Consider the following 109,110-nt stretch of genomic DNA (forward strand, 5'->3'; position numbering starts at 1 on the left):
CCTCATAACAGTACGATATATCTTCCATTTTCAAGCCCTTCAATTTGACGATTGGCTGGATAAATGATATCCATTTGGCCTCATTCATGTCTGGTAGCAACAGGAGAGTATCATGGGGATAGCCACTTGTCCGATCAAAGAGTTGACTCTGAGCTCCCGCTCAATAGATGCTCTTGAGCAAATTGATCAACTGGTGGATAGCGCAAATCAACTTGCCTTCGCTGTTTCTGCCACACCGCTATATACGATTTTCAGCGATCCAAGAAGTGCCAAAGACGTGGTTTACAATATCAACGATTACGATTGGGAGTTGTATGGTCAAGCAATGGAAGGGATCCCCAATATGCTTCGCCATAAATTGAATCAGGTTGTTGAACCCATGGCATGGTCTTCAACAGGTAAAGAATCCCAATTCTGGAAATGCGTCCATGCCTCATATAACAAGTAAGCTTGCCTTCCTGCTGCTCTTTATATGTCAGGGCTCTATGGCCCTCTCACTCCACGATCTGGATCCTGCGTTTGAGCGATGTGAAGCGATCAAGTCACAACACAGCGCCACACTGCCCGCGAAAAGCGACCTCTTCTGGTCACTGGAGAGGGAACAGCAGGCAACCTTGCTGATCTATCTGCATGAGAAAAGCATGGAGCGCTGCACCGCAGCAGAGGTCGATGCGCTAGCACTCAAGGCGTTCCATCAAGCCGTAGAGGGAGACCGCAGTTTTCTCGACACCTTAATCAAAGCGAGAACCACCACGCTAACTCCCGCTCAGCAAACCCAGCTACAGAAGATTGGTCAGGCAGAACTGGATAGATTCGCTGGGATGAAGGAATTTGCTCAGCCCTTCTCGCTAACCGAATACCTCAAGCAGCTCTGAACAAAGGGGGCGCCATATAATTGGTGCCTTGAAGAATTGGGGGTGTAATTCAACTTTCATCCCCCAAATCGGCCATTGCTTATGGGCGCAATAGCCCATTCGATAAGCTGACCAGCAGCCACGATTTTTGCACTGACGAAACGATATTCAGAAACATCGTTGCACCAGAGAAACAATCCTGTTGCCGCAGACAACGCAAAGCGGCAAGCAGTGGCGGGGATCTGCCCCTCTGATCTGCTTGCCGCTGTCTGTTACCACAGATGTAAACGTCGTTAGCGACCCAAGAAGGGTTCCCAGTCTTTAAACACCGGCTGCAACCCGGCCTGTCGCACGGCGGCGGCCACTTCCCCCACCGGGCGGTCGTCGTGGATGGCGAACTGCTCCAGCTCCTCTGCATCCCCCTCGGCATAGCCACCCGGCTGGGTGCGCGACTCGGCCGACATCTGGGTGATACCAAGGCGCACTGCGCCGTTGCGAAACGTGGCGGACTCGCGGGTCGAGAGGGACAGGTCCAGCGTGGGCGAGAAGAGGCGCCAGGCGCAGATAAGCTGGGCCAGCTGGCGATCCGACATGACCACGGCAGGCTCCAGCCCGCCGGTGCAGGGGCGCAGGCGCGGGAAGGAGAGCGAATAGCGGCTCTGCCAGTGGTGGCGCTCAAGCCAGCTCAGATGCTCGGCGACAAAGTAGCTGTCAGCGCGCCAGTCCGCAGAGAGGCCGATGAGCGCCCCCAGCCCGATTTTGTCGATACCGGCGCGACCCAGCCGATCCGGCGTGGCGAGGCGCCATCCGATGTCCCGCTTGTTGCCGCGCAGGTGATGGCGGGCGTAGGTGGGAGCGTGGTAGGTCTCCTGATAGACCATGACGGCGTCGAGGCCGAGGGTTTTCAGCTCGGCATATTCGGCCTGCGAGAGAGGCTGCACCTCCATCCCTACCGTGCTGAAGTGGCGGCGGATGATGGGCATCACCTCGCGAAAATAGGCGAGCCCCACCTTGTGCTCGTGCTCGCCGGTCACCAGCAGCACGCTGTCGAAACCCCGCGCCTTGATGGCCAGACACTCGCGCTCTATCTCTTCGTTATTCAAGGTCTTGCGCTTGAGGCGGTTGCTCATGGAGAAGCCGCAGTAGGTGCAGTCGTTGGCGCAGAGGTTCGACAGATAGAGGGGCACATAGAAGCCGATGGTGTTGCCAAAGCGCTGGCGGGTCAGGCGTTCGGCCTCGGCTGCCATCTGCGGCAAATACGCTTCGGCGGCAGGGGAAATCAGCGCCATAAAATCGGCCAGGGTACGGCGGGGTGAACCCAGCGCCCGCGCTACATCGGCGGCGGTCTTGGCGCGGATCTGCATGCCGATATCGTCCCACTCCAGCTCCTGCCAGCGGTTGAGAAAGGAGGGTTCCGCATCCTTCGATTCAAACTCCCTAACCCCCGGAGCCCTCACCCCCAGCCCCTCTCCCAAAGGGAGAGGGGGGCGAACACTTGGCTGATCATCTGGTACGGAGCCCATAGCCGAAGCATCTATCTCCTCTAAACCCTGGTTCATAACGCCCCCAGAAAATCGGTGAGCGGGCTGGAGGCTTGCGCCTGCAGGGCACGGGCGCCGAGGCCTGCCTCATAGGCGCTGCGCCCGGCGGAGCAGGCCAGCGCAAAGGCGTGGCCCATGGCGACCGGATCGCCACTGACGGCGATGGCGGTGTTGACCAGCACGGCGTCGGCGCCCAGTTCAAAGGCGGCGGCGGCGTGGCTCGGCGCACCGATCCCCGCATCCACCACCACAGGCACATTGGCCTGCTCGACGATGATGGACAAAAACTCCCGGGTCACCAGCCCCTGATTGGAGCCGATGGGCGCGCCGAGCGGCATCACGGCGGCGCAACCCACCTCTTCCAGCCGCTTGCAGAGCACGGGATCGGCGCCACAGTAGGGCAGCACCACAAAGCCCTCTTTCACCAATTGCTCGGCGGCTTTCAGTGTCTCGATGGGATCGGGCAAGAGGTAACGAGGATCGGGGTGGATCTCCAGCTTCAGCCAGTTCGTCCCCAGCGCCTCGCGGGCGAGGTGGGCGGCAAATACCGCCTCGGCGGCGGTCTTGGCGCCGGAGGTGTTGGGCAACAGCTTGACCCCGAGTTGCAGCAAGGGGCTCAGGATATCGTCGTGGGCCTTGCCCGGTTCAAGCCGCTTGATGGCCATGGTCACCAGCCGGGAGCCGCTCGCCTCGATGGCGGCGGCCATCAGATCCGGGCGGGCAAACTTGCCGGTGCCGGTAAAGAGGCGCGATGAGAAGGTGTGATCGGCAATTGTCAGCATGTCAGCCTCCCGCAATGGCGGTAAAGAGGTGAAGTTCGTCTCCGTCATTGAGACGGGTCTCGGCCCAGCGGCCACGGGGCAGCACGGCGCCGTTAAGGGCCACCGCCACCCCTTGGGGATTGACCCCCTGCACAGCCAGCAGGTCGGCCACGCTCTGTCCTGCCGCCAGCGGCTGCGCTTTATCGTTGAGTCGAATGGTCAAGGTCATGGGGTGATCTCCTTATCGTGTGTCGGGCATCGGCGCTGCCCGCAAACCGGGCAATCGGGATCGGGGGCCAGAGTGAGGGTCTGCCACTGATGGGTCAAAGCATCGAAGCGGCGCAATGTGCCGGCGACCGGGCTTGCCATCCCGAGCAGCAGTTTCAGTGCCTCCAGCGCCTGCAAGGAGCCCATCACCCCCACCAGCGGGCCGGTGACGCCGCTGGTCTCGCAGCGCTCGGCGATTTTTGTATCCAGCGGATAGAGGCAGGCGTAGCAGGCGTGATCCGGGCTGGTACGCGCCATCAGCTGCCCCTGCCAGCCCACCGCGGCGGCGGAGATCCAGGGCTTGCCCTGAGCCACACAGGCGGCGTTGATGGCCTGGCGGGTGGCGAGGTTGTCACAACAATCGACAACTAAATCCACCTCGGCCACAAACTCCGGCAGGCTGACAGCATCGAGCCGCTGGTTGATGGCAATCAGCTCCACCAGCGGGTTGTGGGCGGCCAAGCGCTCGCGGGCCAGTTCCGCCTTGGAGTGGTTGACCGCCTCGCTATCGAACAGGATCTGGCGCGGCAAGTTGCTGGAATCGACCGTGTCGCCATCGGCCAGCCACAAGGTGCCCACACCGGCCCCGGCCAGATAGAGGGCCAGCGGCGAGCCAAGCCCGCCGAGGCCGACGATCAGCACCGATTTATCCTTGAGCCGCGCCTGCCCCGCCTCCCCCACTTCCGCCAGCATCAGCTGGCGGCCGTATCTCAGGTATTCAGCATCAGCCAACATCAGTGCCTCCCCATCCGGCCAGCGAGGTAAGCTGGCGGGCTGAATCGCGCAAATATTCCGTATCAGAGAGCATGTTCCACCTCCCTTATGGCTGTGGCCGAACGCGGCTCATCCCCTACCCCCACGGCAGCCAGCAGCCGTTCGGTCGCCCTCTGCCAGTCATCGCTGGCAGTGATGGCCGAGACCAGCGCGATGCTGCCGACTCCGCTCCCCTTGACCGCCGCCACCCGCTCCTCGCTGATGCCGCCGATGGCGACCGTCGGCCAGTCGCTCATCAGGGCGCGGTAGCGGTGCAGCCGCACCAGCCCCTGCGGGCGAGAGGGCATCGCCTTGGTGTTGGTCGGGAAGATATGGCCCAGCGCGATATAGGAGGGGGCCAGCTCGCGGGCCCGCATCAGCTCGAAGTAGCCGTGGGTGGAGATGCCAAGGCGCAGCCCGGCAGCCTGAATGGCGGCGAGATCGGCCGTCTCCATATCCTCCTGCCCCAGATGTACGCCCCAGGCGCCCGCCTCGATGGCCTGCTGCCAGTAGTCGTTGATAAAGAGCCGCGCCCCATGACGGCGACCGAGCGCTACCGCATCACGAATGGCCGGTGCCACCTGAGGGGCAGGCAGATCCTTGATCCTCAGCTGGATAGTCTTGACCCCCTGCCCCAGCAGACGACGCAGCCACTTGACAGAGTCCACCACCGGATAGAGGCCCAGATGCTGTTCGGTTGTGGCAAAGGGGCCCTCCGGCAGGCAGGCGTTGCTCGCTTCATAAAGACCGAAGCGGCGATCGAGCGTTGAGCCCGCCAGCACGGCACGGGGGAAGTGGGCAAGATCGCTCGGCCAGCCAAGATGGGCGATGGGGCCCGGGCCTGCGCCCACCCCCTGCGCCGCCGCCAGCCCCTGTTGCAGGTAGGCACGAGCGAGGGTGATGGCGTCCTCCACCGGATAATCCTGCGCCACCACGGCGGCGATGGCGCTGGCGTAACAGCAGCCGGTGCCGTGACCGTGGCGGGTATCGAGGCGCGGCGCCGCCAGCCAGAATTCGCGGGTCTCATCCTGGTAGTAGTCGAGGCAGAGATCGCCACTCCAGCCCAGATGGCCGCCCTTGACCAGCACGGCGCGGGCGCCGAGTTCACGCAGCCGCTGGGCGGCGAAGCGCACCAGCACAGGGCTGGTCGCGGGAATGCCGGTCAGGGCTTCCAGTTCGGGGCCGTTGGGGGTGATGAGCGACAGACGTGGCAACAGCTGCTCGCGCACCGCCTCCAGCATATTGGGCTCCGCCATCGGGGTGCCGGTGCTGGCGATAGCCACCGGGTCGTAGACCACGAAGGGAGCCTCGATGGCTGCCAGCCGGCGGGCCAGCACCTCGACGTGGAGCCGGGTCGGCAGCAGACCGATCTTGATGGCGGCGGGCGGCAGATCGACGCCGAGGGCATCGATCTGGGCGGTGAAGGTCTGCATCAGCACGGGGTCGACCATCTTCACCGCCACCGAGTTCTGGGCTGTGATGGCGGAGATGACCGAGCAGCCGTGCACGCCGAGGTCGTGCAATGTGTGCAGATCGGCCTGAATGCCGGCGCCACCGCCGGAGTCGGAACCGGCGATGGTCCAGACAACTGAGCGGGAGTCGGTCACGGGCGACAGGTCGGCGGGGCTGACAGCCCCGCTTGCGCTGCTCACGCCTCCTCCCCTGCGGCCTGTTTCAGCGCCGCCGCCTGATGGTAGATCTCGCCACCGGTCTCCTTGAAAGTCTCAGCCATGCGGGCCATGCCGCTCTCCACCTGAGCCACTACCTGCTCCTGCTGGCCATCCATGCCGACCAGCTTGATCTCCACAGCCTCCAGCTTTGCTGCGTAGTCACGCACATCCTGAGTGATCTTCATGGAGCAGAACTTGGGCCCGCACATGGAGCAGAAGTGGGCCACCTTGCCGGACTCCTGCGGCAGGGTCTCGTCGTGGTAGGCACGGGCGGTGTCGGGATCCAGCGCCAAGTTGAACTGATCCTCCCAGCGGAACTCGAAACGCGCCTTGGACATGGCGTTGTCGCGGATCTGGGCGCCCGGGTGCCCCTTGGCCAGATCGGCGGCGTGAGCGGCGATCTTGTAGGTAATCAGCCCCTGCTTCACATCCTCCTTGTTGGGCAGCCCCAGATGCTCCTTGGGGGTGACGTAGCAGAGCATGGCGCAGCCGTACCAGCCGATCAGCGCGGCGCCAATGCCGGAGGTGAAGTGATCGTAACCCGGGGCGATGTCGGTGGTGAGCGGGCCCAGCGTATAGAACGGCGCCTCGTGGCAGTGCTCCAGCTGCTCGGTCATGTTGCGCTCGATCATGTGCATGGGCACGTGACCCGGCCCCTCGATCATCACCTGCACGTCGTACTCCCAGGCAATTTTGGTGAGCTCGCCCAGAGTGCGCAGCTCGGCGAACTGGGCCTCGTCGTTGGCGTCATAGACGGAGCCGGGGCGCAGACCGTCGCCCAGCGACAGCGCCACGTCATAGGCGGCGCAGATCTCGCAGATTTCGCGGAAGTGCTGATAGAGGAAGTTCTCTTTATGGTGGGAGAGACACCACTTGGCCATGATGCTGCCGCCGCGCGAAACGATGCCGGTGAGGCGCTTGGCGGTCATCGGGACGAAGCGCAGCAAGACGCCAGCGTGGATGGTGAAGTAGTCCACCCCCTGCTCGGCCTGCTCCAGCAGGGTGTCACGGAACAGCTCCCAGGTGAGGTCTTCGGCGATGCCGTTGGTCTTCTCCAGCGCCTGATAGATGGGCACGGTACCGATGGGCACCGGGCTGTTGCGCAGGATCCACTCGCGGGTCTCGTGGATATAGCGGCCAGTGGAGAGATCCATCACGGTGTCGGCGCCCCAGCGGGTCGACCAGACCAGCTTCTCCACCTCCTCCTCAATGCTGGAGGTGACCGCCGAGTTGCCGATGTTGGCGTTGATCTTCACCAGAAAATTGCGGCCGATGATCATCGGCTCCGCTTCCGGGTGGTTGATATTGCTGGGGATGATGGCGCGACCAGCGGCCACCTCATCGCGCACAAACTCGGGGGTGATGTTCTGGGGCAGGCGGGCACCAAAATCGCGGCCCGGATGCTGGGTGCGCAGGAGCTCGGAGCGCACCCGCTCGCGCCCCATGTTCTCGCGAATGGCGATAAATTCCATCTCGGGGGTGACGATGCCGGCGCGGGCGTAGTGGAGCTGGGTGACCCGGCGGCCCGGCTTGGCACGGCGCGGTTTCGGCAGATGCTCGAAGCGCAGGTGATCCAGCCCCTCGTCGGCCAGCCGCTCCTGAGTGAAGGTGGAGCTGAGCCCCGGCAGTTCGTCGGTATCATCCCGCTCCAGCACCCAGTTCTCCCGCAGGCGCGGCAGGCCGCGGCGCACGTCGATGGCGACCCCCTCCTCCCCGTAACGGCCCGAGGTGTCGTAGACCGGCACCGGCTCGTTGGGCTCGAACCGGGGATCTTCTTTGGTGCCACCGACGAAGGTGTCGGCCAGCTGGATCTCCCGCAGGGGAACACGAATATCGGCGCGGGAGCCTTCGATAAAGATGCGGCGGGAGTTGGGGTGAGCCATCCCCTTGAGGCTGTCGATAAAGGCCTGAGCGCTGGAGCGCTGCTCGCGGCGGCTGGATTTGGCGGTATCAGATACAGAAGTAGACATAGCAAAACTCACATTAACTGGTTGAAGTAATGGGTATTTGCTTGTCTGGAGTTCGAGGAGAAGATGAACTTGCGGCGGGGTGTTTATCTCAGGAGGGAGTGCGCGCGGGATGGATCTCCGCTCTGCTGTGCTGCCGCCTCCCGCTCTCTGCACGCTGTGGGCAAGGCGCCCCACGTGCTGGACAACCGGACGGGACAGACTCCCTCCTGTGCGCCCTGACCCATCAAGGGCGATCCCTTCGATGAGCGGAAGAGGCTTGTTCCTCCTCCGGCGCGGTAACCCGCAAGTTACCCTTGTTCCCTTCGCAGGTTTTAACCTGATCAGGTTCCACGGATCCCGAATTAACGGTCTCAGCTTCGCGTCGTTCGACGGTCAGCACTCCGACAAGATGGCGCCAGTATAAGGGGGAAAATCTAAAGCACAAGCCGTTAACAATATGGGCCAACGGCTGGCGCTGTGGTCGGACCGGGTTACTCCCCGCGCAGGGCGGGAAGCAACAGACTGAGACGTTCGTAATAGAGCAGGGTGGTGCGGCTCAGGCCCAGTTCTCTGGCAAGCCGGGTAATCGTCAACATAGGGGTTCCTTCATCCAGCGGGCAGAGGATAAACCCGCCTATCGTAGACGGGTCAACTATTCCTCTGGATTGATGACAAGAATTTCGCTTAAGCGGCCCTGTTCGTCGCGGGTCAGCACCAGTGCACTTCCTTCATGGAGATCGGCGGCCGAGCCGTTGACCCAGCGCACCTGCGGGTTGAGTGGCACAGGGCCCAAGGTTGCCAGCGTGAGTTGCTGTGTATCGAAGGATTGCAGGCGATCTTGCGCCCGCTGCCAGGGCTGATTGGCCAACGGGACTCTTGCGGCCAGCAGCTCGATCCGGGTGGCAACCCCGTCGGTCACCAGCAGGGAGAGCTGGTCGCCGGGTTTGAGTGGCTGCTGCCAAATCTCCCCCTGCCGCCAAACCGGCGCACTGCCCCGTTCCACCTCGGCTCCCTGAAATTGCAGATGGATGCCGTCATCGTGTTCCAGCTCCACCAGCCACAGTTCGTCGGCCACCGCCTGCGCGGCACAGAGCGGCAAACCGCACAGCCACGCACACCACTTTGTTCTCTGTTCCATGTCGTTCGTCCCTGAACAAAAAGCCCATGCCGGATAAGCATGGGCTTCATTCAGAAACATGGCGAATCTGCAGCAGCGACCGGGTTACTTGTCCTCGTGGCAGCGACTCAGGCGCATGCCGTCAAACTTGCACTCCAGTTCGAGCCAGCGCCCCTCGAAGGGGGCCAGGCTGTTGTCCGAGGTGGTGTAGCCCCAGATACGTCCGCCCTCGACCGGCCCTTCCAGATCCATCTCGTCTTTGTCATCTTCATCGAGGGCCTCGACCTTGCGCACATAGCGCACGCCATTCTCCACCACCCCCTTCATCTCGACCCAGGTGCCGCCCAGATCATCTTCGTTGAGCCAATCCTTGAAGCGGGTCTGATCGTCGATCACGAACGGCAGACCGTTCACCATCAGCTGGCCAAGCTGCCAGGTGGTGCGGCCGGTCAGTTTGAATTCGGCAGCCTGCGCAGATCCGAGCGGCAGCAAGATCAGCAGCAGGAGAGCACAGAGAGACTTCTTCATCGTGGATCCTCGGGGTTACACTGGCGACAGGATGATGTATCCGGTGTGAAAAGAGCGTGAAGCTGCTCGCCAACCAGGAGTACAAAGCATGAAGATTTTGGTAGTGGAAGACAATCCTCAGGTGGCAGAAACCATCATGGATTATCTGGAGCTGGCCGACCACCGGCTGGACTGTGCCTATCACGGTCAGGCAGCGCTGCAACTGCTGGCCGAACAGCGCTTCGACGTCATCATCATGGATGTGATGATGCCCCGTCTCGACGGGCTCAGCACGGTCGCCCGCCTGCGTGAAGAGGGGATCTCGACCCCGGTGCTCTTTCTCACCGCCCGCGACAGTCTGGAAGACAAGCTGGCAGGCTTCAAGGCCGGTGGCGATGACTATCTGGTCAAGCCCTTCGCCATGGAGGAGCTGGAGGTGCGGCTGCAAGCCCTCAGCCTGCGCGGCCCCCGCGGTGACATCGGCGCCATCACCTTTGGCGAGCTGACCGTCGATGCCGCCAGCGGGCAGGCGACCCGTGCCGGCGTTCCCCTCAAGCTCGGCAAGATCCCGTTCCAGATCCTCGCGCTGCTGGCCCGCCGCGCACCGGCCATCGTCACTCGACAGGAGGTGCTCGACACCGTCTGGGGAGAGGAGGAGCCCGACTCCGACGCCCTGCGCAGCCACATCTACGCCCTGCGCAACACCCTCGACAAACCCTTCCCCACCCCCATGCTGGAAACCCTGCACGGTCAGGGTTATCGACTGGTGACCCCATGAGCCTGCCGAGCCTGCGCCACCGGCTCATCATGGCGCTCGGCGGAGCCGGCGTGGTGCTGCTGGTACTGCTCTCCGGCCTGATGATGGTGGCCGAGGACAAGATGGAGGAGCTCAGCCTGCGCCACTGGCTGGAGGCGGAAGTGACCCGCTACAGCGATGACTGGCTGCGCCTCGGTGCCGCGGCGGCGGCGCCCAGCCCGCGCCAGTTCTCCAGCTACTGGACCGAGGCGGGCCGCCTGCCCAAGTGGCTGCGCCCCTACCAGACCCCCGGCTTTTTCGAGCATCAGCTGGGGAAGGAGGACAAACACTTTCTGGTGGCACGCCACCCCTCCGGAAAAGGGATGCTCTATCTGGTCTTCAACGACGATGCCGATGACTACCTCGACCCCTACGAGGACAAGCTGCATCTGGCCACCCGGCTGATCGGGCTGGCGCTGCTGCTGGGCTGCCTCGGCTTCGGTATCTGGCTAGTACGCCATATCACGGGGCCACTGCAGCGGCTGCAACACAGGGTCGCCCACCTCACACCGGATCAGGCGGACTTCATCCCCGATGCCCCCTGGCAGGAGCTCAGGGATATCGAGCTGGCGCTGCTGGCCGGCAAGCAGGAGGTAAGCGCCGTCTTTGCCCGCGAGCAGGAGTTCAGCCGCTTTGCCAGCCATGAACTGCGCACCCCCAACATGGTGATCCAGGGCTCGGCCGCCCTGCTCGGCAAGGTGAGCGATCTGCCCACCCCCGCCGAGCGCGCCGTCACCCGCATCCGGGCCGCCGCCGACGAGATGGCGCTGCTTACCGAGACCTTTCTGCTGCTGGGGCGCAAGGAGGAGGTCGAGCGGCCGAAGCAGCATGTGGCACCGCTGATCCGCCAGGAGCTGGCCCGGCTCGCCCCGCTGCTGCAGCGGGAGGCGCTCGATATCCGTCTGGTGCTGGACGAGTCTAGCGAGGTCGATTCACCCCTCTCCCTGCTCGCCATCGCCCTTGGCAACCTGCTGAAAAATGCCCTGAGCTACGCCGAGGGCCATATCGACATCGAACTCTGCGGCCCCGTGCTCACCATCAGCAACCCGACAGCGGCGGCGCCGGATCAGATCCTCGGTTACGGCTGCGGCCTCACCATCATCCAGCGCATCTGCGAAAAGCTGGGCTGGCAGATCGAGACCCGGCTGGAGGCCAATATCTTCAGCGCCAGACTGGTGATGGCGGAATAACAACAGGGCGCCCGAAGGCGCCCTGTTTTTTGGCTGGTACAAATCCGGGATCACTCCACCGGCTTGTGCTTGCGCCCGCCCTTGAGCTCGAGGAACTCGATGATCTTGCCCGCCACATCCTTGCCGGAAGCCGCCTCGACCCCCTGCAGGCCGGGAGAGGAGTTGACCTCCAGCACCAGCGGGCCGCGGGCACTGCGCAGGATATCCACGCCCGCCACGTCCAGCCCCATGATCTTGGCGGCGCGCACCGCGGTAGCGCGCTCTTCCGGAGTGATCCGGATCGCCTCGGCGGTGCCGCCGCGATGCAGGTTGGAGCGAAACTCGCCGGGCTGGGCCTGACGGCGCATCGCCGCCACCACCTTGCCATTGACCACCAGACAGCGAATGTCGGCGCCGTTGGCCTCGCGGATATACTCCTGCACCAGAATGTTGTTGTTGGTCTGGATGAAAGCCTCGATCACGCTCTCGGCAGCCTTCTGGGTTTCGCACAGCACCACGCCGATCCCCTGGGTTCCCTCCAGCAGCTTCACTACCAGCGGCGCACCGCCCACCATGGTGATGAGGTCGGGCACGTCGTGAGTGCTGTGGGCATAACCGGTGATGGGCAGACCGATACCGTGGCGGGAGAGCAGCTGCATCGCCCGCAGCTTGTCGCGGGAGCGGCTGATGGCCACCGAGCTGTTGAGCGCCATGGTGTTCATCATCTCGAACTGGCGCAGCACGGCGGTGCCGTAGGCGGTGATGCTGGCCCCGATGCGGGGGATCACCGCGTCATAGCTCTCCAGCTCCCGTCCTTCGTAGTGAATGGAGGGGTTGTGGGAAGCGATGTTCATATAACAGCGCAGGGTGTCGAGCACCTCGACCTGATGACCGCGCGCCTGTGCCACCTCGACCAGACGGCGGGTGGAGTAGTTTTTCGGCTCACGGGATAAAATGGCGATCTTCATGACAATTCCGCTAGAAGGCTATGCCTGGGCAGGATGGGGCGGGAGAGTATAAGGTGCCACAGCGCCAAGACAACGCCAATTGTTTCTCCTGACAACAAGCCAAATAACGCAGAAGCCTGCCCAATCAGCACGGCGCGGTGAAACAATAAACGGCGGCTCTGCGCGCCCTTCGGAGGCTGCTCGCAAAGTCCGCCGTTTTCGCTCAATTGCCGAGCAGATTGGTGCTCTCGTTACCCCAGATTGGGGGCGAGCCAGCGCTCGGCTTCGGCCAGCGTCATCCCCTTGCGGGCGGCGTAATCCTCTACCTGATCTGGATGGATCTGCGCCACCGCGAAGTATTTGCTGTCGGGGTGGGAGAAGTACCAGCCCGACACCGCCGCCCCCGGCCACATGGCGTAGGATTCGGTCAGCTGCATGCCGATGGCCTGCTCGACATCCAGCAGCTCCCAGAGGGTGCCCTTCTCGGTGTGCTCCGGGCAGGCCGGATAACCCGGCGCCGGACGGATGCCACGATAGTTCTCGCGAATAAGCTCCTCGTTGCTGAGGGCTTCGTCGGGGGCATAACCCCAGTGCACTTTGCGCACCTGCTCATGCAGATATTCGGCAAAGGCTTCCGCCAACCGGTCGCACACTGCCTGAATGAGGATGGCGTTGTAGTCGTCGTGATCCGCCTTGTAGGCCCTGGCGATAGCCTCCTCACCGATACCGCCGGTCACCGCGAAGGCGCCGATCCAGTCGGCTTTGCCGCTCTCTTTCGGCGCCACATAATCCGCCAGACAGTAGTTGGGGAAGCCCTGCTTCTCGCTCTGCTGACGCAGGTGGTGCAGCACTTTTTTCACTTCTCTGCGCGACTCGTCGCTGTAGACCTCGATGCTGTCCCCTACCGCATTGGCCGGGAACAGGCCGATGATGCCGGCGCAGCGCACGCTCTGATCCTTTTCCAGCTGATCCAGCATGGCGTTGGCATCGGCAAACAGCTTGGTCGCCTCCTCGCCGATAATCTCGTCTTCGAGGATGCGCGGGAATTTGCCCGCCAGCTCCCAGCTGAGGAAGAACGGCGTCCAGTCAATGTAGGGGCGCAGCACTGAAATAGGCACGTTCTCGAACTTCTGCACACCCGGCTCGCGGGGCTTGGGTGGCTGGTAGCCAACCCAGTCCAGCTGATGACGGTTGGCACGCGCCTCCGCCAGCGTGATGGGGCGCGAGCGCGGCTGCTTGCGGGCGTGCTGCTCGCGGGCGATCTCGTACTCCTTGTCGATACGGGCGACGAAGTCGGGTTTGAGATCCGGGCTGAGCAGGCTCTGCGCCACCCCCACCGCGCGGGAGGCGTTGGAGACATAGACCACCGGTTCGGAGTAGTTTTGCTCTATCTTCACCGCGGTGTGGGCCTTGGAGGTAGTGGCGCCGCCGATCAGCAGCGGCAGCTTGAAGCCCTGTCGCTCCATCTCCTTGGCCACATGCACCATCTCGTCCAGCGACGGGGTGATGAGACCGGAGAGACCGATCATGTCGGCTCCCACTTCCCGCGCGGTCTTGAGGATGGTCTCGCAGGGGACCATGACCCCGAGGTCGATGATCTCGAAGTTGTTGCACTGCAGCACTACCCCGACGATGTTCTTGCCGATGTCGTGCACATCCCCTTTCACGGTCGCCAGCACGATTTTGCCGTTGCTGGAGCCACCCGATTTTTCCGCCTCGATATAGGGCTGCAGGTAGGCCACCGCCCGCTTCATCACCCGGGCCGATTTCACCACCTGAGGCAGGAACATCTTGCCCGCGCCGAACAGATCACCGACCACGTTCATGCCATCCATCAGCGGCCCTTCGATGACGTGCAGCGGCTTCTCGGCCCCGGCGCGCGCCTCTTCGGTATCCTCTTCGATAAAGTCGGTGATCCCCTTGACCAGCGCATGCTCCAGCCGCTTGCCCACCGGCCAGCTGCGCCACGCCTGATCCCGCGGATCCTCGGCCTGGGCACCGGCACCGCGATACTTCTCGGCGATGGCCAGCAGCTCCTCGGTGGCGTTGTCATTGAGGTTGAGCACCACCGCCTCGACCTTCTCTTTGAGCTCAGCCGGAATGTCTTCATAGATGGCAAGCTGACCGGCGTTGACGATCCCCATGTCCATGCCGTTCTTGATGGCGTGGTAGAGGAAGACGGCGTGAATGGCTTCCCGCACCGGCTCGTTGCCGCGGAATGAAAACGAGACGTTGGAAACGCCGCCGGAGATCATGGCGTGGGGCAGGTTCTGCTTGATGTCCTTCACAGCATCGATGAAGTCCACCGCGTAGTTGTTGTGCTCATCGATACCGGTCGCCACCGCGAAGATATTAGGGTCGAAGATGATGTCTTCCGGCGGGAAACCCACCTGATCCACCAGAATGCGGTAGGCCCGCTGGCAGATCTCGAACTTGCGGGCGCGGGTATCCGCCTGCCCTTTCTCGTCGAACGCCATCACGATAACGGCGGCGCCGTAGCGGCGCAGCAATCTGGCCTGCTGGATAAACTTCTCCTCCCCCTCCTTCATGGAGATTGAGTTGACCACCGGCTTGCCCTGCACGCACTTGAGGCCCGCTTCCAGCACCTCCCACTTGGAGGAGTCGATCATCACCGGTACCCGGGCGATGTCCGGCTCGCCGGCGATGAGGTTCAGGAAGCGCACCATGGCCGCTTCGGCGTCCAGCATCCCCTCGTCCATGTTGATGTCGATGATCTGGGCGCCGTTATCCACCTGCTGCTTGGCAACGTCGAGCGCCTCGTCGTAGAGCCCCTCCTTGATCAGCCGCTTGAACTTGGCCGAACCGGTGACGTTGGTGCGCTCCCCCACGTTCACGAACATGGATTCGGGGGTGATGATCAGCGGCTCCAACCCCGACAGGCGACAGGCCACCGGCAGCTCTGGCAGAACGCGCGGCTTGATGCCGGCAACCGCACCAGCCATGGCACGGATATGGGCCGGGGTGGTACCGCAGCAACCGCCAACCATATTGAGGAAACCGCTCTGGGCCCACTCGCGGATATGCTCCGCCATCTCGGCGGCATCGAGATCGTACTCGCCAAAGGCGTTGGGCAGACCGGCGTTGGGGTGAGCGCTGACATGGCTCTCGCTGATGCGCGACAACTCTTCGACATACTGGCGCAGCTCGTCCGGCCCCAGCGCACAGTTGAGACCAAACGAAACGGGTTTGACGTGGCGCAGCGAGTGATAGAAGGCTTCGGTCGTCTGACCGGAGAGGGTACGGCCGGAGGCGTCGGTGATGGTGCCGGAGATCATCACCGGCAGGCTGTAGCCCAGCACCTCGAATACCAGATCCACCGCGAAGGCGGCAGCCTTGGCGTTGAGGGTGTCGAAGATGGTTTCGATCAGAATGATGTCGGCGCCGCCCTCGATCAGGGCATGAGTCGATTCGGTATAAGCGGCCACCAGCTGGTCGTAAGTGACGTTGCGCTTGCCGGGATCGTTCACATCCGGCGAGATGGAGGCGGTGCGGTTGGTCGGCCCCAACACCCCTGCTACGAAGCGCGGCTTGTGGGGCTCTTTCGCCGTCCACTCGTCCGCTACGGCGCGGGCAAGACGGGCCGCCTCGCGGTTGATCTCGGCCGAGAGATCTTCCATCTCGTAGTCAGCCATGGCGATGCGAGTGGCGTTGAAGGTGTTGGTTTCGAGGATGTCGGCGCCGGCGGCGCAGTACTGCTCGTGGATCTCGCGAATGACGGCGGGGCGGGTCAGCACCAGCAGATCGTTGTTGCCCTTGATGTCGGTATGCCAGTCGGCAAACCGTTCACCGCGGTAGTCCGCCTCCCCGAGTTTGTAGCCCTGGATCATGGTGCCCATGGCCCCGTCGATGATCAGGATCCGCTCCTTGAGACAGGCTTCCAGGTTGTTTGTCACATCCGACTTTCTGTTCGACTTTTCATTCGCCACCGCGTGTTCCTCTTACATCCGTGCAACTGCGTAAACAGCATCCTAACAGCAAACCAGCGAATTGGAAATCTAGCCGTCTATCAGTCCAAAATCGCAGCCATATACTCATTTATAGGTAATGAGTAACATAGGCCCCGAGAGTACCCTATGCCCGTCCCGCATGGGGATACGTGCTTGCTATCTATCTACGAGTAAAAAATAACTATGAGCGTCTACTACACACTCTGTTTTCTGGCAGCGTTGGCGATCTTTATTGCCTTTGCCAACCAGTATGTTGTGAAGATCCAGACCACCATCGCCATCACCGCCGGTTCCATGCTGATCTCTGCGCTGCTGGTGCTGTTCGGTAAACTGGGATGGTTCAATCTGGAGCCTCTTGCCATCAAAACCATGGAGAGCATCGACTTCCAGAATTTCCTGCTGAAGGGGATCCTGGGCTTCCTGCTGTTTGCCGGTGGTCTTGGCATCAACCTCAAGGCGCTGCGTAGCCAGAAGTGGGAAATCACCATTCTGGCCATTATTGCCACCCTGCTCTCCACCTTCATCATCGGCTACGGCTTCTGGTTCATCGCCAAGCTGCTGGGCTGGGAGCTGCCGCTGGTCTACTGCATGCTGTTCGGGGCGCTCATCTCCCCCACCGACCCCATCGCCGTACTCGCCATCGTCAAGAAGATGAAGGCACCGCCCCAGATCGCCATCCAGATCGAAGGGGAATCCCTGTTCAACGACGGTGTCGGCCTCGTTATTTTCGCTACCGTGTTTGCCGTCGCCTTCGGCGGTGTCGAGCCTACCTTCGGCAGCGTGGCCGGCCTATTCCTGCACGAAGCCCTCGGCGGCATCCTGTTCGGCGTCGTGCTGGGCGTCATCGCCCACGTGATGATCAGCGCCACCGACGACGGCTCGCTGGAGCTGCTGCTCACCCTCTGCATCCCGACCGCCGGCTTCGCCTTCGCCAACATGATCGGCGTCTCCGGCGCCCTGGCCATGGTGGTGACCGGCATCATGATCGGCAACTGGACCCGTCACTCCGGCTTCTCCGAGCAGAGCAGCCATCACCTGGATCACTTCTGGGAGTTGATGGATCAGTTCCTCAACGCCCTGCTGTTCCTGCTGATCGGTCTGGCGCTGGTGCTGCTGGATCTGGTCTGGCATGACTGGGTGCTGTTGGTCATCGCCGTGCCACTCTGCCTGGCAGCCCGCTTCATCAGCGTCTCGCTGCCCTATATGGCCTTCCGCAAATTCCGCACCTACAACACCTTCTCGGTGCGGATCCTCACCTGGGGCGGCCTGCGCGGCGGTCTGGCCATGGCGATGGCACTGGCGCTCCCCTCCGGCGTCATGATGATCCCGAGCCACGGTGTCGACCTGCGTCAGGTGATCCTGGTGATGACCTACGCGGTGGTGATGTTCTCCATCGTGGTGCAGGGCATGACCATCACTCCGATGATCGCCGCAGCCAAGCGCGCCAACGGCGACTACTGATCATCCGTTGGCTGACAGATGCAAAAGGGCTCCTGCGGGAGCCCTTTTTGTTGCTGGCAAACCTGCACCGGACAAAGCCCAGCCAAACAGCCGAAAATAATTGTTTGCTTTTTATTCATTTCGAGGAGAGAATGCGCGCCGGCTAGTTAATCAGCCCTGTTTATGTTTGCCCTGCAATGCTTCACCTCACGATGAATCCTGTCAGTACCCGCATAACCTTCCTCTGATTTACTCGCCCTGAGAACCGTTCAGGCTGTCCGCCTGCGTTGCCCGGCTCTCACGGTGCAGACCCGCTCTGCCCACTCAATTTGAACTATGCAACCGCATATTCCTTGCACCTTGCAAGAGCAGAGGCCCGCGAACGGGCTGGGTATACCTGCGCGCACGCCAACAACACCGTTGCACGCACTCATTGACCTGACATTTGCCAACACAAGGAGCAATTACTTAATTTATATAGAGAAATACCATTATGAAAACCGTACAAACTCGTAAACCCCTGCGTCGCAGCAAACCCATCAACCTGCCCGTGCAAGAGCACGACTACGATGCGTTTCTGATCCAGTTCAGCACCCGCTTCAGCGGCGGCTTCGCCATCTCCTGTGATGGTATCGCCGGCGAGTTCTCCATCGAAGAGCTCAACTGATCCCCTGCCCGACCGGGCAGCACCGATGCACAAGGGCCGCAACTCACGGCGGCCACTTTGCCTCTTCCCTCCATTTTTTGCCTTTCGGCCAACACCTCCCACCCCGAATACCCAATCTACTCCTACTTCACCAGCCTCATGCGCATACCCACCTGTGCAACGTCTGTGATCCTGTCGGCAATTTTCCAATCTGGTCGTCATGCTTTCGCGGATAACTCAACGGCAAGCACAGGCAAAAAAAGCCATTGATGATACAAGCAGGGTTCATTCACCCCGGTTGATAGCGATGGTTGATTGCGATGACAACAAAGCTTGAGCGCCCCTACTTCTCCAGCGTGCATGAGCTCGATAAGGGACTGAGCAGCCCCCTCTCGCTCTATTCTGCTTACGAGGCTATCGATGTGGAGTTGCGGCCCCCCCACGAGATGGCGGGCTACCACTGGCACGGGCAGGTTGAAGTCAACATTCCATTTAACGGGGATGTGGAGTACACCATGAATGGTCAATCCTTTACCCTGGCGGCAGGCCATGCCGGACTGTTCTGGGCGGCCATCCCCCACCAGCTGACCCGCATCGGCAACTGCTCGCAGATGGGGCTGATCAATATTCCGATCCACCTTTTCCTCTCCTGGCCCATCAATAGGGAGCTGCTGACTCAGGTCACCCACGGCGGTGTGCTGCAATCGCGCTCGCCCATGCTGGTAAGCGAGTTTGAGCTGGCCCGCTGGGTCACGGAAAGCCGGATGGATGACCCTGGCCGCCAGCAGCTGGCAGCCGATGAGATCTGCCTGATGCTGCGGCGCATCGGGCTGGATGGCTGGAGCCGCCTGCTCGCCAACCACAGCAATCAGGGCGCAGCATCTGGCGGATCGAAACACTCCCAGTTCCATGTGCAGCAGATGCTCGAGTACATTGCGGCCCACCATGATGCGCCGCTGACCACCAGGGAGTTGGCCGACCACGTGGGGTTGCACCCCAACTACGCCATGGGGCTGTTTCAGAAGGTGATGCAGATGAGCATCAAACAGTACGTCACCGCGATGCGGATCAACCATGCCAGAGCCCTGCTCAGCGATACCGATCGCACCATCCTCGATATCGCCCTGACTGCAGGTTTCAACTCCAGCAGCCGCTTCTATGAGACCTTCCAGCGTTATCTGGGGCTGACACCGAGTCGCTACCGCCAGCTGAGCCGGGAGCGGGCACACTCTTCGCAATAAATTCCCAATAAAAAAGGGGCTTACGCCCCTTGCTCAGTCTCTTCTCTCTCAACGGGACGGTGTTGACACCGTCACCCGACCACCCGGCGGCACTGTCACCTCGACCGCACTCACGATGACACCGTTGAGGTGCAGCGAACGGGCCTTGCGCAGCTTGCCATCCACCAGCAGGAATCTGTGATTGCCCGGGAAACGGGCCTCCCAGAACAGGGCGCGCGGCCCCTTGTTGCCCAGCTCGCTGGCAGTGACGCCATCATGGCGCAGTGACAACCGGTGGGGACCGACCGGCAGTTGCTCGATGGCCACCCAGTCGATGGTTACGGGCAATCGGGGCAGGGTCGCCACCCGATGCGCCGCAGCATCCGGCTCAACCCCCATCATCCCCTCCACGGTCTGCGACACCAGCGTAAAGGAGATCTCCGGATAGTCGCCATTGGTGCCCTGACTCGGCCGCTCGTGGGGCAGATCTCGCTTGGCCAGGATGTAACGCATCCAGCGCCACGCCTCCTCGTTGCGCTGATAAGGGAAATAGGTCTCCGGCAGATAGGTGTAGACCTCGATGTTGGCGGGTGCCTGCGGTGTCGTGCCGATCCCCTCACCCACCATCTCGCTGATAAAGTCGAGATAGCGGTCATTGCGCGCACCGGGTTCGGAGAGACGCTTCATCGGAATGAACCAGCTGTTCTCCTTGCCAAAATCGTTGCGCTTGCCAAGGTTGCTGTCGAGGATGCGGGCATAGTGGCCATCCTCATCCCCGGCAACCCGGCTCCACTCCTCGTTGAAGTAGCGCTTGAGCTGCGCAGCCTTGCGCTGCCAGACCTGCGCCGCCCGCTTTTCACCGCGCACCTGCAGCATGGCGGCATAAGCCAGTGTCGCCTGATACTGGGAACCGATGGCATCGGCGGCCTCTATCGGGTGCTCACCCCGTTCGTTGTAGGTGCAGGAGCCCTGAAAAATCCCTCCCTTGCCCTCGGCAATCCCGTTGGGGTGCTGCTCGTCATGCAGGGCGATGAAGTCGGTCATCACCTTGCTGTAAAAGGTCCACAGCTCGGGATCCTCGAGATAGCGGCGATCCCCGCTCCAGGGGTAGGCGTGGTAAGCCTTCTCCACCAGTTCAAACTGGGCGGGCACCTCGCGCACGAACCAGCCGTCGTCCTTGTAGTCGATGGTATGGGGAGAGCCATCAAAGTTGAAGGCCCAGAGGGTGTACCACTTGCGTGCCTCGGTGGCGTTGCGGGCAAACACCTTGAACATCGAAAAGTTCTCGGCGCGCCAGCCTGCAATCTCGGCACCGGCAACCTGATGGGCAAAGTCGCGACCGTAAAACGCCGTACGGTCGTAGTAACCGGCCCAGTAGGAGGGGAGATAATCGTGCAGACCCGTGCCATCCCCGTTCGGGTGGTTCTCGTCCTTGTTGGTCACACCGCGCTGGCCGGTCATGATGAACTGGGCCGTCTTGGCGGCTGCCCAGTTAAATCCTTCGGTCAGCTCACTACTGGAAGAACTGAGCTGCACCTGTGGCTGCGAAGCAATCTCTACCTTTGCGGCAACAGCCATTTGCGAACAGAGACTGGAGATGCCTGCCGCCATCAGGGCGCATGAAAGCTTGGCGCGACGACTCATTGGATATCCCATGTTCCACTCCTTATAGATGGCGCCGACATAACGTCGGCGCAGTGAATCGACGTGCTCAGCTGGCAATCGCCCGCACGGGTTCGACCTCGGCACTCTCGGGCTCATATTTGCGCATCAGATGATCCACCACCTTGCGCTGGAATTGGCCATTGAGCTTGTAGAAGCGGAAATAGACAAACAGGGTCAGAGCAAAGAACACCGCAGGTAGTCCGACCATGATGAACTGCATGCCCAGCAGGGTTTCGGCACTTTGTACCGCATTGGGGACATAGCCGATCAGGGTCAGAATGATGCCGATAAAGAAGCCGGCAAAGGCCGAACCCGCCTTGACCACCATGGTTTGCACCGAGTAGGCGATGCTCTCGTTGCGGGTGCCCAGCTTGTACTCACCGTAGTCGACAGTGTCAGCGACCATGATCACCTGCAGCACCCAGAACAGGGCGGTGCCGATATTGAGCAGGATGCCGGAGAGCGCGATCAGCGGCACGTTCTGGGTATCGTACAGACCGACATAAAGCAGGGTCAGACAGCTCAGGATCGGGCTGAGGGAGGCGAGAGCCCACAATACCCGGCGCGAGATAAAGCCAACCAGACGGGGGAAGACCATCAGGGTGATCAGATTCGCCACACCGGAATACATCATATAGCTGGGGAAGAGATCCTCACGCCCGATGACATACGTGAAGTAGTAGATGGCAAACGCGGTGATGATGTTGTTCGCCACGTTATAGCAAAGGGCCATAAACAGCACGCTGGAGAGCTGGTCGTTGCGGAAGATAAGCTTGACCGAATCGATGATGGTGGTGCGCTCGGGGCCAACCGCCCCGGGAGCGACTGCCGAGCTGTAACGCTCCTTCACATTGCGCAGAGTGACAATGGTCGAGACCACGAAAAGGCGATGAGGATAAAGGTGAACATAAGAAAACCGTGGGCCTTGTCTCCCTGCCCGAAGTAATCCACCACCTTGAGTCCGATGGCACCGGTAATCAGCCAGGCCAGACTGGCAAAAAAACGGGGATAGGGAACCAGCTCCTCACGCTCCCGCTTGTCGAGAGTCAGGGTGGGCACCAGCGACCAGAAGGGAATATCCATCAGGGTATAGGTCATGCCCCACAGGATGTAGGTCACCGCCACATAGGCGATCAGGGCCGGCCCTTCGAAGTAGTGGGCACAGAACACCATCACCAGCGCGATGGAGTTGACCACAGTCCCGGTCAGGATCCAGGGTTTGAACTTGCCCCAACGGGATCGGGTGTTATCAACAATCCACCCCATGATGGGGTCATTGACCGCATCCCAGATCCGGGCGACGAGAAAGATGGTACCGACCGCCGCAGCCGATACCCCCACCACATCCGTGTAGTAAAACATCAGGTACATGTAGACGATGCCGATGGCAAAATCCTTGCCGAAGGCCCCGAAGCCATAGCTCAACTTGGTTTTCAGCGAGACGCTCATGGTTTATCTCCTTGGGGGTTAAGCCCCCCGCAGGGGGCTCTAGCTCAGCAGTGAATCCACTCCGGCAACCAGCCGCGGTGGGCTTCAATCAGTTCGTCGATCAGGGCGTAGATCTCATCCATGCCAAGCACTGCGGCGGTGTGGGGATCGAGCAGGGCTGCATGATAAATGCTTTCCCGCTTGCGCTCGGTGATCGCCTCGGTGACCAGCGCCTGCACGTTGATGTTGGTGCTCATCAGGGCGGCCAGATGGGTTGGCAAGCGGCCGATGGCGGTGGGCTGGATGCCGTTGGCATCCACCAGGCAGGGCACCTCCACGCAGCAGCCTTCCGGCAGGTTGGTGATGAGGCCGTCGTTTCTGACGTTGCCATAGATGACGCTGGGCTCACCGCTCCAGAGCGAGTTGATGATGACGCTCGCGTATTCGTTCGATTCAGGCACTTCGACCTGCTCGGCCTGACGATAGGCGGTGAGATCATCCTGCCAGCGGGCAATCTGCTCGACGCAGCGCTTGGGATACTCGTCGAGCGGCACCTTGTAACGCTCGATGAGATCAGGCCGCCCCGGTTTGATGAAGTAGGGGGTGTACTCGGCGAAGTGCTCGGAAGACTCGGTGACGAAGTAGCCAAACTTCTTGAACAGCTCGTAACGCACCAGATTCTGGCAACGCTGGTTGTGGTGCAGGCCGGGCTTGGGCGCCGTCCCCGCTTCATACGCGGCCAGCAACTCGGGATAGAGATTGACGAATTCACCGCTCTCCAGCTGACGCTCGAGGCTCAGATAAAACGCCATGTGGTTGATACCGGCGCAGCGGTAACGCAAGGTCGCCGGGTCTATGTCGAGATCGCGGGCCAGCTCGTGGGCAGTTCCCTGCACCGAGTGGCAGAGCCCCACCTGCTTGATATGGGGGAACTGTTGATACATGGCCCAGATGTTCATCGCCATCGGGTTGACGTAGTTGAGCATGGTGGCGTCGGGGCATACCTCACTCATCACCTCGCACACCCGCCACAGATGGGGAATGGTGCGCAGTGCCCGCATGATGCCGCCAGGCCCAAGCGTATCGGCAATGGTCTGCTCCAGACCGTGCCGCTTGCACACCTCGAAATCGGTCACGGTACAGGGCTCATAGCCACCAATCTGGAAGGCAACAATCACGAAATTGGCGCCAGCGAGCGCAGGTTTCAGCTCGGTATGGCAGTTGAGCTGTCCCTTGGCGCCGCTGGAGTCCATCAGCTTGCGCACTACAATCTGGGACTCTTCCAGCCGCTGAGGATCTATGTCCATCAGGGAGATGTTGGCGTTTTTCAGGGCCGGTTTGTGAAACACATCGCCCAGGATGTTCTTCACAAAGATGGTCGACCCTGCGCCGATAAAGGTGATATTGGGAGTTCTCATGTCCATTGCTCCAATGACGGTGAAACCAGTGTGCCTACTATGCAGGGCTGGCTCCGTCAGGCGCGTCTCGCTTACAGAGGTGAGACTCCCAAAAACTCATATTTAATAGACTGGAGAGCAAGATCTTACAAAATGGGATACTTGTCTGCGAATGCGGGAGATCGCTGTATCCAGTTCGTTAGCAAGGCTCACACAACCCCCAACTGTTCAATCACACCGCTTGTTCCAGCAGCAGGCATTCGTCAGCATCTTCGCTCAACTTGACCAGACGACTGCGCACCAGCCCCAGCTTGGCCAACAGACCGATGGATCGCTCGTTGCCCGGGGTGACGATGGCGACTACCTGCCCAATCCCCAACCGGCTTTTGCCATCGGCAAGGGCGGCCTGCGCCGCTTCAATGGCATAACCCTGACCGCGATATTGCGGCAGGAAGGCATAACCGATATCGACCTGCTCCAGGGTATCGCGCTTGATCAGGCCACAGATACCAAGGCTGGCGCCATCTTCCCTGCGCTCGACCAGATAGAGGCCGTGACCATGACGGGCATAGCTCACCGCTGGCCCCTGCTGGATATACTCCTGCGCCTGTTCAAATGTGCGAATTCCCCGATCGCCGATGTAACGATGGAAATCGGCATCATTGAGCAGCTCGAGAATGAAGGGGGCATCGGCGATGGTCAGTTCACGCAAAACAAGGCGGGGGGAGGTAATCATGGCAAGGGATCTCTCAAAACAGGCGAAGTCAGCAGAGTGCCCCCTCGGCAACCGGCTGACAAGTAATAGCGGGCTCACGGCCATGAAAAGGGGGCCAACCTCGGCCCCTTTTTACGATGTCACACAGCGGTCGCAGAGCGATCAGGCAGCCAGCAACCCGGCATAGCCATTACCCTGTTCGCGCAGCGCAGTGAACTGGGCTGCGCAATCGGCCCAGGAGAGCCCCAGCGTCTCCGCTACCTTGGCAGGCCACTCGGGTGGCGCTTCTTCACCCACATCGGATTGCGCTGCCAGCACGATCGCCAGATGGATCAACCCAGCCTCGGCGGAGAACTCCTTGGCCAGCATGGGGTTGTAGTGATACTCCACCGCGTTGCTGATGGTCTCGGGAAACTTCCAGTATCGCGCCATGGCGGCACCGACCTGGGCATAGTTGAAGCCGACCACCAGCTCTTCCGCCTTGGCTCGCCCCTTGTGCAACTCCAGATCGTGAATGTGGTGGACGGTGTTTTCCGGCAGCCCCACATGCATCACCAGTCGGCCAAGGTCATAGAGCAGGGCGCAGGTAAAGACCTCATCCCCCTTCATTCCCTTCTTCACCGCCAGACGACGCGCCAGCTCTGCCACGTTGAACACGCAGCCCCAGAAATGTTTGAGATCAATGCCGGGCACCGCAGTGACCGATTCGGTCAGCCCGCAGGCCAGCACCATGTTGCGCACCATCGCCAGTCCAAGCCGCACCGCAGCTTCATTGACGGTACCGATCTGGCGACTGCTGCCGAACTTGGCCGAGTTGGCCAAACGCAACAGCTTGGCGGAGATGACAGGATCCTTGTTGATCAGCTTGCTGATCTTGAGCAGGTCCGGATCCTTTTCATTGAAGGTTTGGATCAAATCGCGCATCACTTCCGGGATCTGGGGCAGTAGCTTGGGCTCAGCCAGCAGGGAATCTATCGTGGGCATAGGCGTGTCCATCCATGTTATCTGTGTTCCAACCTGTTTGCCGCGGCAAACTCCCGTTAATTATGGGTAACAAATAGACGTCCCATCGGATTGTTTATGTGGATGGTAAACGGGAGCCGCTCTGCTTCGGGTTATACTGCGCGCCTCACTCACTGATGCGAAAAACCGATGAACGACTCTCAGGAATTTTTTGACGAAGACGCGCTGCTGGAGATGGTGGAGAACCAGCTCAACGACGGTCACCCGCCCCACGTGAAGGCTACCTTGATGAGACTGGTGATGAAGGGCACCCCGCGGGAAGAGGCACTGCAATATATCGCCTGCGCCCTTGGTGCCGAGCTGATGGCGATGGAGGCCGATCAGGGCCCCTTCAATCTGACCCGCTATGGCGAGTTCCTCGACAGCCTGCCCGAGATGCCCTGGGCAGACGACTGACCCGAGCTTGATGACGGATGCAAAAAAGGGCGGGTGCCGATGGCCCCGCCCTTTTTCATCAGCTGAATACCTAGTGATTAGAACTGGGAGTTGATGATCACCTCTTCCCCCAGCGCTCCCGCCAGCGGCAGTGGTCGATAGGTAGAGTTGGCCGAGCGCAGCAGACGAATGCCGCGAATGCCGATCTCCTGCGCCGCCTTGATGTCGCCATCGGCATCGCCGTAGAAGATCTTCATCTGCTTCTCCTTGAGCCACTGTACCTTGGTGTTCTGCCCCGGCTGGTCGCCGGCAAAGATCACCGGATTGAGCTGATCGGCCGGAATATTCATGGTCTGCTGCAGGGTCTTGCTCACCGTCTCGGTCTTGGTGGCCGAACGACCGGTGACGAAATAGATGTGATCGCCGCGCTTGAGGTGCATGGCGATGAGCGCCTTGCCTACCTCTTTCGGCACGCTGAATTCATCCCAACCGTTGTTCATCTTCTCCCAGAAGGCCGGGTTCTTCAGGTAGCTCTCGTCGTTGGGAGAGAACTCCTGCTTGCCACGATAGAACCCCGGGCTGGAGAAGAGCAGGGTGTCATCGATATCAAAGCCGACGGCCATCGGCGGCAATCCATCCAGACTCTTGGCTATCTGCTCCACCGATACCCAGTGGATCGGCGCCTGCTGGGCCAGCGTGACGGTGGTGACACCGGCGGGGATTGGCTGAACGGTAGCGGCTTGACCCGCGACTGCAGGCAGAGAGAGGGCGGCAGCCAGCAAGGAGGCAAGCAGCGCCGGACGAGAGACGTGTTTCATAAGGCAGGTTGTCATCTTGAATCAAAAGAGGGGGCCAATAGTGCCCCCATCCCGCCTCTCAAATCTGTGAATGCTCCTGCAAAAGGGAGCATTTGGCGCCCGATAATTAATCTGCGATTGGCAGCAGATCGGTAAAGACAAAGCCATCGCGCACCACTGTCTCGCCAACCCGGATCCCGAGCGGGCGCGAAAACATGGGGCCGTCGTAGGCCAGGGTGTGAAACTCGCCGTTCTCGCCACAAGGGTCAACACCCTCGGGCAGAGCGGCCAGCAATGCCTCGTCAAACTCATGGCCCCCCAGTGCGCCATCCAGCTTTTTCGGATCCAGGGTGCTGATCCTCGCCTTCAACCCCGCCGTCATCATCTGTTGCGCCAGCTCCCGGGTGTTGCTGCCCCAGAGCGGGAAGAGCGGCTCGATGCCGGTACCGGCCAGCTGTTTCTCCCGGTAGGCTCGCACATCCTCAAGGAAGAGATCGCCAAACGCCATATGGCGGATCCCCTGCGCGACCACATCGGCGATGAAGCCGGTCATGATGCGGGCATAATCTTCGTTGCTGCAGGGCCAGGGCAGATCGATGGTGATGAGGGGCAGACCGACACAGGCGGCCTGCTCGGTCAAAAGCTGCTTGCGCACCCCGTGCATCGCCACCCGCTCGAACGCCTGATTAAGGGTGGTGAACAGCCCTACTACCTCGATGGCTGGATCTTGCCGCAGCTGATGCAGTGCCCATGCGCAATCCTTGCCGCTGCTCCATGAGAGCAGTACCCGTTTCTTTTCCATCAATCCTCCGTCGCGGGGCGCTCCGGTTTTCCCAAAAGGCTGCCCCAAAAAGATGCAAGACAGTGTTGCGAATTGCGCGATTTACATGCAAGAGGCGAGCAGCATACTCTCAATCACCTGTATATGCCCCTTGCCCGGGCTGAACAATAACTAAAAAAACGATGGGAAACATAAGGATATGACGACAGTGACACAACAGTACGATCACGCCCGCCCCCTCAACCGGCAGGACTACAAAACTCTGGGACTGGCGGCCCTTGGCGGTGCCCTGGAGTTTTACGACTTCATCATCTTCGTCTTCTTCGCCGTGGTCATAGGTGAACTCTTCTTCCCGGCTGACATTCCCGAGTGGCTGCGCCAGTTCCAGACCTTCGGCATCTTCGCCGCCGGTTATCTGGCCCGCCCGCTCGGCGGCATCATTATGGCCCACTTCGGCGATCTCATCGGTCGCAAGCGGATGTTCACCCTCAGCATCATCATGATGGCGCTGCCCACCCTGCTGATCGGTCTGCTGCCCACCTATGCGGTGCTCGGTATCGCCGCACCGCTGCTGTTGCTGCTGTTGCGGATCCTGCAGGGCGCCGCCATCGGTGGCGAAGTACCGGGCGCCTGGGTATTTGTCGCCGAGCACGTCCCTGCCCGTCGGGTCGGTGTCGCCTGCGGCACGCTCACGGCGGGATTGACGGCCGGCATCCTGCTCGGCTCTCTGGTGGCCACCGCCATCAACCGCGGCATGAGCCCGAGCGATGTGACCGACTGGGGCTGGCGACTGGCTTTCGTCCTCGGCGGTGTGTTCGGCATCGTCGCCATGTATCTGCGCCGCTGGCTGCACGAAACCCCGGTCTTTGCCGAGATGCAGGCCAATAAAGCACTGGCCGACGAGCTGCCCCTCAAAACGGTACTGCGCAGCCACAAGAGCAGCGTAGTGGTCTCCATGCTGCTCACCTGGCTGCTCTCCGCCGGGATCGTGGTGGTGATCCTGATGACACCCACCTACTTGCAAAAGGTCTATGGCATCACTCCGGCCGAGGCGCTGACCGCCAACTCGCTGGCCATCGTCGCCCTCACCCTTGGCTGCATTCTCTATGGCCGGGTGATCGACCTGCTGGGCAGCGGCCCCACCTTCATGCTGGGCTCCCTGCTGCTGGCAGGCTCCAGCTACGCCTTCTATCACGGGATCGCCTCCGGCATGGCCCAGCTGGTGCCGCTCTATATGCTGGCAGGCTTCGCGGTCGGGATTGTTGGCGCGGTTCCCTACGTGATGGTCAATGCCTTCCCGCCAGTGGTGCGCTTCTCCGGCCTCTCTTTCTCCTACAACGTGGCCTACGCCATCTTTGGCGGGCTGACCCCCATGCTGGTTACCCTCTGGATGGCAAGCGATGTGCTGGCCCCCTCCCACTACGTGGTAAGCCTGTCGGCATTGGGTTTTGTCATCGGCTGCTGGCTCTGGCAGCAGCAACGCAACCGGCCACAGCAAGCGCCGCAAGCGGCCTGACCCGAACAACAAGCCCCGGCAGATGCCGGGGCTTTTTTGTACTGCTTATGTTCAGTTTGGCCAACATAAGATAGCCTCCCCTTGGGGCCAGCGACCCGCTCGCCCCCATGACTTTCAACTCTCTATCCGAGGCTCAAGATGTTCTTTCAGGTCGTATTTCTCGCCTTGCTGGCGCTGCTGCCCATGGTCAACCCGCCCACCACGGCCACCCTGCTGCTGGGGTTGAGCAAGGGGATGTCGCGCGAGCATGTGCGCCGTCAGGTCAACCTGGCCGCTATCTATCTGTTCTGCACCCTCTGCATCACCTTCTTTATCGGATCCTCGATCCTGGATCTGTTCGGGATCTCCATCCCGGGCTTGCGCCTGGCCGGTGGCCTCATCATCGGCTTTATCGGCTTTCGCATGCTATTCCCCGCCCCCAGCCAGCAAAGCGGGGTCGATATCAACCAGAGCATTGCCTTCGTACCGCTCACCATGCCCAGCATGTGCGGCCCGGGCACCATGGCGCTGGTGATAAGCGGAGCTGCCCAGATTGCCGAACTGCCTGACGAGTACAACCGCCTCACTATCTACGGCGCCATGGTCACTGCGTTTGCCCTGATGAGTCTGATCAGCTGGGGGGTATTGAAGCTGGCGGACCCGGTTTGCAAGATCCTTGGCGCCACCGGCATCGACGCCATGACCCGCATCATGGGTTTTCTGCTGGTCTGCATGGGTATGCAATTTTGCATCAACGGCATCAAGGAAGTGGCACAGGATCCGGTATTCCACGGCGGCCAGGCCGTGCAAACCGCACCGGCGCTACCGCAGGCTTCCGGCACGTTTGATCAGTTGCCGCAAAAGCCCACCAGCTCTGATTGAAAACGGTATCAAAAAGTCCCTGACGATCTGCACTGATCTTGTTCCTGATCATGTTATTGACACATGAATGAGTTAGTTTGTTTTTCATACAGACTATGTTCAGATGGACGCTGATAGGTTTGTTGATGAATACCCACTCAACTTCAGGAGAGTATGCAGATGGACAAGATGCTGACCGAAATAGGGAGCCATAGCCTGTTTCATGAGTACCTGAACGTGGTTGGGGTCACAAGCCCATCCCTCGCCAAGATCGAGCAACGTTGGGAATACAAGGAGCAGGAGCAGCTGGTGGCCAAGATCCAGATCGACAAGCAGGGCAACGCCCGCTACTTCATCGATGCCCGCGCCATATCCGTCAACTGATACCGAATAGCCCACCAGCCCCGGTCCACTGACCGGGGCTTTTTGTTGCCTGTGCTCCCCTGAATAGCAAAACCCCGGCAAGAGCCGGGGTTTGATTTCACTGTGACCAGTTTGCCGCGAGATTTACTGGGTACCACCCACGGTAAGCTGGTCCAGTTTGAGGGTGGGCTGGCCGACACCGACCGGCACGCTCTGCCCCTCCTTGCCGCAGATACCGACCCCGCGATCCAGCGCAAGATCGCTCCCCACCATGGAGACCTGGCTCATCGCCTCCGGGCCGTTACCGATCAGGGTCGCGCCCTTGATGGGGGCGGTGATCTTGCCATCTTCGATGAGGTAGGCCTCGGAGGCGGAGAAGACGAACTTGCCGGAGGTGATATCCACCTGACCACCGCCGAAGTTGGGGGCGTAAATGCCCTTCTTCACCGAGGCGATGATCTCGGCCGGATCATACTGACCCGCCAGCATGTAGGTGTTGGTCATGCGCGGCATCGGCATGGCGGCGTAGGATTCACGGCGACCGTTGCCGGTGAGCGGCACGCCCATCAGACGGGCATTCTGCTTGTCCTGCAGATACCCCTTGAGGATGCCGTTCTCGATCAACACGTTGTAGCCACCCGGCGTCCCCTCATCATCGATGGAGACGGAGCCGCGCCGACCCGGCAGGGTGCCATCGTCGACGATGGTGCAGTGTTTGGAGGCCACCTGCTCGCCGATGCGACCGGCAAAGGCGGATGAGCCCTTGCGGTTGAAGTCCCCCTCCAGACCGTGACCCACCGCCTCGTGCAACAGCACGCCGGGCCAGCCGGCGCCGAGCACCACCGGCATGGTACCGGCCGGTGCATCGACGGCGTCGAGGTTGACCAGCGCCTGACGCACCGCTTCGCGCACATAGCCAAAGGCACGGCTCTCCAGTCCGTCCAGTTCGAGGAACCAGTCGTAACCAAAGCGGCCACCGCCACCGGCACTGCCGCGCTCGCGACGATCGCCCTTCTCGGCAATGACGGTCACCGACAGCCGCACCAGCGGGCGAATATCGGCAGCCAAGGTGCCGTCGGTCGCGGCCACCAGCACCTCTTCATAGACGCCGCTGATGGAGGCCATCACCTGATTGATGGCGGGATCCAGACTTCTGGCAAACTTGTCCATCTGCTCCAGCAAGGCGATCTTCTGCTGCTTGTCGAGGGTCTGCAGCGGATCCATAGCCGGATAGAGCAGGTTCGCTTCGGTGCGAGCCCACGTCTTCACCTTGCCGTGAGCACCGGCAGCGGCGATACCACGGGCGGCAGTCACCGACTGTTGCAGGGCCAGCAGGCTCAGCTCGTCCGAGTAGGCGAAGCCGGTCTTCTCGCCGCTGACGGCGCGCACCCCGACCCCCTGATCGATGTTGTAGCTGCCATCCTTGACGATGCCATCTTCCAGCATCCAGGACTCGTGCCAGCTGCGCTGGAAATAGAGGTCGCCGAACTCCACCTGATGGCTCATCAGGCTGCCGAGCAGCTGCTGCAGGCGCCCTTCGTCGAGATCATTCGGGGCCAACAGGGAGGCACTAACCTGGCTCAATAGACTCAATCTTCTTCTCCACTCTCGTAACGAGATGTTTTAAATCGTCTTGCCGACGGGTTGGCAACAAGCCACACCATCACAACAAACGGGCATGGGTCAGCACTGGCATGGTGCGATGCAATTCGTCGATAAGCCCAGGCTCCATCTTCGCCAGCACGGTGCCGCGCCCGGACTCTTTGCTGGCCAGCACCCGACCCCAGGGGTCGATCACCATGCTGTGGCCCCAGGTCTGGCGCCCTGTCTCGTGAGTACCACCCTGATTGGCGGCCACCACATAGCACTGGTTTTCGATGGCGCGGGCTCGCAGCAGCGGCTCCCAGTGTGCCTCGCCGGTCACGGCGGTAAAGGCGGCAGGCACCAGCAGCACGCGAGCTCCAGCTCGGGCCAATTGGCGATACAGCTCGGGAAAGCGCAGATCATAACAGATCGAGAGGCCAAGGGGACCAAAGGGAGAGTCCACCAGCACAGGCGACTCGCCGGGGCTGAAGGTCTCCGACTCCCGGTAGCGACCATGATTGTCCGCCACATCCACGTCGAACAGGTGGATCTTGTGGTAATGGCCCCTGAGCTCACCGCTTGGGTCAAACACCAGCGAGCTGGTATGGATATGGTCGGAACTGGCGATGGTGGTCGGCATAGCCCCAGCCACCAGCCAGATGCCGTAATCTCGCGCCCAGTCGGCCAGTTGCTGCTGGATGGGTGCTGCTCCGCTCAGATCGGGGCCAATCGCCTCGGCGCCATCCAGATAACCCTGCCGCTCGCCAAACAGGGCAAAGTTCTCAGGCAACAGCACCAGCAGTGGCCGCTCTTTGGGCAAGGCCGCCAGCTCGGCGGCGATCTGCTCCCGGTTATCGTGCCAGTTGCGGCCCGATACCAGCTGTATTGCGGCTAACCACATGACTCTCTCCTTGTCACTGTTGCAACGTTCAGATGCTGACCGCATCCCCGGGTTGCAGGGTGTAATCCAGCACTATGATGCGCTCCAGCACCGGGCGGAAGATGGCCTTGAGAGCATCATGATCAGGGTGGGGCAGATAGCGCTGGCGGGCCGCTTCGTCGGCGAAGGTCATCAGCACGCTGTGGGTAAACCCCTCGGCCCGCCCCTCCGGGCTGTCATTCCGGCCCCACTCGACGGCGGTCACGCCGCTGACCTGATGGGGAATGGCCAGAAAAGCGGCTCGCACAGCCTCGATCTGGTCAGGCAAAGTGCCTTGTTTGAAGGCGATCAGCAGGATATGTCGGATCATGGCTCACTCCTTGTGATGGTGCAGGTCAGGGCGGGTTCGGGCTACCCGGTTGCGGATTCAGCAGAAATGGAGTGCTCTCGGCCGCCGGCAGCTTGGGCGCCACGGCATCGACCGCCTCTTTCTGCTGCTGGTTGAGCTTGATACGAGCGCGATCCCGGCCAGCTTCGATCAGCTTGGGATCATCGAGCGGGCCCGAGATGCGAAAATCGATGCGGGTCACCACGTCCACCACCGGCTCCAGCAGCTTGGAGAGGGCCAGCACATAAAGGCCGGTCACCGGCGTGATGGAGAAAGCGGCCACGACCGGCAGGGTGCCCCCCAGATTGGGGGAGAAGCTCAGCTCGTAATCGAGCCGCCAGCGCACCAGATCGGCAATCCCCTCGCCGCGCAGATTGCCGGCGGCCCCTTTCATGAAGAAGTCCTGGTTATCCACCACCCCCTGCTTGATCTTGGCAGAGGCTGACATGGATTCGAAGTAGAAGCCCTTGTCAAACACATCGCGAAAATCGAGGCGCAGCTTGCGCAGCAGGGAATCGAGGCTGAGCAGGGAGAGCAGCCGCGCCCCCTTGTCGTTAACCTCGCGCAGGGTGCCGCCCTCCAGCTGATAGTTGGCACTGCCCCCCAGGGTTGGCAAGTTCGGGCGGTAGGGTACATCCTGCCAGTTGAGGTCAAAAGCGAGGGAGCCGGGCGCATCACCGATGGGCGAGGTGTAGCCGAGCCGCTTGAGCAGCAGCTCGCTGTTCTTGCTGGTCAGCTTGCCACGTGCGCGGGTCTCCATCCGGTTGCCATCGGCCAGCCAGTCGACGCTGCCGGTGAGTTGGCTGCCCGCCAGCCGGATATCCAGATCCTTGAGGGTCACCTTGTTGGCGCCCGGCAGCAGCTCGCCTTTCACTTCGCCCAGCGGCAACTCGCCAAAACGGCAATCGACGCAGCTCACCTTCAACCAGGGGATGGAGGCCATGATGGCGTTATCCTGTTTGGCGTCGGGATCCGGGCTCAACTCTTCGCTCTTGCCGGACCAGTAGATACGGGCAAACTTGGCGTCGACCGGGCGGTTGGCCGCCACAGGAATGCGGATCACCCCCATCACATCGGGACTGTCGAGCATCACCTCGGTCGCCTGATTGACCGGCCCCACCGTGAAGTGGGTGGCCTTGATGGTGGCGCTGCCGATATTCGCCCGCGCCAGCCGGCCATCCACCCACCACTCCTGCGGCAGGAAAGAGGGGCCAACCACGGCAGTACCGGTCGGCGCATTGCCGGAAGGCAGCCACTGCTTGAGTCGGGCCAACCAACCGCCGACATCAGCCTCCTGCTGGTTGATGGCGAGCAGCATGGGGACATCGCGCAGTACCCGCGCGCCCGGCTGGCCCACATCGACCCGCACCCGGCTCAGATAGGGCACACCTTCGCCGTAAACCAATCTGGTCTGCATATCCACATCCGCCCCCAGCACGGCGCGAATATCGGCACTGCCATCCCGGCCACGAGCGATCACGGTGAGCGGCAGGCGGCTGCCACTGCTCTTGGCCAGTGGCGAAGGGAGATCGAGCGCCATCCCCTGCAAGGTGGAGTCGAGGCCCAGCTGGAAGCTGAACGGCTTGTCATCGGGCAAGGTCAGCCCCAGCTTGCCGCCCCAGTTGCTGCGGCCGTTGAGGATGCCGTATGAGGAGATTGCTGCTGGCTGGCGGCGGCTATCCCACTGGCCTTGGAAATCGAGATCGACCTGATAGCGGTCAGGATGCTGGCGCCCCTGATAGTTGAGGGTGAGCGGCTGATTCCACAGGGTCGCCTTGAGGTTGCTGAAGCGGGTCTGCTCGTTGTCATATTCGAGCCGCCCCTGCACCTTCTCCAGCGGCAGATCCAGACTGGCGACCCGCACCTTGTTGTTGTTGAAGGTGGCATCGCCGCTAGCCTTCACCTCGCTCTCGCCGTCAAGGGGGATATCGAGCTTGAGCGCCCCCTTGAGCGGGCCACGCACCTCGATCTCCTCCAGCGCCTGCCCCACCGAACTGCCCAACGGGGAGTCCTGCAGATAGTCGCTGATGGCCTTGCCCTCGCCCTGCACCTGCGCATCCACATAGAGATGGCCGCCAGGAGCAAGATCCGGGATCCAGGCATGCACCGAATCGGAGCTCGCCTTGCCCAGTTTGGTCGAGCGGCTGCGCATATCGAGGCTGGCATTCTGGAATAGCAGATCGATCTGCAGGTCGGTAAGTGGTTGCCAACCGGGGAAGAATTCGTAGGTCGCCTGCTCCAGCGGCACCGCCACCTGGAAGATGCCCTCACCCTTCTCGTAGGGGAAATCCCTGAACTCGCCATACCAGAGCAGGTCGGCCCCTTTGGCTTTGCCCCCCTTGATGGCACCACTGAGGTAATCAACCAGCTCCTTGTCCATCACCTGCAGCGGGAAGTAGCGATAGGCATGACCCGCATTCTTTACATCGATGCGGCCGGTCAGCGCGAGGAAAGGGTGCTCGAACAGATCGAGGCGAAAGCGGCTGGCCAGGGTCAGATCCGGGTTATCCAGCGCGATATCCTGCCCGTAGATCACCCAGCCCTGTGTTTCACGCCACCAGTCGAGACGGGCCGAGAAGCTGTCGACCGGGATCGGCTCCTTGAAGTGGCGGGCCGGATCCAGCGTGTCCTTGGCCAGCGCCAGTCTGGCACTGCCTCCCGTTGGGGTCAGCCAGAACTCGCCGTTGAGATCCTGCATCCCGGGTACATCCTGCCACGCCTTGAGACGCACCTTGCTGAAGCGACCGCTGAGGGAGAGATCCTGCCAGTCTGCCTTGGCCAGCAGCGTCAGATCCTGCACCGAGCCCTGCGGATTGGTCTGGCGCAGGGTCTCGCAGAGCGTCGGGTAGAGGGCCGAGACCAGCTGACTCATCTGGGTGATCTTGTCGAACTCAATGCTGGGCAGATAGCCCTGCACCCGATCCCCGATCCGCTCCAGCTGCAGGCGGCTCTGCAACCAGGGTTTGCCATCCAGCTTGAAGGTGACGTTATGGCTCGCCAGTTGCCAGTCGGTGCCGTCGCGGCGCAGCTGGATCTTGCCGCCATCGAGGCCGAAACGGTGCATATCCCCTTTCTTGGGATCCTTCCAAATCAGGTAGTTGGATCCGAATGCCAGCAGGGTATTGCCCAGCTGACCGTTGGCGAAATCGCTCCAGAGCTGAAAGTCGAGCAGACCGGTGATGGCCGGCTCGCCAGCGTGGATCCGCGCAAGCATGGGGCTGATATCGAGGCGGTTGGCGCCAAGATAGAGCTGCCCCCTGAGGCGATCAAGACGCGCTTCAGGCGCTTCAACATCGAGGATCAGGTCGAGGGTACTCTCACCCACCCCGTTGATGAGATAGGCCTTGCCTACCCCCTGATGGCGTTTGCCGCGGTTCTGCCAGCGCAGATGGGCAATGTCGAGTGCCCGCATGTCGCCCAGCGCCGTGGTGACGCTGAGGCGGGTATCGTGCACATCGAAGGTGGAGAGCTGGGTCAGCAGAAAGCGCAGCAGGGCACCCTGCTGGGGGTCACCAGCGGGGCTGTCGTCAGCCGGCTGACTGAAATCGAGGGTGATGTCACCATCGCTCAGGATCAGCTCGCCAAAGACCGGTTTGAGCTGGTTGAGGGTGCGCCAGAAGTCGAGATGAACCCAGGCCTTGCCGAGCTTGATGGTATAGCGCTTGGAGTCGGGGGCGACGGCGAGCTGTTGCAGCTCGAGGGCCGGGCCGGACTGTGTCCAGCTCAGTCCAATCTGATCGACGCTGACCTTGATTTGCGAATCGCCGAGCAGAGAGTTGATAAGGCTCTCCCGGTACTGATTCAGCAAAGGGCCTCCGACCCGTACCAGCGTGACCAACATGGCCAGCAGTACGAACAGAACCCCCAGGGCCAACCAGCCCCGACTCAGCCAGCGATAGACCAATTACATCATCACCACGTCGAACTGCTCCTGACCGCAGAGGGGTTCGCTCACCACCCGCACCTGCTTGCCGATGAATACTTCCAGCTCCGCCAGACTGTGGGACTCCTCGCCATGGAGGTAATCGGCCACCGCAGGCGCGGCGTAGACGGTGAACTGATCCGCATCGTAGGCGCGATTGACCCGGATGATCTCCCGCAGGATCTCGAAGCAGACCGACTCCACCGTCTTGACCCGGCCGCGCCCCTTGCATTCGGGGCACTCGGAGCAGAGCACATGCTCCAGACTCTCGCGGGTACGCTTGCGGGTCATCTCCACCAGACCGAGCTGGGAGAAGCCGTTGACGTTGGTCTTGGCACGATCCTTTGACAGCGCCTGCTCCAGACTGTGCAGTACCCGGCGGCGGTGATCCTCGGACTGCATATCGATGAAGTCGATGATGATGATGCCGCCAAGATTGCGCAGGCGCAGGTGACGGGCGATGGCCGCCGTCGCCTCGACGTTGGTGTTGAAGATGGTCTCTTCCAGATTGCGATGGCCGACAAAGGCGCCGGTGTTGATATCCACCGTGGTCATGGCTTCGGTCTGGTCGATGATGAGGTAGCCGCCGGATTTCAGCTCCACCTTGCGCTCCAGCGCCCGCTGGATCTCGTTCTCCACGTCGTAAAGATCGAAGATGGGCGACTCGCCGGGGTAGTACTCCAGCTTGCTGGCCAGCTCCGGCACGTACTCTTCGGTGAAGCGCTTGAGCTGATCGAAGCTCTGACGGGAGTCAACGCGGATCTTGTCGAGCTCGGCACCAACAAAGTCGCGCACCACCCGAAATGCCAGACTGGGATCCTCGTAGAGGATCTTGCAGGGAGGATACTTCTGCTTGCGCTCGAGGATCTTGCGCCACAGCCGTTTCAGGAAGGCGGCATCCTGCTCCAGCTCCTGCTCCCCCACCCCTTCGGCAGCGGTGCGGATGATGTAGCCGCCCAGTTCATCCACATAACCGGCCACGGTGCGCTTGAGACGCTCGCGCTCTGCTTCGGACTCGATACGCTGGGAGACGCCGACATGAGCACTGCCCGGCATAAAGACCAGATAGCGGGATGGCAGGGTGATGTCGGTGGTGAGACGGGCACCCTTGGTACCCAGCGGATCTTTCACCACCTGCACCATGATGTCCTGCCCCTGACGCACCAGTTCGGCGATGTTGCCGACCTGGAACTGCTCCTTCTCCTTCACCGCCACACACTCGGTGTGGGGGACGATATCGGAGGCATGCAAAAAGGCCGCCTTGTCCATGCCGATATCGACGAAGGCCGCCTGCATGCCCGGGAGTACCCGGCTGATCTTGCCTTTGTAGATGTTGCCGACAATGCCGCGCTTGGCCTGACGCTCTACGTGCACTTCCTGCAGCAGACCATTTTCGACCAGGGCGACCCGGGTTTCGGAGGGGGTAACGTTAACCAGCAGTTCTACCGACATAAGTAACCTTGCCTGTTCCAGTTTTGAATTCTTATACAGCCAATCCGGTACAACGCGCGCAAGGACGAACGCAGCAGCACAGCTGACGGGAAATTACCTGAGCTGTTCCAGATGATGCTTGATCAGCAGATCCGTTTCCAGCAGGGGCAGGCCGACCACGGCGCTGTAGCTCCCCTCGATACGGCTGACGAACTTGCCAGCAATACCCTGAATGCCGTAGGCCCCGGCCTTGTCACAGGGCTCACCGGTCTGCCAGTAGGCCTCGATTTCGGCCTCGTCCAGCTTGCGAAATGCCACGTTGGTGGTGACCAGTCGCACGTCACAACGATCCTTGCTGGCCAGCGCCACCGCCGTCATCACCTGATGCACCTTGCCGGAGAGCGCCTCCAGCATGTCTTTGGCATCGAGCAGATCGGACGGTTTCTCCAGCACTCTGTCGCCCAGCACCACTATGGTGTCGGCGCCCAGCACCGGCAATGCGTCAGGTGCGATGGCCACACCGGCCATCGCTTTGTCGCGGGCGAGGCGGCAGACGTAATCCTGCGCCTTTTCGCCCTCTTCCCGTTGCTCGGGCACATCGAGTTTCAACACCTCGAAACGGTAGCCAAGCTGGGTCAGCAGTTCGCGACGACGGGGGGAACCCGACGCAAGATAGAGTTGCAGTTCGTTGTTTTTGCTCATATTTACCTGATATTGAAGCGGCGCCGCACTTTGCGCAACACCAGAAACACCCAGGGCCATATTAGCATCGTCGTCAACGTCGACCAAAAGTAGGCGAAGTTGAGGCTGGCACGGCTAAACAGGTGCTCGGCCCAGAAGACCGTCAGTTTGCCCACCAGCGAGAGGCAGCCGATGATCAGCGCCTGCTGCCAGAGGGAGAAGTTGCGGATCTTCTGGAACTGGAAGGCCGCCAGATAGGTGGTGATGGCCATCGCCATGGCGCGCACCCCGAGGGTGCTGCCAAGCAGCACATCCAGCAGCAGACCGGCCACCCAGGCGGTGCCAACGTTGGTCCGGTGCGGCAGCGCCAGCGCCCAGTAGATGAGCACCATGGCCAGCCAGTCCGGACGGAATGGATCAAATTCAAAGGGAAGCGGCAGGATCGACAGGCTTAAAGCCAGCAGGATCGAGATCCAGATCCAGATCCTGCCACTGGCGGGTTGCAGCATCAGCGAGTGGCTCCTGCGGCGGACGCAGCGGCAGCGGGGGCCGGGCGTTCGCCATCCTTGTCATTTACCTCGGGCTTCTTGTCGGTCCACAGCAGCAGCAGATAGCGCAACCGATCCAGCTCGACCAGAGGTTTGGCCTCGATCTGGGCGAAGGGCTTGCCTTCCACATACTCGGAGCGGGTCACGGTCGCCACCGGATAACCTTCCGGGAAGCGGCCGCCAAGACCGGAGGTAACCAGCAGATCACCCACCTGAATATCGGTGTTGCGCGGCAGGTTGCGCAGCTCCAGCTTGTCGAGCTCGCCACTGCCGGAAGCGATGGCGCGTAAGTCATTGCGCAGCACCCGCACCGGAATGCCGTGGCTGGAGTCGGTGATCAGCAGCACGCGACTGGTGGTGGAGCCCACATGGAGCACCTGACCAATCACACCCTGATCGTTGATCACTGCCTGACCGTTGTAGACGCCATCCAGCGCCCCTTTGTTGATCAGCACCTGATGGCTGAAGGGGTCGGAGTCCACCGACAGCAGCTCGGCCACCATCTTGCGGGACTCTTTGTGTACCGGCGAACCGAGCAGCTCACGCAGCCGCTGATTTTCATGCTCCAGCTGATCCATTTTGAGCAGGCGGGCACGCAGGGTGAACAGTTGCTGTTCCTGCTGCTTGGTCTGCTCGATGAGATCGGCACGGGTCTGCACCTGGGTCGACATGGTGTCGAGCAGGGTGCCGGGCGCATTGGCCATGTACTGCAACGGACTGACTAACGAACTGAGGTAGACGCGGACGTGGCTGAACACACCGAAGCGGGAATCCGCGACGATGGCAGCAATGGAGATGATGACGGCGAGAAACAACCGTAACTGAAGCGAAGGGCCTCTACCAAAAATGGGTTTCATGGGTCGTCAAAAAAGAGCCGGCACGCTGGCCGGCTTTGGGTCTTATTCGTAGTGGAACAGATCGCCACCGTGCATATCGATCAGCTCCAGCGCCTTGCCGCCGCCACGGGCCACACAGGTGAGGGGATCTTCGGCAACGACGACGGGGATACCGGTCTCTTCCATCAGCAGACGGTCGATATCTTTCAGCAGCGCACCACCACCGGTCAGCACCATGCCGCGCTCGGAGATGTCGGAAGCCAGTTCCGGCGGAGACTGTTCCAGCGCCACCATCACGGCAGCCACGATACCGGACAGCGGCTCTTGCAGCGCTTCCAGGATCTCGTTGGAGTTGAGGGTAAAGCTGCGCGGCACACCTTCAGCCAGGTTGCGACCACGGACTTCGATCTCGCGCACCTCTTCGCCCGGGTAGGCGGAGCCGATCTCGTGCTTGATGCGCTCGGCAGTAGCTTCACCGATCAGGCTGCCGTAGTTGCGACGGACGTAGCTGATGATCGCTTCATCAAACTTGTCGCCACCGATACGGACGGACTGGGAGTAGACCACACCGTTCAGGGAGATGATGGCCACTTCGGTAGTACCACCACCGATATCAACCACCATGGAACCGGTCGCTTCGGATACCGGCAGACCGGCACCGATGGCAGCAGCCATAGGCTCGTCGATCAGGTAAACCTCGCGGGCACCGGCACCCAGAGCGGATTCCTTGATGGCGCGACGCTCAACCTGAGTGGAGCCACACGGTACACACACCAGCACTCGCGGGCTGGGGCGGAAATAGTTGTTGTCGTGAACCTGCTTGATGAAGTGCTGCAGCATCTTCTCGGTCACGTAAAAATCGGCAATCACACCGTCTTTCATCGGGCGGATCGCGGAGATGTTGCCCGGGGTACGGCCCAGCATCTGCTTGGCGGCATGACCGACAGCAGCGACCGATTTGGCGTTCCCGCGCTCTTGGCGAATGGCGACAACTGAGGGTTCGTTAAGGACGATCCCTTGATCTTTTACATAGATCAGGGTGTTGGCAGTTCCCAAATCGATCGACAGATCGTTGGAAAAGACGCCTCTGAGCTTTTTGAACATGGCTACGGGAAATCCTAAGAATTTGGAGGTGCAGAAAACCGGCTAACTTTACCAATGCCCACCCCAATGGGCAAGCGCTCAAACTGTCGCCAATCAATCAAGCGCGACAAAAGTGCGAGTCATTACTCACTTGCTCAGGCTTGCCAGCCCTCATAAACAGGGTGTTGGAGGGAGAAGATACGCCTCACCCCCCTGTTGCGGCACCTCAGCGCAATATTTCGCGCCGATAGATAATTCTGTCATTACCGCGGGTCGAACCAAAGATGGCCTCACCTTGCAGGGTCAGCGGATCGGAGAGCCAGAGCGGTGATGAGGGTTGCTTCGCCAGATCCACCTTGTAGGGAATACGTACTGCGATCCCGGGTCTGGCAAACTGGAAGCGTATCTCGCCATCCTTTGCCTTATCCGACATAGCGCCGGGAGGTGCGCTGCCCAGCCCTAGTCTGATGGGTAACCCCACCCCCAGATTCAGACTACTGGTTGCCGCATCAAACGAGTGGCTTGGATTGAGGAACGCAATCCCCTGACTGGCAAGGGAGAGCTGGGTGCACTGATCCAGCTTGTTTAACACCCAGTTGCCCGCTTCGTAATATTGCATCTGCAGCGGAATTGCCAACGGTGCCGAGGCAAGACCCGCTCCTGTCCCCGCCATCAGCCGGCCAAAATAGGTCTGCATTGGCACGCTGTCGATCAATCTTGCGTTGCAAGCCACCCCGCTACAATTGCCGACCACCGCATCGTTGAAGTCAGGCGTGGCGATCAGGGTATTGCCACCGTCGTTGTCGTTCATATAGAGGCCAAACAGCAGCGACTTGTAGGGGCCATCCGGCTGGGTATCAGAGAGACGGGCAAAGGCAGTGGCGCCGTTAAACGCAGCTTTACCGTTGACCCATGATGGCACCGCGAGGCTGGTCAGCCGGGTCGCCAGAGAGTTGCCGTCCTTGTTATTGGCGACGGAAATATAGGCACTGCCCTTGGCGAAAGCGCCAGTATAGTTCTGAGTCTGTCCCCCGGACTGGTTGCGAGCCCGCACATCAAGCGTCACCCCAAAAGGTTGCCCCATATAGGAGAAAGCGTTGCAGGCCGGCACTATGTCGCCACTGACCAGATTGAAGTCGCTCGGCACAAAACGCCCCAACGGCGCGCTCTGAGCTGAAGGGATGGTATAACCGAAGTAACCATTGGCCGGCGGGGTTGCTGTCATTCTGAACACCCCCACCTCGTTTACCGTCTGGTTGACGGTATTGATACTGTTGGTTGCCGCAGCATGGTTATAGGTAGCGGTTCCTACCGTAGCATTGGTACCCGGTGTTGGAGCAACCAGGCTAGTGCCAAGGGCGATACCGTTCAGCGCAAAGTTGGGCGTGGCCAGATTCCCCGTACAGATATCGTTGTCACTGCCTGACTCCCAGGCCATGGCCTGGATCTGGATCGGGAAAGTAGCCCCCGTTTTTCGGAAAACCGGGCAGTTGGCGTAATTGCCGGAACAACTACCACTGGCACTGGTGATACAGAGCCCCACCGGCCGAGCCACAAACTGATCCGATCCTGTCATGATCAGACCTGCCTCATTGCCACTACCGTCATAGCGGGCATCCAGCTGCACCTGACCGGCATCGGGATACGCGACCGTTATGGAAGATTGTCCCTGAGCATCAAAAGCGAGAGAGAGGGGGGTTGCAGCGCCCTGACTGGCACCAATCGCACTGCTGTTGACGCTGATCTGGCTGTTATAGGGGTTACTGGCAGGGGTGATATAGCTGCTCCAGAACTTGACGCTCTTGGTCTGACTGGCAAACCCCGGCACACACAGCTTGGTCACATCGCTCTTTTTGACCGCCTTGATGGTCACTATCTGCGGCTGATTGGAATAGGTGTCAGGCACATCAAAGAAGAAGCCGCTGTCGGCAAAATTCAGGGTACAGGCTACCGCACTAGGCGTACCAGCCCCGGCCTTGCACAAGGTGGTACTGAATGGCTTGGTCGTAGGATTCGAACCGGAAACGCCGATAGTAACTGCAGTCGTCGTGTTATTACGCAATTGCACCGTGGTCGAGCCGCCGCTGAATGTCACCGTATTGCCGCCAATCCAACCATTGCTGGCAGAAGTAGGGGTAAGACTGAGGGTCGCGGTCACCGGGTCTTTGATAAGTGTGCTACAAGCGGCATCGGCGCATGCCTTGACCGTCACCGTCTCGGGATTACAGGTCAGCGGCTGACCGGAGTAATCAAGCTGGAAGTGGTCAATCTGCACCCCGATCGGGTTGGAGCGCAGAGCGCAGATTTGGAGATCATCCAGCTCATGGTTATTGTTGGCACCTCCTGTTGACCCTGTAAGCGACAACAAAAAATCTGCTGGAACCTGCTCTTGTCCAGCGGTCGCCATCGCATTGAATGGGGTAACAAGGGTACTAAATCCGGAGCCACTGTCTCTATCCAACGAGACCATCGCACGCCCCGCGACCCGAGAATCGACTCTCAATCGATACAGGTGACCCGGCTGTGCAGAACTGGTGCCACTCACATCAATCTTGGGATTAAGATTGGCTGCCGTGCCTGCCAAATAGCGATAACTTGAACCGACGCCCCCCCGAATCGCAATTGCTTGAGCACGGAATCCCGGGCCACCAACTTTCCCTTCATTACCGTTGGAAAAGTTGCCATATTCATCAAGCCCGACGCCAAGCCACCCACCGGCAAAACCAGGCGTTCCATCATCACGTTGGGCATAACCGAGCGCGCCACCAAAACTACCGGGCTGCGGGGTTACTGTCGCATCAGAAAGAATCACCGCCAATCCATCCCCCCCGGTATTAAACCAAGTGGGTGACCATGCATAATAACGAAAAGTGACTTCGACCAAATTATTTGCAGCCGGGAATAAACGCTGATAAGTCGCGGAAGTAGCCTGATTACCACTCGCCTCAGTCATCCGTAATCGGCCACTGATAATCTTCGGGTCAAAAGAACCAGAAGTCCTTTTGACAACCCACTTGTCACTCAATGTTGTTCCGGGAAAATCATCTGAAAAACACCCCAGTATGGGAGTGAATGTCTGATCATTGATTGCAGAACTATCAGTCATATTCAGACTACGGCTTGTCGTGCGTCCACGAATAATGGCTGAATTGTTAAGAGTCAGATTTTGATCGGAGTAGACATAACCATTTATTTGACTCCCTCCATTCAGGGTAATTCCGCCATAACCAAATAACAGCAGTGTTCCCTCGCCAGAAGCATTCAATATGGCATTGTTCAGCTCAAAAGTGTTTTTGACAAAAATACGAACTTCACCCTGAATCTGAATTTCTGCACCCTGATTCATCGTTAATGATTCAATCCAGTAATCACCGGATGAAAAAATCACTTTGGCGCTATTGTTCAATACCAACGACTTGATGCGATATTCGGTAGCAGCATTGGAGAAACTTAAAGAGCAACTGGTATTCAATGCAATGGAGTTAAATTGATTCGAGGTTGCACTCCCGATACTCAACTGCTGCCCAGCCTGACATTGTGAAAAATCGCCACTAGATCCACTACTCGAGGAAAATGCATTACCACCGCTAACAGGTAACCCACGTATCGTATTTCGGGTAATCGAGCACAAGCGGCGAGAACCATCTGCGTTGTCACATGCATCCAACGGCATTCCGGAGCCCTGGCTTGAAGTACAATAATTAAGTGCAGCTCCTGCAGTGCCGTTCACCTTGGCAGAGCCGTACATAGTCAACGCCGGATTACCAAGGGAATTGCAATTAAGATTGGTGTCCCCACGATGACCCTGAGTCACTGCAGGAAAATAGGTGGATGTGTCGATAGTCTGAAACGCCCCGGTAGCACTACTGAATAACCAGAAGGCTAGAATCAACCAAACCTTGCGCATCAGGGTGTACCTCCATCAAAAGCTTCCACCATCACGGTTCTGCTCACCATAAAATCAGGGCTGTCCGAGGTGAGGTCACTTGTACCGCACGTGCCAACACTCTCCAGCCTATAGCCGTTGGTCACGGTTCCGTTGTAGGTCACCGGCACACTGCCGCAACGAACCACAGCCTGACAACCTGCAAGCCCGGGATTGGCGGTAAAGTTGACTGAAGTGGTTGCCGGGCACAACGCGGGAGGAGCCAGCTGGGCGAGAGTGCGATTTGGAAACAACCGATAGAGCGACATTTCCAGCCCGCTCTGGGCAGCCAGCAGGGCACGCACGCTACGTACCTCCACGGTATTTTTTTCGCTGCTATCGACCAGAAAACGACCCATGGCTGCAGCCAGCAGAGCCATGACCACAATGACGAAGAGCGCAATCATCAGGACGCTCCCCCGCATACCTCTTGGTGAACGCGAATCAAGGGACATTGAGCACCTCGATCTTGTGATTGAACGTGACCGACTCCCCCTTGCGCTCGAATACGAAGCGCATGCCAAACTCTCCCTCCGCGTTGAAGGCTGAGGTTTCCCGATAGAAATTGCCGGAAGCAAGAGAATCGGCCATCAACACACCGGTGGCAGGCAAAGATGCACTGATGGCAGCACTTGCCCGGGTGATCGCGCTGCCCTCCACGCAATAGCGAACCTGCTGATTGACAAAGTAAACCCGGCTCCCCGGCGAGAGGCCGGCAAGACTCTCGGCACTGGTGTAGCGGATAGATTGTGCACCGGATACCGGAGTCTGCACTGCTGTGACGTTTGCCACGCAGCGCCCGTAATCACAACCACTGCTCAGGGAACCCGCACTGGAATTGGGTAACGGAAAGACCACCATCAGATCACCGACTTTGACCGCGGTCGCATCAGAGCTCAGGGGATCCGTCGCGGCGGCAGGCGTTGCCATCACCAGCTCCAGCGTGGAGCTGCTGCCTGATATCGTTTTGTTCAGGGCAAGGTAGCGGCTGGAGGTGCTGATGGGCCAGAAGCGCAGGCAGACACCGGAATCAACCCAGAGGCCGCCCGCAGTCTCGATCCGCTCAGAACCGGGTACCGCATTGCGCAGCTCGCGGTTTAGCCGCTCCATGGCAAAGCGGGCATCGCTCATCAGCTGCTCACGGCTGCTGGCATCACCGTAGATCTGGGTGCCAATACCGATAAACTGGCTGGTAAAGGTCGCCATGATCCCGAGCAGCAGAATCACCATCACCAGCTCGACCAGAGTAAAACCTCTGGCTGAGCATAAAGCGGTCAGGGCCGAGCTACGGCCCCGTTGAATGATCCTGCCCATCAGTAATTCCCCCGATAGAAGGAGAAATCGAGCACGCTCTGATTGGGCAGGCGAACCTGCAAATCGATGCGCTTTCCTACCGAGCAGGGGGCCGTACAGTTCTTGAAGGTACCATCGCTGAAATCAACGGCACTGACAGCGATTTTGACCTGATAGTTGCGATACTCATCGCTGCCGATACCTGATGAAGTCTGGGTGAACCAGCTGGCATCCCGCCAACTTCCCGCCGTATCGAAGTCATCCACATCGTTATAGGCGTAGGGGGTAGGCTCACCATCGGGGCCATATTGACTGGGCAGCCAACCAGCAATCGCCGGAGCAGGAGGTTGCTGGGTACATGTCACGCCAACAGGGCAGCTGCAATCCCCATAAAATTGGCCATTGAAGGTCTCACCACAACGGTAACGACCACCGTTATGATCTGATTTTTCATCAAACGACTTTTGCAGGATCTCGCCAGTCAGACGCTGGGCCAACTGGGCGGCACGCACCTGCTGCACCGGATCAACAGCCTGTGGCGCCTGATTGATGAGTAAACCGAGTATGCCGGTCAGCGCCACCGCCAGCAGCACTATGCCGACGATCAGCTCGATCAGGGTAAAACCGCGTTCAGGGGCTCTCATGGATATAGCCCTCTGACTCGATCCTGATTGCTCCCGTCTCGCGCCCATCGCTTACCTGCAGGGTACATCCCGCACTGCAAACCCCGATTGGTCGTCCCATCTGATCGAAACGGAGCACAAAGCTGCTGCTGTTATTAAGGGAGATAGTCATACCGGCAGAAGGCGTGACCGGGCGGCCACGGGTGCGTTGATTGCCACTCCAGCTGGCAAGAGCGCCAGGGGCAGGACAACTCCCGCCGACAACAGCTTGGGTAATATGAGCAAAACTGGATGCATCGACCACCAACTGGGTGCAGCGGTTGGCAGGCTCATGCATATTGACGGTCTGCACCAAGCGCAGCCGGGTCAGCAGCTCATCACGCAAACTTTGAGTTTCAAAGCCGCCTTTGCCCAGCCATTTGGGCACGGCAAAGGCGGCCAGAATCCCGAGCAACAGGATTACCAGTACCAGTTCAATCAGGGTAAAGCCCTTGGTTGCAGGCATAGGTATTCTCATCAGGGAAAGAGAAAGCGAGGCCGAAGCCTCGCTTACATATCAGCAGCCTGACAATGTTGTTACGGATGCAGCCGAACTTGTCGCTTCCTTGTAGTTCACTGTGCAGGTGGAACTGCTGGTAGAAAATACAAAGTTGCCAAGCGCGCTAGATACTGTGCCAGTCCAAGAACCATCAAGAGTAACAGCGTTCTTAATGCCTGTAGCAGTCGCAGCCGGATAACCATAAACAACAGAAATGCTAGTACCATCACTACTGCTAACAGCGCCAGTTGCATTACGCTCTACACCAGCCAACGCGGACTTGCTGTAAACCAGCTGAGCCGAGCTACTTACAGCAGCCTGCACGCCCTGAGCCGCAGACTTCTTGGCATCATCCTGCAGATTCAGGAACTTGGGTGCGGCAGTCACTGCCAGAATCCCCAGGATGATGATCACGATAACCAGTTCGATCAGGGTAAAACCCGCCTGTTTTTTCATTGCACTTTCCTCTGTCAATTAATATTGGTGGTCACCTGACCGGAGGCCGGACGGTAACTGAAACTCATAAATGCATCAGTACTGCCTTGCGGATCCTGATACTTGCCATCGCTGCCCTTACTTAAACTATTGACCAGATAGTAACGGCAGACCGAATCCAGTCCATTACTGCTCACGGTGGCATAGTATTTCAGGTCATTACCACTACCGCGCACTTCACTGAAGCTGGCCGTAGCCTTGGGTGGGTTTTGCAGCAACCCCTCCCAAATTTTCAGACACCGCTCCGCAGTCAGATTGGTAGGATCCACATCGGGAGTGCCGCCAGCCGCGGTATCCATCGGATAACCCGGCGATAACTCGCCATTGCTGATCTGGGTATCGGTCGGTGTTGTGAGATAGAAACGGGAACCGTCATAAAGCACTGTGTTGAGACTATCCTGTTTGGCTCGCCCCTCAGCCTCCCATTGGGCCCGCACCAGAGATACCCCGGTAGCAAAACCGCCGGAAACCCCCTCGACGCTGGCTTTCTTCGCCTCATCAGTCACATCGAGAAAACGGGGCAACGCCGTTACCGCCAGGATCCCCAGGATCACGATGACGATCACCAGCTCAATCAGAGAGAAACCTGCCGTCCGTTTCATCATCCCTCTCATTGGCACTCTCAGTGCCGTTGATTTCATTGTCATGCACCCTCCCCAATAGAGCCTGTATTATTTCATGCAGACTCAAAAAAATCATGCCGTTAGGCCCTATCATCGCCCTTGTTCAAGGTGATTTAATCACGCGCCCGTCAGAAAATTGATAAAAGAGCCAATAACCATCCCACCCTATGTCGCAACCGCTGCCATCGGCGCGGGCCAAAAACTGCAGAGGAGGCAGCTCCTCCTGCTGTTCTCCCATCAGCGCCAGCCACAACTGTCGGCAATCAGCGGAAGGGGATTGCAGTGGCGACAGACCCAGCGGCCAGCCTCGCTTATCGAAATGCCAGCCCTGCTCACCCACATAGAGCGTCTGGGGCCGCCGCTCATCGAGCCAGAGGCCGTGCAAACGTTGTGCCCGTTCGGCAAATTGCACACCCAGCAGGGTGAGAGTGAGTTGCTGTGCCTCCTCCCGGTTGTGCTGATAAGTGCGCGCCAGCGTAGCCACAATCACCATCAGCAGGATCACCACCGCAATCCGCCGATAGCCGCCGAGCCAGCGGTCATCCTGCACTGCCTGTCTGCTCATCCAGCCCTCGACTCCCCCGCAGCTACGCCAGCAAATTACTTGCCTCGCACAGCGCACATCATGTTCCACCACTTCGGCGTGAAGATACCGAGCTACTTGCTTCTTACGGCTCTCATCATGTCCCACCACTCCGGCGTGAAAATACCGGGTTACTTGCCTCTTACGGCCCTCATCATGTCCCACTCTGGCGTGAAGATACTGGGTTACTTTCCTCTTACGGCTCTCATCATGTCCCACATCGGTGTGAAGATACCCAGCGCCAGAATCAGCACCATGACCGCCACAATCCCGATCAGGATCGGCTCGATCCGCGCGGTGAGGCTCTTGAGGTCATAGTCGACCTCTCGCTCGTAATATTCGGCCGCTTCATGGAGCAGGTCATCGACCTGACCGGTCTCTTCACCCACCGCAATCATCTGCATTACCAGCGGGGTAAACAGGCCGCTGCTGCTGGCGGTGCGCAGCAGGCTCTCACCTCGCTCGATCCCGGCCCGCATATCACGGATCCGGCCAGCCATCCAAGCGTTATCCACCGCATCGGCAACCAGCGTCAGTGCAGTATTGAGCGGCACCCCTGCTTTAAGCATCATGGAAAAACTGCGGGCAAAACGGGCCAGCAGGGAGCGCTCGATGATGGTACCTACGATAGGCAACCTGAGTTGCCAGCGATGCCAGGTCAGCTTGCCCTTGGGAGTAGCCACCCAGCGCCGCCAGCTAACGACAATAGCAATCAGGGTGGCAAGCATCAGCCACCAGTAGTGCACAAAGAAGTGGGAGGTTGCGAGCAGGATCCGGGTCGCCAGCGGCAGCTCCACCCCGAATTTGGCAAACATGCCGGCAAAGACCGGTATCACCATGATATTGAGGATCACCATGGCGATGCCGATGGCGATCAGCACGAAGCTGGGATAACGCATCGCAGTCTTGATCCGCTTGCGGGTCTCCAGCTCCAGCTCGAAATAGGTGGCAAGCTGCAGGAAGGCCTCTTCCAGCTGACCGGTGTTCTCACCAACGTGAATAATGGCGATAAAGAGACTGCTGAACACTCTGGGGTGAGCCTGCATCGAGCTCGATAAGGGTCGGCCGTTGCCAAGATCCTCTCCCAGCGCATGGAGCGCACGTTTGAGCGGCTTGCTGTGGGTGCTCTCCTCCAGCCCGGCGATGGCGCGCAGGATCGGGATCCCGGCCCGGGTCAGAGCATACATCTGGCGGCAGAAGATCACCAGCTCATCGAGTTTGACACCCCCCTCCAGCAGCAGCGACCAGTTAAGCTCGGCCCCCTTGGCCTTGCCCGGTTTGAGCTCGGTGGGCATCACGCCACGGCGCATCAATTGCTCGGCCGCCGCCATTTCGTTGGCAGCCTCAACCACACCGCTGGTAGCGTTGCCCTGGCTGTCGCGCCCCTTGTAGGCAAAGTTAGCCATCGCTTACCCCAAATCCTCGGCCAGCCGGAGCACCTCATCCACCGAGGTAATACCCTCACGGGCATAATCGAGGGCAGTGAGGGCCAATGGCCGATAGTGCTCATGCTGACGGGCTGCCTTGGCAAAACCCTCAGCGTCATTACGGCGCAGTGCATCCATCATCGGCTGATCCAGCTCCAGCAACTCGTAAACCCCGATCCGGCCCGAATAGCCGGTGAAGTTGCAGCTCTGGCAACCCCGCCCCTTGTGATAGGTATGCTGCCCGGGGGCCTCTCCCGAGAGCACGGTAAGCCAGGTCGTCTGTCCTTCATCCGGCACCTTCTCCTCGACGCAGTGTTCGCAGATCCGTCTCACCAGTCGCTGAGCGACAACCGCCCGCAGGGCGCTGGCAACCAGATAACCCGGAGCCCCCATATCGATCAGGCGCAGAGCACTGGTCACCGCATCGTTGGTATGCAAGGTGGTCAGCACCAGGTGACCGGTGATGGCGCCGCGCAGGCCGATCTCCACCGTCTCGTTGTCGCGCATCTCGCCCACCAGCAGGATGTCCGGGTCCTGACGCAAGGTAGACCGCAGCACGTGGGAGAAGGTGAGGCCAATCTTGGGGTTGACCTGCACCTGGCTGATGCGAGGCAAGCGGTACTCCACCGGGTCTTCAACCGTGATGATCTTCTGGCTCGCCTGATTGAGTTCGGAGAGGGCGCCATAGAGAGTCGTAGTCTTGCCGCTACCGGTCGGTCCCGTTACCAGGATCATACCGTGCGGCCGTTTGAGCTGACGGCGGAAACGGGTCAGGATATCGGGCGGCATCCCGGTTTCAGTCAGCGAGAGGATGCCCGAGGATTGATCCAGCAGACGCATCACCACCGACTCGCCATACTGCACCGGCATGGTGGACATCCGCACGCCCACATCGCGCCCGCGCACCTTCATGTTGAAACGGCCATCCTGCGGCAAGCGCTTCTCGGAGATATCGAGCCCCGCCACCAGCTTGAGACGCAGCACCAGCGCCTGGGCGATGCGCACCTCGTTAAGGATATTCTCGTGGAGGATGCCGTCGATCCGCTGGCGAATGCGCAGCACCTTCTCGTCCGGCTCGATATGGATATCCGAAGCGCCAACCTGAACCGCGTCCTCGAACACGGAGCGCAGCAGCTTGGCCACTGTCGCCTCCCCCTCATCGGCAGCGCTCAGATTGCCGGAACCCAGCTCGAAGCCGGAGTCCTGATACTCCTCCTGCAGCTGCTCGGCAAAGCTCTCAATCTCGCGGGTGCGGCGATAGAGACGGTCGAAATACTCCAGCAGCTGCCCTTCACGTGCCACCGCAAGCACCATGATGCGCGGGCTGAGCAGAGCGGCGATGGCATCCAGTGCGCTCAAATCGGCCGGATCCGACATGGCAACCGTCACCCGATCGTCAGTGAGATTGACCGCCAGCGCCCGGTAACGGCGCGCCTGCACCTCGGGCAACAGCGGCACGGCGGCAGCATCTATGGTGAGGTTGTTGAGATCGAAGAATGGCACATCCAGCTGGCGGGCGAGAAATTGCAGCAGCTGCACCTCGCTGATAAAGCCGAGGTCGATGAGGGTGGTGCCCAGCTTGCGGCCGGTCTGACGCTGCTGCTGCAGCGCTAGCTGCAGCTGATCATCGGAGATGATCTGCTCTTGTACCAGCAGGTCGCCGAGGCGCATTTTCAGTCTGGGTTGTGCCATTGCTACTCCGATTCCTGTTGTTCTCTTCCCTCTTGCTCCATCTGATCCGGTGATCGTCAGGGAGCAAGCTGGGCAATCCGTTGTTCCAACCAGCTGGTGGATGCTTCACCCAGGTTGCCATGCAGCTGAGCATTGCGATAGGCATCGAGGGCACGCTGGCTGTGGCCCTGACCATCCTCGGCCACACCGAGCCCCAGCCACCAGCGCCCCTGATCGGGCTGCTGGCGCAGCAGCTTCACATAGAGATTGGCCGCCTCGACATTCTGTCCCAGCTCCTGCGCCAGTCCGGCCCAAGTCGCGTAATAGTCCAGATTGCTGGCGAGATCAGGCTGATAACCAGCCAACCAGCCCAGCGCCTGCTGCTGCAACCCCTCGCTGATGGCGAGACGGGCCAGTAGCAGACGAAAATCGGCCTGTTGCGGATCGAGCCGGATCCCCTCCTCCAGCAGCTGGCGTGCCTCGGTCAGCCGCCCTTCGCCGTAGAGCAACCCGGCCAGCTGTTCACGGGCGCCCTGGTTATAGGGATCGTGGGCCAGCACGTCGTAGTAGTTGTCCTGAGCATCGCGCATATTGCCCTTGGCCATGGCGGTAGTCGCCTTGCGCTCCGAGAGCGCTGCCAGCTCTTTGGGTGACAGCTCGACCGTTTCAATCTTGAGCACGCTCGGCTTGCGCGGTACGGCGGCAGCCTGCTGCTCTGCGGCCAGCTCGGCATAAAGCTCGGGCTGCAGCTCCTCATCGGTCGGCGTCCGCTCGTCAATCTCGCTGGAGGCGTCAAAGGGAGCACCTTCCCCCTGAGCCAGCGATGCCTCGTCTTCAGCTTCTTCCTCTGCAGGTTCCGCCTGACGGGGCAGAGGCAGGGTAGCGGCCACTTCGGCCGATGCAGATGAGGCGACCGGCTCAGCCACCCGGGCAACCGCATCGGGAGCGCTCTGCTCGCTGACTACATTAGCCTGCGGTGCAACCACACGGGTTTGCTGCCAGTAGATCCAGGTTCGCCATCCTAGGATCCCGAGCGCCAGCCCGCAGAGCAGGGTGAGCAGCAACATCCACCAACCCTGCTGGCGCGCCGGAGCGACGTAGACGGCCGCCCCTTCGACGCTTTGCTGGCGCTGCTCCAGATCTTTCAGCATCTGGTTGATCACACTCATGACCAGACTCCATAAGCCAGGGCACATCCCAGCAATAGCAACAGCGGCCACCAGCGCCGTGGCGCAAAACGGCTGGCATCGTCGGTATCACGAATGGCGAGCCCTACCAGCCGGCCATCGACCTGACGAGCCCCCTGACCATAGGCCAGCATCAGGCACTTGTGCGCCAGGATGTTGATAAGCCTTGGCACCCCGCGCGAGGCGCGCCACAGCAGGCGCAAGGCGCGGCCGGCGAATAGCGGCGCACCGCGATAGCCGGAGATCTGCAATCTGTGCTCCAGATAGGCACGAGTCTCGTCAAAACTGAGTGGTCGCAGGCGATAGGAGAAGCCAATGCGCTGGCGCAGCTGACGCAAATTGGTTTTGGCCAGCCGCACATCCAGTTCGGGCTGACCAAACAGCACTATCTGCAACAGCTTGCTCGATTCGGTTTCCAGATTGCCAAACAGCCGAATTGCCTCCAGCGTCTCATCCGGCAGGGCTTGCGCCTCATCGATCAAGACCACCACCCGACTTCCCTGCTGATACAGGCTGATAAGGTGGCGATGGATGCGATCGGTCAGATCCAGCTCGCTTTGATCCCGCACCGACAACCCCAGCTCCAGCGCCAGCGCGGTGCGCAGCTCGGCCGGACTAAGGTGGGGATTGGGCAGCCACGCGAGGCGTACCGGGCACTCTTCCGAGCCCAGCTCGCTCAGCAATTTGCGGCAGAGCAGCGTCTTGCCGGTGCCCACTTCGCCGGTCACCTTGATAAAGCCTTCCCCCTGAGCCAACGCCCAGTTGAGCACCTGCAGCGCCTCTTCATGAGGCGGCAGGCCGTAGTAGAAACCGGTGTTGGGGGTAAGGCTGAACGGCGCCTCCTGCAGGCCGAAATGGGTCAGGTACATCTGTCGTTACCTGCTACAGCGGGCAAGAGACCTCTGCGAACAAATCGCCGCAGACCATCCGAAATAAGACTGACCGCTCGCTGAGTCATGAATTAGCCCTTGGAGGGATACCACTTGTCGAGCAGGTCGGCAGATCGCTGCAGCTCGTTCTGCCAGGTATCCTTATCGACGACGGTCGGCTTGAGCATAATCACCAGTTCTACCTTCCTGTTGCTTTTACTGCGGTTGGTAAAGGCTTCGCCCACCCAGGGGATATCACCCAGCAACGGCACCTTGCTGACAGTCTCCTTCTTGTCAGTCTTCATCAGACCACCGATCACGATGATGTCGCCGTTATTGGCCTGCACCACGGTATCGGACTCACGAATAGAGCTCTTGGCGAGTGGTAATTCCAGGATGTCACTGTCAGTCACCTTGATGGTCTTGGTTTGCTCTTCGGTATCAATGACTGAGGGGTGAATATGCAGTAGCACTTTGCCCTCTTCATCGATCTGTGGCGTGACATCGAGAGAGATACCCGAGAAGAAAGGAGTCAGCTCAACATTGGGCGTAGTTCGGTCACCACTTGCCGTACTCACCGTTGTAGTCGAAGCATTGGTGACAAAATACTCGTCGGTACCGACTTTAATCACCGCCTTCTGGTTATTGGTAGCAGTCACACGCGGACTGGAGAGGGTATTCACATCGCCCTGTGTTTTCAGCAACTTGACGGTAACATCGAAATTGCCATCGGAGATTTTGAAACTGGCCCCGCCGCCCAGAGCGGTAAAAATCTGGTTGGTTGTACTGGGCAACTGAGTATCGGCCAGAGATCCGCCAGTGGTCATCCCCTTGCCATCGGCAGTTGCAGAGAGCTTGTCCCAGTTCACTCCCTGCTCGTAACCCTCACCAAGAGTCACTTCAAGGATGCGAGCCTCCAGCACCACCTGACGCTTGAGGTGATCTTCCGACTGGCTGAGGAACTCGCGCACCGCCTTGAGCTCTTTCGGATAGGCCCGCACCGTCACCAGACCCGCCTGTGGGCTAGTGATCACGGCTCGTCCATCCCCGTTGCCAATCAGAGTCTGCAGTGAATCGCGCAGATCGGTCCAGTAGTCGCTATTGCTGTCGGTCTCGATCCGGGTGCCATTGCCACTGCTGTTCGAGTTGCTCGAGTTGTTTGTCGTGCTATTGGTCGTGCTATTGCTGGATGAGCTGTCGAAATTGCTGTTGCTACCGTTGTTGTTGTCATTGGCAGTCACCCCGCCAGTACTGACCGAGGTGCGGGAGAGGCCGCGACGGGAGAGCATCAGGTAGTTGACCGGGATGGTCTCGGTGCGCAGGCCGGCCGGATAGATATGGAAAACACTCCCCTTGCGCTGCACGTCGAAGCCATACATATCGCCAACTACCGCCAGCACTTCGGGCAGGGTGACATCTTTCAGTTCGACCGAGACCAGCCCGGAGACCCCGGGATGCACCGCCACGCTATAGCGGGAGCCCTTGAACAGTGAACCGAAAAACTCCACCGCCTCCACGTCGTGGGCCGCGATCCGCAACCGCTTCTCCGGCATGGCAACCGGCATCTGCGGCCGGTTCAGTTGCAGCAGCTCGCTCTGCACCGACTTGGGCAGCGTGGTCAGGGGGGTATTTTGCTGCTTCTGCTGCTCATTCATCGCCTGCTTGAGCGCGTCCTTGGCCTGAGTTGGCTCTGGGTGCTTGTAGGTAGTGCAACCTGCGGCCATCATGGCCAAGGTGATCAGACAGAAACGGTGTATTTTCATGTAATTAGTGCACCCTGCAATGAAACTCGATAAATCCGGCTTACCTGCCAATGGCTAGTGCGGCTCAAACCCTGATCTTGCTGGCAAACAGTGCCACCGAGTGGCGTTTTCCCGCCTTTTCCAACACCACCGCATCGGCATTGATGGCCACCAGCTTGTAGCCGTCCACCTGCTGCCCGACCCGGTAACTCTTGCCATTGAGCACCGCCAGTGCCGGGCCATTGCCCAGCATGATGCTCTGCAGCTTCGGCAAGCCGGCGCTATTCTGGCCGGTTGCACTCGCGCCAACCGCTACATCGGCCAAGGGCGCGGTGGGATCCTGCAACACCTCGACCTGACCGGCTTGCGCCAGCAACGCAAAGAGGCAAGCCCCCAATGCAAACCATCTAGCCACGAATAAACTCCTTGCTAGTACTCAAGGTGTAGATCTCCATCTCCACCACGGCCCCCGGATAGGCTTTCACCTGATAATCGAACTGTTTCCAGTAAAAGTGGCGGGGTAACGCCTCCAGGGCCTTGAGATATTGATACACATCGAAATAACCGCCTTCCAGCTGGAGACGGATACCGTGTTTGTAAAGATTGACCTTCTGCCCCTGCTCTCCGGCCATCAGTGGCGTCGGCTCCAGTGAACTGAGTGCCAGCATATGGAGATTGGCAGAGCGGGAGAGCAGCGCCTCCAGCACCTGCGGCATCTCGTGCGCCGGGATCAGGTCGACAGTCTGGGCCTTGAGCGCCTGATCCACCCCGGCCAGATCGCTCTCAACCCTTGCCAGCTGCTCGCGAACTCCCTGATTGGGATCCCGCTGCAGACGGGCCTGCTTGCCCAGATTTTCCAACCCGAGGATCTCGAGATCGCGTTCGGCGGCGCTCAGGGCCATGCGATCCTGTTGCAACCGGGTATCGGCGCCATCCAGCCAGCCATAGACGCTGGCTGCCACCAGCAACACCAGCCCGGTCAGCAGGATCAGCATCCGTTCCCGCTGGCTCAGGGCGGCAATTCGCCGGGCCCACTCCTGCCATTGTGCTTTCAGGTTCATCAGGGCTTCTCCCGCGCAATGCCACTCAACTGGAACGCAAGACGCCCCTCCTTGTCACGACTCAGGGTCAACTCGCTAAACTCCTTGCCCATCAGGGTCGGTGCCTGCTTGAAGCGATTGACCCAGGCCGGCACATCCTGACTGCGACCAGCAAAACCGGAGAGATTGATCCGCCCTTCGTGGATCTCGATCCGTTGCAGGGAGAGATTGCTGCTGCGAATGCGGGAGAGATCGGCCAGCACTCCGGCATAGCCCTGCGATTTTTGCAGGGATAAAGAGCCCAGCTGACGCAGCAGCTCCTGTCTGGCCCCCAGATCGTCCTGCTTGTTGAGCAACTGCTGCTGCAGAGCCGGATCGGCCAGATGGCGCGCCAGATCGGCATCGAGTCGCTGCGCCTCGCTACGCTTGAGCTCCAGCTCGGCGTTGACCTGTGCCAGCGCCCTGCTGACACTGTGCTGCTGCCAGCCGTAACCGGCGCCGACCAGCAAGACGACAAGCAGGGTGATGCCCCATGCCAGCACCATCTGGTTGAGGCTGGCCCACTGCCGTTTGGGATGAAACTCGGCGCCATAGAGGTTTATCTGACGTTTCATCAGGCATCCTCCCCGATGGCGGCGGCATAGGCCGACAGATACTCGACACCGGCCAGTACCGCCTTGTTGGCCATGGCGGAGACAGCGAGGCCGAAGGTATGCTCCATGTGGCGAACCAGGGTGCCAATAAAGGGCGAGGCGACGGCCAGCTGCATCTGGCCAATCTCCGGCAGTTTGAGCTGGCCGACCAGATAATCGAACGAGCGCTGGATCTCCAGCGCCAGCGAGTCGAGCAACATGCTGTCAGGCTCCTGTTCGCCGGTCAGGGAAGCAAAGCCGCGCAGCTGGCGGGAGAAGCAGAGCCCCCCCTGATGGAACACCAGCAGTTGCAGATCCTGCCCCTTCGGCTGCCAGAGCAGCATGCGTACCGTCGCATCCGCCTCATAAAGGGAGGTCAGCGCCAGTTCGTCACTGATGATGGATTGCAGAGTGGCAATGCCGTTGATCGCCTCCGCCAGTTGTTGCACCCTGCTCTTGGGCAGGCAGATGACATTGATCCGCGGGCGACCGGCGGGTGGAGTGGGCAGATCCACATAATCCATCGCCAGTTGCAGCACCGGCTCGCTGACATAATCCTTGATGGCCCAGGGGAGCGCCCCCGCCATTTCGGCATCGGGAACGGCGGGCTTGTCGATCTGGATCTGCTGATAGAGCGGAGCTGCCAGGGCAACACGAACACGGGATTTGGCAAGGCCGTGGCGAGTGAAAAGTTCGTTGACGGCAAGCGGCCACTCTTGCGCACTGTTGATGGCGCGCGTAGCAAACACAGGGGGATTGCCCACAGCTGCCAGCATGATCCTGTCATTGGCCAACAAGAGCCCCACCTGGCGGCTTGGCATCGACCGTCTGAACAGTTGTTTCATGTAAGCCCGCCCGTCATTAGTGATTAAATGAGTGAAACATTAACATAAACAGCAGATTAGCCTCCAGACAAAAGAGGGACTCACCATTGCAAGCCAACCCTTCGCCGCCGGCGTTTGAAATCAGTGCCATTGGCCCGTCACCACTGCAAGCGATTTACCATCCCCTACTGGCCAACTATGGCGTAGAGCTCTGGTGCAAACGAGACGATCTGATCCACCCGCTCATCTCCGGCAACAAGTGGCGCAAGCTCAAGTACCATCTGCACCATGCCCGCGAACACGGCAAATGCCACCTGCTCTCGTTTGGTGGCGCTTACTCCAATCATATCCATGCCCTGGCCGCTGCTGGCCATCAATTTGGCCTTCGCACCACAGGTATCATACGGGGCGAAAGTGACTCAGTCAGCAACTCTACCCTGAGCGATGCCAGACGCTGGGGCATGGATCTCGTTTTTGTCGATCGGCAGAGCTACCGGCAGCGTCAGGAGCCAGAATGGCTGGCTCAATTTGAAGCCGCAGACACCCTCATCGTTCCCGAAGGCGGGAGCAGTCCTCTCGCCATCCCCGGAGTGGCAGAACTGGTGACGGAGCTCCCCTTCTCGCCGGATCTCTGGGTGCTCCCCTGCGCCAGCGGCGGCACCCTGGCAGGCCTGATTGCTGGCAAGCGGGAAAGCGAGCAGATCCTCGCCATCGCCGTGCTCAAGGGAGGCGACTTTATCGCCGACGAGGTGCGGCGCCTCTACCCCACCTCCGCCACAACCCCTGGCTGGCAGATCGCACTGGATCATCACGACGGAGGTTACGCCAAATTCAGCCCGGCGCTCTGGCAGTGGGTACAGGCCTTCAGCGCCGAAACCGGTCTGCCGCTGGAGCCCATCTACAGCGGCAAGGCAATGTATGGGCTGTTTCGCGAGCTGGCAGCGGGCCGTATTGCCCCGGGCAGCAGGATCGTCTTTATCCACACGGGTGGCATGCAGGGGCTGGCCGGGCTCAGGGAGCAGGGCCGCCTCTGAAACATCAGGCTTCGGCCGGTTCCATCACCAGTCGCTCGGGCAGTGCAAACCAGGGGCCCTGCCCCGCATGTACCCCGAGGTGGCGCAGCATCTTCCACTCGTCACCACTCTCGACCCCCACGGCCAGTACCCGGGTCGGGGTATTGGCGCAGCCACCCACCAGACTGCGCACCGCCATCTGGTTAACCTGGCGAGCATGGATCTCCCGCACCAGGCTGGGGTGGAGCTTGAGGAAGTTGATCTCGAACTCCTTGATGTACTGGGTGCTAACAACATCCTGGCCGGCATGATCGATAGCCAGCATGCATCCGAGCATCCGCAGGGAGCGCAGCGGTCGCTTGAGGGCTTCGAAATGGCGGGTAACCTGCGCCTCGGAGAGCTGCAGGATCAACCGCTCGTTGGTACTGCGCGGCAGTTGAAACAGAGCGAAGAAGAGCCAGCGCTGGAAGTCGCGATGGAGCAGGCTCTGGGCGCTGAGAGCCAGGCTGACCGGGCAGCTCTGGTCGGAACGCTGGCGTAGCAACGCCAGGGTCTGTTCCGCCACCAGCCGATCCAGCTGGAGCAGCAACCCCACCTTCTCGGCCATCGGCATGAAGATCCCGGCCGGCAGTGGCCGCCCCTGCTCATCCTCAAGATAGGTGAGCAGCTCCTGCTGCAGCACCACCTGCCCGCGATCCTGCTGGATCGGCTGGATATAGAATTCGATGGCCTGCTCTTCGAGGCGGCGGCTGAGCAGAGTACGCCAGCGCACCGTCCCCTTGCTGCTCTGCTCCTCATCCAGCTGCTTTTCGTAGAGGAACCAGCCGTTGTGCCCTTGCAGACGGGCGCTCTTGAGAGCCAGCTCCGCCTCCTCCTGCACCTTGAGCAGGGAGTCTTGCGACTGATAGCAGACGGCACCGAGATAAACCGCAGTCTCCGGATTGACCTCCTGCGGCCAGTGGAGGCGTTGCAGACTCTTGAGCAGCTGGCTGGCACTGTCCACCATCTCGCTTTCGGACATATTGGGAAGCAGCACGGCAAACACTTGCCCGGCATAGCGGGCCTGCAGGGCGCCACTGTGCTTGCGCACGAAGGCCCCGATAGTAGCGCTTGCCTCCAGCATCAGGTCATGACCCAGCAGATCGAACTGCTCGGCCTCCAGATCCTCCAGACAGGCGAGATCGATCAGCAGCACGCCGCCGCTCATCACGCTCGCCTCCATGATGGCGCTTTCAAGCCGGTTGTCGAAAAAGAGACGGTTGCCAATGCCGGTCATCTTGTCGACGAAGGCATTGCTGCGGATGAAGTTGTCGAAACGGCTGCGCTCCTTGCGGGCATCCGCCAGCTCGGCCAGCAGATGGTCGAGCGCCTGACTGGCGGCAACCGGCCACTCTTCGGCGGGGTCGTGATTCAGTTTGGAGAGTTTGTCATCGAGGATCAGCTGGGCACGCTCGGCCAGCAGCTCGGCACCGCGCAGTTGCTGGCGCAGCCAGCGAATGGAGTACCAGAGGCCGAACACCACGATAAAAACGCCGAAGGAGATGCCGGACATCGCCTTGATGGAGTACTCCGCCTCCTTGAAGGGGCGCTCCAGCTTCAGATTGGCCTGCATGCCAGCCTGATGGATAAGCGCCTTGCTGTATGGCAGCAACAACTGATCATCGACCGAACGCTGCACATCGCGAAACCAGTAGACACGCTGATCGTTCTGGCGTACCTCCAGCTCGACGACGTGGGAAGCGCGCAGCAGGGTGGGCAACCAGTGGCTCATCTCGTTCATGTCATGGGACACATCGAGCTGCTTGTCGATCACCTCGACCAACGCATCGACCTTCTTCTGCTGCAGCTCCATACCCAGCTCGCGAAAGCTGAACACGCCGCCAATCAGCACTGTCGCCATGGCGGCAATCACGCACAGGGTGATAAACGAGACAAGCTGTGTAGTCAGTTTCATGCGCCTTTCCGTATGCCCAGCATCATCCATGTGACCTCATGGTAGCAGCGGCGATCTGCGCCCTGCTATGGATGGAGATCCCGCTTCTGCAATTTCAAAGGGGCGAGGATACCGAAAGCGGGGGAATATTACCAAGCGCGGAGCAGACGAAGAGAGAAGAACGGAAAACGGCAGAAAGAAAAATGGTCCCTGAAAAGGGACCAAAAGGAACACTCATATCAAAACTAACACTCTGTGCTACTGACAAAAAACAGATACAGGAGTATTGAACACACGGTGAGTCAAACCGCGGGGCTACTCTAATGCAGTTCGGATAAGCTGGGCAATTGTCATTTATGACAGGTTAGCGATTGAATCTAGTCAAAAACAACAATAAAAACTTTTAAAATCATAAAATTAAAGAATTCATCAACAAGTGTGACGAGTCAGACTCATATTGATTGTACTAATGAACTATGATGTTGTTCCTCACTCGTGTCTGATAGACAGGCAGGTATCCCTTGTTGCGTATCCCCCCGTTCTGGATCTCGTTGCTGCTGCTGGTTATTCCCATTATTGCCAGCCAACCCTTAAGCAGATGGCTCGACAAGCCAATGGCTTACTATCTGCTGCAACAGAAAATGGAAGAGATCAAAGCCTCCATGGCAGAACGCGGTAAACAGCTCGATACTGCGCTCAGCACTCAGCTAGCTCAATTTGACTTTGACTGTGGCGCCAAAGATATGGTGCTGCTACGCGATCCGCGCTTCTACAGCACTCATATCCGCTTGCAGGGGCTGGAACTAGCCTCAGGGGTCAACTGCTCAAGCCTTGGAGTAGGGATCCCGCTCATCAAGGAAGCCAAAAAAATGGGTGGCCTACCCGGGAAATTTGGTCTGACCGCCACAATGGATAAGTTCAACACCGAACAGGAGCTGGTGGCCTACTACAAATCAGGCGAGAACATCGCTTATTGGGTGCTGGATAACAGCTGGAGCCACGATCTGCTGCAACACCCCTGTACTAACTGCTTCTATTTGGAGTTCAGCCAGCGGGACCCCGCTGCGATGACCACTCATTTCCCCCGTGGCAACAAGGCAATTAAAGCCGAAGAGAGCAGCCATAGCCTGAGCTTCTTCGATCAGGAAAGCATGACTAAACAGACTCTCTGGGCGGGTAAGGCACTCAATGACTACGCCCGGCAGCAAGTCAGATTCTATGGTCTCTGGATTGGGGCCGCGCTGGGACTCCTGCTGACGGTGAGCTACTGGTTGCTACGTAACTACCGGCGCTCCCTCAAAGGGCTGCTACAGGCTGGACTGATACGCCGGGAATTTATCCCCTTTTATCAACCCGTGGTGAACAGCCGTACCCACGAAGTGGTCGGTTTCGAGGCGCTGCTGCGTTGGCGGCGCGGCGGTGAACTGGTGCCTCCCGGCGCCTTTATTGACTATGTCGAAGAGCAGGGACTGATCCTGCCGATAACCGTACAATTGCTGGAGCGGGTACTCACAGACCTCTCCTCTCTTGCTGCAACTCAGTGGGTCAGCGTCAATCTGGTGGCGGCCCATATCGAGCAGCCTCTGCTGCGCAACCTGTTGCAACAACATCAGTGGCCCTCCCCCGCCCAGCTCACCTTTGAGCTGACCGAGCGCAAACCGCTGACCGATATCAAGAGTGCTACCAGCGAGATCACCGCCCTGCAAGAGCGGGGTTATCACGTCAAACTGGATGACTTTGGTACTGGCTATGGCGGCTTCGCCTATCTGCAGAGCCTCGGGATCCGCCAGATCAAGATCGACAAGATGTTCGTCGACACCATTGGTACCGACGACCTCAAACGCAGCGTGCTGGATGCCATCATCGCCTTTGGCCGAGAGTCGGGGATGGAGATGATTGCCGAGGGGGTCGAGACCCAGGAACAGGTCGATTACCTGTATCGGCAGGGAGTCTATCTGATACAGGGCTATGTCTTTGGCAAGCCCATGCCGCTGCAGGAGCTGCTGCTCTGGCAACAGGCCTTCCGTCGACCCCACTCTGAAACAGCCTGACGACAGAGAGAAGTCTCTTTCCCGGAGCTTGCTCCGGGGTCACTCACTCCGCGGCAGGATAGCGGTACTCACCACCGCGAAAACGGGCCCAGAGGCAGTCGCCCAGATCAAAATGCCACCACTCGCCGGGATAGTTGCTGAACCCTTCCCGCCGCATCAGCCAGAACAGCAGACGGCGGTTGTCACGGATCTGCAGCCGCTGCGCCTCGCTCATTCCCGCACAGGGGCGTTCGAAATAGTCGCTCTCGGCCCGCTCGCTGATATCGTCAAAACCGGTACCAAAGTCGAGCGGCTCACCACTCGCCAGATCGTGTAGCAGCAGATCGATGGCTCCGCCCGACAGATGGGGCGGCACCGGATAGTGACCGGGATCTGAGGGATGGGCACAAAAACGGCGAGTCTCCTGCTCAAGCTGCGCACCATCCCATTCGGGATTAGCCGCGGCGATCTCGCCCTTAATCCGTTCGAAGATGGCCAGAGACGTGGCGCGACTGCGAAATCCGTCGAGCAGAGTAAGACCCAGCCCCGCAGGTAGTCCCGCAGCGACCCGCGCCAGCGCTTTGGCAACCGGCTCTCGCACCCGGATCTGCGGCTCACTGCCCGCCAGATCAAGGCGGTAATAGACGGGATCGATGCGGATCCTGGCGCTGGCGGCCACGATCACCAGTGGATCACTGGCCGAGAGCGCCGCGTGCTCAGCAGCGCTGGCCGGTTCATAGTCGTGAGAGATAGGTGGCAACGGCATCAAATGGACTCCCGGTCAGAGGGAAGCCATTTCAGCAGAGCCTTGCCAGCGGGGCAAGCCCGCCATCGGCACCAGCACAGCCCGAGATCTGTTCCGATCCAAGCACCCGATTTACATCTGTTAACAAAATGGGCTGCCCCTCGAGGCCAAGAGCTTTTATCATAAGGGGCTGGTTAGGGTGCAACCGCCCGTTGCACATTCCATTCATCTCCCGGCCCACCGGTCGCCCCAGAAGAGAACCATTGCCTATGAAGACATTTATCCGGCAAGAGATTGCCCTGCCCGTCGGCCTGCTGACCCTGCTCTTTTTCAAGACGCTCGGCAGCGACCTGCTGACAGAGACAACTCCGCTCGGGATCTATCTTCCTGTGTCGGCGGGGCTGCTTGCCATCGTCACCTGGGCCATCTTCTCGGTGGTGCGCCACTCGGATGCCCTCGCCATCAAGCTGGGCGAACCCTTTGGCACCCTGATCCTCACTCTCTCGGTCATTTCGCTGGAGGTAGTGATGATCTCCTCCGTCATGCTGACCGGCGAGCCCAATCCGGTGATGGCCCGCGACACCATGTTCGCCGTGGTGATGCTGGTCACCAACGGTCTGGTCGGCTTCACCCTGCTGTTTGGCGGCTGGCGCTACCACACCCAGAGCTTCAATCTGGACGGGGTCAAATCCTATCTGGTGGCCATCATCCCGCTCGCCCTGCTCTGTCTGGTGCTGCCCAACTTCACCGAGGGAGGCGCAATCGGCAGTATGTCGCGCGCCATGTCGTGGATGCTGATCATCATCTCGATCCTGCTCTACGGCGTATTTCTGCTGATCCAGACCCGCAGCCACAGCCACTTCTTTGTCGACAGCGACCATGAGGATTACGAGGAGCACCACGGCCCGCTGCAGAGCAACGTCTATCACACCCTGCTGCTGCTCGCCTATCTGGTAGTGGTGATCCTGCTCGCCAAGACTCTGGCCATCCCCATCAACTACGGGGTCAAGGTGCTGTCAGCGCCGCAGGCGCTTGGCGGCTTTATCGTGGCCTGTATCGTACTGGCCCCCGAGGCGGTTGGCGCCATCAAGGCCGCCATCAACAACCAGCTGCAGCGGGCCATGAACCTCTACTTCGGCTCGGTGCTGGCCACCATAGCCCTCACCGTCCCGGCCGTGCTCTTTATCGGCTCCATGCTGGGTCAGGAGGTGCGCCTCGGCCTCTCCGCTGCCGACATGGTGCTGCTCATCACTACGCTCATGGTGTGCAAGGTGACCTTCAGCAGCGGCCGTACCAATGTGCTCCATGGTGCCACCCATCTGGTGTTGTTCGTGGTCTATCTGTTCCTGATGTTCGAGCACCAGTGACCGACTATCGCAGAGACGAAAAGACCGCCCGATTGGGCGGTCTTTTGTTATCAGCTCCAGGATCTCACGGACATCAGTGAAGCGGCGTCCCCCTTATCCCCTACCCTTCTCCCGCCAGGGGAGAAGGGGGCTCAAGGCTTACAGGCTGGGCAGTACCCCGGCCGGGATCAGATCGTTATAGCTGGCACGCCCCAGCAGCGCGGCGGCCGCCTCGATGTCCGGCGCGAAGTACCTGTCCTTGTCGTAGAAGCTAACCTCTTCCCGCAGTCGGCCCTTGGCCACTTCCACCCCTGCACTGGCCCGCAGCGGAGCACGGAAATCGAGCCCCTGCGCCGCCGCCAGCAGTTCGACTGCCAGAATGCCACGGGTGTTCTCGGCCATGTCCGCCAGCCGACGGCCGGCGAAGGTCGCCATGGAGACGTGATCCTCCTGATTGGCGGAGGTGGGCAAGCTGTCTACCGAGGCGGGATGGGCCAGGGTCTTGTTCTCGGAGGCAAGCGCCGCCGAGGTGACCTGAGCGATCATGAAGCCGGAGTTGACCCCGCCATTGTTGACCAGAAACGCCGGCAGACCGGACATCCGCGAGTCAATCAGCAGCGCCATCCGCCGCTCGGAGAGCGAGCCGATTTCGGCGATGGCCAGCGCCAGATTATCGGCCGCAAAGGCCACCGGCTCGGCGTGGAAGTTGCCGCCAGAGATGATCTCCTCGTCATCGGCAAACACCAGCGGGTTGTCGGAGACCGAGTTGGCCTCGCACACCAACACCTCGGCCGCCTGACGGATCTGGGTCAGGCAGGCGCCCATCACCTGCGGCTGGCAGCGCAATGAGTAGGGATCCTGCACCTTCTCGCAGTTGTGGTGGGACATGCCGATCTCGCTGAGATCCCCCAGCAGATGGCGATAGCAGGCAGCCGCGTCGATCTGGCCACGCTGGCCACGCACCGCGTGAATGCGGGCATCGAACGGACGGCGACTACCAAGGGCCGCCTCCACGCTCATGGCACCTATGGTGATGGCTCCGGCGAACAGATCCTCGGCGTGGAACAGCCCTTCCAGCGCAAAGGCGGTGCTCGCCTGGGTGCCGTTGAGCAGTGCCAGCCCCTCTTTCGGTGCCAGCGCGATGGGCTCAAGCCCAGCGATACGCAACGCTTCGCTCGCATCGATCTCGCGCCCGTCGTGACGAGCCTTGCCTTCGCCGATCAACAGGCAGCTCATATGGGCCAACGGCGCCAGATCACCGGAAGCGCCGACAGAACCCTTCTTCGGCACCAGCGGATAGACCTCGGCATTGACCAGCTTCATCAGCGCCTCAAGCACCGCCAGCCGGATGCCGGAGAAGCCGCGCGCCAGCGAGTTGAGCTTGAGCACCATCATCAACCGCACGGTGGCGTCATCCATATAGGTGCCGATGCCAGCCGCGTGGGAGAGCACGATGGAGCGCTGCAATTCATCGAGCTGCTCCACCGGGATCCGGGTGTTGGCCAGCAGGCCAAAGCCGGTGTTGATGCCATACACCACCCGGTTCTGCTCGATCACCTTGGTGACCACGGCAGCGGAGGCGTGGATCGCCGGCAACGCCGCTGGATCCAGTGCAATATGTACCGGCTCGCGGCTGACGCGACGCAGGGTGGCAAGATCCAGCTCGCCCGGGGTAATAGTCAATTCAAACATGGTGTTACACCTTTCCTTTGACACCGTTGGCGCCGTCAATCATCGGCAGATCCAGTTTCGCCTCGTGGGCGCAGTTGATGGCAATCTCGTAGCCCGCATCCGCATGGCGCATCACCCCGGTGGCCGGATCGTTGCGAAGTACCCGACCGACGCGGCGGGCCGCGTCATCAGAGCCGTCACAGACGATCACCACGCCGGAGTGCTGGGAGAAGCCCATGCCGACCCCGCCGCCGTGGTGCAGCGAGACCCAGGTCGCGCCGCCGGCCGTGTTGAGCAGGGCGTTGAGCAGCGGCCAGTCGGAGACGGCATCGGAGCCATCCATCATCGACTCGGTCTCGCGGTTCGGGCTCGCCACCGAGCCGGAATCCAGATGGTCGCGGCCAATGACGACGGGGGCTTTCAGCTCGCCGTTTTTCACCATCTCGTTGAAGGCCAGGCCGAGGCGTACCCGATCCTTGACCCCGACCCAGCAGATCCGCGCTGGCAGCCCCTGAAACGCGATGCGCTCGCGGGCCATGTCGAGCCAGTTGTGCAAATGGGGATCATCGGGGATCAGCTCTTTCACCTTCTGATCGGTCTTGTAGATATCTTCCGGATCGCCGGAGAGGGCCACCCAGCGGAACGGGCCAATCCCCTCGCAGAACAGCGGGCGAATGTAGGCGGGGACGAAGCCGGGGAAGTCGAAGGCGTTTTTCACCCCCTCCTCAAGCGCCATCTGACGGATGTTGTTGCCGTAATCCAGAGTCGCCGCGCCGCGCTCTTGCAGGGTCAGCATCGCCTCCACCTGACGGGCCATGGAGCGACGAGCGGCCAGATTCACCTCCTGCGGGGCACTCTGTTGCAGCTCGCGCCACTTTGCCACGCTCCAGCCCTGCGGCAGGTAGCCGTGCACCGGGTCGTGGGCAGAGGTCTGGTCGGTCACCACGTCAGGCGTGATGCCACGAGCCACCAGCTCGGCGAAGACGTCGGCGGCGTTGCCGAGCAGGCCGACGGAGATGGCGCTGCCGCTCTGTTTGGCCTCTTCGATCATGGCCAGCGCCTCATCCAGAGTGTGAGCCTTCTTGTCCACATAACGGGTGCGCAGACGAAAATCGATGCGGGTCTCGTCACACTCCACGGCGATCATCGAGAAGCCGGCCATGGTAGCGGCCAGCGGCTGGGCACCGCCCATGCCGCCGAGACCACCGGTCAGGATCCAGCGCCCTTTGGGTTCACCGTTGAAGTGCTGATTGGCCACCGCGAAGAAGGTCTCGTAGGTACCTTGCACGATCCCCTGAGTACCGATGTAGATCCACGAACCCGCAGTCATCTGGCCGTACATCATCAAGCCTTTCTTATCGAGCTCGTTGAAGTGCTCCCAGTTGGCCCAGTGCGGCACCAGATTGGAGTTGGCGATCAGCACCCGCGGCGCATCCTTGTGGGTCTGGAACACCCCGACCGGCTTGCCGGATTGCACCAGCAGGGTCTGATCCTCCTCGAGCCGGGTCAGCACCTCGACGATCTTGTCAAAGCAGGCCCAGTTGCGGGCGGCGCGACCGATGCCGCCATAGACCACCAGCGACTGGGGATGCTCGGCCACCTCGGGATCCAGGTTGTTCATCAGCATCCGCAGCGGCGCCTCGGTGAGCCAGCTCTTGGCGGTCAGCTCGGTACCGCGCGGGGCACGGATCACGCGGTTAGGATCATGACGGGGATCCTGCTGTTGCACAGACATACACACTCCTTGTTGTATCAATAGGGTGCCTTCGGCGACGGGCGGCCAAAGGGTTAACGGATCAACAGATGAACCAGTCGCGCGGCCACGCGGGCACTGCGGTTGTCCTGATCCAGCGTCGGGTTGTATTCGGCCAGATCGGCGAGCCTCAGCTTGCCACTGGCCCGGATATGGGCAATGAGCGGTTCGATCACCGCCAGCTCCACGCCGCGAGCGGCGGGGGCACTCACTCCCGGCATCAGGTTGCCGGGCAGCACATCGAGGTCGATAGTGAGGTAGAGGTGATCACAATCGGCGATAAAGGTGTCGAGCCCGCTTAGCAAGGCTGGCAGCTCGGTCCGGGTCATCGCCTCGTCCAGCACATGCCACACTCCCAGCGCCTTGGCGCGGGCAAACAAAGCTTGGGTATTGGCGGTCTCGGCCACCCCGAGGCAGGCGTAGTGAAACGGCGTACCCTGAGCGGCGCACTGCTCGGCGATCTGGAAGAAGGGGGTGCCGGAGCTGGCCAGCTCCTGTTTCATGCGCAGGTCGAAGTGGGCGTCGAAGTTGATGATGCCGACCCTGCCACGGCCAGCCAGATGCAGGTTGAGGCCGCTCCAGCTGCCGAAGGCCACCTCGTGGCCACCGCCCAACACCAGCGGGAAGTGGCCCAGAGCGAGCGCAGCGGCGACCCGCTCAGCCAGTCGGCCGTGGGCAGCGTCGAGATTGCCATCAGTACAGCTCACATCCCCGCCATCATAGACGGGACGGTTCAGATGCCAGGCAGTATTGGCCAGCAGCTTGCGCACCGCTTGCGGCGCACCGGCGGCGCCGACACGCCCCTTGTTGCGGCGTACCCCTTCATCGCAGGCAAAACCGAGCAGTACCACACCGGCAGCCTCTTGTGCCCCGGCGGCCCAGGGCAGCACCTTGTCGTGCCAGCGCAGTGCCAGTTCACCATCTTCCGGATCCTGCCGCCCCTGCCAGAGCGACATGTCGATCGGGTTGAACTTATCCATGGAGGGTCTCCTCACCGTTGAAGATGCGGCCTGCCAGCTGATCGACGCCGACCATGTAGCTCAGCTCGGCCGGATGGGCACAGCGCCAGATCAGGAAATCGGCCGTCATCCCCACCTTGAGCTGGCCAAGGTGTGCCTGCTCGCCAAGCGCTTTGGCAGCGTGGCGGGTCACCCCGACCATCGCCTCCACCGGCGTCAGGCCAAACAGGGTGCAGGCCATGTTCATCGCCATCCGCAGCGAGACGATGGGCGCGGTACCCGGGTTGATATCGGAGGAGACCGCCATCGCCACACCCGCCTTGCGCAGGGCGGCAACCGGGGGCAGCTTGGTCTCTTTGAGGAAGTAGAAGGCAGTGGGCAGCAGGGTGGCGACCACGCCGCGCTGGGCCAGTGCCAGGATCCCCTGCGGATCCAGATACTCCAGATGATCCACCGAAAGGGCACCGAAGTTGGCGGCGAGGGTGCAGCCACCGAGGTTGGAGAGCTGATCCATATGCCCTTTCACCGGCAGGCCGTATTGATCCGCCGCCAGATAGACCTGCTCGGTCTGGGCCAGCGAGAAGCCAATGTGCTCGCAGAAGACGTCCACCGCATCGGCCAGCCCCGCTTTGGCGGCGGCCGGGATGATCTCCTGACAGATGGTCTCGACCCAGGAGTCGGGATCGTCGCGATACTCCGGCGGCACCGCATGGGCCGCCAGCAATGTGGTCTTGACCCGGATCGGCAGCGCCTCTCCCAGTCGGCGGGCCACCCGCAACATCTTGAGCTCGTCCGCCAGCGTCAGGCCATAACCGGACTTGATCTCCACCGTGGTGACACCCTCGCGGATCAGGGATTTCAGCCTCGGCAGCGCCAGCTCGAACAGCTGCTCTTCGCTGGCGGCGCGGGTAGCGCGCACCGTGCTGATGATGCCGCCGCCCCGACGGGCGATCTCGGCATAGGGCACTCCCTGCTGGCGCAGCTCGAACTCCTCGGCACGGCTGCCAGCGAAGATGAGATGAGTGTGGCAATCGATAAGACCGGGGGTAACCAGCTTGCCCTGCATATCCAGCCAGTGGGCAGGATGGGGGCCATTCAGCTCGGCCATCGGCACCAGAGCGTGGATCTTGCCATCCTTCACGCCGATGGCATGGAGCGGCAGCAGACCGTAATCCGCCAATTCATCATTCAGGGTGGCGGGCGTCACGTTGAGCCAGACCCGCTCGCAGTTCAACAATTCCTTGTTCATAGCGACCTCAAATGTATATACATATCTTTATAGTCGATCCATCCGGCGAAAGAAAGAGCAGGATTCACATCCTGATAACAGCATCACGCTTAGAGTTTAAGCACAAAAAAACCCACCGAGAGGTGGGCTTGAGAACAATCTATTTGTATAGACAATCAGGAAAGCTGCGCCTTGGAGCTCAGCTTGTAGCGAGAACCGGGGGAGAGCAATCTGGCGTAGGAGACCAGATGTCCCTCCGACCAGGTGCGCCTGTGCAACAATAGGCAGGGTGTATCCACGCGAATTTGCAACAATCCCGCCTCACCGGCACTCGGCAACACGGCTTCCACCACGTGCTCCATCTCCGACAGGGGGCAAAGCTCCATCAGATAGCGATTGGGAGTCTGCTTCGTGAAATCCTGCTCGCCATAACCCGGCAGCTGCTCGGCATCGACGAAGCGCTCCTCCAGCTGCAGCGGCTCGCCATCAGCCTGATGGACGATGAGGCTGTGGAAGATCGGGGCACCAACCCGCAGGCCCAGCTGCACCGCCACCTTCTCGTCGGCGGCCAGCCGCTGCAGCCGGATCACCCGGGCACTGTATTCGCTGCCCCGCTCGGCAATCTCGTCGGCGATGTTGCGAATGGCCAGCAGCGGCGATTCGGTACGCCGATCCGCCACGAAGCTGCCGGATCCGGCGGTACGCACCAGCCACCCCTCGGCCACCAGTTCGCGCAGCGCCCGGTTGACCGTCATCCGGCTCACGGTGAACTGCTCGCACAAGGCCGCTTCGGTCGGGATCCGATCCCCTGCCTGATAGTGGCGTTCGCGGATCCGATCCAGAATATGCTGCTTGATCTGCAGGTAGAGGGCTGGCGCCAACGGGGTGCTCCTTAGCGCCGACGGTGTGGCGGACGCATGTCCGGCCAGGCGCGGTAGACGTCGGGGATCTGATCCGGCCCGCTGATGCAGAGATCGAGATCGTGCAGCAGACCATCCTTGATGCCGTAGATCCAGCCGTGGACGGCCAGCTCCTGCCCCTTGCGCCAGGCGTTCTGGATGATGGTGGTGTGGCAGACGTTGGCAACCTGCTCGGCTACGTTCAGCTCGCACAGATAGTCAAAGCGCTCGTGCTCATCCTCGATGGCCTCCAGCTCTTCACCATATTTGAAGTAGACATCCTTGATGTTGCGCAGCCAGTTGTCGATGAGCCCCAGCTCCTGATTCTGCATCGCCGCCTTGACCCCGCCGCAGCCATAGTGACCGCAGACGATGATGTGCTTCACCTTGAGCACCTCGACCGCATATTGCAGCACCGAGAGGCAGTTGAAGTCGGTGTGAACCACCAGATTGGCGACGTTGCGGTGAACGAAGACATCCCCCGGCAGCAACCCCATCAGCTGGTTGGCGGGCACCCGGCTATCAGAGCAGCCGATCCAGAGGTATTCGGGAGCCTGCTGGGCAGAGAGGGTGGCAAAGAAGGCGGGATCTTCCGCTTTGATCCGCTCGGCCCACTCACGGTTATTGGTAAACAGGTCCTTCAACAGTTTCACTTCTGCTCTCCATCATGTGGCTGTGGCGGCAACATAACATATCCAAGGGTTATCAGGGCAAGCCCCTATTACCGGCGGCAGAAACAAAAACAGGGCCATCAGGCCCTGTTTTCAGCGCGGAGGCATCACGCCTCCATGGCATCTTTCAGCTTCTTGAGCGCGTTCTTCTCAAGCTGACGCACTCGCTCGGCAGAGACGCCGTAGGTATCGGCCAGCTCCTGCAGGGTGGTCTTGCTGTCATCGTCGAGCCAGCGGGCACGGATGATGTGCTGGCTGCGCTCGTCGAGAGAAGAGAGCGCGGAGCTCAGACGGCGGGTCGCATGATCGTCCCAGTTGTCGTTCTCGATGGTCGCGGCCAGATCGGAGGATTTGTCCTCCAGATAGTGAACCGGTGCGAAACCACCCTCCTCTTCATCGTCACCAACCAGATCGAATGCCTGATCGTAGTTGGCCATCCGTGCTTCCATCTCGGTCACGTCGCTCTCGGAAACCCCGAGATCGGCAGCCACGGCCTTCACCTCTTCGTGGTTCAGCCAGCCCAGACGCTTCTTGGATTTGCGCAGGTTGAAGAAGAGCTTGCGCTGGGCCTTGGTGGTTGCCACCTTGACCATGCGCCAGTTGCGCAATACGTATTCGTGAATTTCGGCCTTGATCCAGTGCACGGCGAAGGAGACCAGACGCACGCCGACGCTCGGGTCGAAGCGCTTGACCGCCTTCATCAGACCGATGTTGCCTTCCTGTACCAGATCGGCCTGCGGCAGACCGTAACCGGCATAACTCTTGGCGACATGAACGACAAAGCGCAGGTGCGACATAACCAGCTGGCGGGCAGCCTCGAGATCACCATCCTGCTGCAAACGCTCAGCCAGCTCACGCTCTTCCTCTGCGCTCAGCACCGGAATAGAGTTTACTGCCTGGATATAGCCTTCCAGACTACCTTGCGGAATCAAAGCCATAGTGCGCTGCAATGAAGTTCCCATCTGTTACCTCTTACTTTTCAATCGAACCAGTCTAACACCCCAAGAGGGACTGTCTACTGACCGGGTCTCATTCTGCGGCTTACATCATAGATCACAAGCTCAGCTTTAGACTGGCTTATCTTATGCCCACAGGATGAATCATGAATGAACAGTCAAAAAAAGGGGGTCACAATGAAGGACCCCCGAAAAGTAGCATGCTAAGTCCATTGTTGCGGAGCTCGCAACCTTCACATGCTTGCCAAGTCTGACGAGCAAGGCATAGGGGCCACACTCGTATAAATTCGTTCAGCTATTTGACTGCTTATAGAGCAGAAGGTTCACAGGATCCAGCAAAGATCCTGAAGATCGCCGTTATTCAGAATACTCCGAGAAGAGTGGCCAAGCCAGAAACGGCCACTCTTTTACTTGATCCGCTTCGCAAAATCCAGCAATTCACAATGTTGATAAATTAATCAGGAAGGCTCGATGTCGCGAATGTGGCGGTGAACCGAGAACCAGGAGGCAATCAGCCCCAGCAGAGCGCCCAGCAGGATCAGGTTCACCCCGTCCACCACACCCATGCCAACCAGCTGGAAGTTACTGTTATACAAGCCCGCCAGCTCTTTCACCACCCCCTCGCTCCAGATCACCATCACCTCGGTCAGCCACCATGCCAGCATGCCACCGATGACCCCGAACCAGATGCCGGTATAAAGGAAAGGACGGTGAATAAAGGCATCGGTCGCCCCCACCAGTTTCAGCACCTCGATCTCGGAGCGCTGGTTGAGGATGTTGAGACGCAGGGTATTGCCGACAATCAGCAGCACGGCGGAGAGCAGCAGCACCGCGATACCGGTGATGGTGTGACGCAGCAGGTTCATGATCCCCTGCAGACGGGTCAGCCACTGCAGATCCAGCTTGCCCTGTTCCACCCCCTCCTCGTTGTTGAGCTTACCGAGCAGCTCGGCGGCGCCTTCCGGATTCTGCCAGCGCGGATCAGGAATAACGCTCAGCACCGGCGGCAGCGGGTTGCTGTCGAGGTAGTCGAGCGCATCGCCGAAGCCGGAGATCTCGCGAAACTCCCGCAGCGCATCGTCGCGACTCATATAGGTAACCGAATCCACCTCGGGGTAGAGCAGGATCCTGTGCTGCAGGTCGAGAATGCTCTGCTCCGGCAGATCCTTGCGCAGATAGAGGGAGATCTGGGAGCTGGTCTGCCAGCTCCCCTCCACCACCTCGGCGTTTTTCAGCAACACGTGGAAGCAGGAGGGCAGCGCCAGACTGACGCCAAGTACCGCCAGCGTCATCAGGGAGGCGAGCGGGTTGCGCCACAGCTCACCCAGACTGGCAAACGCCTGCCGCACATGGTCTACCCCGTACATCATCAGACGGCGCAGCGGCGGTTGCTTGTGACGAACGATAGCCATCAGAGCTCCTCCCCGGCCGAATACATGCGACCCGCCTTGAGGGTCAGGGTGCGATAGCGCATGCGGGCGATGAGCCCCAGATCGTGAGTGGCGATCAGTACGGAGACGCCGAAGCGGTTGAACTCCTCGAACAGCCGCATGATATCCATGGAGAGCTGGGGATCCAGGTTACCGGTCGGCTCGTCAGCGAGCAGCAGCGGCGGCTTGTTGACGATGGCGCGGGCGATGCCGACCCGCTGCTGTTCACCACCGGAAAGCATGCGCGGCTGGTAGCGCTCCTTGCCGAGCAGCCCCACCTTGTCGAGCGCCGCAGCGACCCGCTTGTTGATGTCCGCATGGCTGTAGCCATCGATCACCAGCGGCAACGCCACGTTGTCAAACACGGTGCGGTCCATCAGCAGCCGGTGATCCTGAAAGATCATCCCGATCTGGCGGCGCACATAGGGGATCTGGCTGCGCTGGATATGGCTGACATCGTCGCCATGAAAGAAAACGCGACCATCGGTCGGTCGCTCCATCACGCTGATCAGTTTGAGGAGGGTACTCTTGCCCGCCCCCGAGTGTCCGGTCAGGAAGGCCATCTCCCCCTTGCGCAGGTGAAAGCTAACCTTTTGCAGCGCCTGATGGCCACCGCTGTATACCTTGCTGACCTTGTCAAAACGAATCATAACGGTTCCCTGACATTGACAAACCCCGACCGAAGTCGGGGCATGGGATGTTTACTCATCGCGACTAAACAGGGCCTCGATAAAGTCGTTGGCGACAAAGGGACGCAGATCGTCGATCCCCTCGCCCACCCCGATATAGCGGATCGGGATCTGGAACTTGTCGGCCACCGCGAAGATGACGCCGCCCTTGGCAGTGCCATCCAGCTTGGTGAGGGTGATACCGGTCAGGCCTACCGCCTCGCTGAACAGCTTGGCCTGGCTCAGGGCGTTCTGGCCGGTGCCGGCATCCAGAGTCAGCATGATCTCGTGGGGCGCCTCTTCATCCAGCTTCTTCATCACCCGCACCACCTTCTTGAGCTCCTCCATCAGGTTGCTCTTGTTCTGCAGGCGGCCGGCAGTATCGGCGATCAGCACGTCAGCCCCGCGGGAGCGGGCAGCCTCGATGGCGTCATAAATAACGGAAGCAGAGTCGGCACCGGTGTGCTGGGCAATCACCGGAATGTTGTTGCGCTGACCCCACACCTGCAGCTGCTCGACCGCAGCAGCACGGAAGGTATCGCCAGCGGCAAGCATCACGCTCTTGCCCTCGGCCTGGAACTGCTTGGCCAGCTTGCCGATGGTGGTGGTCTTGCCGACGCCGTTCACGCCGACCATCAGGATGACGTAAGGCTTCTTGCTGGTGTCGATCACCAGCGGCTGCTCGACCTTGGCCAGCATCTCGCCCATATCCTGCTTGAGCAGGCCATAGAGCGCCTCGGCATCCTTGAGCTGCTTGCGGTCCGCGTGCTGTACCAGCCCCTCGATGATACGGGTGGTGGTGTCGACGCCAAGATCGGCGGTCAGCAGCTGGGTCTCCAGCTCTTCGAACAGCTCATCGTCGATCTTCTTGCCACGGAACAGGCCGAAGAAACCGGAGCCGATATTCTCCTTGGTGCGCACCAGACTGCGCTTGAGGCGAGCAAAGAAGCCCTCCCGCTGCGGCTTCTCCTGAGTGTCATCGTCCACCTTGGCGGCCAGCGGCAGAGCGGCCAGGGCGGCGGCCTCAGCCTCCATCGCGGCGACCAGACGCAGATCTTCCGCTCGCTGGGCCTCTTTGGCGATACGGGCTTCTTCCGCAGCCTGAGCTTCAGCGGCAATACGAGCCTCCTCCGCCGCACGGGCTTCAGCAGCAATACGAGCCTCTTCCGCAGCGTGGGCCTCGGCAGCGATACGAGCCTCGGCAGCAATACGAGCCTCCTCCGCGGCGCGGGCTTCAGCAGCAATAAGCGCTTCTTCCGCCACACGGGCCTCGGCAGCGATACGAACTTCTTCCGCGGCGCGGGCTTCAGCTGCGATACGAACCTCTTCTGCGGCTTTAGCCTCGGCGGCAACACGGGCAGCTTCAGCAGCTTGCGCCTCTGCGGCGGCACGCTCCTCTTCTGCCATCAGGGATTCGTTGACGATCACCGGCTCCAGATCGGAGGCGCACTCCTCCACCACCAGCGGACCATGATCATCCAGCTCGGTTGGCGGGCAGCAATCGTCGTGCAAAACGGGATTCTGTGCGCTGGCGGGCACTTCGGGAGCAACGGCCGGCGTACTATCGGAAACAATCACATCGGAAACGGGAGCGGGGGTAGCAGCGACCTCAGGCTCAGCGGTAATCGGGGTGGCTTGGGGTGTCTGTGGTTGGACAGCCTCAGCCTCTTCTTTCTTGCGGCCGAAACCCAGCCAGGAAAACAAACCTTTTGCCATCTAAAAAATACTCACTTCGTTGGCTGACTGCTAAGATAGCCGTCCCTTGGCGGGTCGGCATAAAAATGAACCGCCTTATACTACCACTTTATTTTCTGACGATGAAACGCGATGCCCAGAGTGAAATCCAGCCGTAGCAACCCGAGCAAAAGCCCTGCCCCGCAAGGAAAATCAGGTTTTGTAAGAATCATCAGCGGCCAGTGGCGAGGCCGCAAATTGCCGGTCAAGGATGTGGAAGGGCTCAGACCCACAACGGATCGCGTCAAAGAGACCATATTCAACTGGCTGGCTCCCCACATCCGCGGCACCCGCTGCCTCGACCTGTTTGCCGGCAGCGGCGGCCTTGGTCTGGAAGCGCTGTCGCGCTATGCCGAGCAGGTCACCCTGATCGAAATGGACAGAGGGGCTGCAGAGCAGATCAAGAAGAATCTGGCCACTCTCGGCAGCACGCAGGGTCAGGTCTTCCAGACCGATGCGGTGAGCTGGCTGCAAGGCCCGGCGACACCGTTTGAGCTGGTGTTCCTCGATCCGCCATTTCGTCGGGATCTGCTGCCGCAAGTTTGCGAACTGCTGGAACTGCGCGGCTGGCTGGCCCCCGATGCCCTCATCTATCTGGAGCGAGAGAAGGAGATGGCCGATCTGGCGCTGCCCGCCAGCTGGCAGTTACTCAAGGACAAACAAGCAGGTCAGGTCTGCTATCAACTCTATGTAAGGGAGGTAAACAATGAAGCGGGTATTTAATCTGCTGGCGATGGGGCTGGTGCTGTTCTTCTGGTTTGGCGTGCTGATGAGCCTGATCGCCCCCCTGCCCGGCAAACTGAACGGCTTTTTGCCGGTCTGCGGCGTGATTGTCGCCCTGTTCCACTGGCTACAGGCCAGCATGATCAAGGCTGCCTGCAAACGCTACTTCGAAGTAACCAAGGCCGAGTTTGTCGGTGTGCTGGTCTTCGGCGTATTCGGCATGGTGGATATTCGCCATCGCCTGCAGGAGATTGTCAGTGCGGCCCAGCGACCAAAAAATCAGGATCAGGCATAAAAGAAAAGGGGACGGCTTTCGCCGTCCCCTATTGTCGTGTCGTCCTGTCCTTAGAACTGCAATGCTCCCTGCAATCCCTGACGTTATCCTAATCCCTTGGAATATCCCCTTTCCAATCCGTTGGCGTGTCCTCAGCCTTCCTGGCTTGGCAATTCATCCCGAACTGCTTCACGGTCTCCATCCTGGAGGTGTCCATTACCACGTCCTGTGGGGTTCCCTGAGTCTTCCTGACCGATAACCATCCGGGTTATCTCGCTTCATCCTGAAGAATCCTGCCCGCATCCAGCGAGTTCCTGCTCATCCTGAAGAACGATGTCCTGTTCGTCCTGCTCTCGTCCTGAGAGTATCCCTGCCGCATCCCGCGGTGTTCCCTCGTTCATCCGTGACGACAGTCATCCAGACCATCGAACTCATCCTGAGGTGTCCTTGCTCGCATCCTGCGAACTATTCCATCTTTATGCGCTGCTCTGCGTCCTGCAGAACCAGCTCCGTCCTTGTGAGACCCATAGTAAAGCGTTGCCGGTTCAGAACAAGGGGGATTTCTGGAGAAAGATCCTGCCAACCGTTTCCCAGACAAAGTGGACTGCAAACATAACACATTAAAATCAACAACTTATTTAGTTTCAATGGAAAGTGGACTCCACCCTGACTAGCTTCGCGCACGGGTTAAAGCGCCAGCCTCCTACAGCAGCTATGGCAGATCTCTTACACGGCAATCCTGCACCGGAATGGCCAGAGAAAACGGTTCAATTTCGCCGTAAAAGCTTAAAAATAAGTTGAATAAATATGCTCAAAAAAACCGCAAAAAAAAGCCGACACTGGGGCCGGCTATTTACGATTTTCACTGTGGTGCCAAACGTACCGTTCAGCTCACCCGATTGCCCGGGTTGAGATAGGCTCTGCGCAGCGACTCGGGTGCCAGCACCTCCAGCTCGCCACCGATATTGTTCAACCAGCTGCGAAACTCCGGGGTGTCCTGCACTTCGGTCTCCACCACCACGCTGCGCTTGTCGTAGCGGGTCATCCGCGGATTGTTGCCCGGGATCTGGTTATCCACCAGCGACTGGCTGTTGGCATCGATCCGGCCGACAAAGCGGATTGGGCCGCTCACATCCTGATAGCCCTGATCACGGATCAGCTTCTGGATATTGAAATCCTTCGGCTGGGTCGCGCTGAAGTTGGTCAGCTCCACGTTCTTGATATGGTCGAACGGAATGCCGTAAACCTTGGGATCCAGCTCGGACAGGGTGCAGAGCAGGATCGGACCGTCCGGCTGATTGAGAATGCCGAGCGGATTGATACGGTCGTAGCAGAGCCACACGGTACGCTCTTTGATCACGCGCTGGATCTCGGCGCTGAACTTGCGGCCACGCCACAAGGCATCGCGGATCAGGGTGCTGCGGCGGATCTCCGGGTTGCCGGCAAACGGGCGCGGCGACTGGTGCACACTCTCCAGCCAGCGTTCGGCCAGTTCACTCTGGCTGTCACGGATCACCTGACTGGCCTTGTCGACCAGCGGGTTCAATTCGGTCAGCACACTCGCAGGCAACAGCTGGCTGGCCTGGTCGCTCCAGGTTTTCAGCGCAACAGCCAGCGAGAGCGGCATGATGTTGGCAAAGTCATTGAGGCCGTGGCGCTCGAAGCACCAGCCATGGGGTTTACTGCGCTCGTCCGAGGTGAGGTCGAACAGTCCCATGCCGGACATCTCTTCCAGGTCCCGTTGCACGGTACGCAGACTGACGTGGATACCTTCCTCTTCCAGTTTTACCTGAAGTTGGCTGGCGGTCAGCTTGTAAGGGCGGTGCGGGATGCAACGCGCCAAGGTCAGTTGTCGTAACAGCTTCTTACTCATGGTGCATGCCTTCACTGGTTTAGCGTTGACTGTATGCTAAGGGCATCTTGCGACAGTCTATGTCGCAAGTTTTGCCGCGACAACTGTCGCCATTTTCATACAAAATGCACTATGCAATTGATTTATATATAAAAATAATCAGTAAGGAAGGCTAAAAATTGAAAAGATTTGCAGAAAAAACATCAAATTAAAGCTCTGCATCAAATGAATAAGGCAGCATAAAAAACCATTCAATCAATGATTATCAGCCAGTCGTATAAAAAGAGGAGGAGAAAGCTCTCCTCCTCGCCGGATTTACATCAGCCATGACCAGGGCGACTTGGTGACAGCGGCGCCAACCATATAGCCAAACACTGCCAGCGCAGCCAAGCCGGCCACCAGCTTCTGGCCACGGGCCGGACGCTTGAGCGCCATGACACCCAGACCGATATAGAGCACTAAAGCAATCAGCTTGGCCAGCAGCCAGGGTTGCTGACCCGGGCTCAGCTGCAATGCCACCGCCAGCAGAACACCGAGCAGCAGCAGGAAGGTGTCGTTGATATGGGGCAGGATCTTCAGCCACTTCTGCTGTAACCGAGCGCTGCCGGACAGTGCCAGACTCCAGCGGTAGGCAAACAGCAACAGGCTGACCAGCGCCAGCGTCATGTGCAGGTGTTTGAGCATGGGATAATAGGCAATCATTTTGCTTCCTTGTCGTCGTCGGGTAGCCCGCTGTTCCAGTTGTGGGCATGAATACGCTCCTGCCCCTCCTCATCGTCTTGCAGCAGATCGGAGAGGATCTCCCGGTATTGCAGGCTCTTGTTGATATAGGTGTGTTCGTCGTCGAGATAGTTGACCTGCTCGCGCAGCAACCAGTTGTCGTGCTGTTTGAAGGTCTGGCCCGCTCGCCAGGCCTGGTTGGCGCGAAAACCGAGTTGAGTCAGGGCTTCCACCCCCAGATCCACGGCTGATCCCAGCGTTTCCCGATATACGCTGTCGACACCGTGGCGCAGGATCTCGTGGGCATGGGGACGATCCTGCGCCCGCGCCAGGATCTTCAGATGGGGGAAGTGCTTCTGCACCATCTCGATCACCGCCAGCGAAGTGGCGCTGTCGTTGATGGAGAGCACCAGCAACTTGGCCTTGTGAGCGCCGGCAGCATGCAGCAGATCAAGGCGACTGGCATCGCCATAGAAGACCTGATAGCCATACTTGCGCAGCGTCTCGATCTGGCTGGCATCCTGCTCGAGGATGGTGGTGCCGATGCCATGCCCGTGCAGCAGACGTCCCACAATCTGACCGAAACGGCCGAAGCCCGCGATGATCACCGGATGCTCCACCAATTCGGGTTGTTCATGCTGCGGCACCTCGCTCTGGTTACGGTAATCGAACCAGGGCTGGATCACCCGATCGTTGAGGATCAGCAGCAGCGGGGTCAGCGCCATGGAGAGCGCAACCACCAGCGTCAGCAGGGAGATGGTCTCGCCGGGCAGCACCCGGTTTTGCGCGGCAAACGAGAAGAGCACGAAAGCAAACTCACCGCCCTGGGCGAGCGCCAGCCCGAAAGTCCAGCGCTGACTCGGAGAGATGCGCAAGACGAAGCCAAGCGCCATCAACACCAGCCATTTGAGCACCATCAGCCCCACCACCAGCGTCGGGATGAGGAAAGGGTGTTCGGCAAACAGGCCAAAGTTGATGCCGGCCCCCACCGACATGAAGAAGAGGCCGAGCAGCAGCCCCTTGAACGGCTCTATGTCCGCCTCCAGCTCGTGACGGTATTCGCTGTCGGCCAATACCACGCCGGCCAAGAAAGAGCCGAGAGCGGGTGAAAGCCCGACTGATTCCATCAGCACGGCGATGGCGATCACCAGCAGCAGGGCGGCGGCGACGAAGATCTCCCGCATATGGGACTGGGCAATGGCCCGGAACACTGGCCGCATCAGGTAGTGGCCACCCAGCACGATGCCGGAGATGGCCGCCACCACCAGCAGACCATGTTGCCACCCCGCCAGCTCGGAGCCGCCATTGTTGCTCACCGGCGCGATGGCCAGCAGCGGCAGGATCGCCAGGATCGGAATGACGGCGATGTCCTGAAACAGCAGCACGGCAAAGGCGGAGCGACCGCTCTCGCTCTGCATCAGCTTGCGCTCCTGCAGGCTCTGCAACACGATGGCTGTGGATGAAAGCGCCAGAATGAGGCCGATGGCCAGCCCCTGTTGCAGCGGCAGGCCAATAAGGTGCGCCACGCCAGTCAGCGCGGCAGTTGTGAGCAGCACCTGCAGGCCGCCGGTGCCGAGGATCGGCCCCTTCAGTTGCCACAAGAGGGCCGGACGCAATTCAAGACCGACCAGAAACAGCATCAGCACCACGCCAAACTCGGCGAAGTGCATCACATCCTTCTGTTCGCCCACCAGCCCCAGCAGGAAGGGGCCTATGATGATCCCCGCCAGCAGATAGCCGAGCACCGAGCCCAGTCCCCAGCGCTTGGCCAGCGGCACTGCGATGACGGCGGCAGAGAGGTAGATAAAGGCATCAAACAGGATCCCGTGGCCCATCAGTCAGTCCTCCGTGTGAACGTCTGATCCGGCTCATGAGCTCGGCCAACAAGCTGCCCGTGTTTCATGAGAGCACCTCCAGCAGATCGCGTAGATAAGGGCGCCCGGCCAGTTGCTCCGGAGTCAGCTGATCGTCACGCAGGGCGCAGAGCAGCTGGCGGTAATCCTGACCACAGCGGCGCAGGGCGGCGGGATCCTTGATCTTGTGAAAGGAGTGCAGCACGAACGGGGGTAGCCAGTTCATACCGCACAAGGTGGCAGCCTGTTGAAATGGCAGCAAAAAGTCGAGCAGCGGTCGGCTGTTATACCCCTCGCTGCAGTAGGACTCCGGCGCCCCGCCGGTGGTGATGGCGCTCAGCCACTGCTTGCCCTTGAGGGCATGAGCCTCGGGGCCGTAGGCGTAACCATACTCCAGCACCAGATCCATCCACTCCTTCATGATGGCCGGGCAGGAGTACCAGTAAAACGGGTGCTGAAAGACAATGATATCGTGCTCGGAGAGCAGCGCCTGCTCCCGCTTCACATCGATGAACATGTCGGGATAGTGCTGGTAGAGATCGTGAACCGTGACCCCCTCCAGCCCCTCAATCGCCTGCAACAGCTGCTTGTTGGCCCGCGAGCCCTGCAAGGCGGGATGGGAAAAAATAACCAGAATGCGTTTCATGACAACATCACCCGAACAAGCGCCAGAGCTGGCGCGATAAAAGAGAAAAGGGGTGTGACAGACACATCGTAAAGATGCACAGGAAAGCGACCTTATCAGGAAGCACCGTGGCCTGCCAACTCGGGGATCAGCTCCCGCAGCGCCGGATTGAGGGTCTGGTGAGCGGGATAACAAAGCCCAATCCGGCGAAACATCCGCGGCCCGCTTACCGGCAGGGTACAGAGCCCCGCCTCATCCTCCACCAGCCCGTCCGGCAGAAAGCTGATGCCGACCCCGGCCAGCACCAGCGCCATCACCAATCCCTTGCTCTCGGCCTTGGCCACCAGATTGAGGGTAAGCCGGTCACAGGCCAGCAGGCCTATGGTCTGTTGATGGGCTTCACAGGGTGGACACTCAATAAAATCATAATGTTGCAGCTCGGCCAGCTCAATTTTCTCGCGGCTGGCCAGGGGATGGTCGACCGGCACGCAGAGCACGTAATCCTCTTCCCAGAGCGGCAGAAAGATCTCGTCCTCCCGGCGCAGGGCGTCCAGCGTCAGCCGACAGTCGGCTGGCGTGCCGTAATCGGAGAGGGTGAGATCCAGCTCGGGCAGTACCGTCTGTACCCGTTGCAGCAACCCCGCCACCCGACGCCGGCTCAGGTCGGGCATGATGGCGATATTGAGCCTCGCACGCGTCGCTTTCTGGCGAAACAGCTCCGGCAGACGACGCGCCTCCTCCACCAGCTTGACCGCGTGGGGATAGAGATAGTGGGCAGGATCGCACGCCTCCACCCCCTTCTTGCCGCGGATGAAAAGGCTGTCACCGAGCGCCTCTTCCAGCTGGCGCAGCCCAGCCGAGAGAGAGGGCTGGCTGACATGGCAGCGTTCGGCCGCCGCCGTGATGTTCTTCTCTTCATAGATGGCGATGAAGAAACGTAGCAGTCGCAGATCCAGCATAAGTCCAACCATAGTTTTTTCAGATGATAACCAGCGGAAAACAATATTTATCACTTATAGATGCAGTGACTATAGTGACCCTGTTCCGCGCTGGCCAGCAGCTTGTTGGCTCAAACCGACCATCGAATCTGAAGGAAAAAATCATGTCCAAAGCTCTCGTCGTTATCACCGGTGCCTCTGCCGGGATCGGTGCCGCCATCGCCCGCGCCTTCTCTGCCGCTGGCCATCCCCTGCTGTTGCTGGCCCGTCGGGTCGAGCCAATGCAGGCTCTCGGTCTGCCGAATACCCTCTGCATCGGGGTCGATGTGACCGACACCGCCGCCATGAAGGCCGCCGTCCAGCAGGCAGAAGCCAAATTTGGCCCGGTCGGCTGCATGGTCAACAACGCCGGCGTCATGCTGCTGGGTCAAGCTGACGTGCAGGATCCGGCCGAGTGGCAACAGATGCTCAACATCAACGTCATGGGGGTGCTGAACGGCGTCCACGCGGTACTGGCCGGGATGAAGGAGCGCCGCAGCGGCACCATCATCAACATCAGCTCCATCGCCGGTCGCAAGACTTTCCCGAACCATGCCGCCTACTGCGCTACCAAGTTCGCCGTCCACGCCCTGACCGAAAACATCCGCGAAGAGGTTGCCGATGTCGGCGTGCGGATGGTGACCATAGCTCCGGGCGCAGTCGAGACCGAGCTGCTCAGCCATACCACTGACGAGAGCATCAAGGCCGGTTATCACGACTGGAAAGATCAGATGGGCGGCGTCATTGCGCCGGAAGTGATCGCCGAGGCGGTACTCTACGCCTGGAACCAGCCGGCCAACGTCTGCGTACGCGAGATCGTGCTGGCGGCCACCCGTCAGCAACCTTAATCTGCGCTGACTGGCACTATGGGGAGGGCTTGACCCTCCCCGGGGGCACAGGGTTACCATGTGCCCCTTGTTATTTTCGAGTCATTCCATGGTTCTCACCCGTCGCCAACTCGCTCACGCCCGTCGCTGGCTCCCCCTGTGGAGTCTGGTGCTGGTGTTGATGTCGTTTGGCAGCCGGGCCGCAACCGACCTCTGTACCCTGACCACCCACTGCAGCCAGAGCGAACGCTCGCTGGAAAAAGCGATGCCCTGCGGCAGCTTCACCACGGCGCTCTCGATGACGCTGCTGGCCAGCGACAGCCTGACGGTGGCGGTGCTGGAACCGGATAGTCCCGACTTCTCCTCTCCCTCTCTCTATATGCCGGAAGCGCCGCTGGAGCGGCTCGAACGCCCCCCTCGCACTCAGGCCTGAAAGTCATCCCGTATCGGGCATCTTTTCTTTCATCTGAGGTGAGTGATGTACAAACCCCTGTTACTGGCCATGCTGGCCGGTACCGTCAGCTTTTCAGCCCTCGCGGCCGAGAAGATGACCGTCTACAAATCCAAATATTGTGGCTGCTGCCAAAGCTGGAACGAGCACATGGAGCAGAATGGCTTCGAACTGGAAGTCATCGAGACCGAGCAGCTCAGCGCAGTGAAACAGCAATACGGTATCGCGCCGGAACTGGCCTCTTGCCATACCGGAATCGTAAATGGCTATGTGATCGAGGGGCATGTACCGGCCGCCGATGTGAAGAAACTCCTCAAGGAGCGGCCTGCCATCCGCGGTCTGACCATTCCGGGCATGCCCCAGAGTGCGCCAGGTATGGATATTCCCGGCCAGCCCTACGAGGTATTGAGCATCAGCAACGAGGGCACGACCGACAGCTGGTCGCGCTACCCGGGCTGACAACAACTGGCCATGAACCGGCACTCCACTATCATGTGAGGCACACCTGAGCGGACCCTTGTCGCTCATGGCCAGAGAAGGGGCCGCTATCGCGAGATGGCGGCCTTTTTTATTTGCTTTTCCTTCAATAACAAGGGATTGCTTGCAACAATCGGCAACAAGGGGCAGATTTAACGCCAATTCATGGAGCCGATGCTCAGGTCTGCCAACCCTTTCCAGCGCCAAGGATGCGACATGTTTACCTTTTCCCGAGGAGTTCTGCTGCTAGCCTTTCTGACAGTTCTCCCCCCTACTTATGCCAATGAAGAGCCTGCCATGACGACACCTGACACCTCAATCCAGCCGCCCGTGGCCGCCAAACATCCCCGTACGCTGAAAAAACACGGAGACACCCGGATCGACAACTACTACTGGCTGCGTGACGACCAGCGTCAGGCGCCGGAAGTGCTGCAATACCTCGAGGCCGAGAACGCCTATACCGAGGCCATGCTCAAGCCGACCCAGCCACTGCGCGAACAGCTCTACAAGGAGATGGTGGCCCGCATCCCCCAGCAGGATGAGTCGGTACCCTATGTGAAAAATGGCTACCGCTACCAGACCCGCTATGAGCCGGGCAAGGAGTACGGGATCTACTCGCGCACCAAGCTCGGCGAAGAGCAGGCGAGCCTGCTGCTCGACAGCAACCTGCGGGCTGAAGGGCACGAGTTCTATGCCCTCGGCGCCCTTGAGGTGAGCCGCAACAACCGCTGGCTGGCGGTGGCGGAAGATTTCCTCTCCCGCCGTCAGTACCAGATCCAGTTCCTCGATCTGGAGAGCGGCAAGTGGGCCGCCGACACACTGGAGAACACCTCCGGCAATCTGGTGTGGGCCAACGACAACAAAACGGTCTTCTATGTGCGCAAGCACCCGCAGACCCTGCTTCCGTATCAGGTCTACCGCCACACGCTCGGTACGGATCCGGCCACGGACAAGCTGGTTTACGAGGAGAAGGATGACTCCTTCTACGTCAGCCTCTACGCCACCACCTCGGAAGATTTCATCGTTATCGCCCTCTCCAGCACCACCACAGGTGAAGCGCGGCTGATCGATGCCAACCTGCCGGAACACGCGCCCCGCCTGTTCCTGCCGCGCAAGGTGGATCACGAATACAGCCTGGATCACTACCGCGGCCGCTTCTATGTGCGCTCCAACAAGGACGGTAAGAACTTCGGCCTCTACGAAACCAAAGAGAGCCCAGTCGATCGCTGGAAGGCGGTGATTGCCCCGAACCCCGACGTGCTGCTGGAGAGCTATGCCCTGTTCAAGGATTGGCTGGTGCTGGAAGAGCGCAGCAAGGGGCTGACCCGCTTGCGTCAGCTCAACTGGCAGAGCGGTGAGCAGAAGGAGATCGCCTTCGACGACCCTGCCTACGTCACTTGGCTCGCCTACAACCCGGAGCCGGATACCAGCCTGCTGCGCTATGGCTACTCCTCCATGACCACCCCCTCCTCCACCTATGAGCTGGACATGGCGAGCGGCAAGCGCACCCTGCTCAAACAGCAACCGGTGGCGGGCTTCAAGGCTGATCAATATGCCAGCGAACGACTCTGGGTCACCGCCCGCGACGGCGTATCGGTGCCGGTATCGCTGGTCTATCGCAAGGACAAGTTCAAGAAAGGTCTCGCCGATTCGGCCAAGAATCCGCTACTGGTCTATGGCTACGGTTCCTACGGCGCCAGCATGGATCCCGACTTCAGCAGTTCACGCCTGAGCCTGCTGGATCGCGGCTTCGTCTACGCCATCGCCCATATACGGGGTGGTGAGGAGCTGGGTCGCCCCTGGTACGAAGATGGCAAGCTGCTGAAAAAACAGAACACCTTCAATGACTTCATCGATGTTACCAAGGCACTGGTCGAGCAAGGCTACGGTGCCAGGGATCAGGTTTACGCCATGGGCGGCAGCGCCGGCGGTCTGCTGATGGGCGCCGTCATCAATCAGGCGCCCGAACTCTATCGCGGTGTGGTGGCGCAGGTGCCCTTCGTCGATGTGGTCACCACCATGCTGGACGAGTCGATCCCCCTCACCACCGGGGAGTATGACGAGTGGGGCAACCCGAACCAGAAGCGCTACTACGACTACATGAAGAGCTACAGCCCCTACGATCAGGTCAAGGCGCAAGCCTACCCCAACCTGCTGGTTACTACCGGCCTGCACGACTCGCAGGTGCAGTATTGGGAGCCAGCCAAGTGGGTCGCCAAGCTGCGTGAGCTGAAGACGGATGATAACAAGTTGTTACTGAATACCGACATGGATGCTGGCCACGGTGGCAAGTCGGGCCGCTTCAAAGCCTACGAAGATATCGCGCTGGAGTATGCCTTTATCCTGGATCTGGCCGCCCCGGCCAACTGATCTCATATGACGCTAGCCCTTGCCACGCAAGGGCTACAAAAGACCCCTTCCGCTACTCCCCACCCGACTCCCGCACAATTAATCTGCGATCAACAAATTAATGATCGGCATCAAACTTTTCGATATTAAACGCTGCTTTTTTGCCCTTTTGTTTGATTGTTGTTGGCGAGATGTGCTTAATCGAAGCCGTTACAACTTTTTCTTTGGCCCCTCAGGGGCCAAATTATCTTCTGCCGGCAGGACGCCGGCTATCTCACCGCAGGATGATGGTGGCTTTTTTGGGAGGGGGTAACAGCCCGACCTTTTCCTCGTACGAGGCCCTATCGGCCAGCCCGGCTCCCGCCGCAGGCTCGCCATAAATTCACTCGTGGAACGGGTGAGATAACTCAATGAAAAGGATGGAAAACATGAAAGGATTATCCCTGGCATGCGCCCTGTCGGCTGCTCTGGTCGGCGTGTCGTTTGGTGGCCCGGTACAGGCGCAGGAGCGCTTCGTGACCATAGGCACCGGCGGCCAGACCGGCGTCTACTACGTGGCGGGCCAGTCGATCTGCCGCTTCCTCAATCGCGGCGCGTCCGATCACCAGATCAAGTGCAACGCCCCGGCCAGCGGCGGCGGTGTAGCCAACGTCAACGGTATCCGCAGCGGCGAGTTCAACTTCGGCATCATGCAATCCGATCACCAGTTCAAGGCGATGAAAGGGCTGCCCCCCTTCCAGGTAGAAGGAGCCATGGATGACATGCGCGCCGTCTTCTCCCTGCAGAGCGAAGTATTCACCATCCTGGCCCGCAAGGATGCTAAGGTCGCCGGCTTCGATGATCTCAAGGGCAAGCGGGTCAATATCGGCAACCCGGGCTCAGGCCAGCGCGACACCATGGAAGAGATCATGGCGGTCAAGGGCTGGAAGAAGGGCGACTTCGGTCTGGTATCGGAGCTGAAACCGGCCGAACAGGCCTCCGCCCTCGGTGACAACAACATCGATGCCATGAGCTACTTCGTCGGCCACCCCAATGGCGCCATTCAGGAAGCCTCCACCACCACCGACGCCGTGCTGGTGCCGGTGACCGGCGCCGAGATCGACAAGCTGCTGGCCGAGAAGAGCTACTACACCAAGGCTGAAATTCCGGGTGGCATCTACAAGGGCAGTGACCAGCCGACCCCCTCCATCGGTGGCAAGGCGGTACTCTCCACCAGCGCCAAGACCAACCCCGAAGTGGTTTATCAGCTGGTGAAGTCGGTGTTCGACAATCTCGATCGCTTCAAGCGCCTGCACCCGGCCTTCGCCGACCTCAAAGAGGCCGACATGATCAAGGTGGGGCTCTCCGCTCCGCTCCATGAAGGGGCCGCCCGCTACTACAAAGAGCGCGGCTGGATCTAAGCGCGGGCCCCCGGGCCGCTGTCACTCTCACCGACACCCGTCTGCCGCGCCCCTGATTGCGGGGGCGGGTGTCGCTCTTGTTGTACTGGTGGGCACAAACTAACCCTATGCAAGACAAACAACTCTCTACCGAGGAGCTGATCGCCCAGGATGTGGGCGCACGACTCCCTGCTGGCGCCATGGGTGGCATCATCACCCTGCTGGCGCTGGCCTGGTCACTGTTCCAGCTCTGGATCGCCTCACCGCTCCCATTCATGCTCGGCTTTGGCGTGCTCAATGACACCGAAACCCGCTCCATTCACCTCACCTTTGCCCTGCTGCTGGCATTTCTGGTGTTTCCGGCGTTTCGCACCTCGCCGCGAGATCGGGTGCCCTTTAGCGATATCGCTCTCGCCCTGATCGCGGCCGGCGCAGCCTCCTACCTCTTCGTGATGTATCAGGCGCTGGCCCAGCGACCGGGCAACCTCACCACGGCAGATCTGGTGACGGCCTGTATCGGCATTCCGCTGCTGCTCGAAGCGGCCCGTCGTGCGCTGGGACCAGCGCTGGCGGTCATCGCCATCGTCTTTCTCACCTACAGTCTGGCGGGTCCCTGGATGCCGGGACTGTTGGCCCACCGCGGAGTGAGCTTCACTGCACTGGCCAACCACCAGTGGATCACCACCGAGGGGGTATTTGGTATCGCCCTCGGCGTCTCCACCAGCTTCGTCTTCCTGTTCGTGCTGTTCGGCGCCTTGCTGGAGCGGGCCGGTGCCGGCCACTACTTCATCCAGCTCGCCTTCAGCCTGCTTGGTCACCTGCGCGGCGGCCCAGCCAAGGCGGCGGTAGTTGCCTCCGGCCTCACCGGCCTCATCTCGGGCTCCTCCATCGCCAACGTAGTCACCACCGGCACCTTCACCATTCCCATGATGAAGCGGGTGGGGTTCTCGAAAGAGAAGGCGGGCGCGGTTGAAGTGGCCTCTTCGGTCAACGGCCAGATCATGCCGCCAGTGATGGGGGCCGCGGCTTTCCTGATGGTCGAATACGTGGGCATCCCCTATGTGGAGATCATCAAGCATGCCTTTCTGCCTGCGGCCATCTCCTACATAGCGCTGCTCTACATCGTCCATCTGGAGGCGCTCAAGCTCGGCATGCAGCCCATCGGCAACTACCAGCCGAAACCCTGGCTGCACCGTCTGACCGGTTTTGCCTTTGGTGCAGCCCTCATCAGCGGACTGTCGATGGCGGTTTACTATGGCCTTGGCTGGCTCAAACCTGCGCTGGGCGACTATGCCCTGCCCGGTATCGGCCTGCTGCTGGCCATCGCCTATCTGGGTCTGCTGAAGATCGCCGCAAGCAATGACCCCCTGCCGGCGGAAGATCCGGACAAGCCCCTTGAGGAGTTGCCCAACACCCGTACCGTGCTGCTCTCCGGCCTTCACTTCCTGCTGCCGGTAGTGGTGCTGGTGTGGTGCCTGATGGTGGAGCGCCTCTCGCCCGGCCTCTCCGCCTTCTGGGGTACCGTGATGCTGGTGATTATCCTGCTGACCCAGCGACCGCTGCTCAACTGGCTGCGCCAGGATGGCAAGCACAACTACGGCACCGTCGCTGACGGCGTGGTGGATCTGCGAGAAGGGCTGGTCGCAGGTGCCCGCAACATGATTGGTATCGGCATTGCCACCGCCACCGCTGGGGTCATAGTCGGTGCGGTCTCCCAGACCGGGGTGGGTCTGGTGCTGGCGGATCTGGTCGAAATGCTCTCCATGGGCAATCTGCTGCTGATGCTGCTGCTGACCGCCCTGCTGAGCCTGATCCTCGGCATGGGGCTGCCCACCACCGCCAACTACATCGTCGTATCCAGCCTGCTGGCGCCGGTGGTGGTGACGCTGGGACAGCAGAATGGGCTGATCGTGCCGCTCATCGCGGTGCACCTGTTCGTCTTCTACTTCGGCATCATGGCGGATGTGACGCCACCGGTGGGACTGGCTTCCTTCGCGGCAGCCGCCGTCTCCAAGGGGGACCCCATCAAGACCGGGATCACGGCCTTCTACTACAGCCTGCGTACCGCGGCACTGCCGTTCCTGTTCATCTTCAATACCGATCTGCTGTTGATCGACGTGGACTTTGCCCACGGGGTGCTGATCTTCATTGTGGCGACCATCGCCATGCTGATCTTCGCCGCCGCCACCCAGGGCCATTTTCTGGTGAAGAGCCGCTGGTACGAGAGCGTGTTGCTGCTGCTGGTCGCCTTCACCCTGTTCCGCCCGGGTTTCTGGATGGACAGGCTTCATGATCCCTATCGGGTTACCCCGCCCGCCGAGTTGGCAAAAACCTTGGGCGAAGTGGAGGCGGAGAGCACCCTGCGGCTACGGCTCCTGGGGGAAGATGCGGTAGGCAAACCCCGCCAGTTCACCCTGCTGGTGCCCGTACCGGAAGGGGCCACGGGTGAAGAGCGGCTGGCCAATCTGGGGCTCACCCTCTATGAGCAGGATGGCAAGACGCTGATCGACAGCGTCGCCTTCGGCAGCCCGGCTGCCGCCATGGGGCTGGAGTTCGATCAGGAGATCCTGGCCGTCAAAGCGCCGACCGACCGCTGGCGCAAAGAGCTGATGTGGATCCCGGGCTTCCTGCTGTTTGGCGCCATCATCTGGTTGCAGCGCCGCCGCGTGGTGGTCAGCGCAAGCTGATGGATTCCCGCATCTGCATGAGAAACGAGAGAGGGCCGCGACAGCGGCCCTCTTTTTTGAAGCGCTGATACCAGGGGATAACCCCCCGCCTTCAGCCAGAAAAAAAGTGGGGTGACATATCCATGTCACCCCCTCGCAAATAAGCATGTTCCATATTGGAATCCGGTCGTCGCGGGCGCCTCTCCGAACCTCCCGAAAGTTCGCTACCCATCAGAAGTCAGCGCCAGTTGCAGCGATACAAGTGACCAGCAACCCGTTACAACCCTCTTCCACACGGCAGCAAGCCGCCGTGTTTGTCCTTGCAACTGAAATATTACGCAGAAAAACAAAATAAAAAACGATTTTATGCCCAATTCATTCACATGTCGGTACAAGAAACAGCCTTGCCACCACCATGAATTGGTTATAAAACAGCTAGATAGACTCAATTATGGCTATTCACCCGCAATGTGCATCGGCAAAGACCTACACGCCTTTGCGAGATCTCGCACAAAAAATGGCCAGCTCACAACCAGCGATGCAGTGGTAACCAGTCGCTGATCCTGCCGACCAGACGCCGTGACCACCCTCCCGGTTTGCGTGGTTCGCTCGGCCCTTGCCACTGTTGCAGCCACGCCTGCAACTGCTGGCAGATGGGCGCACACTCCAGCTGCAACATCAGCTCGGTATTGAGAAAAAGCGAGCGGGGATCGAGGTTGAGGCTGCCAAACAGGGCACGATCCTCTCCCAGCAGGATCAGCTTGGCGTGCAGGCTGCTTTGCCCTTCATCAAACTCGTACAGCCGGATCCCCTGACGCAGCAACCAGCCCCTGTGGCGCAAGTAAGCGCCGTACACCAGCGGCACATCCGTGCTGGCCAGCGAGTTGGTGAGGATCTCGATCACCACTCCCTGCCGACGCAACCGTTGCAAACGGAGCCGAAAGCCGCGCGTGAGGATCAGATAGGGAGTCACCATGCGGAGCGTGGAGGGAGCCTCAGCCAACTGTCGCCAGAGCTGGCGAGCCGTCACCGGGCGGGAAACCAGCCCTTTGCCGGGCCGGTCAAACCAGACCTCGGCCCGACCGTTATGCCACGCAAGCGCAGGCTTGTTGCCGTCAAACAGGGAGGCAGGCAGATCATAAACGGCAGCGACCGCGGGATCCGCCATGGTGAGGAGGAAATCGTTAACCACACGAATTTCGGCGGGCTGCAATCTTCGGCGCAACAGGTGGCGGATAGGGTGGCTCCAGCGGCTCTGCCAGAACTGGGCAAACCCCGCCGTCATCTGCTCGCAAATGGCCCCCTGACAGGCAAGATCGAGATCCACGAAAGGAGCTTCCGGATCCAGCCCGAAATATCGATCACCAATATTGCGGCCACCGATAAGCGCCAGCTTGCCATCCACCAGCAGCAGCTTGTTGTGCATCCGGTGATTGATGCGGCGAAAGGTGAAGAGCCCCTCCAACAGCAGTGCCAACGGCCGCCAGCCCCTTAGCCAGAAGGGGTTGAACAGACGTACCTCGATACCGGGACAGTGAGCCACCATCTCCAGAAAGCGGTTGTCCCCGGCATAGAGGTCATCGACCAGCAGTTGCACCCTGACTCCACGCCGGGCGGCATGGAGCAGCTCGCTCAGCAGCAGCTTGCCGCTGCTGTCCTCTTCCCAGCTGTAGTACTGCGCCTGGATCTGCTCGCGGGCAGAGCGGATCCAGTGGCAGCGCACCTTGAGCGCCAGGGCAGGGTCATCGATCAGGGCAAAGGATCCGGGGATCATCTTGTCATCCTGCTGTCATGGCCAGGTGTCATAACGCAGCAAGCCTCTTCGTATATCGACACTTTTCGTATCTCGAAACAGGGAGTTGCTATGGAACTGCACGATACCCCTATGCTGCGCTATCTGGGCCAGCTCCACCAGCCGGATAAAACACCCGGCATCGAGCCGGCCCACTGGTTCTTGCTGCACAGGGATGGTGGCTGGCCGCTAACGACCACGCCGGAGCCTCAGCCGGTCAATCGGCTTATGGCTGAGCCGCTTCGATAGCCGCGGCCTTGCCCTCGATCTGGGGCAGGCTGAAGCGATAGCCAACATAGTACTTGTAGATGGTGCCGACATAGTTGATCGGCCCCTGCCCCACCTCGTTGGCAACCAGCTGATCCACGTTGCCGAACCAGACATTGGGATCCAGCCCCAGCTTGCCCGCCTTGTCCCGCAGGGCCTGAACCCGATTCGGCCCGGCATTGTAGGCGGCGAGCGCAAAGAGGTGACGGTTGAGCCGATCCAGATTGGGATCGTTGAAGTAGGTATCGAGGATCAGGCGCAGATAGCGGCAGGCCGCCTCGACGTTGCCATCCAGCGTCGTCAGTCTGGCCCCCGTGATATTGACCTCGCGGCCGGTGCTGGGCAGAAGCTGCATGATGCCGACCGCCCCCTTCTCGGAGCGGATAGCGGGGTTGAGGCCGGACTCTTTATATGCCAGCGCAGCCAGCATCAGCCAGTCCAGCTCGTACTGCTTCGCGTACTTCTCCAGTACCTTGCGAATGGTTGCCAGCCGCCCCATGGGGTCCGGTGCCAGTATGTTGCTCATCTGGTCGCTGCGCGCCAGCAGGCGGCGCAGAGTCATGTCGCTATAGAGACTGTTGCGGCTGGCGCCCGCCAGATAACGGTTAACCGCGTTAAGGAGGTCGGGGCTGTTCTTGCGTAGCGCCCAGGCACTGGTGCCCTTGCTGCGCAGGGGGATCAGCTTGTGCGCCTTGAGGCCGGAGATCATCCCCCCCAGCCAGATCCGCCCCTTGTAGCTGTCGGTCACCGTCAGCGGAATGATGCCGGCCGCCACCATCTCCAGCAGATCCCCATCCTGCAGATACTCGGGCACCGTCTCGATATAGACAGGAGGCAGCCCAAGCTCGCGAAACAACCAGTTGAGCTGACGCAGGCTCTCGCAATAACTGGAGCTGGCACGCACCCAGACCCGCCGGCCGGAGAGCTGGGTAATGCGGTTGAAGGCGGGTAGCGTATTCTGGCTGACCACCCACTCCTCGATGGAGGAGATCAGCGGCCGGGAGAAGGTCACCTGTTCGCGCCGGGTGGGAGTCACCGTCATATTGGCCGCCACCAGATCGCCGCGTCCCTCAGCCAGATAATCGAGCAACTTGTCCTGCCGAACCGGGATGTAGACCACCTTGAGCGGCACCTTCTCCTTGGCGAGGTAGGTCTTGTTCAACCAGCGCTCGAACCCTTGCAGCTGATTGACCAGAATGCCGTACTGGGCACCCTTGTCGAGGAAATAGAAACCGCGCTCATAGACCACCAGAGCCCTGAGTTCGCGCTTTTGCAAAATGGTTTCGAGGTCCCCGGGTTGGGGAAGGCGCTGTGGCTTGAGATCGGCCGCCAGCAGAGGGAGAGACCAGAGAGCCAGCAGGCCCCAGATCCAGTGCCGCATCATGATGTTGTCGCCTTCTGTTGGCCGACTCGCGCCGGGCAAAACCGTCTGTGGGATAGAGTAACTATAGAACGCAGACCCACAGCAGAAGGGTCAACACGGCAGGACTGGCCTGCCGCGTCATCAGAGGGCTCAGATAGAGCGGGCCCGCATTTCGAAGATCAGTTTTTCGGCGGTGCAGGTAAATTGCAGGCGGGCTTTCAGGATCACGCCGTTGGCGCCCTGGGTCAGTTCACTGCTGCTCTTGGCTTCAGCAGTCACCTGCTTGGCCAGTGCTTCATAGGCAGCCAGCTTGGCACGAGCATCAGCCTCGGCAGCGGCTTCGATCACCAGTTCCATCACATCATCGCCTTCACCGATGATGGTGCCGATCTCGGCAAAACAGCCACAGCTGTCACAGGTTTCGTTCAGTTCAACTTTCTCGTCTACAGACATACTTTTACTCCTACTGCTTATTTCGGATGATTTTCATCGTCACGCATGGCTTTACGAAAATCCCTGATAGCGGTTCCCAGATCCTCACCCGCACTGGCCAGACGCTTACTGCCAAACACCAGCACAACCACCAGCAAGAGGATCAACATGTGCCAGATATGAATTCCACCGAGTCCCATAGGGATGCTCCTCAAAGAGAGATATCTATCAGTTGTATCAAAACAGAGCGCAAGAATTGTTGGGCAAAATCAAGGCGGGTGCAAGTGAGCAAATAAATCACTACAAAAAATAGGGCGACCCGAAGGTCGCCATATTAGTTGTGCTACGTGTCCCCTCAACCGCTACATCCTGTACCAGTGGTTCATCCGAACCTGAGACCATTCGAGGATAAGATCGCCAAGATATGAAAACAAATGGTATAAATTCATCTTAGAGTTGAAGAGGATTCATATCATGCTGCTGGAACAACTGGGTCGTATCGACCTCAATTTGCTGATTATCCTGCAGGTTCTGCTGGAGGAACGCAACGGCAGCAAGGCAGCCAGACGACTGCATTTGAGTCAATCTGCGGTCAGCAAAGCGCTTGGCCGGCTGCGGGAAACCTTTGACGATCCCCTCTTTATCCGCTCCGCCTACGGGCTGGAACCGACCCCCCGCGCACTGGTGCTGCAACAGCAGCTGCAACCCATCCTGCTGTCGCTGGACAACCTGATCCAGCCGCCGGAGTTCGACCCGGCCAACTCGGATCGGGAGTTCGTCATCGCCAGTATGGACAGCGCCTTCACCCTGTTTGCCCCGCTTTACCTGAGCGAGCTGAAGCGGCAGGCACCACGGATCCGCCTGCGCTATGAAGAGTGGACCGAAAACAGCCTGACCGAGATGAGTCAGGGGCAGGTGGACATCGCCTTCGCGGTGCGGGAGAACTGCATCAGCTCCGATTACCGGCTCGACACCCTGCCCGGCAGCATCTGCCAGCGAGTGCTGGCGGTCGATGACCTCACCTGTCTGGTGCAGCAACACCACCCCGCCCTGCAGGAGCCGCGCTGGGATCTCGGCCACTACCTCAGCTATCCCCATGTCCAGACCTACTGCGAGGGGAGGGATCGCTGGATGCTGGATCACAAGCTGGCGGAGCACGACCTCTACCGGCGTATCGAGGCGAGTGTCCCCTCATTTGAGGCGGCACTACGGATGGGTATGCACTCCGATATGATCGTCACCCTCTCCAAGCTCTACGCCCGCCACGCGACCCAGGTCTATCCACTGTTGCAACTGCCGCTGCCCATCGAGCTGGACAGCATCTCGCACCTGCTGATCTGGCATCAGCGTCACAGCGAGGATCCGGGCCACCGCTGGCTGCGGGAGCTGCTGCTGACCCTCATCATGAGCAAACTGGAACCCGCAGCGACCGCATGCGGGTGACGGCACATCCTCTCGGCAGCAAAAAAGAACGGGGCTCTGCGTAGCCCCGTTTCATTCATTTCGGCATGCAAACCGGTCAGCCCTGACCGGTCACCGCCAGATAGTGATGTACCCCGTCCAGCAGCATCTGCACCGAGATCATCACCAGCAGCATCCCCATCAGCCGCTCCACCGCAGTGAGTCCACGCTCACCCAGCAGCTTGTTGAATACCTCGTAGAACATCAGGATCACCGCGCTGGCGGCCCATGCCATGAAGAGCGCCAACGACCAGTCCACCATCCGGGTGGGCTCCTGATTGGCCAGCAGCATCAAAGAGGCGAGGATCGAGGGGCCGGCGATCATCGGGATCGCCATCGGCACCAGGAAAGGCTCCTCGCCCGCCGCCAGTCCGGTCACCCCCCCTTCACTCGGGAAGATCATCTTGATGGCGATCAGGAACAGGATGATGCCGCCGGCAATGCTGACCGCTTCCTGCCGCAGGTTGAGGAAGCCGAGGATCTGCTGACCGACAAAGAGGAAGAGCATCATGATGGCCAGCGAGAAGAGCAGCTCGCGGATCATCACCTTGCGCCGCCGCTTGGGATCGATATGGCGCAGGATGGAGAGGAAGACCGGCAGGTTGCCCAGCGGGTCCATGATAAGAAACAGCATGACTGCGGCAGAGAAAGTATCCATACAACGCCCGGGCTACGCCTTGAATTGGGAAATGGGAGGGGGCGAAATATAGCAAAGGGCGAGAAGTTGAGCGAGCGCCATCACGCGCTCGCCAGGGGGTTAGCCGTGATTGCAGATCTTGTCGGCACGGGTCTGGAAACCCTCGCCTGCTTCGATGAACTTGCCGCGAGCAGCCAGGAAGTCGATCAGCGCTTCGGCATCCATCTCGCTGGCACTGCAGGTATGAAAACGGGCATCGGCACCGAACCGCTGCGCCATCGCCTGCTTGAGGCTGGCACGGGTAAATTGACCATCCTGTTCCAGCATCATCTCCATCACTTCGTGACCATGTACCGATTGCGACATCTTGCACCTCAATAATGAACATATTTAATGTCAATTAAATCCTCTCCCGTCAGGAGGGATCTTGATATAGGCCAATAAATAACGGATTACCCTGCTGCGAGAGTGGCCAGCGACGCCGCTTTGTCGATAATGTGGCAACCCACTGCAGGGATCGCTACACTAGCGCCCCATTTTTGGTCACCGCAGACATTTGATAAGGATATTGGCGCCATGCTGTTCCATGGAGAGGCAAGCAAACCCTGGCAGATCTGGACCCGTCGCCCGCTCTGGCTCAAGACCCTGATCGGCATGCTGACCGGGGTCGCCCTTGGCGTCGGCTTCGAGGAGCAGGCTCAGCTGCTCAAGCCCATCGGCGTGCTCTTCGTCAACACCATCCAGATGCTGATGCTGCCCCTGATCTTCTGCTCGGTCATCGCCGGCCTCACCTCACTACTCAAGGGCAAGGCGCTCGACCGCATCGGGATCAAGGCGAGCTGCCTCTACCTCTGCTCCACCGCCATCGCCATCTGCATCGGCCTGATGATGGGCTGGCTGCTGGAACCCGGCATGGGGGCCGACATGGGCCCCTACCAACGACCCGGCATGACCACACCACCGACGCTGGCCAGCGTACTGAGCCATCTGGTGCCGAGCAATCCGGTCGAGGCGATGGTGGACAGCAAGATCCTGCAGGTGATCGTCTTTGCCGTGGCGCTGGCCGTGGCACTCAATGCCTGTGGCCGCCGCGGCCGCCCCGCCATCCTCTTCTTCACCTCGCTGGCGGAGGGGATGTTCAAGCTGACCCAGATGGTGATGGCGCTGGCTCCGTACGGCGTCTGTGCCCTGATGGCCTGGATGACCAGCAAATATGGCATCGACCTGCTGCTGCCCCTGCTCAAGGTAATCGGCGCCGTCTATCTCGGCTGTCTGCTCCATGTGCTCGGGGTCTACAGCACCCTGCTGCTCCTGTTGGCGCGGCTCAATCCGATCCACTACTTCAAGAGCATCGTCGATGCCCAGGCGGTGGCCTTCACCAGCAGCTCCAGCAGCAGCACCCTGCCCATCAGCCTCGCCTGCGCCGAGAAGCGGCTCGGGGTCTCACCCGCCATCACCGCCAAGGTGCTGCCCATCGGCGCCACCATCAACATGGATGGCACGGCACTCTATCAGGGGGTCACTGCCCTGTTCGTGGCGCAAGCATTCGGCGTGGATCTGCATCTGGTGGACTACCTGACCATCATCAGCATCGCCACCCTGGCCAGTATCGGCACAGCAGGCACCCCCGGCACCGGGCTGATGCTGCTGACGCTCACACTGACTGCGGTCGGACTGCCGCTGGAAGGGGTCGCACTGATTGCGGGGATTGACCGGGTGCTCGACATGGCGCGCACCGCGGTCAACGTCTCGGGGGATATTCTGGTTTCCGTGCTGATTGCCCGCAGCGAAAACGAGCTGGATCTGGCGACCTATCACGATGAACACGCCGGGGAAGATATCGACGTCCCCCTGCGCTAGGGAAGATCAGCTGTCGTGGGGATCGTGATGGCAGCGCCAGCAGACTTCGAAGTTGGCGCCGTTCTCCTCCCCGCACTGACCGCACAGCCAGCCATTACCCTGGCGCTGCTGATAGCGTTCGATCACCCGCCCTGCCTTGCTGCGATCCTCGGCGCGCACCATCAGGGTCACCTGCAGCAGATCCGCCGCCAGCTCGCCAAAGGCCCCTGACAGGCCGTCGCCATTGAGGCGTACCGGCACCCCTTCCGCCTCCAGTGCCCCCTTGAGTGCATGAGCCTCCAGAGTGTGAGAGGCGCGATAGAGATTGATCCAGTTATCCATAGCTCCCCCTTACAGCAGCTTGTCGATGCCGAACTCGGCCCCGTTCTCCACCATGAAATCGATGAACGCCCGCAATTTGCGCGGCATAAGTTGTCGCTCCGGAAACAGCAGGTAGATCGACACCTTGGGTTGCTGCCACTCTGGCAGCACCGCAACCAGCTCGCCGCTGGCCAGCTCCTCCTGACAGAGCATGGCCGGGATCGAGGCCAGTCCGAGACCCGCCTTCGCCGCCTCCCGGGCACAGGTAATATTATTGACCCGAAAACGGGAGGGAGGGTCAACCAGCACCTCTTTGCCATCCAGCTCGAAGCACCAGTGGGAAGCGAGAAAACCGCTGCTCACCGTCACCCGCTCATGGTTGGCCAGATCCTCCGGCCGCTTGATAACCGGACTACGCGCCAGATAGGCCGGACTGGCGCAGAGCAGCCGTCCGGTGCTCCAGAGCCGGCGCGCGGCCAGATTGGAATCGCTCATATCGCCGATCCGCACCACCGCATCCAGCCCTTCGCTGATGGGGTCAACCACCCGGTTGGTCAGCTCCAGCTCCACCTGCAAGCCGGGATAGGCCTGTAAAAACTTGGCGACCAGGCGCCCGACCACCAACTGACCCGTCTCGATGGGCACGGCCATCTTGAGAGTGCCGGTGACTTCCTGCTGGCTGGCGCTCAACATCAGCTCCGCTTCCGTCAATGCCTCCACCGCCTTGCTGCAGTGTCGGTAGTACTTCTCCCCCTCCTCGGTCAGGGTGAGCTGACGGGTGGAACGATAGAGCAGCCGTACCCCGAGCCGCTGTTCCAGCTCGGCAATCCGCCGGCTGACCATCGCCTTGGTCATCCCCAGCTCCTGGGCTGCGGCAGTAAACGAGCCCTTGTCGACAATTCGTACCAGAATTAACGCAGCATTTAGGTCCATTGTTGCACCTGTGAAACTGTATATCTCGTGAACCAATACTAATCGAAACAGTCGAGCAGTGTTAGCCTGCGCCCCTTACGTTCAGGAATCTCCAAAATGAGTCAACACAAGAAAATCCCTCTCCTGGCCGCCATGATCCTGGCCCTGCTCGCACTCCTCTTCTCCGCCTACTGGTATCTCCACGGCCGCTATTTCGAGAGCACCGACAACGCCTATCTCCAGAGCGAGGTAACCGGGATCAGCTCCAAGCTGCCCGGCTATATCAGCGAAGTGCTGGTGACCGACAACCAACCGGTCAAAGCGGGCCAACTCATCGCCCGTCTCGATGATCGCGAATACAAGACCAAGGTCGCAGAGGCCGAAGCCGATCTGCGCCTCAATCAGGCAACCGCCGAGAATCTGGCCGCGACCCGCATCCAGCAGCTGAGCCTGATCCAGCAGGCCGAAGCCAAGGTGGCCTCCGCCAAGGCCGAACAGCTGCGCGCCAGCCAGCAGGTAACCCGGATCAGCCAGCTCAACCAGCGCCACTACAGCTCGCAAGACAGTCTGGATGAAGTGCGCGCCGGTCTGCAGGTCAATCAGGCACAGGCACAAGAAGCCAAGGCCGCCCTGCAGGCCGCCCGCGAACGGCTGCTGGTGCTTGATGCCGAGCGCAAACAGAACCAGGCCAAGCTGGCATTGAGCGAAGCACAACTGGAGCAGGCCAGACTGGAGCTCGGCTACACCGAACTGCGCGCACCGGCCGATGGCATCATAGGCAAGCGCAGCCTGCGGGAAGGACTCTATGTCCAGTCCGGCATGCAGGTCGCCAGTCTGGTGCCGCTGCAACAGGTGTGGGTCGAGGCCAACTTCAAGGAGACCCAGCTCGCCCATATGCAGCCCGGCCAGAAAGTCGAAGTAGTACTCGACGCCTATCCGGATCAGCCGGTCGAAGGGGTAATAGACAGTCTGGCGCCAGCCACCGGAGCCAAGTTCGCCCTGCTGCCACCGGAGAACGCCACCGGCAACTTCACCAAGATTGTGCAGCGGGTACCGGTCAAAATCCGTATCCCCGAGCCGGGTCAGCTCGCTGGCAAGCTGCTACCGGGTCTCTCCAGCGAAGTGACGGTAGATACCCGTACTCCTGATGCCATGACGGCCGCTAACTGATGGAACCCATTCCACGTCGCCACTGGATCGCGGTCATCGGCGGCCTTATCGGCGCCTTCATGGCCATCCTCGACATCCAGATAACCAACGCCTCCCTCAAGGATATTCAGGGGGCGCTCTCCGCCACCCTGAGTGAAAGCTCCTGGATCTCCACCTCCTATCTGGTGGCGGAGATGATCGCCATCCCCCTGAGTGGCTGGCTGAGCCGGGGGCTGAGCGTGCGTCGTTACCTGCTGTGGACCACGGGCGCCTTTATCGTCGCCTCCGTGCTCTGCTCGTTCAGCTGGAACCTCACCAGCATGATCGTCTTCCGGGCGATGCAGGGCTTCACCGGCGGTGCACTCATCCCGATGGCCTTCTCCCTCATCGTCACCCTGCTGCCACTGCAGAAGCGGGCTACCGGCATGGCGCTGTTCGGTCTCTGTGCCACCTTCGCCCCGGCCATCGGCCCGACCCTCGGCGGCTGGCTCACCGAGCAGATGTCGTGGCACTACATCTTCTATCTCAACGTCCCGCCGGGACTGCTGGTGATGGCCATGCTGGCGCACGGGCTGGACAAGAAGGGAGTGGACTGGGAGGTGATCAAACGGGTCGACCTTATCGGCATCGTTACCATGGCGCTTGGTCTGGGCGTGCTGGAGGTGGTACTGGAGGAGGGCAACCGGGAGGACTGGTTCGGCTCGACCTTCATCGTGCGCCTGACCATCATCTCGGTCGTTGCGCTGGTCTTCTTCGTCATCAGCCAGCTGATCCGCCGCCACCCGCTGGTCAACCTGCGACTGCTGCACAACCCGCGCTTTGCGCTCGCCTGTTTTGCCTACCTGATCCTCGGGATGGCGCTGATGGGTTCCATCTATGTGCTGCCGCTCTACATGACCCAGATCCACAACTACAACGCGCTGGAGATTGGCGAAGTGCTGATGTGGATGGGGCTGCCCCAGTTGCTGGTGCTGCCGCTGGTGCCCAAACTGACCCACAAGGTCGATCCGCGCTATCTGGTGAGCTTCGGCTTTCTCATCTTCGCCGTCAGCTGCTTTATGAACGTCAACATGAGTGCCGACTATGCCGGGCCACAGCTCATTCAGGCGCTCATCGTGCGGGCGCTGGGGCAGCCCTTCATCATGGTGCCGCTCTCCTTGGTCGCCACCGCCAGCCTGAGCCACGACGAGATCCCCTCCTCCTCGACCCTGCTCAACGTGCTGCGCAACCTGGGTGGTGCGTTTGGTATCGCCATCATCGCCACCATGCTCGACAACGACACCCGCACCCATATGCTCCAGATCGGCAGTACCCTGCCTGCCAGCAGTATCGAGGGACAAACCTATCTGCTGCAGCTGGCCCAAAGCATGATGGCACAGGGTTCCGGCCCCGAACTGGCCGAGCAGCAGGCCCACGCCATACTCGCCAACACCATCAACCGGGAAGCGGCCATCATGGCCTACAACCAGGTGTTCTACATCATGGGGATCTTCCTGCTGGTCGCCAGCGGTCTGATGCTGCTACTCAAATCCCCCGCCCCGCGGGCAGCGGATGCCGAGCCAATAGAGGCGTGAAAAGCAGCCAGGAGATAAAACGAAAAACGGGCCAACGCCCGTTTTTCTTTATCTGTTACCTGCATTCAACTACATGGCGTCATCCTGCCAGCGAGCCCGCAATCAGGAACTGGGCGGCAAAGTAGCTGCTCATCACCCAGGCTCTGGCATGGGGGAAAGGGCGGCGGAAGCGATCAAGTGCCAGCATGCTGTCGGAGAAGAGGAACATCAGGGCACCGGCCAGCGCAGCCGCACTGCCAGCAGTGAGCGAAGCGTGCCAGGCACCGGCAGCCACCCAGGCCATGCCGATTATAACCAGCATGTAGCAGAAGACCGGGATGCGCATCTCTCCCAGCTTGCCCCACAGCAGGCCAAACACCAGCGCGGCGATGAGCAGGAGCAGCAAGCCATCCACCAGATTGAGCAGCAGCGGCCCCTGGGCAAAGCCGACGATGTAGCAGAGGTGCGCGACAAGAAATGCCGCCAAACCCTGAATAAAGCGGTCGCTTGGCAACATCAGCAGCACATCGCCCGCCAGCGAGAGGCAGAGGCCGAGCAGGATCCAGGCGTGGGAGCCATCGTGGTCATAGCCCTGATAGCCAAACGCCAACGCGATGATGAGCAGCATGGTCAGCGGCTTGCTGATATAGAACTGGCGGCTGTCTGAACCATAGGCGGCGCGGATATGCCACCAACCGGAAGCGATGATCAAGAAACTCAATAACATGCCCTGCTCCTCACCCGTTGCTCGCTGTCATACGGCAACCGTTTTTATATCAGGGTGCAGGGTAACAAATTCCCCCACCGAGTGGCAGGGGGCGGATCAAAGGGTGAGACTAAGCCTAAAGTCTAATTGCCATGCCATACCATTCAGGGCATAAGTGACGGGTCTGGAGGATCACCATGGAAGAAGCTATGAAAAACTATCTGCCCGCCATCGATATCATGATGTGCCATCTGGGGATCAGCTTTGAGCAGGCCTGCGAACAGCTGGGTCTCAGCCAGCAGGAGCAACAGGCACTGGATCAGTTGCAGCAACAGCAGAGCCAAGCCAACTAAGCCCTCCCGTTATTGGATATCATGATGCGCCATCTGGGGATCAGCTTTGAGCAGGCGTGCGAGCAACTGGGGCTCAGCCAGCAGGAGCAGCAGGCTCTGGATCAGTTGCAGCAACAGCAGAGCCAAGCCAACTAGCCCTCCCGTTATTGGATATCATGATGTGCCGTCTGGGGATCAGCTTTGAGCAGGCGTACGAACAACTGGGGCTCAGCCCGCTGGAACAACAGACCCTGAGCCAGCTGCAAGAGCAGGATCACCCCGAATAAGTAGAAATGCTGGCGCCAAACCGGCGCGCAGGCTCCACCAAAGATAAGACCGCCGATTGGCGGTCTTATCTTTTCTGCTTGCTCAGACTGGGGCTCTGGCAATACCTGCCAGCAAGCGACTCCAGTTACGCTTGCTGGCGATGAAACCATCCTTCAAGGCGCGATATTCCAGCTGCACCTTGAGTCGGTCATAGCGCGCCAGCGCCTTGCGCTTGCGCAGCTCAAGCAGCCGCTTGCGACTGGCATAGTAGTGCTGCAACTGCTGACTCAGCTTGGCGTACTCCTCCTGCAGCAACGCTTGCCACAGCTCGCGATCATCCTGTTTGATGAGCCTTGCCTGCGCCCGTTTGAGCTGCATCTCCAGCCTGGCCTGCTCGATGCGCTCCTCCGGCGATGAGCGCAGATCTCTCGCCAGTCCGCACCATGAGGCAAACCGGATCAGCCACTTGGTCGGATCGAACTGCCACCACTGGATACCGTTGCGATAATCGTTCTCGAACAGATGGTGAAAGTTGTGATACCCCTCGCCGAAGGTGAAAAAGGCCAGGATGCCGTTGTCACGGGCGGTATTGCGATCCGTATAGGGCTGGCTGCCCCAGATATGGGCCAGCGAGTTGATAAAAAAAGTGGTGTGGTGCGTCATCACCATCCGCAAAACGCCCGCCAGCAACAACATGCCGAGCAGATCTCCGTGGATCAGACCAAACAGCAGCGGCAGGCCCAGATTGGTTGCCAGCACCAGCGCCAGATAGTGGCGATGCTGAAACATGACCACGGGGTTGTTCTGCAAATCCCGCACATTGCTGTAATCACCGTATTGTTCCCCCTGATACTCCCGCAGCATCCAGCCGATATGGGAGTACCAGAAGCCACGCCCTGCACTGTAGGGATCCTTATCGTTGTCATCCACATGACGATGATGGCGACGATGATCCGCCGACCAGTGCAGCGTCGAGTTCTGCAACGCCAGCGCACCGCCGATGGCAAACAACCACTGCAACGCCGGGTGAGCCTTGTAGGCCTTATGCGACCACAGGCGATGATAGCCCGCAGTGATCGATAGCCCGCTCAAACAGAACAGCAACAGGAACGTGGCCCACTGCCAGAGATCGTAACCGTGGCTCATCCCATACCAGGGCACGGCAACCAGCGCGACCAATCCGGAGAGGGAGAACAACAGGGTATTGGTGAGAATAATCGGGGGTCTAGCCATCTTCTTGCATCCTTTCAGCGAACAGCTGTTAGCCATTTTCCATGGCGACTTCGCCAGGGTCAATGGTAAAAAAGTAGGATACAAACCTGATCCTGAGGCGCCTTCGGGTTATCATTTGTCCTCGTTAAGCTGAAGGTGACTGATTTCGTGGGTATTCGCGCTCAACAAAAAGAAAAAACCCGGCGTACATTGATCGATGCTGCATTCAGCCAACTGTGCGCCAACCGGAGTTTCTCCAATCTCAGCCTGCGGGAAGTGGCTCGGGAAGCGGGCATCGCCCCCACCTCCTTCTATCGCCATTTTCGCGATATGGAAGAGTTGGGCCTCACGTTGGTCGATGAAGGCGGCCTGACTTTGCGTCAGCTGATGCGCCAGGCACGCCAGCGCATTGCCGGTGGAGGCAGCGTCATCAGCACCTCGGTGCAGACCTTCATGGAGTTCGTCGAGAACAATCCCAACGTCTTCCGCCTGCTGTTGCGGGAGCGCTCCGGCACCTCGGCTGCATTTCGTCAGGCTGTCGCTCGCGAGATCCAGCACTTTATTGCCGAGCTGACCGATTATCTGGAGGCCACCACCCAGGCACCGCGGGAAGACGCCTATATCCAAGCCGAGGCCATGGTTACCATTGTATTCAGCGCCGGTGCCGATGCGCTCGACATGACCAGTGAAGAGTGCCGGGCACTCTCCGATCGCACTATTCGCCAACTGCGGATGATAGCCATGGGCGCCGAGGTACAAAACCAGAAGCGCCGTGAACCTCACCCATGACCACAGGATGGAGAACGATATGACTGAACAGCTTGTGATCCCCAAAAAACCGCTCGCCATGGCGATGCTGATCGGCATCTGTGGCGATGCGTCTCTGGCGGTGCTGACCAACGCGGTCGTACCCTTCTCCTTCTTTCCGCTGATCGCTCTCTGGCTGGCTGCCTATCAGCTGTTCCAGCACTATCGCCACGAACCCATGGTGGGCAATACCCCCATCTGTACCCTGCTCTGCTTCTTTATCGGCGCCTTCGGTCACTCGGCCCTGCTCAAGGTGCAATACCCGGAACTCGGTAGCAACTTCTTCTCCCTGATCATGATGTTGCTGCTGCTGGCGGCACTCTCCATCAAGCTGGGTCTAAGCCTCGGTAAGAAAGAGAAATCCTGATTGCTCGACAAAGTGGCCACAATCACTTGATAGATAAAGAGAAAAGAGGCCTTCCCAACGGGAAGGCCTCTTTGTTTGCGCTACAAAGATTAATCAGGCATGACCATGCCAAGCAACCGCGGCATGATGACCCTTGCCAAGCGCCTCGGCTTCA

100 protein-coding genes, 1 pseudogene and 1 riboswitch are annotated in these 109,110 nt (G+C 60.1%); of the genes and pseudogenes, 30 read left to right on the plus strand and 71 right to left on the minus strand.

Features of this window, described 5'->3' with window-relative positions; translation table 11 throughout:
- Positions 1–112 precede the first annotated feature (112 nt).
- Positions 113–448, plus strand: coding sequence for a hypothetical protein (locus tag LG31_RS0100310; RefSeq protein ID WP_033112521.1), 336 nt, complete (start codon positions 113–115; stop codon positions 446–448).
- Entirely contained in the window at positions 429–875 is a 447-nt protein-coding gene (locus LG31_RS0100315; protein WP_033112522.1) for a hypothetical protein, read from the plus strand. The genes LG31_RS0100310 and LG31_RS0100315 overlap by 20 nt, the downstream gene beginning before the upstream one ends.
- 272 nt (positions 876–1,147) lie before the next feature.
- Here LG31_RS0100315 and thiH read toward each other — a convergent pair whose 3' ends face one another.
- The 9 genes from thiH to LG31_RS0100355 form a co-directional block, all read right to left on the minus strand.
- Positions 1,148–2,377, minus strand: coding sequence for a 2-iminoacetate synthase ThiH (thiH, locus tag LG31_RS0100320; protein ID WP_033112523.1), 1,230 nt, complete (start codon positions 2,375–2,377; stop codon positions 1,148–1,150).
- 32 nt (positions 2,378–2,409) lie between these two features.
- A complete protein-coding gene (locus tag LG31_RS0100325) occupies positions 2,410–3,177 on the minus strand; it encodes a thiazole synthase (RefSeq protein WP_033112524.1) in 768 nt (255 codons plus the stop codon).
- A 1-nt stretch (position 3,178) separates the two neighbouring features.
- Entirely contained in the window at positions 3,179–3,385 is a 207-nt protein-coding gene (gene thiS, locus LG31_RS0100330; protein ID WP_033112525.1) for a sulfur carrier protein ThiS, read from the minus strand.
- The gene (locus tag LG31_RS0100335; protein ID WP_033112526.1) at positions 3,382–4,158 is read right to left on the minus strand and encodes a HesA/MoeB/ThiF family protein; all 777 of its coding nucleotides are present in this window, start codon (positions 4,156–4,158) and stop codon (positions 3,382–3,384) included. Before LG31_RS0100335 ends, thiS begins: the two co-directional genes overlap by 4 nt.
- Positions 4,159–4,220: 62 nt before the next feature.
- Entirely contained in the window at positions 4,221–5,828 is a 1,608-nt protein-coding gene (thiE, locus tag LG31_RS0100340) for a thiamine phosphate synthase (RefSeq protein ID WP_033112527.1), read from the minus strand.
- A complete protein-coding gene (thiC, locus tag LG31_RS0100345) occupies positions 5,825–7,816 on the minus strand; it encodes a phosphomethylpyrimidine synthase ThiC (RefSeq protein WP_033112528.1) in 1,992 nt (663 codons plus the stop codon). The genes thiE and thiC overlap by 4 nt, the downstream gene beginning before the upstream one ends.
- 280 nt (positions 7,817–8,096) lie before the next feature.
- Positions 8,097–8,209, minus strand: a riboswitch (TPP riboswitch).
- Between the two features lie 77 nt (positions 8,210–8,286).
- Positions 8,287–8,391 (minus strand): MerR family transcriptional regulator, encoded by a 105-nt coding sequence (locus LG31_RS20195; RefSeq protein WP_202962989.1) that lies wholly within the window; start codon positions 8,389–8,391, stop codon positions 8,287–8,289.
- A gap of 56 nt (positions 8,392–8,447) precedes the next feature.
- Positions 8,448–8,933, minus strand: coding sequence for a hypothetical protein (locus LG31_RS0100350; RefSeq protein ID WP_050513374.1), 486 nt, complete (start codon positions 8,931–8,933; stop codon positions 8,448–8,450).
- Positions 8,934–9,017: 84 nt separating this feature from the next.
- Positions 9,018–9,440, minus strand: a complete 423-nt coding sequence (locus LG31_RS0100355; RefSeq protein ID WP_033112529.1) for a hypothetical protein — start codon at positions 9,438–9,440, stop codon at positions 9,018–9,020.
- Positions 9,441–9,528: 88 nt separating this feature from the next.
- Here LG31_RS0100355 and LG31_RS0100360 point away from each other — a divergent pair, with 88 nt between their 5' ends.
- Both LG31_RS0100360 and LG31_RS0100365 read left to right on the plus strand, forming a co-directional pair.
- Positions 9,529–10,197 (plus strand): response regulator transcription factor, encoded by a 669-nt coding sequence (locus tag LG31_RS0100360; RefSeq protein WP_033112530.1) that lies wholly within the window; start codon positions 9,529–9,531, stop codon positions 10,195–10,197.
- On the plus strand, positions 10,194–11,405 hold the full coding sequence (locus LG31_RS0100365) for a sensor histidine kinase (RefSeq protein ID WP_033112531.1): 1,212 nt from the start codon (positions 10,194–10,196) through the stop codon (positions 11,403–11,405). Before LG31_RS0100360 ends, LG31_RS0100365 begins: the two co-directional genes overlap by 4 nt.
- Positions 11,406–11,455: 50 nt before the next feature.
- Here the strand turns inward: LG31_RS0100365 and rimK are convergent, their stop codons facing one another.
- Together rimK and metH are read right to left on the minus strand one after the other, a co-directional pair.
- Positions 11,456–12,352 (minus strand): 30S ribosomal protein S6--L-glutamate ligase, encoded by an 897-nt coding sequence (gene rimK / locus LG31_RS0100370; RefSeq protein WP_033112532.1) that lies wholly within the window; start codon positions 12,350–12,352, stop codon positions 11,456–11,458.
- Between the two features lie 230 nt (positions 12,353–12,582).
- Positions 12,583–16,278 carry a methionine synthase gene (gene metH / locus LG31_RS0100375; protein WP_033112533.1) on the minus strand — a complete coding sequence of 1,232 codons (3,696 nt, stop codon included), beginning with the start codon at positions 16,276–16,278 and terminating at the stop codon, positions 12,583–12,585.
- Positions 16,279–16,482: 204 nt separating this feature from the next.
- Here metH and LG31_RS0100380 point away from each other — a divergent pair, with 204 nt between their 5' ends.
- The 3 genes from LG31_RS0100380 (at position 16,483) to melR (ending at position 19,626) form a co-directional block, all read left to right on the plus strand.
- A complete protein-coding gene (locus LG31_RS0100380; protein WP_033112534.1) occupies positions 16,483–17,760 on the plus strand; it encodes a cation:proton antiporter in 1,278 nt (425 codons plus the stop codon).
- A 472-nt stretch (positions 17,761–18,232) separates the two neighbouring features.
- Positions 18,233–18,406: a hypothetical protein gene (locus tag LG31_RS21350; RefSeq protein ID WP_162531491.1), complete on the plus strand. Its 174-nt coding sequence runs from the start codon at positions 18,233–18,235 to the stop codon at positions 18,404–18,406.
- Between the two features lie 299 nt (positions 18,407–18,705).
- The gene (gene melR, locus LG31_RS0100385; protein WP_050513375.1) at positions 18,706–19,626 is read left to right on the plus strand and encodes a transcriptional regulator MelR; all 921 of its coding nucleotides are present in this window, start codon (positions 18,706–18,708) and stop codon (positions 19,624–19,626) included.
- Between the two features lie 48 nt (positions 19,627–19,674).
- Here the strand turns inward: melR and LG31_RS0100390 are convergent, their stop codons facing one another.
- The 5 genes and pseudogenes from LG31_RS0100390 to LG31_RS0100410 all read right to left on the minus strand — a co-directional run bounded on the left by LG31_RS0100390 (position 19,675) and on the right by LG31_RS0100410 (position 25,794).
- Entirely contained in the window at positions 19,675–21,261 is a 1,587-nt protein-coding gene (locus LG31_RS0100390) for a hypothetical protein (RefSeq protein ID WP_152598250.1), read from the minus strand.
- Between the two features lie 55 nt (positions 21,262–21,316).
- Positions 21,317–22,719, minus strand: a pseudogene (gene melB, locus LG31_RS21810) (melibiose:sodium transporter MelB).
- A gap of 44 nt (positions 22,720–22,763) precedes the next feature.
- Positions 22,764–24,116, minus strand: a complete 1,353-nt coding sequence (gene melA / locus LG31_RS0100400; protein ID WP_033112535.1) for an alpha-glucosidase/alpha-galactosidase — start codon at positions 24,114–24,116, stop codon at positions 22,764–22,766.
- A gap of 211 nt (positions 24,117–24,327) precedes the next feature.
- Entirely contained in the window at positions 24,328–24,831 is a 504-nt protein-coding gene (locus LG31_RS0100405; protein WP_033112536.1) for a GNAT family N-acetyltransferase, read from the minus strand.
- Positions 24,832–24,972: 141 nt separating this feature from the next.
- Positions 24,973–25,794, minus strand: a complete 822-nt coding sequence (locus LG31_RS0100410) for an HDOD domain-containing protein (protein ID WP_033112537.1) — start codon at positions 25,792–25,794, stop codon at positions 24,973–24,975.
- A 168-nt stretch (positions 25,795–25,962) separates the two neighbouring features.
- On the opposite strand from LG31_RS0100410, the gene LG31_RS0100415 reads away from it, so the two are divergent.
- On the plus strand, positions 25,963–26,229 hold the full coding sequence (locus LG31_RS0100415; protein ID WP_033112538.1) for a hypothetical protein: 267 nt from the start codon (positions 25,963–25,965) through the stop codon (positions 26,227–26,229).
- A gap of 77 nt (positions 26,230–26,306) precedes the next feature.
- On the opposite strand, the gene aphA is transcribed toward LG31_RS0100415, so the two are convergent.
- Entirely contained in the window at positions 26,307–27,026 is a 720-nt protein-coding gene (aphA, locus tag LG31_RS0100420; RefSeq protein WP_033112539.1) for an acid phosphatase AphA, read from the minus strand.
- A gap of 106 nt (positions 27,027–27,132) precedes the next feature.
- Entirely contained in the window at positions 27,133–27,807 is a 675-nt protein-coding gene (locus tag LG31_RS0100425) for a Dph6-related ATP pyrophosphatase (RefSeq protein WP_033112540.1), read from the minus strand.
- A 178-nt stretch (positions 27,808–27,985) separates the two neighbouring features.
- Between LG31_RS0100425 and LG31_RS0100430 the strand changes: the two genes are divergently transcribed.
- The 3 genes from LG31_RS0100430 (at position 27,986) to LG31_RS0100440 (ending at position 30,526) form a co-directional block, all read left to right on the plus strand.
- Positions 27,986–29,302, plus strand: a complete 1,317-nt coding sequence (locus LG31_RS0100430; RefSeq protein WP_033112541.1) for an MFS transporter — start codon at positions 27,986–27,988, stop codon at positions 29,300–29,302.
- Between the two features lie 138 nt (positions 29,303–29,440).
- Positions 29,441–30,163, plus strand: coding sequence for a MarC family NAAT transporter (locus LG31_RS0100435; RefSeq protein WP_033112542.1), 723 nt, complete (start codon positions 29,441–29,443; stop codon positions 30,161–30,163).
- Positions 30,164–30,322: 159 nt separating this feature from the next.
- Positions 30,323–30,526 (plus strand): hypothetical protein, encoded by a 204-nt coding sequence (locus tag LG31_RS0100440; protein WP_033112613.1) that lies wholly within the window; start codon positions 30,323–30,325, stop codon positions 30,524–30,526.
- Positions 30,527–30,649: 123 nt separating this feature from the next.
- On the opposite strand, the gene tldD is transcribed toward LG31_RS0100440, so the two are convergent.
- From tldD to LG31_RS0100570, 26 genes are all read right to left on the minus strand, one after another.
- Positions 30,650–32,098 carry a metalloprotease TldD gene (gene tldD / locus LG31_RS0100445; RefSeq protein WP_033112543.1) on the minus strand — a complete coding sequence of 483 codons (1,449 nt, stop codon included), beginning with the start codon at positions 32,096–32,098 and terminating at the stop codon, positions 30,650–30,652.
- 70 nt (positions 32,099–32,168) lie between these two features.
- A complete protein-coding gene (locus tag LG31_RS0100450; protein WP_033112544.1) occupies positions 32,169–32,990 on the minus strand; it encodes a carbon-nitrogen hydrolase family protein in 822 nt (273 codons plus the stop codon).
- A gap of 28 nt (positions 32,991–33,018) precedes the next feature.
- A complete protein-coding gene (locus tag LG31_RS0100455) occupies positions 33,019–33,339 on the minus strand; it encodes a Dabb family protein (RefSeq protein WP_033112545.1) in 321 nt (106 codons plus the stop codon).
- Positions 33,340–33,364: 25 nt separating this feature from the next.
- Entirely contained in the window at positions 33,365–37,261 is a 3,897-nt protein-coding gene (locus LG31_RS0100460; RefSeq protein ID WP_033112546.1) for a YhdP family protein, read from the minus strand.
- Complete coding sequence (gene rng / locus LG31_RS0100465) at positions 37,262–38,731, minus strand: ribonuclease G (protein ID WP_005340056.1); 1,470 nt, start codon at positions 38,729–38,731, stop codon at positions 37,262–37,264.
- A 93-nt stretch (positions 38,732–38,824) separates the two neighbouring features.
- Positions 38,825–39,412: a Maf family protein gene (locus LG31_RS0100470; RefSeq protein WP_033112547.1), complete on the minus strand. Its 588-nt coding sequence runs from the start codon at positions 39,410–39,412 to the stop codon at positions 38,825–38,827.
- 2 nt (positions 39,413–39,414) lie between these two features.
- Positions 39,415–39,900, minus strand: coding sequence for a rod shape-determining protein MreD (gene mreD / locus LG31_RS0100475; RefSeq protein ID WP_033112548.1), 486 nt, complete (start codon positions 39,898–39,900; stop codon positions 39,415–39,417).
- Entirely contained in the window at positions 39,900–40,796 is an 897-nt protein-coding gene (mreC, locus tag LG31_RS0100480; RefSeq protein WP_033112549.1) for a rod shape-determining protein MreC, read from the minus strand. The genes mreD and mreC overlap by 1 nt, the downstream gene beginning before the upstream one ends.
- 42 nt (positions 40,797–40,838) lie before the next feature.
- A complete protein-coding gene (locus tag LG31_RS0100485; protein ID WP_005340051.1) occupies positions 40,839–41,879 on the minus strand; it encodes a rod shape-determining protein in 1,041 nt (346 codons plus the stop codon).
- Positions 41,880–42,084: 205 nt separating this feature from the next.
- Entirely contained in the window at positions 42,085–45,765 is a 3,681-nt protein-coding gene (locus LG31_RS0100490; protein ID WP_033112550.1) for a DUF6701 domain-containing protein, read from the minus strand.
- Positions 45,765–46,190 carry an MSHA biogenesis protein MshP gene (locus LG31_RS0100495; RefSeq protein ID WP_084059501.1) on the minus strand — a complete coding sequence of 142 codons (426 nt, stop codon included), beginning with the start codon at positions 46,188–46,190 and terminating at the stop codon, positions 45,765–45,767. Before LG31_RS0100495 ends, LG31_RS0100490 begins: the two co-directional genes overlap by 1 nt.
- 37 nt (positions 46,191–46,227) lie before the next feature.
- Positions 46,228–47,097, minus strand: a complete 870-nt coding sequence (locus tag LG31_RS0100500) for a PilW family protein (protein ID WP_084059502.1) — start codon at positions 47,095–47,097, stop codon at positions 46,228–46,230.
- The gene (locus LG31_RS0100505) at positions 47,097–47,720 is read right to left on the minus strand and encodes a type IV pilus modification PilV family protein (RefSeq protein WP_033112552.1); all 624 of its coding nucleotides are present in this window, start codon (positions 47,718–47,720) and stop codon (positions 47,097–47,099) included. The genes LG31_RS0100500 and LG31_RS0100505 overlap by 1 nt, the downstream gene beginning before the upstream one ends.
- Positions 47,707–48,204 (minus strand): prepilin-type N-terminal cleavage/methylation domain-containing protein, encoded by a 498-nt coding sequence (locus tag LG31_RS0100510; protein ID WP_033112553.1) that lies wholly within the window; start codon positions 48,202–48,204, stop codon positions 47,707–47,709. The genes LG31_RS0100505 and LG31_RS0100510 overlap by 14 nt, the downstream gene beginning before the upstream one ends.
- 51 nt (positions 48,205–48,255) lie before the next feature.
- Positions 48,256–48,693 (minus strand): prepilin-type N-terminal cleavage/methylation domain-containing protein, encoded by a 438-nt coding sequence (locus tag LG31_RS0100515; RefSeq protein ID WP_033112554.1) that lies wholly within the window; start codon positions 48,691–48,693, stop codon positions 48,256–48,258.
- A gap of 14 nt (positions 48,694–48,707) precedes the next feature.
- Positions 48,708–49,379 (minus strand): MSHA fimbrial major subunit MshB, encoded by a 672-nt coding sequence (gene mshB, locus LG31_RS0100520; protein ID WP_152598251.1) that lies wholly within the window; start codon positions 49,377–49,379, stop codon positions 48,708–48,710.
- A gap of 79 nt (positions 49,380–49,458) precedes the next feature.
- A complete protein-coding gene (locus tag LG31_RS0100525; RefSeq protein ID WP_033112556.1) occupies positions 49,459–49,920 on the minus strand; it encodes a hypothetical protein in 462 nt (153 codons plus the stop codon).
- 203 nt (positions 49,921–50,123) lie between these two features.
- Entirely contained in the window at positions 50,124–51,344 is a 1,221-nt protein-coding gene (locus tag LG31_RS0100530; RefSeq protein ID WP_033112557.1) for a type II secretion system F family protein, read from the minus strand.
- Between the two features lie 3 nt (positions 51,345–51,347).
- The gene (gene mshE / locus LG31_RS0100535; protein WP_033112558.1) at positions 51,348–53,057 is read right to left on the minus strand and encodes an MSHA fimbrial ATPase MshE; all 1,710 of its coding nucleotides are present in this window, start codon (positions 53,055–53,057) and stop codon (positions 51,348–51,350) included.
- 56 nt (positions 53,058–53,113) lie between these two features.
- Complete coding sequence (locus LG31_RS0100540; RefSeq protein WP_033112559.1) at positions 53,114–54,205, minus strand: tetratricopeptide repeat protein; 1,092 nt, start codon at positions 54,203–54,205, stop codon at positions 53,114–53,116.
- Positions 54,202–55,092, minus strand: a complete 891-nt coding sequence (locus tag LG31_RS0100545) for an ExeA family protein (protein WP_033112560.1) — start codon at positions 55,090–55,092, stop codon at positions 54,202–54,204. The genes LG31_RS0100540 and LG31_RS0100545 overlap by 4 nt, the downstream gene beginning before the upstream one ends.
- A 92-nt stretch (positions 55,093–55,184) precedes the next feature.
- Positions 55,185–56,855, minus strand: a complete 1,671-nt coding sequence (gene mshL / locus LG31_RS0100550; RefSeq protein ID WP_033112561.1) for a pilus (MSHA type) biogenesis protein MshL — start codon at positions 56,853–56,855, stop codon at positions 55,185–55,187.
- A 64-nt stretch (positions 56,856–56,919) separates the two neighbouring features.
- The gene (locus tag LG31_RS0100555; RefSeq protein WP_033112562.1) at positions 56,920–57,249 is read right to left on the minus strand and encodes a SctD/MshK family protein; all 330 of its coding nucleotides are present in this window, start codon (positions 57,247–57,249) and stop codon (positions 56,920–56,922) included.
- A complete protein-coding gene (locus tag LG31_RS0100560; protein ID WP_033112563.1) occupies positions 57,242–57,895 on the minus strand; it encodes a hypothetical protein in 654 nt (217 codons plus the stop codon). Before LG31_RS0100560 ends, LG31_RS0100555 begins: the two co-directional genes overlap by 8 nt.
- Entirely contained in the window at positions 57,895–58,488 is a 594-nt protein-coding gene (locus LG31_RS0100565; RefSeq protein WP_033112564.1) for a PilN domain-containing protein, read from the minus strand. Before LG31_RS0100565 ends, LG31_RS0100560 begins: the two co-directional genes overlap by 1 nt.
- Positions 58,488–59,351: a hypothetical protein gene (locus tag LG31_RS0100570; RefSeq protein ID WP_033112565.1), complete on the minus strand. Its 864-nt coding sequence runs from the start codon at positions 59,349–59,351 to the stop codon at positions 58,488–58,490. The genes LG31_RS0100565 and LG31_RS0100570 overlap by 1 nt, the downstream gene beginning before the upstream one ends.
- Positions 59,352–59,437: 86 nt before the next feature.
- On the opposite strand from LG31_RS0100570, the gene LG31_RS0100575 reads away from it, so the two are divergent.
- On the plus strand, positions 59,438–60,364 hold the full coding sequence (locus LG31_RS0100575) for a 1-aminocyclopropane-1-carboxylate deaminase/D-cysteine desulfhydrase (RefSeq protein WP_033112566.1): 927 nt from the start codon (positions 59,438–59,440) through the stop codon (positions 60,362–60,364).
- Positions 60,365–60,368: 4 nt separating this feature from the next.
- Here LG31_RS0100575 and LG31_RS0100580 read toward each other — a convergent pair whose 3' ends face one another.
- The gene (locus LG31_RS0100580) at positions 60,369–62,297 is read right to left on the minus strand and encodes an EAL domain-containing protein (RefSeq protein WP_033112567.1); all 1,929 of its coding nucleotides are present in this window, start codon (positions 62,295–62,297) and stop codon (positions 60,369–60,371) included.
- A 503-nt stretch (positions 62,298–62,800) separates the two neighbouring features.
- On the opposite strand from LG31_RS0100580, the gene LG31_RS0100590 reads away from it, so the two are divergent.
- Positions 62,801–64,327, plus strand: coding sequence for an EAL domain-containing protein (locus LG31_RS0100590; protein ID WP_033112569.1), 1,527 nt, complete (start codon positions 62,801–62,803; stop codon positions 64,325–64,327).
- A gap of 43 nt (positions 64,328–64,370) precedes the next feature.
- Here LG31_RS0100590 and LG31_RS0100595 read toward each other — a convergent pair whose 3' ends face one another.
- Complete coding sequence (locus LG31_RS0100595) at positions 64,371–65,072, minus strand: M15 family metallopeptidase (protein WP_050513377.1); 702 nt, start codon at positions 65,070–65,072, stop codon at positions 64,371–64,373.
- Between the two features lie 248 nt (positions 65,073–65,320).
- On the opposite strand from LG31_RS0100595, the gene LG31_RS0100600 reads away from it, so the two are divergent.
- Positions 65,321–66,418, plus strand: coding sequence for a calcium:cation antiporter (locus tag LG31_RS0100600; protein WP_033112570.1), 1,098 nt, complete (start codon positions 65,321–65,323; stop codon positions 66,416–66,418).
- 138 nt (positions 66,419–66,556) lie between these two features.
- Here LG31_RS0100600 and hutH read toward each other — a convergent pair whose 3' ends face one another.
- The 10 genes from hutH to ftsY form a co-directional block, all read right to left on the minus strand.
- Positions 66,557–68,089 carry a histidine ammonia-lyase gene (gene hutH / locus LG31_RS0100605; protein ID WP_033112571.1) on the minus strand — a complete coding sequence of 511 codons (1,533 nt, stop codon included), beginning with the start codon at positions 68,087–68,089 and terminating at the stop codon, positions 66,557–66,559.
- 4 nt (positions 68,090–68,093) lie between these two features.
- The gene (gene hutU, locus LG31_RS0100610; protein ID WP_033112572.1) at positions 68,094–69,803 is read right to left on the minus strand and encodes a urocanate hydratase; all 1,710 of its coding nucleotides are present in this window, start codon (positions 69,801–69,803) and stop codon (positions 68,094–68,096) included.
- 53 nt (positions 69,804–69,856) lie between these two features.
- On the minus strand, positions 69,857–70,801 hold the full coding sequence (gene hutG, locus LG31_RS0100615; protein WP_033112573.1) for a formimidoylglutamase: 945 nt from the start codon (positions 70,799–70,801) through the stop codon (positions 69,857–69,859).
- Entirely contained in the window at positions 70,794–72,029 is a 1,236-nt protein-coding gene (gene hutI / locus LG31_RS0100620) for an imidazolonepropionase (protein ID WP_033112574.1), read from the minus strand. Before hutI ends, hutG begins: the two co-directional genes overlap by 8 nt.
- A 155-nt stretch (positions 72,030–72,184) precedes the next feature.
- Positions 72,185–72,889 (minus strand): histidine utilization repressor, encoded by a 705-nt coding sequence (gene hutC / locus LG31_RS0100625; protein WP_033112575.1) that lies wholly within the window; start codon positions 72,887–72,889, stop codon positions 72,185–72,187.
- An 11-nt stretch (positions 72,890–72,900) separates the two neighbouring features.
- Positions 72,901–73,560, minus strand: a complete 660-nt coding sequence (gene can / locus LG31_RS0100630; RefSeq protein WP_033112576.1) for a carbonate dehydratase — start codon at positions 73,558–73,560, stop codon at positions 72,901–72,903.
- A 125-nt stretch (positions 73,561–73,685) separates the two neighbouring features.
- Positions 73,686–74,540 carry an RNA polymerase sigma factor RpoH gene (gene rpoH, locus LG31_RS0100635; protein WP_033112577.1) on the minus strand — a complete coding sequence of 285 codons (855 nt, stop codon included), beginning with the start codon at positions 74,538–74,540 and terminating at the stop codon, positions 73,686–73,688.
- Positions 74,541–74,992: 452 nt separating this feature from the next.
- Positions 74,993–75,946 carry a permease-like cell division protein FtsX gene (ftsX, locus tag LG31_RS0100640; protein WP_033112578.1) on the minus strand — a complete coding sequence of 318 codons (954 nt, stop codon included), beginning with the start codon at positions 75,944–75,946 and terminating at the stop codon, positions 74,993–74,995.
- Entirely contained in the window at positions 75,946–76,614 is a 669-nt protein-coding gene (ftsE, locus tag LG31_RS0100645) for a cell division ATP-binding protein FtsE (protein WP_033112579.1), read from the minus strand. The genes ftsX and ftsE overlap by 1 nt, the downstream gene beginning before the upstream one ends.
- Positions 76,615–76,665: 51 nt before the next feature.
- Entirely contained in the window at positions 76,666–78,348 is a 1,683-nt protein-coding gene (ftsY, locus tag LG31_RS0100650) for a signal recognition particle-docking protein FtsY (protein WP_033112580.1), read from the minus strand.
- Positions 78,349–78,459: 111 nt separating this feature from the next.
- On the opposite strand from ftsY, the gene rsmD reads away from it, so the two are divergent.
- A complete protein-coding gene (gene rsmD / locus LG31_RS0100655; protein WP_033112581.1) occupies positions 78,460–79,089 on the plus strand; it encodes a 16S rRNA (guanine(966)-N(2))-methyltransferase RsmD in 630 nt (209 codons plus the stop codon).
- Positions 79,073–79,384 carry a DUF1145 domain-containing protein gene (locus LG31_RS0100660; protein ID WP_033112582.1) on the plus strand — a complete coding sequence of 104 codons (312 nt, stop codon included), beginning with the start codon at positions 79,073–79,075 and terminating at the stop codon, positions 79,382–79,384. Before rsmD ends, LG31_RS0100660 begins: the two co-directional genes overlap by 17 nt.
- 865 nt (positions 79,385–80,249) lie before the next feature.
- Here LG31_RS0100660 and LG31_RS0100665 read toward each other — a convergent pair.
- The 5 genes from LG31_RS0100665 to LG31_RS0100685 form a co-directional block, all read right to left on the minus strand.
- A complete protein-coding gene (locus LG31_RS0100665) occupies positions 80,250–81,236 on the minus strand; it encodes a helix-turn-helix transcriptional regulator (RefSeq protein WP_033112583.1) in 987 nt (328 codons plus the stop codon).
- A gap of 294 nt (positions 81,237–81,530) precedes the next feature.
- Positions 81,531–81,917: a SirB2 family protein gene (locus tag LG31_RS0100670; protein ID WP_033112584.1), complete on the minus strand. Its 387-nt coding sequence runs from the start codon at positions 81,915–81,917 to the stop codon at positions 81,531–81,533.
- Positions 81,914–83,770, minus strand: a complete 1,857-nt coding sequence (locus LG31_RS0100675) for a monovalent cation:proton antiporter-2 (CPA2) family protein (RefSeq protein WP_033112585.1) — start codon at positions 83,768–83,770, stop codon at positions 81,914–81,916. The genes LG31_RS0100670 and LG31_RS0100675 overlap by 4 nt, the downstream gene beginning before the upstream one ends.
- 64 nt (positions 83,771–83,834) lie before the next feature.
- Positions 83,835–84,434, minus strand: a complete 600-nt coding sequence (gene kefF, locus LG31_RS0100680) for a glutathione-regulated potassium-efflux system oxidoreductase KefF (protein ID WP_033112586.1) — start codon at positions 84,432–84,434, stop codon at positions 83,835–83,837.
- Between the two features lie 95 nt (positions 84,435–84,529).
- Positions 84,530–85,372, minus strand: coding sequence for a LysR family transcriptional regulator (locus LG31_RS0100685; RefSeq protein WP_033112587.1), 843 nt, complete (start codon positions 85,370–85,372; stop codon positions 84,530–84,532).
- Between the two features lie 143 nt (positions 85,373–85,515).
- Between LG31_RS0100685 and LG31_RS0100690 the strand changes: the two genes are divergently transcribed.
- The 6 genes from LG31_RS0100690 (at position 85,516) to LG31_RS0100715 (ending at position 93,560) form a co-directional block, all read left to right on the plus strand.
- Positions 85,516–86,238 (plus strand): SDR family oxidoreductase, encoded by a 723-nt coding sequence (locus LG31_RS0100690; RefSeq protein WP_033112588.1) that lies wholly within the window; start codon positions 85,516–85,518, stop codon positions 86,236–86,238.
- Between the two features lie 88 nt (positions 86,239–86,326).
- Complete coding sequence (locus tag LG31_RS0100695; protein ID WP_033112589.1) at positions 86,327–86,650, plus strand: hypothetical protein; 324 nt, start codon at positions 86,327–86,329, stop codon at positions 86,648–86,650.
- Positions 86,651–86,695: 45 nt separating this feature from the next.
- The gene (locus LG31_RS0100700) at positions 86,696–87,127 is read left to right on the plus strand and encodes a DUF411 domain-containing protein (protein ID WP_033112590.1); all 432 of its coding nucleotides are present in this window, start codon (positions 86,696–86,698) and stop codon (positions 87,125–87,127) included.
- A 234-nt stretch (positions 87,128–87,361) separates the two neighbouring features.
- On the plus strand, positions 87,362–89,515 hold the full coding sequence (locus LG31_RS0100705) for a S9 family peptidase (protein WP_033112591.1): 2,154 nt from the start codon (positions 87,362–87,364) through the stop codon (positions 89,513–89,515).
- A gap of 407 nt (positions 89,516–89,922) precedes the next feature.
- Positions 89,923–90,894: a TAXI family TRAP transporter solute-binding subunit gene (locus tag LG31_RS0100710; protein ID WP_033112592.1), complete on the plus strand. Its 972-nt coding sequence runs from the start codon at positions 89,923–89,925 to the stop codon at positions 90,892–90,894.
- A gap of 107 nt (positions 90,895–91,001) precedes the next feature.
- Positions 91,002–93,560, plus strand: a complete 2,559-nt coding sequence (locus LG31_RS0100715; protein ID WP_033112593.1) for a TRAP transporter permease — start codon at positions 91,002–91,004, stop codon at positions 93,558–93,560.
- Positions 93,561–94,065: 505 nt separating this feature from the next.
- Here the strand turns inward: LG31_RS0100715 and LG31_RS0100720 are convergent.
- Positions 94,066–95,313 (minus strand): phospholipase D family protein, encoded by a 1,248-nt coding sequence (locus tag LG31_RS0100720; RefSeq protein ID WP_033112594.1) that lies wholly within the window; start codon positions 95,311–95,313, stop codon positions 94,066–94,068.
- A 90-nt stretch (positions 95,314–95,403) separates the two neighbouring features.
- Here LG31_RS0100720 and LG31_RS21390 point away from each other — a divergent pair, with 90 nt between their 5' ends.
- Positions 95,404–95,580, plus strand: coding sequence for a hypothetical protein (locus LG31_RS21390; protein WP_167334748.1), 177 nt, complete (start codon positions 95,404–95,406; stop codon positions 95,578–95,580).
- Here the strand turns inward: LG31_RS21390 and LG31_RS0100725 are convergent.
- The 3 genes from LG31_RS0100725 to tatA form a co-directional block, all read right to left on the minus strand.
- Positions 95,558–96,979, minus strand: coding sequence for an MltF family protein (locus tag LG31_RS0100725; RefSeq protein ID WP_193354213.1), 1,422 nt, complete (start codon positions 96,977–96,979; stop codon positions 95,558–95,560). The genes LG31_RS21390 and LG31_RS0100725 overlap by 23 nt on opposite strands.
- Positions 96,980–97,111: 132 nt before the next feature.
- Positions 97,112–97,414: a YfcZ/YiiS family protein gene (locus LG31_RS0100730; RefSeq protein WP_033112596.1), complete on the minus strand. Its 303-nt coding sequence runs from the start codon at positions 97,412–97,414 to the stop codon at positions 97,112–97,114.
- A gap of 17 nt (positions 97,415–97,431) precedes the next feature.
- On the minus strand, positions 97,432–97,593 hold the full coding sequence (tatA, locus tag LG31_RS0100735; RefSeq protein ID WP_033112597.1) for a twin-arginine translocase TatA/TatE family subunit: 162 nt from the start codon (positions 97,591–97,593) through the stop codon (positions 97,432–97,434).
- Between the two features lie 274 nt (positions 97,594–97,867).
- Between tatA and LG31_RS0100740 the strand changes: the two genes are divergently transcribed.
- Positions 97,868–98,836, plus strand: coding sequence for a LysR substrate-binding domain-containing protein (locus LG31_RS0100740; protein ID WP_033112598.1), 969 nt, complete (start codon positions 97,868–97,870; stop codon positions 98,834–98,836).
- Positions 98,837–98,912: 76 nt separating this feature from the next.
- Here the strand turns inward: LG31_RS0100740 and LG31_RS0100745 are convergent, their stop codons facing one another.
- Together LG31_RS0100745 and LG31_RS0100750 are read right to left on the minus strand one after the other, a co-directional pair.
- Positions 98,913–99,512, minus strand: coding sequence for a YhgN family NAAT transporter (locus LG31_RS0100745; RefSeq protein WP_033112599.1), 600 nt, complete (start codon positions 99,510–99,512; stop codon positions 98,913–98,915).
- 99 nt (positions 99,513–99,611) lie between these two features.
- On the minus strand, positions 99,612–99,857 hold the full coding sequence (locus LG31_RS0100750) for a YecH family metal-binding protein (protein ID WP_033112600.1): 246 nt from the start codon (positions 99,855–99,857) through the stop codon (positions 99,612–99,614).
- Positions 99,858–100,067: 210 nt separating this feature from the next.
- Here LG31_RS0100750 and LG31_RS0100755 point away from each other — a divergent pair, with 210 nt between their 5' ends.
- Complete coding sequence (locus LG31_RS0100755) at positions 100,068–101,351, plus strand: dicarboxylate/amino acid:cation symporter (RefSeq protein WP_033112601.1); 1,284 nt, start codon at positions 100,068–100,070, stop codon at positions 101,349–101,351.
- 6 nt (positions 101,352–101,357) lie between these two features.
- Here LG31_RS0100755 and LG31_RS0100760 read toward each other — a convergent pair whose 3' ends face one another.
- Together LG31_RS0100760 and LG31_RS0100765 are read right to left on the minus strand one after the other, a co-directional pair.
- Complete coding sequence (locus LG31_RS0100760; RefSeq protein WP_033112602.1) at positions 101,358–101,672, minus strand: putative signal transducing protein; 315 nt, start codon at positions 101,670–101,672, stop codon at positions 101,358–101,360.
- Positions 101,673–101,681: 9 nt separating this feature from the next.
- Entirely contained in the window at positions 101,682–102,584 is a 903-nt protein-coding gene (locus LG31_RS0100765; RefSeq protein ID WP_033112603.1) for a LysR family transcriptional regulator, read from the minus strand.
- A 96-nt stretch (positions 102,585–102,680) separates the two neighbouring features.
- Here LG31_RS0100765 and LG31_RS0100770 point away from each other — a divergent pair, with 96 nt between their 5' ends.
- Both LG31_RS0100770 and LG31_RS0100775 read left to right on the plus strand, forming a co-directional pair.
- Positions 102,681–103,733 (plus strand): HlyD family secretion protein, encoded by a 1,053-nt coding sequence (locus LG31_RS0100770; RefSeq protein ID WP_033112604.1) that lies wholly within the window; start codon positions 102,681–102,683, stop codon positions 103,731–103,733.
- A complete protein-coding gene (locus tag LG31_RS0100775) occupies positions 103,733–105,286 on the plus strand; it encodes a DHA2 family efflux MFS transporter permease subunit (RefSeq protein WP_033112605.1) in 1,554 nt (517 codons plus the stop codon). The genes LG31_RS0100770 and LG31_RS0100775 overlap by 1 nt, the downstream gene beginning before the upstream one ends.
- A 79-nt stretch (positions 105,287–105,365) precedes the next feature.
- On the opposite strand, the gene LG31_RS0100780 is transcribed toward LG31_RS0100775, so the two are convergent.
- Positions 105,366–105,992, minus strand: coding sequence for a lysoplasmalogenase (locus tag LG31_RS0100780; RefSeq protein WP_033112606.1), 627 nt, complete (start codon positions 105,990–105,992; stop codon positions 105,366–105,368).
- Positions 105,993–106,180: 188 nt separating this feature from the next.
- Here LG31_RS0100780 and LG31_RS21355 point away from each other — a divergent pair, with 188 nt between their 5' ends.
- The gene (locus tag LG31_RS21355) at positions 106,181–106,324 is read left to right on the plus strand and encodes a hypothetical protein (RefSeq protein WP_162182404.1); all 144 of its coding nucleotides are present in this window, start codon (positions 106,181–106,183) and stop codon (positions 106,322–106,324) included.
- Positions 106,325–106,672: 348 nt separating this feature from the next.
- On the opposite strand, the gene LG31_RS0100785 is transcribed toward LG31_RS21355, so the two are convergent.
- The gene (locus tag LG31_RS0100785) at positions 106,673–107,803 is read right to left on the minus strand and encodes a fatty acid desaturase (protein WP_033112607.1); all 1,131 of its coding nucleotides are present in this window, start codon (positions 107,801–107,803) and stop codon (positions 106,673–106,675) included.
- 147 nt (positions 107,804–107,950) lie between these two features.
- On the opposite strand from LG31_RS0100785, the gene fabR reads away from it, so the two are divergent.
- Both fabR and LG31_RS0100795 read left to right on the plus strand, forming a co-directional pair.
- Positions 107,951–108,571 (plus strand): HTH-type transcriptional repressor FabR, encoded by a 621-nt coding sequence (gene fabR / locus LG31_RS0100790; RefSeq protein WP_033112608.1) that lies wholly within the window; start codon positions 107,951–107,953, stop codon positions 108,569–108,571.
- 19 nt (positions 108,572–108,590) lie between these two features.
- The gene (locus LG31_RS0100795; protein WP_033112609.1) at positions 108,591–108,956 is read left to right on the plus strand and encodes a YijD family membrane protein; all 366 of its coding nucleotides are present in this window, start codon (positions 108,591–108,593) and stop codon (positions 108,954–108,956) included.
- The last annotated feature ends 154 nt before the right edge of the window (positions 108,957–109,110 follow it).

Origin of the sequence: Aeromonas lacus, from assembly GCF_000764665.1 — a bacterium.
GTDB classification, from domain to species: domain Bacteria; phylum Pseudomonadota; class Gammaproteobacteria; order Enterobacterales; family Aeromonadaceae; genus Aeromonas; species Aeromonas lacus.

Coding starts and splice junctions, on each gene's coding strand:
- LG31_RS0100310 (WP_033112521.1), top strand. CDS start 113: ATGGGGATAGCCACTTGTCCGATCAAAGAGTTGACTCTGAGCTCCCGC.
- LG31_RS0100315 (WP_033112522.1), top strand. CDS start 429: ATGCCTCATATAACAAGTAAGCTTGCCTTCCTGCTGCTCTTTATATGT.
- thiH (WP_033112523.1), bottom strand. CDS start 2,377: ATGGGCTCCGTACCAGATGATCAGCCAAGTGTTCGCCCCCCTCTCCCT.
- LG31_RS0100325 (WP_033112524.1), bottom strand. CDS start 3,177: ATGCTGACAATTGCCGATCACACCTTCTCATCGCGCCTCTTTACCGGC.
- thiS (WP_033112525.1), bottom strand. CDS start 3,385: ATGACCTTGACCATTCGACTCAACGATAAAGCGCAGCCGCTGGCGGCA.
- LG31_RS0100335 (WP_033112526.1), bottom strand. CDS start 4,158: ATGTTGGCTGATGCTGAATACCTGAGATACGGCCGCCAGCTGATGCTG.
- thiC (WP_033112528.1), bottom strand. CDS start 7,816: ATGTCTACTTCTGTATCTGATACCGCCAAATCCAGCCGCCGCGAGCAG.
- LG31_RS20195 (WP_202962989.1), bottom strand. CDS start 8,391: ATGTTGACGATTACCCGGCTTGCCAGAGAACTGGGCCTGAGCCGCACC.
- LG31_RS0100350 (WP_050513374.1), bottom strand. CDS start 8,933: ATGGAACAGAGAACAAAGTGGTGTGCGTGGCTGTGCGGTTTGCCGCTC.
- LG31_RS0100355 (WP_033112529.1), bottom strand. CDS start 9,440: ATGAAGAAGTCTCTCTGTGCTCTCCTGCTGCTGATCTTGCTGCCGCTC.
- LG31_RS0100360 (WP_033112530.1), top strand. CDS start 9,529: ATGAAGATTTTGGTAGTGGAAGACAATCCTCAGGTGGCAGAAACCATC.
- LG31_RS0100365 (WP_033112531.1), top strand. CDS start 10,194: ATGAGCCTGCCGAGCCTGCGCCACCGGCTCATCATGGCGCTCGGCGGA.
- rimK (WP_033112532.1), bottom strand. CDS start 12,352: ATGAAGATCGCCATTTTATCCCGTGAGCCGAAAAACTACTCCACCCGC.
- LG31_RS0100380 (WP_033112534.1), top strand. CDS start 16,483: ATGAGCGTCTACTACACACTCTGTTTTCTGGCAGCGTTGGCGATCTTT.
- LG31_RS21350 (WP_162531491.1), top strand. CDS start 18,233: ATGAAAACCGTACAAACTCGTAAACCCCTGCGTCGCAGCAAACCCATC.
- melR (WP_050513375.1), top strand. CDS start 18,706: ATGACAACAAAGCTTGAGCGCCCCTACTTCTCCAGCGTGCATGAGCTC.
- LG31_RS0100390 (WP_152598250.1), bottom strand. CDS start 21,261: ATGGGATATCCAATGAGTCGTCGCGCCAAGCTTTCATGCGCCCTGATG.
- melA (WP_033112535.1), bottom strand. CDS start 24,116: ATGAGAACTCCCAATATCACCTTTATCGGCGCAGGGTCGACCATCTTT.
- LG31_RS0100405 (WP_033112536.1), bottom strand. CDS start 24,831: ATGATTACCTCCCCCCGCCTTGTTTTGCGTGAACTGACCATCGCCGAT.
- LG31_RS0100410 (WP_033112537.1), bottom strand. CDS start 25,794: ATGCCCACGATAGATTCCCTGCTGGCTGAGCCCAAGCTACTGCCCCAG.
- LG31_RS0100415 (WP_033112538.1), top strand. CDS start 25,963: ATGAACGACTCTCAGGAATTTTTTGACGAAGACGCGCTGCTGGAGATG.
- aphA (WP_033112539.1), bottom strand. CDS start 27,026: ATGAAACACGTCTCTCGTCCGGCGCTGCTTGCCTCCTTGCTGGCTGCC.
- LG31_RS0100425 (WP_033112540.1), bottom strand. CDS start 27,807: ATGGAAAAGAAACGGGTACTGCTCTCATGGAGCAGCGGCAAGGATTGC.
- LG31_RS0100430 (WP_033112541.1), top strand. CDS start 27,986: ATGACGACAGTGACACAACAGTACGATCACGCCCGCCCCCTCAACCGG.
- LG31_RS0100435 (WP_033112542.1), top strand. CDS start 29,441: ATGTTCTTTCAGGTCGTATTTCTCGCCTTGCTGGCGCTGCTGCCCATG.
- LG31_RS0100440 (WP_033112613.1), top strand. CDS start 30,323: ATGGACAAGATGCTGACCGAAATAGGGAGCCATAGCCTGTTTCATGAG.
- LG31_RS0100450 (WP_033112544.1), bottom strand. CDS start 32,990: ATGTGGTTAGCCGCAATACAGCTGGTATCGGGCCGCAACTGGCACGAT.
- LG31_RS0100455 (WP_033112545.1), bottom strand. CDS start 33,339: ATGATCCGACATATCCTGCTGATCGCCTTCAAACAAGGCACTTTGCCT.
- rng (WP_005340056.1), bottom strand. CDS start 38,731: ATGTCGGTAGAACTGCTGGTTAACGTTACCCCCTCCGAAACCCGGGTC.
- LG31_RS0100470 (WP_033112547.1), bottom strand. CDS start 39,412: ATGAGCAAAAACAACGAACTGCAACTCTATCTTGCGTCGGGTTCCCCC.
- mreD (WP_033112548.1), bottom strand. CDS start 39,900: ATGCTGCAACCCGCCAGTGGCAGGATCTGGATCTGGATCTCGATCCTG.
- mreC (WP_033112549.1), bottom strand. CDS start 40,796: ATGAAACCCATTTTTGGTAGAGGCCCTTCGCTTCAGTTACGGTTGTTT.
- LG31_RS0100485 (WP_005340051.1), bottom strand. CDS start 41,879: ATGTTCAAAAAGCTCAGAGGCGTCTTTTCCAACGATCTGTCGATCGAT.
- LG31_RS0100490 (WP_033112550.1), bottom strand. CDS start 45,765: ATGCGCAAGGTTTGGTTGATTCTAGCCTTCTGGTTATTCAGTAGTGCT.
- LG31_RS0100495 (WP_084059501.1), bottom strand. CDS start 46,190: ATGATTGCGCTCTTCGTCATTGTGGTCATGGCTCTGCTGGCTGCAGCC.
- LG31_RS0100500 (WP_084059502.1), bottom strand. CDS start 47,097: ATGGGCAGGATCATTCAACGGGGCCGTAGCTCGGCCCTGACCGCTTTA.
- LG31_RS0100505 (WP_033112552.1), bottom strand. CDS start 47,720: ATGAGAGCCCCTGAACGCGGTTTTACCCTGATCGAGCTGATCGTCGGC.
- LG31_RS0100510 (WP_033112553.1), bottom strand. CDS start 48,204: ATGCCTGCAACCAAGGGCTTTACCCTGATTGAACTGGTACTGGTAATC.
- LG31_RS0100515 (WP_033112554.1), bottom strand. CDS start 48,693: ATGAAAAAACAGGCGGGTTTTACCCTGATCGAACTGGTTATCGTGATC.
- mshB (WP_152598251.1), bottom strand. CDS start 49,379: ATGACAATGAAATCAACGGCACTGAGAGTGCCAATGAGAGGGATGATG.
- LG31_RS0100525 (WP_033112556.1), bottom strand. CDS start 49,920: ATGAGCAGACAGGCAGTGCAGGATGACCGCTGGCTCGGCGGCTATCGG.
- LG31_RS0100530 (WP_033112557.1), bottom strand. CDS start 51,344: ATGGCTAACTTTGCCTACAAGGGGCGCGACAGCCAGGGCAACGCTACC.
- mshE (WP_033112558.1), bottom strand. CDS start 53,057: ATGGCACAACCCAGACTGAAAATGCGCCTCGGCGACCTGCTGGTACAA.
- LG31_RS0100540 (WP_033112559.1), bottom strand. CDS start 54,205: ATGAGTGTGATCAACCAGATGCTGAAAGATCTGGAGCAGCGCCAGCAA.
- LG31_RS0100545 (WP_033112560.1), bottom strand. CDS start 55,092: ATGTACCTGACCCATTTCGGCCTGCAGGAGGCGCCGTTCAGCCTTACC.
- mshL (WP_033112561.1), bottom strand. CDS start 56,855: ATGAAAATACACCGTTTCTGTCTGATCACCTTGGCCATGATGGCCGCA.
- LG31_RS0100560 (WP_033112563.1), bottom strand. CDS start 57,895: ATGAACCTGAAAGCACAATGGCAGGAGTGGGCCCGGCGAATTGCCGCC.
- LG31_RS0100565 (WP_033112564.1), bottom strand. CDS start 58,488: ATGAAACGTCAGATAAACCTCTATGGCGCCGAGTTTCATCCCAAACGG.
- LG31_RS0100570 (WP_033112565.1), bottom strand. CDS start 59,351: ATGAAACAACTGTTCAGACGGTCGATGCCAAGCCGCCAGGTGGGGCTC.
- LG31_RS0100580 (WP_033112567.1), bottom strand. CDS start 62,297: ATGAAACTGACTACACAGCTTGTCTCGTTTATCACCCTGTGCGTGATT.
- LG31_RS0100595 (WP_050513377.1), bottom strand. CDS start 65,072: ATGCCGTTGCCACCTATCTCTCACGACTATGAACCGGCCAGCGCTGCT.
- LG31_RS0100600 (WP_033112570.1), top strand. CDS start 65,321: ATGAAGACATTTATCCGGCAAGAGATTGCCCTGCCCGTCGGCCTGCTG.
- hutH (WP_033112571.1), bottom strand. CDS start 68,089: ATGTTTGAATTGACTATTACCCCGGGCGAGCTGGATCTTGCCACCCTG.
- hutU (WP_033112572.1), bottom strand. CDS start 69,803: ATGTCTGTGCAACAGCAGGATCCCCGTCATGATCCTAACCGCGTGATC.
- hutG (WP_033112573.1), bottom strand. CDS start 70,801: ATGGATAAGTTCAACCCGATCGACATGTCGCTCTGGCAGGGGCGGCAG.
- hutI (WP_033112574.1), bottom strand. CDS start 72,029: ATGAACAAGGAATTGTTGAACTGCGAGCGGGTCTGGCTCAACGTGACG.
- rpoH (WP_033112577.1), bottom strand. CDS start 74,540: ATGGGAACTTCATTGCAGCGCACTATGGCTTTGATTCCGCAAGGTAGT.
- ftsX (WP_033112578.1), bottom strand. CDS start 75,946: ATGGCTATCGTTCGTCACAAGCAACCGCCGCTGCGCCGTCTGATGATG.
- ftsE (WP_033112579.1), bottom strand. CDS start 76,614: ATGATTCGTTTTGACAAGGTCAGCAAGGTATACAGCGGTGGCCATCAG.
- ftsY (WP_033112580.1), bottom strand. CDS start 78,348: ATGGCAAAAGGTTTGTTTTCCTGGCTGGGTTTCGGCCGCAAGAAAGAA.
- rsmD (WP_033112581.1), top strand. CDS start 78,460: ATGCCCAGAGTGAAATCCAGCCGTAGCAACCCGAGCAAAAGCCCTGCC.
- LG31_RS0100660 (WP_033112582.1), top strand. CDS start 79,073: ATGAAGCGGGTATTTAATCTGCTGGCGATGGGGCTGGTGCTGTTCTTC.
- LG31_RS0100665 (WP_033112583.1), bottom strand. CDS start 81,236: ATGAGTAAGAAGCTGTTACGACAACTGACCTTGGCGCGTTGCATCCCG.
- LG31_RS0100670 (WP_033112584.1), bottom strand. CDS start 81,917: ATGATTGCCTATTATCCCATGCTCAAACACCTGCACATGACGCTGGCG.
- LG31_RS0100675 (WP_033112585.1), bottom strand. CDS start 83,770: ATGGGCCACGGGATCCTGTTTGATGCCTTTATCTACCTCTCTGCCGCC.
- kefF (WP_033112586.1), bottom strand. CDS start 84,434: ATGAAACGCATTCTGGTTATTTTTTCCCATCCCGCCTTGCAGGGCTCG.
- LG31_RS0100685 (WP_033112587.1), bottom strand. CDS start 85,372: ATGCTGGATCTGCGACTGCTACGTTTCTTCATCGCCATCTATGAAGAG.
- LG31_RS0100690 (WP_033112588.1), top strand. CDS start 85,516: ATGTCCAAAGCTCTCGTCGTTATCACCGGTGCCTCTGCCGGGATCGGT.
- LG31_RS0100695 (WP_033112589.1), top strand. CDS start 86,327: ATGGTTCTCACCCGTCGCCAACTCGCTCACGCCCGTCGCTGGCTCCCC.
- LG31_RS0100700 (WP_033112590.1), top strand. CDS start 86,696: ATGTACAAACCCCTGTTACTGGCCATGCTGGCCGGTACCGTCAGCTTT.
- LG31_RS0100705 (WP_033112591.1), top strand. CDS start 87,362: ATGTTTACCTTTTCCCGAGGAGTTCTGCTGCTAGCCTTTCTGACAGTT.
- LG31_RS0100710 (WP_033112592.1), top strand. CDS start 89,923: ATGAAAGGATTATCCCTGGCATGCGCCCTGTCGGCTGCTCTGGTCGGC.
- LG31_RS0100715 (WP_033112593.1), top strand. CDS start 91,002: ATGCAAGACAAACAACTCTCTACCGAGGAGCTGATCGCCCAGGATGTG.
- LG31_RS0100720 (WP_033112594.1), bottom strand. CDS start 95,313: ATGATCCCCGGATCCTTTGCCCTGATCGATGACCCTGCCCTGGCGCTC.
- LG31_RS21390 (WP_167334748.1), top strand. CDS start 95,404: ATGGAACTGCACGATACCCCTATGCTGCGCTATCTGGGCCAGCTCCAC.
- LG31_RS0100725 (WP_193354213.1), bottom strand. CDS start 96,979: ATGCGGCACTGGATCTGGGGCCTGCTGGCTCTCTGGTCTCTCCCTCTG.
- LG31_RS0100730 (WP_033112596.1), bottom strand. CDS start 97,414: ATGTCTGTAGACGAGAAAGTTGAACTGAACGAAACCTGTGACAGCTGT.
- tatA (WP_033112597.1), bottom strand. CDS start 97,593: ATGGGACTCGGTGGAATTCATATCTGGCACATGTTGATCCTCTTGCTG.
- LG31_RS0100740 (WP_033112598.1), top strand. CDS start 97,868: ATGCTGCTGGAACAACTGGGTCGTATCGACCTCAATTTGCTGATTATC.
- LG31_RS0100745 (WP_033112599.1), bottom strand. CDS start 99,512: ATGGATACTTTCTCTGCCGCAGTCATGCTGTTTCTTATCATGGACCCG.
- LG31_RS0100750 (WP_033112600.1), bottom strand. CDS start 99,857: ATGTCGCAATCGGTACATGGTCACGAAGTGATGGAGATGATGCTGGAA.
- LG31_RS0100755 (WP_033112601.1), top strand. CDS start 100,068: ATGCTGTTCCATGGAGAGGCAAGCAAACCCTGGCAGATCTGGACCCGT.
- LG31_RS0100760 (WP_033112602.1), bottom strand. CDS start 101,672: ATGGATAACTGGATCAATCTCTATCGCGCCTCTCACACTCTGGAGGCT.
- LG31_RS0100765 (WP_033112603.1), bottom strand. CDS start 102,584: ATGGACCTAAATGCTGCGTTAATTCTGGTACGAATTGTCGACAAGGGC.
- LG31_RS0100770 (WP_033112604.1), top strand. CDS start 102,681: ATGAGTCAACACAAGAAAATCCCTCTCCTGGCCGCCATGATCCTGGCC.
- LG31_RS0100775 (WP_033112605.1), top strand. CDS start 103,733: ATGGAACCCATTCCACGTCGCCACTGGATCGCGGTCATCGGCGGCCTT.
- LG31_RS0100780 (WP_033112606.1), bottom strand. CDS start 105,992: ATGTTATTGAGTTTCTTGATCATCGCTTCCGGTTGGTGGCATATCCGC.
- LG31_RS21355 (WP_162182404.1), top strand. CDS start 106,181: ATGAAAAACTATCTGCCCGCCATCGATATCATGATGTGCCATCTGGGG.
- LG31_RS0100785 (WP_033112607.1), bottom strand. CDS start 107,803: ATGGCTAGACCCCCGATTATTCTCACCAATACCCTGTTGTTCTCCCTC.
- LG31_RS0100795 (WP_033112609.1), top strand. CDS start 108,591: ATGACTGAACAGCTTGTGATCCCCAAAAAACCGCTCGCCATGGCGATG.